Source organism: Halanaerobium sehlinense (assembly GCF_055379485.1).
Genome location: NZ_AP042442.1, coordinates 2,364,529 through 2,479,871 on the forward strand (window position 1 = coordinate 2,364,529; position 115,343 = coordinate 2,479,871).

Below are 115,343 nucleotides of genomic sequence, written 5' to 3' on the forward strand. Positions count from 1 at the left end.
TCCATCCATATTAATTGTGGCACCTAAGGGCAGAGTGAAGCTGTAAATTTCTTCGTCAATACAGAGATTATCTTCTGCATTAGCCATCGAAACTGGAAGAGTACCACTGCTTGACCTGATACTAAGTGCAGTAATCATTGCATCTTTGACACCGGCTAAAAAACTTGTCGGCTTCTGTTTTAATAAAAGCTTAACGATAACTAAAAGGTGGGTAAGAGCAATATGAACAATTACTGCTATAAATAGACTTAAAATTAATTTAGCAAAAGGCATTAAAGCATTAATTCCTGTTTTGGCAAAAACCGAGGCCATCAGAGCAAAAACACCAATAACTCCATACTCCATAACTCCCCAAACTACTTTAAACATTGCTTCTGCACCCGCTTCAACAATATTGAAAATGCTTTCTACTCCATCTTTAACACTGCCCTCGGCTTTTTCCTGCAAAACTGCCAGGGCCAGTCCAAAGACGATAGCAATAAATATTGTCTGCAGCACATTGCCTTCAGCAAAGGCTGAAAACGGATTAGCAGGTACTATATTCATGAAAACTTCTGCTAATGATGGTGCCTCTTTAGTCATTATCTCTGCTTCTAAAGGCAGAGTAAGTCCAATTCCTGGTGCAATAATATTGGCTGTAATTAGACCAATAACAATTGCCACTGCTGTAGTAATTAGATACAGAGCAACTGTTTGACCACCGACTCTACCAAGTTTAGAAGGAGTTAAACTCCTCATACCCGCAACCAAAGTTAAAAAAACAATTGGAATTACAATCATCTTCAATAATTTTATAAAAAGTGTTCCCAGCGGTTCTATAACAAGTACTGATTCTCCTAAAAACAACCCCAAAAGTGATCCTAAAATAAAGGCAATTCCTATTCTCAAAACAAGTGGTTTTGATTTATAGAGCTGCCAAAAAGTCTGCTTTTTTTCCTGCATTTATTACCATTCCCCTCTAATAACTATAATAATAAATTGTTTTAAATTTATCTTAAAAGAGATAATTATCTCTTTATTTTACTTTCCATTTTTTCATGAATAATTGAATAAAGCAAATCCCGATCTCCAAAATTGATTGGCTGTGAGTAAACTTCTACATCTTTATTGATCCCCTGACAGGTTTGATGGACAAAGTTAAAAAACTTCTTCTTTTGTTTTCTGGCTGAATCCATCTCTGCTTTAACTTCGGCTGCAGAAAGTTGATTAATTTCTGAAATATTCATTTTAGTCAATTCATTCCTGCTCCAGCCGTAAAAATCAGCTGCTGCCGGATTGGCATCAATAATTTCTCCACTTTCAGGATCAATAATCAACATTACTATGGTATCATTTTCAAAAAAAGATTCGTAACGGCCTTTATAATTCTTATATTTATTTCTAACAGTTTCCAATTCAGTAATATCCCTATAAATTAAATAATACTCTACTCCTCGTTCTCCCAAATCCAGTGGGAAAGCCTGGATCTCAACATCAATCCTTTTACCATCTTTACGCTTTCTGTAGGTTCTTAAATTAACCTCATTATTATGGCTTACTTTTTTAATGTTAGCTTCTAGCTCATCCATTTTTTCAGCCGGCACCAAAACATTACCAATCTTTTTGCCTAAAACTTCACTTTTATGATAACCAAAAAAGTCAAGAAAATATTGGTTAACCTTTTTTATTCTAAAATCTTCATCTAAAATTACCATTCCTTCTTTAGCCATTCTAAATAAAGCTTCAAAATGATTTCTATTATCAAATTTCAATTTTCCATCTTCTACGGCTTCAAATTCAGCTAAAACTTCCTGCTTGATATCCAGCTCTTTCTTTTCAATCACTCGTAAAAATGCTGCAGCAGCTCTGGGTGAAAATTGACTGTCTTTGTTTTCCCTAATTTCTCTCAGTGCTTCTGTTTGAGAAAGAGAATTTCTATAAGAACGATTTGAGGTCATTGCATCCCAGGCATCAGCAACTGCAATAATCTGTGAGACCAAAGGAATATCTTCGGCTGCCAGGCCCTCAGGATAACCGGAACCATCCCAGCGCTCATGATGATAAAGTACATACTTTGCAATATGCTTTAAAGTTTCGGAACCTGAAAGTGCCTCACTGCTCCAGACTGGATGTTTTTTTATGACCTCATATTCAAATTCTTCCAATCTAGAAGTTTTATTTAAAATTTGAACTGGCACCAGCAATTTGCCAATGTCATGGACCATCCCAGCCCAGTAAGTATCCAGAGCTGTTTCTTCAGACAAGCCCATCTCTTTTGCAATCAGCATTGACAAATTAGCAACATTTTCCGAATGACCTTTAGTATAGACATCATAAATCTCTAAGATTTTAATAATAGAGGAAATTAGTTCTTTGGTAAATTTACCCTGCAGCCTGTCATAGCGCTTATAAGCAAAAAAGGAAGAGGCTAGAGTTGAAAATGATTCTAAAATATTTGTTGTACTCTTGCTGAAACTTTCCTTACTTCCTGCTGCTATATCTAAAGAAATTCTGCCAACAACTCTGTCTTTAATTTTGATATCAATATAGATTGATTCTTTAATTTTCTTTAGCGCAGATTCTAAAATCTTCCTTTTTTCGTCAGCTAAATTTTCAATCTTAACTGAATAATCCTTTGAGAAATTAACACCTTCACTGTCTAAATCAGCCAGATTTCCCTCATTAATTTTTGTCTTATTTAAAGCCTCGATATCATGGCCAACCGCATTTATAATTCTACAGCTTCCATCTTCAATAATATAGATTTTCCCATAATCAGCTTCTGGAACTATTTCAATAATATTATCCAGTAGATCTGCGAGAAAGTCTTCTTCATCGAGATTTGATTTTTCATTTAAACTGGAAACAGAATTAATCATTTTAACAAATCTTCTATTAAGCTCATCTAAAGATTTAAATGAATAATCAAGCTCCTGATTTACAGCTTCAATTTCCTTATTATACTGCAGCAGCTTTTTATTTTTAGCCTCAAGTTTCTGCTTCTGGCGCCGCAAGTTATTAAGATATTTCTTGAATAATAAATAAAATATAACTGCAGTAATTAAAACATAGAAAACCCCTTTATAGGTCTGCAGCTGGCTCAGCTGAAAACCATCATTAACAAGAGCTGCCAGCAGCATATCTGAAAAATAAATCCAGGCCAAACCTAAAATTAAATAGATTAAAACCACTTTAAATTCCTCTTTTAATTTAAACATTTCAGCCCCCCATATCCTGTCTGTATCGTATTACTAACTATTATTTCTACAGACTCTGTTTCTACCATTTTCTTTTGCCTTATATAAAGCCTGATCTGCTCGACTGATTAAATCCTCCTCTTCATCCTTAAAAATCTTAAATTCTGCAACTCCAAAACTGCAGCTTAAATCATTATTCTGCCCACAGTTATAATCATCAATCGCTATATTTAATCTTTGAGCAAGTTTTTCTGCTTCTCCTAAAGTTGTTTCCGGACAGATCAGCATAAATTCGTCTCCACCATAACGGGCTAAAATATCATGTTTTCTAATTTTTTGCTTAATTATTGCCACTATTTTTTTCAAAATTCGATCACCAACCTGATGGCCGTAATTATCATTGAATTCTTTAAAATAATCAATATCAATCATAATTAAGGCTAAATCACTATAATACCTCTGAGCCCTGTCCATTTCTCTTTTTAATTCTTTATTGAACTTAGCTCTATTATAAATCCCAAGCATCTTATCAGTTTCTGACAAGATTGTTTTTTCTTTGAGCTCTTCCTTAAGATTATTAACTACATTTTCAGAAGCATCATGTAAAATTTTTATTACCAAAAATGAAATAATGATTATGGTTGCAAAAATAATCAGCATGATCTTATATGAAATCCTGCTGATAGTATCGTAAATTAGAGAAGCTGAAGTTTCCGCTTTCAAAAAATAACCTGTATTATTCAGCTCCCTCAGTTCAATAACTTGACCAGAATGAATACCACTTTCCAGTTCTGTTTTTCCGCTCAAAATATTATAATTAATTTCTTCTGAATTTAACGCTTTTAACTCTAAAATAATTTCGGTTAAATCATAAATTATATAATCTCTACCGATGATCTTAGCTTCTTGATTTATCACTGGAGCCTGAGCAATAATATAGTTTTGGTCATCAGTAATAATCAAATTATTATTTTCATCCTCCTGCAGATTGATCTCATCCAAAAACCAGCTATGTTTTCTGCCATAACTGGCCAACAGCCTGTTGTCAACAAACCTATATGCAGCCAGTAGGTGTTTATAAACTGCTGCTCCCTGCTCGTATTTAGGCTGAGTATACTGCTGCAGCTCAGCAAAACTAATCTCGCCTGCATTATATCTTTCTATTTCAGCAGCAATCATGGTCCTGCTTGCCAGGCCTTCTGCATCTTCAACCGCTCTGTTTATATGATTTTCTAAGATAATTTCTGAATTAGATATCACTGCCTTAAAACCACTGTGCAGTGAGTCTTCTAATTCTGCTTTTAAAGGAATGTAGACCCCAAAGTAAGAAGCGAGGATGATCAAAATAATGATAATTCCAAAAATATTTTTTAATTTATTAAATAGCCTGTTCATATACCCTTTACTCCAATCTATATTTTATTGATTAATATTTAGCTGCTTTTTAATTTAAGGTGTCTTATTATTAATATTATTCACTATTTTTAATGAATATCCTTTATTTTAATGATTTTACTTGTTTAAATTAACTATAATTTACAAATTTTAAAATTTCAAATATAATATAAGATAGAGAACAAAGGAGGCTTTAAATAATGAAAAGTAAATATTTTAAACTGCTGAAGTTTTTTGATTCCTACACAGCAGAATTTCAGCTTAAAAAAAATGAAGATCAAAAAAATATAAATTTAAAAATAGATCACAGCTATCGAGTTGTTAAAAATATGGAAGAAATAGTTTCCAGAATGAACTTAACTGAAGCTGAAGAATATCTGGCTAAAATAATAGCTCTATTACATGATATCGGTCGTTTTGAGCAGTACAAAAAATATAAAACTTTTTCTGACTATAAATCTGAAGACCACGGCCTGCTTGGAGTCGAACTACTTAAAGAACAGAAATTACTTCAAGATTTAGCCCCATCCGAACAGCAGATTATCTACCAGGCAATTAAAGAACACAATCAGGCAAGTTTAAATGAAAACAATTTCAATAATGAAAAGGAATTGTTTTTTGCAAAATTGATTAGAGATGCTGATAAACTTGATATCTTCAATATTTTTGTGGAAAGATTTAAAAAGGGCAGTCAGAAAGATTATATTAATAAGTTAGCTGAATCTTCTAAAATAAGTGATCAGATCTACAAAAAAGTATTAAATAAAGAAGCCATAAATTATGATAAGCTTCAGACCATTAATGATTTAAAAGCCATGCAGCTCGGCTGGCTTTATGATATAAATTTTAAAGAAAGCATGGATATAATCAAAAAAAGAGGCTATCCTGAAATTATCTATAATTCTATGGATCAAAGCAGAAGATCTGAAGCAATCTATAAGCAGATAAAAAATGATCTGCTCTAAGGAACACGCACCGTGAACCTGTCAGCTTATGTCGAATTAAAAGTTAAGAAAAAGCAGTTAGCAAAAGTCACAGCTAACTGCTTTATAATTAATTCTTATATGTTGTTTCTCCAGTGAATTCTTCCATCAACTCAAGATATTCTTCTTTACTTAATGGGGGCTCAAAGTCCTCGATAATCTTCTTAGCTTCAGCAGCATCATTATATAAAAGGTCAACTACTGTCATTGCCAGAGCTTTAACCGGTAGGATATATGCATCTTCCTTAATTTCAGTTTTGAAATCTCTGGTGTGAAGGTCTCCTTTCACTCCACCAAAGAAGGGATGCAGAGCCGGCATCAAATGTGAGACATCGCCGAAATCAAAGGAACCGGTAAAGTCACCACCAACTGTAATTTCTTCTTTCTCAACTAACTCTAAAAGATTTGACTCCAATATAGAGTCCAGACTCTGATTATTTAAAAGCGGCAGATAACCGGGAATATCCGTGATTTTTACATCTGCTCCTACAGCCAGAGCTGCACCTTTCAGTGAGCGGTCAACTTTTTCGTTAGCCTTTTTAATAGCTTCAATATTTCGGGCCCTTACATAACTTTCCATCCTGACATCAGCTGGAACAATATTAACTATGTCTCCACCCTTGGTGATTATTGGGTGAACTCTAACCCGATCTGCTTCAGCAAATGTTTCCCGCTGAGCATTAATATTGTTGATAGCTAAAACCGCAGCGTTTAAAGCATTAACTCCCTTTTCCGGAGCTGAACCTGCATGGGATTCCTTTCCAATAAATCTGATATTCTTGCCAACAAATCCATTACCCTTTGGTGCAACTAGAGCTTTTTTAGCTCCTAAATTAAGTGAATGCATCATTATCGAAATATCAACATCATCAAAACTGCCTCTTTTTATCAGCTCCTGTTTACCGCCAAAATAATCTATCTTACCAGCATCTCTTAATTGAGATCTGTACTCCAGTTCGATAAACTCTTCTGCCGGTGTAGTTATAAAATTGAGGCAGCCTGCTAATTCAAACTCCACTCCTGCTTTTTTAAAAGCAGCTGCAACACCATACATCACACCAAGCTGAATGTTATGTCCGCAGGCATGAACAGCCTTAGTTTCTTGATCAGCATCTGGATGCTCAGAACAGGTAACAGCATCCAACTCACCCAAAACTGCTATCTTTGGACCAGGATTTTGCATTTCAAGCAGAGCATCAATTCCTGTTAAACCATCATGTTTTTTGAAATCAATTTCTAAATCTGAAAAAGCTGCTGCTAATATTTCAGTAGTCTTTTCTTCTTTATACCCAAGCTCAGGATTTTTATAAATCTCATCCACAAGCTCAATGATTTTAGCACTATTTTCTTCAATAGATTCAATTATTTTTGCTTTAATCTCATCTTTTTGCAAATCCAACACTTCCTCCTCCAGCTAGATTAAATAATTCCCTGCATTTTAAGCACAATGTGGGCAACAATTGCAGAACCAAAATAGGTACCGATAAATACTGCAATAGCCACTATAAATACTTTCCAGCTTAATTTTTTTAATTTCTCAATCTTATTTCCCACAGAAATTCCAGCAAAGGCCAGAATAGGAGTAGTTGTTCCTAAAAAGTTAACTTCATTTGTATATTTTAAAAATAACTCTGCTGTCGGCATAAAGGGCATACTCAAAATCAGCGCAGTTAATGAAGCCCAGGCAAATGCCGGAAACTTTAGATCAGGAAAACTATCTTTAATAGTCAGGGCCAAAAATGAAATTAAAATAACTATTATCATTCCTGGTAAAGCAGGCATAATAGCAATTCCATAGCCAAGTCGCTGTCCGATTAAAATTAAAATCCCAACAATAATCAGCATTTTTAGATATTCTAAACTTCTATCAAAATTAAGACTCATTATTCATCACCTCTGTCATTTTTGGATAAAATCGGACTCAGTTTATCATAGAGAAAGTTTACTAAGGGCAGGCCTAAAAAGATAACAGAATACAATCCGGTAACTCCTGTCAGCATATTACTTGTAGCAGCATAGGCTAAGATTTCATCTTTCATTGCCGGAACTGCTTCAGCCAGAGCACCAGAGGCAGCTGCCATCATTGATCCACTTCCCATTCCACTGGCCATAGCAAGTGCCAAAGGATGAAGACCTGTAGCTGACGCATAACCACCTAGAAGACCAAAAAATATTGTACCAAAAACTGTCCCCATCAGATATGTACCTAAAACACCGGTACCCTCAGGTGATGAAATTCCATATCTTTCTCCAATAACACCCAGAGTAGGCTCACGAGAAATACTGGCAGTTGCACCAACAGCTTCTCTCTTCATACCTAAAAGTAGAGCTAACGGTAAAGCTATGAAAACTGTTCCTAAATTTCCCAGTTCTTGCAGTAAAAAAGCCGGTCCTGCCTTTACTACTTCTACAATGTTAGGTCCAACTAATGTTCCATACTTAACTCCTAAAGGCAGCAGAGCAATCATTACATAAGTACCAGCCTTCTCAACTTCTTGCATTGATATAACTTTCTTCAGTGCCTTAGTTTTGCTACCTAAAAGATCAGGTGTAATTAACATCCCAATAATTACAGCAAACAGCATCGGCAGCAGTACAACCTGGCCGGGACCAATCTTAAACGTTTTGGTACCAAAAATTTCAGTTGCTGCAACAATCAGCAGTACTGTCACAAATAATTTTAAAAAAGAATTAAAATCATTTCCACTGTCTAGCTTCCCTTGATTTTTTTTGTTTTTTGCCATTTTTTTAACACTCCTCAATTCTTCAACTTCTTTGATTTTTAATACTTAAAATAATTGCACAAAAAGTAAAACTGTTTAGTTTAATTTTATTGCTAAAATTAAACTCAGAACCTACAATTTATTTAACACCTCCTTAACTTAATTTTTTGAAAATAATTTAGTCTATATTGATTGTATTTTAGAACTTATTAAGCTGAGTGTCAAGCGGTTATCATTTATAATTAATAAAGTATTCATGTATACAAACCTTTACACGCACCGTGAACCTGTCATGTTATGTCGAAATAACTGTAAGAAAAAACAGTTAGCAAAGTTTCAGCTAACTGCTTTCAGATCCAATTATTTATTTTTAAGAATTGATAACTCACTTCTCCATCGAATCATCAAAGGCCAGATTGGAGGGATCAAAGTCAACATTACGAACAAAGCGGAGGGCTTCTTCTGCTCCATAAAGGCGGTCCATTCCACTGTCCTCCCATTCAACAGAAAGGGGACCTCTATAATTCATCTTGTTTAGCTCTCTGATGATTTCATCAAAATCTATGGCACCATGACCTAAAGACCTAAAATCCCAGCCGCGGCGCCGGTCACCAAAGGGCAGATGTGAACCCAAGATTCCTTCTCTTCCATTTAGGGTAACAGCTGCATCTTTCATATGCACATGGTAAATTCTTTCACTAAAATCTCTTAAAAATAAATGAGGAGTCATTCCCTGCCAGATTAAATGGCTGGGGTCAAAATTAATTCCAAACTCCGGCCGCCACTCAAATTTATCTAAAAGCTTTTCAGTGGTATAAAAATCAAAGGCAATTTCAGTTGGATGGACTTCAAGAGCAAATTTTACTCCATTTTCTTTAAATACATCTAAGATTGGATTCCAGAGCTCGACAATTTGGTCAAAACCTTCTTCTATCATTGCCTCTGTAGTTTTGGGGAAAGAATAGAAAAATTTCCAGATCGGTGAACCGGTAAATCCTGTTACTACCTCAACCCCTAAATTTTTAGCAGCTACGGCTGTCAGCTTCATCTCTTCTACTGCCCATTTTCTAATTTCCTTCGGTTTACCTGCATATTTTTCTGGGGCAAAATTATCAAGCCTCGGATCATAACGGTCTCCAACACACTGACCTGCTAAATGGTTGCCAATCGCCCAGACACCTAAATTATTTTTATCCAGTATTTCAAGCTTTTTTTCAACATAAGAGCTCTCTTCGGCTGCTTTTTGAACATCTAAATGATCTCCCCAGCAGGCAATCTCAAGTCCATCATAGCCTATACCACTCATTGTTTGGGCCAGCTCTGAAAATGATAAATCAGCCCACTGACCGGTAAAAATAGTTACTTTTCGTCCCATTTTCTACACCCCTTTAGATAAAAGTTATCATTTTAGTCTTTAATTTTTAGGCTTTTTTAAACTTCAACCCATTTTTCTTCTTTAGAGCTTTTTAAAATTGCCTCTGTGATTCGAACTTCTAGAGCTCCATCAGCAAAGGTGGCAAAATCATAATCTACCGGATCCCCAGCCTCCAAAATACATTTATAAAATTCTTTGATTGAATTTTTTAATCCTTCTGACCAACCTTCAATATGACCACCAGGGTAATAACAGCGTTCTGCCGCTTCACTGCTTAATAAAGAAGGATCGCGACTTAAAATTTGATTAGCCTGATCGCGGTGACCAATAAATAGCTGGTTGGCGTTTTCCTGAGACCAGCTTAAACTTTTTTTGCTGCCGCTGATCTCTATAAATAGATCATTTTTATGGCCGGCATCAACCTGGGAAACAGTAAAATTACCGGCTGTTCCGTCTTCCATTTCAAAAAGAACTGAGGCATAATCTTCCGTTTCAACCGCAACCTGCTCATATTTTTGCTCATCACTTTTCTCTGCAAAGGTTTTAATCTCAGCAGCTGGTTTTTTCCTTTCTGGATGAACTACTGCAGTTTTAGCAGTTAAACGCTTGATTTTTTTATCAGTTAAATACTGCAGCAGATCACAAAAGTGGGAACCTATATCAGCAACAGCTCTGGATTTTCCACCCTGTTCTGGATCAACCCGCCAGCTGTAATCATCTTCAAAAAGCATCCAATCCTGCAGATAAAAACCCCGCAGATGAAAGAGCCTTCCCAGTTCATTTTTAACTTTCTGCTTCATTTCTTTAACCAGGGGATAATGCCGATAATTATAATTTACCCCGGCGTAAATATCTCTATTTGCTATAATTTCTAAAAGCTCATCTGCTTCTCTGCTGTTTAGCACCAGTGGTTTTTCGGAAAAGACATGCACACCAGCTTCCATAAAAGCTTTGTTAATCGGAAAATGAAGATGATTGGGAGTACAATTGTGAACTACATCTAAGTCTTCTTCTGTCAGCATCTCCTCATAGTCAGCATAATAATTGGGTATATTTAATTTTTCTGCAGCTTCTCTGGAAGATTCGAGGGAGCCAACTGAAACTGCTCTAATCTCTAGATCTATGCTGCTCAATCTTCTTAATGCTTCAATATGGGCCTCACCTACAAAACCAACACCTATAATCCCTACTTTCAATTTAGCCATCAAATCACTCCTTTCTTCTCATACTATCTAAACTGTTTTCTGTTTTTTCTGCATCAGTACAGCTGCAATCAAAATTAAACCCTTAAAAGCTTCTCTTAAGAATGGGGGGACTCCGATCAAATTAAGCAGGTTATTCATCACTGCAATAATTAAAACACCAAGCAGGGTTCCAATAACAGTACCCCGCCCCCCACTCATGCTGGTTCCACCAACTACAGCTGCTGCAATTGCTTCCATTTCATAACCGCTGCCGGCATTTGCATAATCCATCGATCCAATCCTGGAAACCTGAATAATTGCTGCACAGGCCACTAAAAATCCTGTAATAGCATAAACTCTGCGCTTAACTTTCTTAACATTAACCCCGGAAAGATTGGCTGATCTTTCATTTGAACCAACAGCAATTATCTGACGGCCAAAGGTCGTACGTTTTGACATAAAATAAAGGGCTGCTGCTATCAAAAGCCAGTATATTATCGGCATTACACGAAAACTTCCAATCTGAAAATTTGAAATAGGTAAAAACTCCATCGGCACCCTTGGATTATATCCCTGCATAAAATGCTGGGTTACACTGCGATAGAATTTCATGGTTGCCAGGGTTACTACAAAAGGCGGAATCCCACCTCTGGTAATTAATAATCCGTTTAAGTTGCCGAGAAAATAACCGAAAGCTAAAGAAAGGATCACTGCAATTAAGATTGCAGGAATACCTTCGATCCCTAAATTAATCAAAATTCCATTAGGTCCTCTGTCGATTAACATCATCAAAGCTGCACCAACAGCAACCATTGTTGAACCAACAGAGAGATCTATACCAGCTGACATAATAACAAAAGACATTCCCAAAGCTATTAATCCAACTCCAGCATTGTTTCTTAAAATATTGATCCAGTTATTAGTCCAGGTAAAAAACCAGCTGCCAACAGAGTCATAATCAAAGCCCAAACTCCAGGTCTGCAAAATTATCATCACAAGTAAGGCAATACTGGTGCTGAAGATCGGTTTATTTGTCCAGTTATTTAAAAACCACTCTTTGATTCCATTCTCTTGATTTTTATTCTGCATTGTCTGCCCCCTCCTGAACTGTATTTGCTCTGGCACCAGTTGCCAGCCTCATAATTTCATGTTCGGTCATCTGTTCCCGGTTCAATTCTCCCTGGATTACTCCGTGGTACATTACCAGAGCTCGATCACAGATTCTAATTATCTCTTTAGCCTCACTTGATAAGATCACTACAGCAATCCCTTCTGCTGCCAGCTTTAAAATAATATCATAAATATCTTCTTTTGCACCCACATCGACTCCCTGAGTTGGGTTATCTAGAATAAAAATATCAGGATTTGCAGTCAGCCATTTAGCCAGCACAATTTTTTGCTGATTACCACCAGAGAGACTGTTGATTGAATCAGTTTTTTTGCCCATAACAATTCTAAGCTTTTCTATCTGCTCTTTAAATTTTTGCTCCTGTTTTTCCTGATCAATTACACCCCAGTTATCAAATAAGGGCCAGGTAACTATCGAAGCATTATCAAAAATATCCATATCTTTTATAATTCCATTTTCTTTGCGGTTTCTAGGTAGATAACCGATTCCCTTTTTAAGAGCATCAGTTGTATTTTTAATTTTAACCTGCTGTTCATTTAAATATAGTTTGCCTTTTTCAATTTCTCCACTGCCAAAAATTGCCTGGAAAAGTTCTCTTCTGCCATCTCCCAAAAGTCCAGTCACTCCCAGGATTTCTCCTTCATGGACAGCAAATGAAATATCTTTGAAATCGTTATTGTAGGTTAAGTTTTCTGCCCGCAGTACTTCTTTACCCCTTACTTTTTCCCGCTCTAAAGAATTCGTCTCCAGCTCATGGCCCACCATGGCTTTTGCCAGCTGGTCTACATCAACATCTTTGACAAGACCTTCAGCTACTAGAGATCCATTTCTAAGTACAGTATAGCGGTCACAAAACTCTATTACCTCATTTAATTTGTGTGAAATAAAAACTATACCTACATTCTGCTTTTTTAAAGTTTCCATCATCTCAAAAACCCGCTCAATTTCCTGATCAGTTAGAGAAGTTGTCGGCTCATCCATAATAATAATTGAAGCATCCATCATGATTGCCCGGGAAATCTCAACAATCTGCTTATATGAAGTATCAAGATCTCGGACCATTGTTTTTGGATCCAATTCAATCTCCATCTCCTCAAAAACCTTTTTAGTTTTTGCAATCATTTTTTCTAAGTCTAAAACCCCACCCTTTTTCTTTAACTCCCTGCCGATAAACATATTCTCATAAATCGGCAGATCATTGATCAGATTCAATTCCTGATGGATAAATGCAATCCCTGCTTTTAAGGAGTCGGCAGGTCTTTCAAATTTAACCCGCTGGCCGTCAATTAAAATTTCTCCCCGATCAGCCGGCAGCACCCCCCCTAAAATATTCATTAAGGTTGACTTTCCGGCTCCATTTTCTCCAATCAGGGCACAAACTTCTCCCCCCTCAACGTTAAAGGATACATTTTTTACTGCTTCAATGGCCCCAAAGTTTTTTGATATATTTTTCATTTCTATTTTCATCAGACCACATCCTGTCAATTTAAATCAGAGGTTATGGTTACTATAACCTCTGATTTATTTCTATTTAATATCTAAACATTAGTTTGATTCTAATCAGCAGAAGACTATCCTGCTATTAATATGGAGAATCTGGATCTAAAAACTCTTTGTAATTAGTGCGGTCAACTATAGTTGTAGGAATAATTTTTTCTTGAGGTACCTCTTCACCATTTAGAATATCTAGTGCCATATCAACTGCATCTTTAACCATTGCTGGTGAATAGAGTGCAGACTGCAGCCAGATATCTTGATACTCAGGCATCATTTCGAAATATTCCTGCATTCCGCCACCACCGGTAACTACTTTAATATCTTCCCGGCCGGCTTCCTCAATTGCTTTTACTACTCCAATCGAAGTTTCATCGTCCATGGAATATACAGCATCAATTTGGTCATGTCTGACTAAAATATCTGACATATCATTTAAGCCAGCTTCTCTTGTAAACTGAGTTGCATAGGTATGCAGTTCATAATCAGCACCGATTTCATCTAAAGTATCTAAAAATCCTTCTTTACGGAGTTCAGAAACTGAGCCAGCTGTTGGCACTTCAAGAATTACAACTGTTCCCTCTTTACCAATCTTGTCAGCTATATAGTGGGCTCCCTGAACACCCATATCATAGTTATCACCGGCAACACGGTAAACACCATCTACATCAATTTCGATGTCAAAGTTAACTACTTCTATGCCATCCTGAATTGCCATTCTAATTGGAACTTCCATTCCGGTCCACTGTGGAAAGGCAACTATTGCTTCTGCTCCCCAGGTTTTTAAGTCATCAAGCTGTGAAGTCATTTCAGAAGCATTGCTGCTGGTCTGGATTCGATATTCGATTTTGTCAGAAAGTTCTTCCGCCCGGGCTTCAGCATGATAGGCTACTGCTGCCACCCAACCATGGGTAACTGCTGGAGCTAAAATACCAATCTTATGCTTATCCTGGGCACTTACTCCACCGGCAAAAACAAGTGTTAACAACAAAGAAACCATAACTAAGAGTACTAATACTTTTCTCATAAAAAATTTCCTCCTTCATTTTAGTTGACTATCAGCCAGAAAATAGACAGCAAATTAATTAAAATATCATTGAACTAGAAGTTTTAAATCTTTTTATGTCTTTTAATGATCACCCTCTTTTAAACCGGCAATTTCTTCTAAAATACCGGCAGTTGTGATTAGCTGTTCTTTAGTAATTATGTCTGAAGGAACTCCTTTTTCAGCACAGTCTATAAAATGAGAAAGCTCATGGTAGAACATAGCTGTTGGTGGTAAATTAATTCCAGTTTCAATTTTCGGTTCAGCCTCTGTTTCAAAGGCAAAAGCTTCTCCCTCAGCCGGGTAGAAGATCAGCTGATCTTCATTAACCAATAGTCCATCTTCAAAATACACCCGCCAGCGAGCTGTAAAGGGATAGTTAGCATTGTACCAGGCTGCTTCTGCCCCAACACTTAATTCACCAAATTGATAATTAAAGCGGTAATGCTCCCTGAACTTGCTGTCTTTTCTGCCAGCAGCTGTATAACTATAGTTTGTAGGTTCTCCAAAAAGACTGACCATCAGATCAAGGTCATGGATATGCAGGTCAAAGGGCAAAAGACCACTTTTTTTCTTGTCAAAGAGCCAGCCTCCAGCTGACCAGTCAGGTGCAGCAGTTAAACGGGTGAAATAAGCATCAAGCACCTTTCCATATTTACCACTTTGAACAGCTTCTTTTAAAATTTCTACTTCTTTAGTAAAGTGTAGAACCTGACCGACAAAAACTAGAGCATCTTTTTCTGAAGCCAGAGCAAAAACCCGCTCTGCATCCTCCTGATGGAGGGCAATTGGTTTTTCAATAATTACATTTTTACCGGCTGTTAAGGCCTTTAAAGCTAATTCAACATGCAGGAAAGTCGGTGTGCAGATATCTACTAAATCAACATCTTCTTTTTCCAGCAGAGCCTCCAGACTTTTGTAAGCTTTAATTCCCCATTTTTTTGCTTTTTGCTGATCAGATTCTGAAGGCGCTACAACTGCTATAACTTCTGCCTTTTCTATCTGAGCATAGTTATGATAATGGACAGTTCCCATCCCACCAACACCAACAATAGCTATTTTCTGCATCTACTCCCTCCTTTCAAATCAAAAATCTATCCCTATTTCTTTGAGGTAATTGTAGGAATCTTGTACTGCCTGGTTTACTTCCTCTAAATCTGCAGGGCCAGCTTCGGTAAATTCTATCTCAATACTTAAAGGTGCATTGTTTTCTGCTGCCGCCAACACCTCAAATATTTCCTTGAAATTTAAATCTCCCTGACCGACTGCAGGAAAGTTCCATTCATCCTGAGCTCCTGCTTTATCTTTAAGATGAATGTGACCTACTTGATCAACGGCAGTTTTAAGGTCTTTAGCTAAGTCTACATCACCATAAAAAATAGCATTTGCTGTATCATAATTTACTACAACTCGCCTGGAATCGATTAAATCTACAATCTTTTTTAGATGTTTTCCTGTCGCGTGTTTGCCGTGGTTTTCTAAGCCCAAGATAAGGTCATATTCTTCCAGATAGGGAATTAAGTTTTTAATGTTTTGGGCTACCTGTTCATCTGAAGCCTCTGCCTGATCTTCTAGATGGGCCTCTCCAATTGAAGAAATGATATATTTGCTTTCGAAAAAAGCAGCCAGTCTAATATTAGCTATAAAATCGTTAAGCCGCTGGTCATCCATCAAATTTGTGTGGCCGCTTAAAGAAATAGGTGTCAGCCCAACTTCCTGCAGCCGATCTTTAATCTGATATAGTTCTCTAAAAGACATTGTTGGAAAAACATGTTCTGTCCAGCCCTTAGTGGCAGTTAACTCGATATAATCAAAACCAGCCTCTTTAATTCCTTTAATCGCTTCTTCTAGAGAAAATCCATGGTAAGTATTTGAATTAATTGCGATGATTTTTTTCAACCTCTCACCCCCTTTTTAATTCTTTTTCTCTATCTCTAAAATAATCTCTAGTTTGCTTGACTAAGAAATCATATTTTCTCTCATTCCCCTCTTGATTCATCAAACTGTAAGGATTTCCTCCCACACCCAGCGGCTCACCAGTAACAAATTTATCACCCTGGTTATAGCCGATTAAATATAGGGCAGCAATAACTAAATCGATATCGGTCATGCCCATTCCAATTGCACCTCGATTACTGTCTGCCAGATGAAGATTTACCAATTTTTCATCAGCTGCTAAAATAGCCTCACCCAGATGTTTTTCTTCATTCAGCATATGAAAAATATCTCCATTTATATGCTTAATTCCAGGATGATCAATTTTTTCTATATAATCAAGCGCTTTTTCAACAGTATTAATTAAATTAACCTCAGCCGAGCGAATTGGCTCAACTGCAATTTTGACAGGAGAAGATTTTACAGCTTCAGCTGCAATTTTTGCCGATTCAATGCTTCTTAAATATGCATTTTGGTCAAAGGCACCACTGGATCCAACTGCGCTGGGTACTAAAATTAGATATTTACCTCCAAGCTCTTCTAGAAACTCAACTTCATTTTTAACATAATCGACAGCATTTTTTCTAGTATAAGGGCTGTCACTTGAAAGGTCTACTTCAGTTGAATAAAGTCCACAAGCTCCTGAAACTTTTAAATCATACTTTTTTAGAAGCTCTTTAACTTCATTCAGATCGCTGCCAAATTCTTTCAGATAATGATTGCCAGCTAATTCAACATAGTTATAGCCAGCATCCTGCAGCCTTTTAAAAGATTTATCTAATTTTTCCCTACCAAACATCCAGATACTGAATGAAAGTTTGATATCAGCTTTGATTTGTTCAGGCTTATTTGCTTTTAATTCTTTAAATTTCTCTTTGATTTGATCGCTTTTAATTTCATAATTTTGTTTTTTCATAATTAACTCCTTTTAATTCATATAGGCTTTTTCAGCTCTTAATCTTAAAGAAGTAATTGCTACTGCTAAAACTATTAAAAGACCAATTGTTACTTCCTGCAGATAGGGGCTGACCTGCATCATATTTAAAGCATTACCAATTACACCCCAGAGCAGGACCCCGAAAAAAGTCCCAACTATACTACCCTTTCCGCCTGACATTGGTGCTCCTCCAATAACAACAGAACCAATTGCTTTTAATTCTATCCCAGCACCTGTTGTCGGCTGAGCTGCTCCGACTCTTGATAATAAGAGCATTGCTGCTAAACCAACGAAAAATCCATTTAAGATAAAAAATATTATCTTTGTTTTCTTAATTTTAACACCAGCTAAGTAAGCGGCCTGTTCGTTGTCTCCGATTGCGTAAACATAGCGCCCCAGCTGACTGTAGTTTAAAATATAATAAACTATAATATAACCGATAATCGCCACCACAAAAAGCAGTGGAATAAAGCCTAAAATTGAACCCCCACCCAGGGTTTCAAATTCACCGTAGATAGTCTGAATAGTACCCCCTGTTAGAGCAAGTGCCAGGCCCTGAAAGACACTTATTGCTGCTAGAGATATAATAAATGAAGGTGCATGAAAAAGTATGGAAGCCCCACCAACAAATAAAGAATTTAAGATACCAACAACTACCCCAACTGCGGCTGCTGCGGGAACAGGAATTCCTGACCTAATCAGCATAGCCATGACAACAGCAGATAGTCCTATATTTGCTCCAACTGAAATATCAAAGTTGCCTGAAATAATTAAAATTGTTGCCCCACAGGCGACAAGGCTTAAAACTGATATCTGACTTAATAAATTTTCTAAATTTCTGATAGTAAAATAACGGGGATTTACTATACCAGCAGTTATTGATAATAAAGCAATTACTACCAGCAAAAAAATCCATTGATTGCTTATAATTATCTCTTTAATTTTATTATTGGAATTTAGCATTATTATTACCTCCGTTATTTTCTATACCTAAGAAGATTTCTAATAATTGATGTTCATCAGTCTCTGCTGCAGGAATTATATCAACCAGGCTATTTTCTCTCATGACTGCAATCCGGTCACTCATTGAAATTAGTTCAGGCATATCAGAAGAGACCATCAGTATTCCTTTACCTTCTTTAGCTAATTCTGTTATCAAATCATAGATCTGCTCTTTAGCTCCAATATCTACCCCTTTAGTTGGTTCATCAAAAATAAAGATATCTGCCTTGCTTAAAAGCCACCTTGCGATTACAGTTTTCTGCTGATTACCTCCACTCAAATAACCTGCAGCTTTATCAAGCCCCTCTGTTACAATGTTTAAAGTATCTATCATCTGCTGGACCAGTTCTTTTTCTTTTTCATGATTAAGATATAAAAGTGAATCCTGATTACTAATAATCGCTATATTTTCAAGTACCGACCTTAAATTTAATAATCCCTGTTCTACCCGCTCTTCAGGTATCATAGCTATCCCATGATCTAAGGCTTCTCTGGGATTGGAAATATCAACTTCTTCATTATTAATCTTAATCAGGCCTGAATCTTTTTTCGTGACCCCAAAAATTGTATTCATTAATTCAGTTCTACCTGCACCAACTATCCCACCGAAACCTAAAATTTCTCCTTTTTTTAATTCAAAACTGATATCTTTAATCTTATTGCGGAAATTCAAATTCTCAACACTTAAAATAACTTCCCCTTTTTCTGCTTTTTCTCTCTGAAAAAATTTATTCCTTTCCCGGCCAATCATACTGGTTGTAATTTCTTCAAGCTCTACTTTATCCGCCTCAAAGGTCTTAACTTTCTCTCCATCTTTTAAAACTGTGATCCGATCACCAATTTCAAAAACTTCCTCTAAGTAGTGTGAAATATAAATGATTCCAATGCCCTGGGAAGCTAGTTTTCTAATTAATTCTATCAAAGCTTTAGTTTCTTCTATTCCTAAAGAGGCAGTTGGTTCATCCATGATTAAAATCTTAGCATCAATATGAAGTGCTTTCACAATCTGTAGTGTCTGTTTATCTGAGGCAGATAATTCTTCTATTCTTTTAGTTTCAGATATTTTTATATTGATTGAATCCATCAATTCTCTTGCTTTTTTATTCTGGTATTTGAAATCAATTTTAGAGTATTTACCCTTTTTTTCATTTCCCAAAAAAATATTATCCGCTACTGTTAGAGAATCAATTAATTCAATATCCTGATAAATTGTTGCAACTCCCTTTTCAATTGCCTGGTTTGGAGTTAAAGATTCATAACTTTTAGAAAAAAGATTTATTTCTCCATGATCAGGAATTTCTGCCCCCGAAAGTATTTTAATTAAGGTTGATTTTCCGGCTCCATTTTCACCAACCAGACAGTGTATTTCACCCGGATACAAATCAAAATCTACATTATTGAGGGCTTTTGTTTTACCAAAAGTTTTGCTGATAGATTTGAGTTCTAATATCTTTTTATCCATAATTCTCCTCCTCAATCATGGATTAGAAGGCCCCAGAAATTGGGACCTTCCAAATTAGTTTTATTCTGGCAGTTCAGCTTCGTCAGCAGGTGGTAAGTATTGACCCAATTCTGGGAAATATTCTTTAGTTAATTCAATCCAAACTCTATCTGCTTCCCATGGTACAACCTTTGTTTTATCATTAATAGTTTCCTGGGTAACAGGAATAACAGGCAGCATAATCTGTCTATTAATTTCATCAGTATTACCGGTTACTCTGTGGTATAATGCCAGTGCTGATACCATACCTTCCCAACCGGGAGAACTACTGATAGTATAATCAAGCTTACCTTCTTCTACTAAAGGAATTCCTACCGGAGAACCATTTTGAGCTATAACTGTATAATCATCCAGTAAATCCTGACCATCTAAATATCTAATTACAGCTGCAGCCATATCTTCGTTCATAATCCAGAGAATATCAAATTCTACACCTGATTGAATTAAATCCTGGACTTCATTTACAGCTACAGAAGGATCATAAGCTCCTTCTCTCATTGTTACTATTTCATTTTCGCCAAGTTCTTCGACTCTAGTTCTCATTGCTTCATTAATGACCTGAACTGGTCTGTGTGATAATAGACCGGCGATAATCGCAATTTTATCTCCGGGGTAATTTTCTGCCATATATTCAGCATAATTAACGCCCATTCCAGCCCAATCAAAGTCAATTGCAGCAGTGATATCATGTTCCGTTTCAAGAGCCTGACCCACATTATCTACTGTAACAAGAGGAATATTCTCGTCGTTAGCTTTATCAGCTGCAGTTATCGCGCCCTGCTGATTAAAAGAAAAGATCGCCATTCCATCTACTCCCTGTGCCAGCATTGATTCAATATTAGAAACCTCAGTTCCCACATCATACTGGGAGTTCATAACTATTGTTTCAACACCGAGCAGTTCACAGGCCCACTGAAAACCTTCTACATCTCTTTTGTACCAGGTGTCAGGCCCAGGAGTAATATAACCGAATGTAAGTTCTTCATCCTGTGCTAATACTGCTGCACTGGAAAAGACCGTTCCCAGCAAAAACAGAAAGACCAAAAATAATGTAATTTTTTTCATTATTCACCCTCCTAATTTTTTCAGTAACAATTCAAACTGGACTTTTTATTATCAGCAGTTGGCTTCCAAAACAACTTCTAAGCTGGCCCAAATATGGTCTTTTTACACTAAAATCACCTCTCTTATAAATTCTGAAAAAAGTCTAAGATATTAGTCACTACTGCTGTCTAAATAAACCATTTCTGTTACATTATCATGCGAATATATTTCATTAACTGCCATGGCGGCAGCTCCGATAACTGCAACCTGATCATTTTTTTGAGATAACTCTATTTCTAAATCCTGAACTGCCAGTGAAGTTGATCGGCGCAGCACTTCTTCTTTAATCGCAGAAATTAAATAATTCCCGATTTTAGCAACTCCTCCACCAATAATTATTAAAGAAGGATTATAAAAATTAACCAGGCGGGATACTACCTGACCTATTTTTTGACCGCTATTTTTAACGATTTCGACTGCTGCTCTGTCATTTTTTTTAACCGCCTGTCCGACATCTTTAGCTGTCAGTTCACCTTTTTCTTCTAGAATTGACAACAGAAGATCACTTTTATTATTTTTAGCTGCTTGTTCTGCTTTTCTGGCGATTGCAGGTCCAGCTGCTACTACCTCTAAACAGCCTCGATTTCCACATGGACACAATTCTTCCTCTCCTTCTACAGCTATATGACCGATGTCCCCTGCACAACCTTTTGAACCTCGATATAATTCATCTTCACAAATAATGCCGGCACCAATGCCTGTACCAATTTTAATAAATATAAAATTGGGAACAGCTTGAGCCAGACCAGCATGTTTTTCACCAGCTGCCATTACATTAACATCATTATCAATAAAAGCAGGACAGCTGTACTTTTCCTGCAGTACCTTTTTTAAAGGATAAAGATGCCAGCCCGGCATAATAGGTGGTGAAACCGGAAGTCCTTTGGAAAATTCAACTGGCCCGGGAACTCCCATCCCTATACCAAAAATTTTTTTTGCTGCCAGCTGATTTGATTTTAAAAGATCTTCAATAAAAAGATCTATTTCTTCCATGATAATTTTAGGACCATTATTAACTAAAATTTTCTTAGAACGCAGATCAATTATCTCAGCATCTAAATTGCAGAGTCCAACATTTAGACTGGTTGCTCCCAGATCAACAGCAATTATAAAGCCATTATTTTTAGCAAATTTCAGCAGCTGCCTGTTTCTGCCGACACTGCCAACAGACTTATTTTCTATTTCAGCTTCGGTAATTAAGCCCATCTCTAAAAGCTTTTTGGTATGCACACTTACTGTTGATTTTGACAACCCAGTCTTTTTTACAATGTCTGTTCTGGAAAGCGGACCTATATTTTTAATTATTCGAAAGATAGCTGCTCCAGCTGCCGGACCAGACCAACCAAAAATCTTTTTACTATCTATTCTAACCATAATCGTCCCTTCTTTATTAATTATTATTAGAGAGCTGAATTTCTAATATTGTTTATTTTCTGAATATTTTATTTAAAAATAATATTCTATTAATTTTATTATAGTTTATATTAGTTCGGAAGTCAAACAAATTAAATTCAAAAATTAATTTCCAAAAAAATTACTTAGATTTGAATTATCTTAAGGTTTTAAAAACAGCTATTTAATTATCGAATAATTTTTCTATATTTTCTTTAAAAGGAGCTTTAATAATCCCTTTCTCAGTTATTATTGCTGAAATGTACTTAGTTGGGGTAACATCAAAGGCTGGATTATAAGCTTTAACTTCCTTTGGAGCTGTTCGTCGTCCAAAACCATTTTTAATTTCTTCGGGATCTCTTAATTCAATTTCAATATCATCTCCAGTTTCTGTTTCCAGGTCAATTGTAGAAGTAGGTGCTAAAAAGTACACTGGAATCCCATATTCTTTAGCTAAAATTGCAACTCCCAGGGTGCCAATTTTATTTGCCGCATCCCCATTAGCTGCTATCCTATCTGAGCCAACCAAAACTGCATCTATTTTGCCCTCTTTCATTACCTGAGCTGCCATATTATCTGTAATAACTGTAACATCTAGTCCTGCTTGATGTAATTCAAATGCAGTAATTCTGGAACCCTGCAGAAGTGGCCTTGTCTCGTCAGCGTAAATTTTAAAATTATAACCCTGGTCATAACCCAAGTACATTGGTGCTTCAGCTGTCCCATAGCCAGATGTTGCAAGTCCTCCAGCATTACAGTGAGTTAAAAGCCTCATGCCGGGTTCTAAAAGTGTTAAAGCATGTTCTCCTATTGCAATATCCATTTCTTGATCTTCTGCAAATATTTGATTGCTTTCTGCTAATAATGCTTTTTTCATTTCAGCTGCAGTTTTAGAATTTTCTTTTTCAAATTCAAATCTTTTTTCCATTCTTTTTAAGGCCCAAAATAGATTAACAGCTGTTGGTCTGGAAGTAGCTAAATAGTCACTAACATCTTTTAATACTTTTTCAAGTTCTGCGACAGATTCTGTTTCTACTTTGTTTACACAAACATAAAGACCATAAGCGGCGGCGATTCCAATAGCAGGAGCACCCCTTACCCTTAATTTTTTAATTGCTTCCCAGATCTCCTCTTTTGTATCAAGTTCTAAATACTTTTCCTCTTCCGGTAATAAAGTTTGATCTAACAATACTAATTTATCCTTACTCTGATTCAATTTTGCAGGCACAATACTTTTGGTCATTATTATTCCCCCTAATGTTTTATTCTAAATTATATAAATTGATCATAATAAATAATTTTTACTCCATTCTATTTTTTAAAATAATTAATGCTGCCATATTACTTTTTTATTTCTACAAAATTGTCTGCACACCTTCAAAATATATTTTTTATATCCAAAAAACGGCATAGGCCCCTTTTCATTAAGGAGACCTAGCCGTTTTTCATTTGCCATCTCATTTGATTCTTTTTAAATCTCTACTAACTATCTAGCCTGACCATAAGTTTTAAACCGTTCTTTCATTACTTCCATTTCTTGATCAGGAAGAATAACTGGTTCACCTATTGAACGTGCTCTATAGTATGTTTCTGCTACATATTCCAGTTCCTCAGCAGTATTAAATGCATTTTCTATGCAGTCTGCACCTGTAAGTAAACCATGATTTGCTAGCAGAACTCCATATCTGTCTTTCATAGCTTCAAAGGCGTTTAAGGCAAGCTGTTTTGTTCCATAAGTTGCATATTCAGCACACCTAACATTGTTTCCTGCCAGGGCAATCATATAATGAGAAGCAGGTAAATCTTCCCGCAAAATAGAAATAGTCGTGGAATAAATAGAATGACAGTGCACTACTGAAAAAATATCGTCCCTTTTTTCATAAAATATTTTGTGCATCGCATATTCACTAGAAGGTTTTTTATCACCTTCAACAACATTTCCATCAAGATCCATTACCACAATGTCATCTAGCCTTATATCAAAGTAATCGATACCACTGGGACTAATTGCCATCAGTTCTTCTTCAGGATTATAAATACTTAAATTTCCTCCTGTACCCTTTGTCAGTCCACTTTCCACAAGTTTTCTTCCATATTTAATTATCTTTTCTCTCTCTAATTCTAATTTCATTTTATCCTCCTTACAGTCTGCATATACTGGTTAAATTTTGCTTTTTTAAAACTGCCTTAATGATAGTCTGACATATATTATTTTAATTGTCAAAATATTTTAGCAGAACAAAATGGCCTGACGGCCACCCTACTATAGAAGTTAATTAATATTTCTTTAGTAGGGGTTTATTTTTCAAATGTGTATTTAAACTTCATTTCCGCACCACATTCAGGACATGCCACTCCTGGCATTTCTCCTTCTTTCAAATCTTTTCCCATTGCAAACTCATCTATCACATAGCCTGGGACTTCATCTTCTTCCCCACACTTAGGACATTCGTATTTATACCACTCTTTGTCTGTGTCTTCCGGGGTATGGAATGGGATCTCCATATTTTCTTGCCAATTTTTTTCTTTCATATCTTGGATCAACCTCCCAACTATTGCTTTTAATGTATCTTCCACTATCATCGGTATGTTCTATATGATATAGAAAATCATATAATGGATGCCAGATCTCATACAAGACCATCTCTTTACCACACTTTTTACACCTGACTGGATCTTTACCAAAACTTTTTATCATTCTTTCTCTCCAGCTTAGTGATCTAGTAACTTTATACTGCATGATTAATCTCAACTGTCTTCTTTTCATGTACTTCCAGAGAGCTACTATCTTTTTTACTCTTTTTTTATAGCCTCTTCTGTAGAGTCCATATCTTCTGGTCATCTTAAAATATTTTGGGGGTATATGCATTATTATCCTGCCAATAAATTTCATCGCTGATAACTCTAATTCCACTCTCTTTTTTGTTTTATGATCTTCATACCAGAACTTTACCTTTTTCCCATCATACTCTAAAATTCTATATTCTGCAATAGCTGGTCTGGCCAAATATCTTCCTATATATTTTGCTGCTCCTCGAGCACTATTCATTCTGCTTTCTGCATTAACATAAAAGCCTTCTCTGTATCTTCTATAGAAATATTTAATCAGATTTTGTACTTTTTGATTATCTGAAAATCTTTCTTTAAAGATATCTAAAAGCACTTTCTGCCAGGCTTTTCTTAAATATTTGTAGGAAAAATATCCTACTTTACTCCACTGATTATATTTATCTAATGCGCCTTCTGCTATCAATGCATGCACATGTGGATTAAAACTCATGTCACGCCCGAAGGTATGGACTACTGTTATTATTCCAGCTTCATATTCATGAATTTTACCTTTTTCATCTATGTATCTTTGAATTAATTCTGCTACCTTATCACTTAATTCTTTTATGATATCTCTCTGCCAGTAAATATATCCTCTTAACTCTTCAGGAACTGTAAACACCATATGTCTGTGGCTGACATCTAAGATCATGTCAACCTGTTTGTCTACCCATTTATCTACATAGACTTTACCACATCTGGAGCAGAATCTACTTTTGCAGCTGAAGCTGACAATATGTTCTTGACCACAATCTAAGCATTTATACTTAGCATAACCATTTTCTGGGTTACCACATTTCATTGATTTTTCTACCTGATCAATTACATGGTTTAACATATCAGCAGGCACTCTGCCAGGAAGATGTTTAATCTTAAACTCTTCCCAGTGATCATTCAATATTGTTTTAACCTTAATATGATTTCTTCTTTGTTTTGGGCTCATAATATTTTTATCTTTCTACAAGGTTATCCACATTCCTGCAAAAGCATAATTTCCTATATAATAAAAAAACTGCCCTACTTATAAAACAGGGCAGTAATTATTTGTTGGTTTTTTGGTAAAAATTGGTCCCGTAAACGAAAGCTTCACTAATACTTAAAAGTTAACTATTAAGGAAGTGGTAAAAGCTGAACTTTCTCCTTCAACCTCAGCCGCATCACCTAAGATGTATTTTGCTTCATTTTCCCAGCAAACATTTTCCGCCAGTTCCATACCCAGATTTCCTTTAAAATAGTTATAATTAATTACATTTCTACCGTCATTGTTTTCATCTTTGTTAATAAAGGCGGCAGCAGCTGTAGTTTTCTCACTTACAGCATATTCTGTACAAAGCTCAATAACTCTAGTCTCATAGTTATCAGTATAATTATCATTGACTGTATATTCTAAAGCCAGTTTATTTTTAAAAGCTCCACTATTATTATTTAAAGCAAGCTCAAAAATACTCTTATCTTCATCATTATAGGCAGCTACATCAGACTGGATTTGGTCTCCAATCTGAACCATTGAGTAGGCGCCCTGCAGTTCATTATTTTCATTGATCTGATAGTCAGCACCTAACTTAAAGAGGTCAAAATCATAATCCTCTTCCAAATCACCTTTATACGAAGTAAATTCTTCACCTGCACTATCCACAACTGCATAAATGTCTAAATCATCAGCTGCAGCATAATCCCCTCTTAAATTGAAGAAAATATCATCTTTATCTTTAGCTTTAGAACTGTTAAAAACAGCCTGAGCTGCTGCCTTAAAGCTGTCTGTAATTGAATAATCTCTTAGCCCAAGTTCAAAATTAGTAATTTGATTTAAACCACGCATCTGATTAATTTCCCCAAAGATTTTAGCTGAATCAAACTCTTTAGCAGTCCTAATTAAGTACAGCTCATCGTTATTTTCCTGACCAAAACCACCAGTCATAAAAGTCCATTCTAAATCTAAATAGCTGGTTGTAACTTCGAGCAGCTCTGTATCTTCTTCGTCAACAAAGTACCTATTTATATGATAATCGTCAATATCTCCAGCTCTTAATCTGTTAAATAAAGGCTGATTGTTTTCGATAGTTAAAAGACCGGTATCCATTTTGAAAAAGTTCTGATCCGTTTCTGCATAAGCAAAGGCACTCTTCTCATCATTAAAGACATTAGAAACTGTATCTAATTCCAAATCAAAACTTGCAGCTCCTAAGCTGCCTCTGATTAGAAAGTCATATTCCTGCCAGAATCTCTGTTCTGCAGGTAGATCATCAGCATCTTTCCAGTCATCAATTCGATCCAGATAATCACTAATCGTTTCTCCTGCTTGAGGTACTACAGCATCACCGGCAGCATTTACTGGTAAATCCAGGTCCAGCACGTTACTGTCAGCCCAGAGCTTCATTGCAGCAGCTATTTCTTTATTAGTCTCAGCATCATAGTTAGCAATCTCAGCTGAAGTCCTGACCTCTGCCGCAAATTCAATATTGTCTTTGGGTATGTTCATTTCTGCAATCTTAGCTTCTACATCCTTTACATCATGAGCTAAGTTGCCTACCTCCACTCCTAAAGTTCTAAGTTCATCTGCCAACTCATATGTTAAAGCATCGATAATATCTGCAACATCTTCAATCTGCTGATTAGAAAGCTCATCCTGAGTATTTTTTTCCATCAAGGCTCTGACAACGGCAGCTGCATCCTGAGCCTGGGCCATATTTAAACCTGCATCCATAGCTTCCATTTCGCTTTCAATAGTATCTATAGCTCGCCCAACCATTACAGCCATCTCATACCTTGACATCTTCCGCTTCCCCTTATATTCACCGTCTGGATAACCTTCAACAATTCCGGCTTGAACCAATTTGTTTATCGCCTCATAAGACCAGTGACCTGCTGGAACATCCGAAAACGACTGAGCTCCAGCCGGTAAAACAGCCGTTAAGCTGAAAAGTACTATAATTATTAATATTAATTTTTTCACCTTCATAATCCCTCCTCATTTCTTTTATCTATTATACAACTTTAAATTGCAAATGACAAAAGCAAAAAAAATATAAGCGGACTTAAAAATTAAAAAAAGTGTTAGAAATCTCAAAAAAGGGATTAAATAAAAAAGTATCAGAAAACTGGGGAGTAAAAATCCAGTAATCTGATACTTTGTTTTTTTAGTTTAAATTGGTAAAAATTGGTCTTGTGAACGGTAGCTGTACATAATTATAATAATTCAGCTGAACCCTCATCTAAAAAGACAGCTGTTTTTTCATGTCTTTTAAGAATTGAAGATGGGCAATCAGGTGAAATATTATCATCACCCAAACAATTTTTAACAGCTTCAGCCTTTCTAGCTCCTGGTACAGTACAGATAATGTTATCTGACTTCATAATCTGCTTAACTGTCATAGTAATAGCATTTTGGGGTACATCCTCAATTGTTTTAAACCAACCCTCTTTAACCTGCTGCATTCTAGATACATCATCTAGTTCAACAATAATAAAAGGATCTTCTTCTTCAAAATCTGCAGGTGGTTCATTAAAAGCTAAATGACCATTTTCTCCTATTCCTACAAATGCAGCATGAACTTTATCTTCTTCTGCTATTTTTTTATTTAATTTAGCACATTCTTTTGCTGGATCATTCATACCATTAATTAAATTAACTTCTTTTAATTCACCAACATGAGCAATAAAGTTTTCTTTAATATATTTTCTGAAACTCGCTTTATGTGTCTCATCTATGCCAACATATTCATCTAAATGATACAGCTTGGTTTTAGACCAATCAATATCATCAAATTTAACTAACTCTGCTAAAAAATCTAATTGAGAATTACCTGTAGCTATAATAAATACTGCTTCCCCATCTTCTTCAATAGCATTAATTAAAATTTTTCTAGCTTTCTCTGCTGCATGTTTACTTGTGGTTTTTTTGTCTTTATAAGTATTAATTTTCATTTTTATTTCCTCCTCAAAAAATTATTTTTCATTTAAAAAATTAAATCTGGTAAATATAAGGTGAATTCTGGCCAGAAAGTTGTTAATAACAATACTGCGCCCATAACTATGTAAAATGGCACCAAAATCTTCAATGTCTGTTCGATTTTAATATCAGCTATTGCACATCCTATATATAAGGATGTTCCAACAGGCGGAGTATTTAAACCAATTCCCAGATTTAACATCATCATTATACCAAATTGAATCGGATTCATTCCCAGCTGAACAACTATTGGAAGTAGTATTGGTGTTATGACCAAAATAATTATTCCCATATCCATTATCATTCCCAGGAAAAGCAAAAATAAGTTAATTAATAAAAGTAAAATAATCTTATTTTCTGTAATCCCCAAAAGTGTATTAAGTAATAACTGCGGAACACTCAAATATGATAAAAGCCAGGCAAAGGCACTTGAGGTACTTATGATGGCAATGATCATTGAGAGGGTTCCGATTGATTTGTTAAAAATATTAATAATTTCTTTTAATGTTAGAGACTTATATACAAAAATAGATAAAAATAAAACATAAACTACAGCAACTGCAGCTGACTCTGTCGCAGTAAATACTCCTGCAACTATTCCACCAATAATAATTATTATTGTAAAAAGGCCCAACATTGAATCAAAAACTACTTTTGGAACTTCCTTTAAAGCAACACCCTGTCCGGCTGGATAATCTCTTTTTCGTGCAAGGATATAGCACAAACCCATCAAAAATATTCCTAAAGTAATACCTGGAATATAACCAGCAATAAAAAGTCTACCAACAGATAAACCACCTGCTGCTAAGGAATAATATATAATGTTTTGACTGGGAGGTATGATAACCCCTTGAACTGAAGATGTTGTGGTTACTGCTACAGAAAAATCGTCATCATAACCTTCTTCCTGCATCAAAGGAATTAAAAGAGCTCCAATTGAAGATACATCTGCAGAAGAAGAACCAGAGATACCTCCAAAAAGCATACTGGCCAGGACATTAACCATTGCCAGTCCACCTTTTATTCTACCAATAAATATACTTGCAAATTTTATAATTTTTTCAGATATGCCTGAATTCCCCATTATTAAACCAACTAAGATGAAAAAAGGTACAGCCAAAAAAGTAAAAGTTCTTAAACCAGAAATCATACGTTGAAAAACCATAATTAATTGTATATCTAAATAATAGCTTGTCAAAACTGAAGAAATACCCATTGCAAACGCAATTGGTACATTCAAAAAAATTAAAACAAAGAATGATCCTAATAAAATCATTACTGCTGGGTCCATACTTCTCCCTCCCTAAACACCATAAAAAACATTTTAATTAAACTCTGGATTACTAGCATAAAACCTACAATTACTATTAAAACTGCCAATGTTCTAGAAGGTATATTAGTAGCTGGTAGAGGGCTTATTATATCATATTCATAAATTTTTAACCCCTGATAAAACATTGTGGCACTAAATAACATAATCATTAATTCTGAAAATAAATTAATAACTTTTTGACCAGTTTCAGATAATCTACCTGTAAAATAAGAAATACTTATATGATTTCCATCTCTATGCCCTTTTATAATTCCTAAAAATCCAAACCATAATAATAGATATATAGAAAACTCCTGTGCACCTTTAATTGGAGAACTAAAAACATAGCGCATTACAACCGAAGCAAAAACCAACACTACTAAGAACATTAAGGATGCCACACAAATAAATGTAATTATTTTATAAATTGATTCATATATTGTTTTCAACAAATTTCTAATCATAGCTTTACCTCCACATTTAGAGTGGTATAACCCCCTTCAAAAGGGGATTATACCAATAATTAATGATTATTGTAGTTCCATAATTCTTTCAATATAACCCTGTAATTCTGGATATTCTTCATAGAGAGGCATAACTGCTTCCTGGAATTCAGAAGTATCAACTTCTGTGATTTCAACTCCTGCTTCTAACACTTTTTTCTTTGATTCATCCTGGAAGGCTCTCATTTCACGTTTTTCAAATTCTTTTGCTTCTGCTGCAGCTTCCATAATTGCTGTTTGGTGTTCTTCTGAAAGGCTATCAAATTTAGCTTTATTCATGATTATTATTGCAGGTGGATGTAAATGATTATCTACTGCATAATAAGGAGCAACTTCATAATGACTTGATGTATAATAACTTACATAACCATTTTCAGCACCATCAATTACACCAGTCTGCAGACCACTATATACATCACCATAAGGCATAGGTGTTGGGTTAGCACCTAAAAGTTCAACCATCTTCATTGGTAGTTCAGCTTCCTGAACACGAATATTCATACCTTCTAGATCACTAAGTTCTGAAACAGGTTCTGTTGTATAAAAACTTCTGAAACCTGATTCAAACCAGGTTAAACCAACTAAACCTACATCTTCAAGCTTTCCTTTGATTTCCTCTCCAACATCACTTTCTAAAACATTCCAGAGATGATCATAATCACTAAAAATAAATGGAAGATTAAATACTCCAACATCACTTACAACTTCTGCTAAAGGTACAGCATTAACCCTAGCCATTGCTACAACACCAGTACGCGTCATAGAAATACTTTCTGCTTCCTGACCTAAGGTAGCACCATAATGTACATCAACAACAACTTCTCCATTAGTTTTTTCTTCAACTAGTTCGGCAAAACGAATATCAGCTTTTGTTACAGGATTATTAGCTGGCTGATTTTCTGCAAGTTTAAGAGTAATTGTGTCCTGTGCCATTACAGACTGACCTATAGTTAATAATAAAGCGAATACGAAAAACATTACTAAGAATTTTCTCATTTTTTTACCCCCATAATTTTTTAATATTAAGTACTAAATCCACATAAACTATCTAAAAACCAAGTTTTTCCTATCACCTCCTCCAATATAATTATTATTAATTAGGTTAACTAACTAATTAAACAAAAAATATTAATCTTCCTTTTTATATCTAATTTGCCCTTCTACTATTGTAGTTTCAACTTCTAAGTCACTAGTTAAAACAACTAAATCAGCATCTTTGCCGGGAGAAATTGAACCTTTTTTGGCTTCGATGCCCATTATCTCAGCCGGAGTAAGAGTTGCCATTTTTACAGATTCTATTAAAGGCACATCAGCTAAATCGATCATATTGCGGACAAGTCTATCCATAGTTGCAACACTTCCCGCAAAGGCTTGACGGTCTGGCATTTTTGCAACACCATCTTCAATAATAACTTCTATCCCATTTTCTAAACTTCCTAAAATTGATTTCCCTTCAGGCATACCTGAACCTCTCATTGCATCTGTAACTAAGGCAATACTATTTGGCCCTTTTATTTTGTATATTAATTTAAGCAGTTCAGGTGGTAGATGGTATCCATCAGCTATAACCTCTACACTAAACTCATCAAATAAATATCCTGCCTCAACAGCTCCAAGAACTCTTTCACCATTTACTCTTTTTAACATGCTCATACCAGAATAAAAGTGGGTTAATAAATCATAACCGTGTTCAAGTGCGTTTAACATGTCTTTATACTCAGCATCGGTATGACCAATTGAAGCTATAATACCTTTTGACTTTAAAAAAGAACCTAATTCTAAAGCCCCACCTATTTCTGGAGCTGCAGTGATGCGAGCAATGTCATCAGAACTATTAATTATTTTTTTATAATGTTCAATTTGAGCATCTTTTAAAAATCGTTCATCCTGGGCACCTTTTTGATTTGCAGACAAATAAGGCCCCTCTAGGTGAATACCCATGATTTTTGCTCCATTTTTATTTTTCTTTTTAGCTATTTTCAAATTATCAAAAAGTCTAAAAAGTTCTTCATCTTTTGCGGTTAAAGTTGTAGGATAAAAGGCTGTGGTTCCATATTTTACATGATTTTCAGCAATTGTTAATATTGACTCTACATCACCGTCCATTAGGTCGGCTCCGCCTCCACCGTGAAGATGAATATCAATAAAACCTGGAACAAGATATCTGCCTTTTAAATCTAATTTTTCCGACTTTTCATTAATTGAATTATCAATTCTAATTATTTTTTTCCCCTCTATCAAAACATTTGCTTTCTTTATTTGGTAAGGGGTTACGACTTTTGCATTTAATAATTGCAGCAATTTTTACACCTCACTTTTTTAAGATTAAGAAATTTCATTCAATAAGTTTGAAATCTTATCATTCTGTTTTAAATAGTTAATTTCCTGCTCACTTAAATTTCTATTTTCAGTGTTTGACTCAGCAACATCATTGTTTTCAACTATGAAAATCTCTGCATCATTAAGCATTAAATTAAAATGCCATTCATTCTGTTTAACTAAATAAAACTTTCCTTTTTCTAACCAACTAATCTTAATTTGATCATTGTCTTTAGTTATTAAGCAGCATTCACCTGATAAAAGTATAAACCCTTCGTCACTTTCTAAATGTTTCTGCCAGACTAAACTTTGATCCTGACTAAAGTTCTTATAACCAACTCCCCACCTTTGATTAGAAAAAATCATTTTATAACCCTTAGATTCACTTTGATAAATCTGCATAAGTATCACTCCATAAAATATTTTCTAATTAATTGCCTTTCTAGGCCTTGAATAGAATTCGCAATAGATCCTAAAACATAAACTTCTTCTCCTAATTCAGAAACTAAAATATCAGAAGCAAAAGGAACACTTTTTTTAACTCGACTTTTTATTTCACTAATATAGTCATTTATTAATTCAGTGTACTCGCCTCCAATTACAATTACTTCAGGATTTAAAATACTAAAGATATTAATTAACAGCATGGCAATATTGGTATTAATGTTGTTTATAAAATCATTAAAATCACTTTTTGAAGCTAACTCTTTTTTTATTTCATTAAAACTACCTGCAGTAATATTAAATTGCTGCTGTATTTTTTTTATAAGGTTGTTAGTATTAAATCTCTGTTCAAATGAACCACTATCTACAATTTTATCATTAAACTGATCTGAATCCGTTACAGAAAAACCGACCTCACCAGCAAGACAATTGTAACCTCTGTAAAGCTCTTTGTTGATTATGATTCCTGCTGCAACACCATTTCCAATTTTTAAATATACTGCATTGTTTTTATTAGCTATTTTACCTTTCCATTTTTCGCCAAGTACAGCTGTATTTACATTGTTTTCCATCTTGATTTGGCAATCATATTCCTGACTTAGAGTTTTTATTATTGGCTTGTTCTGCCAACCACCACTGTGAGGAGCAAATTTAATTTCCTGTTTATTTTGGTCGTATACACCTGGAAAAGAAATACTTATACTCAGCAGTTTACTCTGGTCGATTTTAAAATCTTTTAATTGTTTATCTATACTTTCAATTAATAAATCTAGGCTTTCTCTTTTACTATCCTGATAGTAAAAATCTTCTTCTGCTATTATTTTACCCATATAATTTGCTAAAACAATTTTTATTTTTTCCTGTGAAATCAAGACTCCTAAGATATAGCCACAATTTTCATTTAATTTTAATAATATTGGTTTGCGGCCAACGTTGTTAGCTTTACTTTCATCATCAGTTTCGAGTATTATTTCACTATCAATTAAAACATTAACAATAGATGATACGCTCGGAGTACTTAATGAAAGTTTTCTAGCTATATCTGCTCTTGAAAGTTTTCGTTCCGAGTTTTTAAGCAGTTTTATTAATTGTTTTATATTCTCATGTCTGATATTTAATGGTTTATAGGACTTTTGATTAAAACTTCTCACAAATAATCACCTTTTTTATATCATTTATTAGTTAACCTAATTAATTAATTCAACACAAATCTGATTTCTCCTGCAAAAAAACCTAATTTTTTTAATATTTTATGAATATTTTGATAAACTTTGCATTAACAACATCCTAATAGCATCATTTTTTGCTGCCGGATGACTCAATAAATAGCCCTGCAGATAATCACATTTATTTTTAATTAAGAACTCTTTTTCAAAATCTGTTTCTACTCCTTCTGCTATTACCTTAAGCTCCAATTTATGTCCCATTTCGATTATTGAGGGGGTAATTAACTTCTCAGTTTCAGCTGCTGTTATCTTCTGAATAAAATCTTTATCTATTTTTAAAATATCAATATTTAATTCCTTAAATCGATAAAATGAGGAATAACCTTTGCCAAAATCATCAAGAGCAATCTGTATCTGATGCTGCTGAAGATCCTTCAATTTATTATTTGTGATTTTAAAGTTTTCTAGAAAGATAGATTCTGTAATCTCTAAGATGAAATTTGAAGGCTGAGCACCATTTTCTTTAATTATCTGAATAACTTTTTCACTAAAATTATCCTGCATTAAATCTAAAACAGAAAGGTTAACAGAAATTTTTAGATTATTATAACCTTTTTCCGATAGTTCTTTTGAAAATAAAGCTGCTCTTTTTAAAACCAGCTCTGACAATTTAATTATCAGCTGTTTCTGTTCGGCAATTCTAATAAACCTTGCCGGAGAAATCCTGCCGTAAACTTCTGATTCCATCCGGGCCAGAGCCTCAAAACCTACTATCTGCTCATTTTTCGCATTATGAAAAGGTTGATAATTTAAGTATATTTTATCTAAATCATCTTCTGCAATCGCTTTTTTCAGCTCCTTTTCAATTATTTTATCTTTTTTAAGTTCATTTTTCACCTCGGCATCAAAAAAACTATAAAATGAGTTCGAAGATTTAGCTGAATCCAGAGCAATTGTAGTATTGCGCAGAATATCTGCTGGAGCTTTATATCTTCGATCAATCTTTTCGATACCTATATTTAACTCAAAATATTCTTCATCTAGCTCCCCCATCAGCATTGTTTCATCAAAAAGATGGTTAATTTTCTTTGCTGTAGAAATTAGTTCCTCTTTATCAGCTGTCCCCTCTAAATAAAAGGCAAATTCTGCTGCTGAAAATCTAAAAACCTGGCTTCTGCTGTTTTCGATCGTTTTTAGTTTTTCAGCAATTGTTTTAATAAACTGATCACCATAATTATAGCCAAAAGTTAAATTAATCAAACTAAGATTTTTGAAATCAATTAAAAAGAGAACTCCTTTTCTAGCTTCAGATAATTTTTCATTTAACAACTCAAGTAAATATTCTTTTTTGGGCAGAGAACTAAGGCTGTCAAAATAAAGACTCTGCTGCAGTTTTTTGTTTTTTTGATAGAGATTATAAAAAGTATAGCTGAAAAATATATAAATAACCAACAGAATAATAAAGATAAACCTTTTTACATTTGTAATAATATGTTGTGTTTTAGCTAAAGGATATTTAATTGCTAAATAGCCTTTGGTCTTATTACTAACCGGTACAACGGTATAAAAATAGTTCATTTCTTTACCTCGAATAGGAGTAGCATAGTGATTACCGGCTGCCAGTTCATTGATTAAATTTCTATTTTTAAGCTGGTGGTTTAAAAGCTTTGGGTTAGAACTTGCTTCAATTAGATAGTTTTGATTTAAATAAGAAATTTCAGTACTCTCAGAACTATCGAGAATCTCAGCAAGCAGATTATTAATATCAAAAGATGAAATAAAACTTTGAATCTTTTCAGCTTCAAGCCCGATCTGCAGAAAAGTTTCATCTGCAGCCCTGTGATAGGCATATTTATAATAAATACCAGTTTCAGTATCTGCTCGAATTGGTCCAACTTCTGCTTCTTGACCACTGTTTAAAAATTTTCGAACCGGGTGTCCTGTTCCAGCTCTCCAGCCCACAAAATTACCATCACTAGAATCGATAATTTCTGCATCATTATTATAAAGATAAATAACATCAACATTAAGCAATTCTGTCAGCTCAGATAAATTACTGCGGTATTGATCTTTAAGAACAACTGCCATCTGGAGATCATAAAGTAATTTTTCGCTTAAAATATCCCGGGTTAGCTCTACCGCCTGTTCTGACTTACTTAAACTGAGAGAATAGCTATTTGCAATTTCCAGCGACTCCTTTTCTCGATCCTGATAGACATAGTTTCTAATTAAACTAATACTTCCGAAACCAATCAGTAGAAAAACAACTGTAATAATCAAAAAAGGAATAAGATAGTGTTTTAAATTTATTTTATTTAGATTGTGTATTTTAAACATTGTGTTTGAATTCCTCTTTTCTTTATTTTTCAGGTCTTTCTTTTTTATAAAATAAGCTAAGTTTCATTAGTTCTGCATGTCTTACATCCTCTTTTATCTTCATACATTCGATCATCAGCTAGCTTAAATATTTCATTGATCTTTTCTTCTGGTTTAATTTTTGCTGCATAACCAACTCCTAATGAGATAGGCTGTCCCTCAACTTTGGTCTGTGAACACTGTTCTTTTATTCTTGCAGCAACAGCTTCCGCTTTAGACGGTGGGGTTTGGGGTAAAAGTACAGCAAATTCATCTCCGCCAAAACGGGCAACAATATCTTCTTTTCTCACAGATTCTTTCAAATTATCAGCTGTTTTCTGCAGCAGTTGATCTCCAGCCTGATGGCCATAATTATCATTGATATGTTTTAAACCATTGACATCAATCATAATAACAGTTAGCGGCAGCTGACGGCAGGTGTCCAAGCGCTGCATCTCTTCTTCGAAAAATCTACGATTATAAATACCGGTCAATTTATCATGAAAAAGCAGGTATTTGATTTCTTCTTCCTTCTTTTTCTCCTCAGTAATATCCCTGCATAAAAATAGTAATAATTTTTTATTTCCCTCATCTATCTGCTGTACTTTAACTTCTACAGTTATAGATTCTCCCCTTGAATCAGTTAAAATAGTCTCAGTTTCCAGATCGTTTTTATTTTTAATTTGATTTAGAATTTCTTTAAAATCATCTTCCTCAAATATTTTGCTCTGGATAGTCTTTAAACTTAAATTTTGAAATTCCTGCTGACCATATGCTAAACTGTCTAAAGTTTGATGATTAACTTCACAAAATTCTTCTAACTCTAATGATTCTTTATCTGCTCTAAAAAGAAAAATCAAATCACTAATATTATCAAATATTTTATAATATTTCTTTTCCAGAGTGTCTTTTTTTAACCAATATCTGCGGATGTTTAGAAGATTATCAATTTTGATAGATAGCAGATTCTTAGAAGCTGGAATCTCAATTATATCCTCTATATACTGATAGATAACTTTATTTAAGCGGGTTTTTCGCTGCTTTAAAAATAGCAGCGGAATAAAGTTATCTGCTGCTTCTTTTAGTTTTTGGATCTCTGCTTGGTAATCACCAAAAGAGCGGTCATCAATAATAATTAGATCAGCTTCAAAATCAAAGTCTTCAGATATCTCAGCTGCCGGCAGTTTTGATTTGATCAATTTTTTCATCATATCTAGGTTTTGAAGTTCTGAAAGCAAAAGATTAATTTTGAGAGAAGTAATCTGTTCATTCATAATTAATCTTCACCAACATTCAGCTTCTCTGGTGTACCACTTAAAATACCCCTTAGATTTTCAAGTGGATGGCCAACCTTCAAACCTTCAGAGCTGATTTGGAAGTCTCTTAGCTTAATTTCAAAACTACTCAAGCGCTTTTTAATAACTCCAATTGCTCTTTTCAAAGAACCTTCAAGCTCTAAATAGCGGAGCAAAATTACATTATCAGCCAAGAAACTGCTTTTGCTGTCACTAACTGCTATATCACCGGTAATATTAGAAATCTCATTGATCATGATGATGGTTATATTACGCTGCTGTAGATATTTTTTTATATTGTTTAAAGTCTTAATCAAAGCTGTCTTATCCCAATTTTTAGAATTATAAAGGGCTAAAAAACTGGAAATACTGTCGATCATCACCAGATCTGTTTGATGTTTTTCAACTTCTGCTTTTATCTGGTAGCTGAATATTTCCGGGTTATTGCTAATTTGAGGCCCGCTGTAAATTTTAAGCTGATCCTGAGCCAGCATATCTGCAATTGGAATGTTAATCGATTCCGTCCGCTGCAGTAAAATATCCTTATTTTCCTCAAAACTAAAAAGAACTGAACGCTCTCCTCTCTCTGCCGCTTTTTTAACAAAGGTTAATGCCAGAGATGTTTTGCCGACTCCAGTCGGACCGGTAATTAAGGTGTTGGTACCCCGCTCTAAACCACCGTGGAGAAGTTCGTCAATTTCTGTAACCCCAGAGGAAAGCTGACTGAAATCGCTTTCTTTACTCTTATCTCGTTTCAATAAAGATTTAAAGTTAGGATAAACTTTTAGATTATCCCTGTCTAAACAGTAGATGTGATAGCCTTTAATAAAATCAGAGCCTCTTATTTTAGAAATATGAAGTTTTCTTTCCTCAACTTCTGAAATCAAGTTTATAACCCCATCACAGATAAACTGCAGGTCATCATCAGATTCGCTGCCAAGTTCAGAGGCTATTAAAGAAGTTATCTGATTTTCATTCATCAGTTGGATCAGTGACTGCACACTTTTGCGGAAGTTATAGTTATCCGTAGATAAAAAGCGCAGCTGAATTAAGCCATCGATAAAGATTCGCTGCGGTTTATATTTTTCAATACTGGCTGAAATTTTATTTAAAATCGGAGCTTTTTCTACCTCCTCTGCCAGAAAGATATTATATTCTTCATTATTTTTTATAAAATCACTGGAAGGGCTCAAATCCAAAAAATTAAGATTATCAATCTCCAGCCCCCTCAGTTTTGCATTTCTTTTAATTTTAGTTTCAGGTTCAGATAAGGTGATAAAAAGGGCACTCTCATCTTTTTCCGCTCCTTTGACTAAAAAGTTTAAGCCCATGGTTGTTTTGCCTGTCCCAGCCCGGCCTCTAACTAGATAACTGTCCTGGGCAATAAAACCACCGTAAAGTACCTGATCTAAACCTTTAATCCCTGTTGAAACTTTTTTAGTTAGCATAAGTCTTCCCCCTCTATCAAATATTGCTGAAAAGCTGTTAATAATAAATATATTCTTTAAAAAGTGATGAATTCCTTTTTATACAAAAGCTTAACTAAAAATCGCCCTGGTTAGAGGACGATTAAGGATTAAAGGTTTGATTTTATTCCTGCAGCTTAGAGCGCAGATATTCTAAATCTTCGGGAGTACCAACATCCTGGCAGTAGTTCTCGCTTTTAACAGCATATAATTTAACCTCGTTTTTTAACATTAGATTAACAGCTGCCGGCAGCTCATATTCTCCCCTGGCTGAAAGTTTAACCTGGTCGATCCATTTAAAAATCTGGGGGGAAAAGAGATAAATACCGGCACTGTTCCAGCCTCCACCCTCAAGGTCTGGCTTCTCGGTAATAGTCTGAACCTGATAAAAATCACCAGCTTCATCTTTTAAATCATCCTCAGCGGCTGCTTTGAACTGAACCAAACCACCCTTTTTAATCTGATCCAGCCAGTTTAAAAGCATAATCGAAGTAGGTGTTTTTAACTTAGCCAGGGCCTCAATCATTTTAAGGTAGTTTTTCGGCTGAGTTATAATATCACCATAAGACATCAGAAAATATTTATCATCTAAAAATGATCTGGCTGCCTCAACAGCAGCTGCAGTACCATAGGAATCAAGATCCTGTTCAAAATAGATCAAATCCAGACCGTAAGCTCTTTCCCCTAAATAATCTTTAATTTTTTTCCCCTGATAGGCAATAATAATGGCTGCTTTTTTAAGACCGGCCGCTGCATAACCCTCTAAAATATAGTCAATTACCTTCTTACCAGCTTCAATCTCAACTAGAGCCTTTGGAATTTCCTCTGTGATTTCTCCCAGCCGGGTGCCTCGTCCAGCAGCTAAAATAAGTCCATATTCAATTTTTAATTTTTCTGCTTTAGACATCTTTTGCTCCTCCATCCCTGGTCATATTTTTAGATCCGCTTTGAGAAAGTTCAAGATTTCCTTAACCTCTGCTTCATTCTGCATCTCCATATAAATTCTAAGCAGGGGCTCAGTTCCCGAAAATCTGATTGAAATCCAGCTCTGATCATCATAGTAGTATTTAACTCCATCTAAATAGCTTACTTTTTCCAAATTTTTAACTGAAATCAGACCTTCAGCAGCCAGCTGACTTAAGTCAGGCTGGTATTCTTGCTCAAAAAGTAAGTCCTCCAGCCTTTTTCTCTGAGAAGGATCGTAATTGAAATTTGAATAAGAAAAATAGAGGTAGCCAAACTTCTGGTCAATCTCAGCTAAAATTTCACCAATTTTTTTTCCGGTTCGGGCCATCATTTCTACAGCAAGCAGTGAAGCCAGGATACCATCTTTACCATTGACATGGCCTCTAATTTTTAGACCACCACTGCTTTCTCCACCTAAAAGCAGGTCGTGCTCCTGCATTTTCTGCGAAATATTTTTAAAGCCGACTGGAACCTCATAAGCTTCTTCTCCGTAATGCTCAGCCATTTTATCTAAAATATGGGTTGTTGCCAGATTGCGGACTATACCTCCACTTTCGGCTCGGTATTCTTTTAAATAATAGTATAATAGCTTTAAAACATCATTATAATCGACAAATTTACCGGATTCATCGATCAGGGCCATCCGATCAGAATCACCATCAGTGGCCAGCCCAAAATCATATTTTCCTTTTTCAATCCGAACCTCCATATCTCCCAGCTGTTCCCTGTTTGGAGAGGGTATATCCAGACCAAACATAGTATCCCGGTAGGCATTCATCGTATCTACATAGCAGCGGAGTGAGGCCAGACACATCATCATAATATCTTTGGCAACTCCATACATCGGGTTAAAAAGTATTTTGAAATTTTTGGACTGAATCAATTCTTCATCGATTATCGCAAGCAGAGAATCAATATACTGATTTTTGTTGTTATAATATGTTATTTCCCCTTCCTCAATCAGCTTGAAAAAACTGCCGCGGTGGTAATCATAATCTCCTATTTCTGCAGTCAGTTCTTCCAGACGATCGGTAACTTCCTGGGGAGCATCTCTCCCCTCTTCCACAAATATTTTAATCCCATTGTATTCAGCTGAGTTATGGGAGGCGGTAATTGTTGCCCCCAGCTGCAGCTCATTTTCATCAACTGCCAGCATCACCATTGGTGTGGGAGCTGCCTCTTCCATAAACATTACCTCAATTCCTTCTTCCACCAGGCTTTCCGAAAGCGCGCGCGAAAAGCGGCCTGATAAAAAGCGAAAATCATGTCCAACAACTACCTTCTGCTTATAATCATTTTCTTTAATATAGCGGGCCATCGCCTTCCCCACAAGCTTAACATTATAGAAGGTAAAATCTTCGGCAATTATTGCCCGCCAGCCTCCTGTACCAAATTTTATCATTAAATCACCCCTTTGTACCTGAAGTCAACATTCCACGAACAAAATATTTCTGCATCGACATATAAACAAGTAATATCGGTAAAATTGAAAGGACCGAGCCGGCCAAAAGCAGGTGCCATTGAGTTCCATAGTTTCCTTTAAACATTGCCAGCCCCATTGTTATTGTATAAAGTTCAGGTTTATCAATATAGATTACAGGTCTCAAAAGAGCATTCCAGTTGTTCATAAAGGCAATAATAAATAAAGAGGCCAGAGATGGCTTGGCATTAGGAAGAAAGACCCGGTAGTACATCTGCCAGTCACTTACCCCATCGATAAAGGCGGCTTCCTCCATCGAAGAGGGCATGTTTTCAAAGGTGCTGCGGAATAAAAAAGTCCCAAAAGAACCGATCAAAATTGAAGGTACTATTAAAGGTAAATAGGTATTATACCAATCAAGCTGCAGCATGATAAAATATTCCGGAATAATTGTAACCTGAATCGGCATCATCATTGTCGCCAGCATTAAAGCAAAAATAACTTCCTTACCTCTAAACTCCATTCTGGCAAAAGCGAAACCACCAAGGCTGCAGGTGAACAGCTGACCTAAGGCTGCCAGGCCGGCTACTAAAAAAGAGTTGAGAATAAATCTAATAAAATTATATTCATTTAAAATGGTTTTGTAGTTATCCCACATTCCCTCCTGAAACAAGTTGGCAGGAATAAAGCTTGGTGTTAGAGCAAAAATCTCGCCCATTGTTTTAAAGGAAGAAGAAAGCATCCATAAAAAAGGAAAAATTGTGGTTAGAGAAATAATGATTAAAATAGAGTATAGTAAAATTTTTCTGCCGGTACTCATCAATAACACCTCCTATTCGCTGTAGTTGACCCAGCGCTTTTTATATTTAAAGTTGAGATAAGTAAAGACTGCTACAATGATAAAGAGAACATAGGACATTGCCGAAGCATAGCCCATTCTAAAGTGTTTAAAAGCATTAACATAGATACTAAAAATTAAAGTTGAAGAGGCATAATTTGGTCCACCCTGAGTCATGATATAGGTCAGCTCAAAAGTTTTTAAAGACATAATAATTGAAATTATAAGGACAAAAAAAGTAGTTGGTGATAATAGGGGCAGGGTAATATAACGAAACTTCTGCCAGATGCTGGCTCCATCAATTGTAGCTGCCTCGTAGTACATTTCAGGAATATTCTGCAGTCCAGCTAAAAATAAGATCATCTGATAACCTGCCATTTTCCAGATATAAACAAAAATTAGAGTAAAAAGGGCATAGCGGGCGTCTCCCAAAAGTGAAGGGATTCGGGCCAGACCAAAAACCTGATTTAAAAGCTGGTAAACAAGGCCGAAACGTGGACTTAAAATCCAGCTCCAGATAACACCAATTGAAACAACTGATGTGATTACAGGCAGATAAAAAAGGCCTCTAAAAAAAGTCATACCCTTCAGCTTATTGTTGACCAGAAGTGCTAAAAACAGGGCAACTACCATGACTCCCGGCACAAAAGTTAGAGAAAAGATTATTGTATTCTTTAAAATCAGGAGAAAGATATCAGAACTAAAAAGTTCTCTGTAGTTTGCTAAACCAATCCATTCTGGTGGAGAAAAAACATTCCAGCGGGTAAAACTGGCCAAGCCAGCTGCAATCATCGGCCCCAACCTGAAAAAAATCAGACCCAGCAGAGTTGGAATTAAAAAAAGCCAGGGTGTCGATTTTTTATAACGCATTAAAGTACCTCCTTTAAAAAAGAAATGGGGAAGTACTTCCCCATTTCTCAAATTCTAAGTCAAACTATTCTTCAGGATAATATCTTTCTAAGACTTCATTACCGTGTTTAGTAAAGGACTCAACTGCTTCTTCTACAGTCATTTCGCCATTAGTAATACTGTCTAGAACACCGTTCATGCCTGCTCCACCTGTATCAGCATAACCGCGCCATTCTCCCCAGCCAATAGTAAAGCTGGTTCTACCCATCATTTCGCCTAATTCTAAAATGATGTCCATTTCAGCAGGCTGCTGGTCAGTCTGCAGCCACTCTTCTGAATTAGCAAGCGACTTATTGATCGGCACTTTACCTGCCATATATGATTCTAAAGGACGATTTTCTCCAATTAAAAATCTAACTAATTTCCAGGCAGCCTCTTTGTGCTTGCTTTCTTTAGAAATAACTATAGAATCAGGCCAGCCGTATGCTTCATAATCTCCCGGCTCAGCTGAAGGTCCGGCCGGTACTTTGGCAATACCCCAATCAAAGGCACCCTGTCCCATCTGACGTACATGGGCAATATTCCAGGAACCATCAACCCACATAGCTGTCTGCTGAAGTGGGAACATATCCTGCTGTCTGATACCTACTATATCTCTTTTAGGTGGTGAAACATTATATTCGTTGCTTAAATCTGCCAGAAACTGCAGTGCTTCTTTAGCTTTAGCATCTACATCGATCCGGGTCTTATCTTCGTTTAAAATGCGGCCTCCGTTGGCATAAATCCAGGGCTCAACATGGGCGTAGCGTCCATACCACCAAAAACCATAACGCTCTGGAATACCATCATCATTACTGTCGATAGTTAAAGTCTCTGCTGCTTTGCGGAAATCTTCCCAGCTCCAGTCTTCACTTGGATAGTCCAGGCCCGCTTCGTCAAACATATCTTTGTTGTAGTATAAAACCGTAGTTACCCAGGCATAAGGAATCCCATACATGTCACTGCTTTCTTTATCAGGGTAGCGCAGGGTAGAAAAAACTTTGGTAAAATAATCGTCTTTTGGCAGCTGGTCAACCTGATCCTGGATGTTCATCAAAAGACCATCCTGAGCCCACTGGTCAATATAACCAGAAGACATATTAAAAACATCAGGCAGTTCTCCTGCAGATGCCATCGCAGAAATCTTAGGCCAATAGTTTGATGGTTCTAAGGCTGTAAATTCAACTTCTATATCTGGATTTTCTGCTTCAAACTGATTAATCAGTTCCTGTTCCAGATCTTTAAATTCTGGGTCCCACATAAAATAACGGATAGTTGTTGTCTGTGCATAAGCTGCTGCAGCAAAACTAAAGACTAAAAATAGTGTCAAACTGATAACTAATAATTTTTTTTGCATTGTCATCCCCCTAAGTTTTTGATAAGAAACCTACTGTCGGAATCATTCTCTCATAGACAACTCCAGGTAAGCCTCGACGATCTGCTGTTTTAAACAGACTTCCGTATAAATATTGAATATTTGCTGAACCACCTCCATCCAAATTCAAAGCATATTTATAATTTCTTTTGTGAGCCCATTCTGCCATTTCCTGCAGAGTGGCTCCAGAAGACTCATCACCAGCTTCCATACCAGTGTTCACAGATTCAACTGCCAGCAGACAGAATTCATTTTGGTTATTGATTCCTGCCACCATCCTGGCTGCCCTTGTCTGGTCTATATCATCAGCATAGTCAGTTGGGACTACTCGTTCAAACTGTCCCCGCTCAACTTCAGAACTTTTACCAAAAAAACCTTCTCTCTTCAGACTTGTATTATCAATCCGCAGCTCTCCTTCTTTGACAAGAAGAGGACCGGTCTGGACAGCACTTCTATAGCGCTGATCATTATTAAAGCTATATTGAACCTTATTCTGCAGCGGAGAATTAAAGCTGAATTCTGCTGCCGGAATCGAAAGGATAAAGGCATTTTGAGGAATTTCGGCAGCTCCTCCTTTTTTGACACCTACAATAATATTATTAATGATCACAAGCTCAATTTTTCCAGCTGCCTCTGGTGTAATCCCCACTGCCTTCTTTTTCTCTTCAACTCCATAATGGCGGGTGTAAAGGCTAAAATCTGCTTTTTGGTTGACCTTAAATTTGCTTAGATCCCACTTTTTATTTTGGATCTGAATAGTTAAATCCGTCAGAAATACTTTTTTTAGTTCCCAATTATTATCTTGATCTTTGAGCAGGGCTGAACGCTTATAGATTGGTGGGCTGACTATTTCCCCATCACTAATTAATAAGCCGTAATGGTCACCCAAAAGTGAATATTTACTCTCCCAGTCTGCTTCTTCTAACAAAAAATAGCTGCAGTTAAAACAGAGGGGATAGTTCTGCTGGCGGCTGTAATCTGAAGCAAAGGCAATTTCTCCAACTGCAATCAAATCCCGCCTGTAATCAAGAGAGTTATAAATTTCCTGATCGCTGAGATCAGAATCTGCGCTATAAATTTTGATCCTCTTTTCTTTTTCCAGAAGCCCAATTATTTTTGCTGTCGCAGCTTCCGCTTTAGAATCAGTGTTTTTCACCTTTAACTGCTTATTTTTGATCAAGTAGTTCTGAGATTTGATTAATTTCCTCAGATTTTCTGTAATCAGAGCATTTAAACTGAGATACTCTTCGGCTGCCTCATCCAAAATTTCTGGAAGATATTCTTGGGCTGAAATTTGATGGTCGAAAGCGGCCCAGACGATCACAATTGGTTTTTTGACTCCTCTTTCTGCAGCTTTTAAAAGCCTGATCTGGGCAGTATCGAATAATTTTTGCTGCCAATCATCATTTTTTACCTTTTCAAAGTCAATTAAGTCGGCATTTTTAACTTTCATTTCAACCAGATTGTAATAGCTGCCGTCTTCTCTAGTTATTCTCTGCCGCTGATAATCCATTCCATTTCTAAAAAACATTTAACTACTCCTTTGTAAAATCAAATTTATCAATTTCGAAGAATTTATGCATCAAAAATGAAAGTAATGCTTTTTCTAAAGGATTTTCACGGTGATTATTTCTTTTGATCTGAGGTAAATGGTACATTTTACCCTCAGATATTTTCTTTTTTACCTGATTATAGATTAGGTCATTATAATCAAAAACATTACCTGTCAGCAGTACTTTTTTGGGGTTTAAAAGATTAATGGTAGAAAGCATCATCGAAGCAATATAATCTGTAAACTCATTTATTTCTTGCCGATTTTCCTGGTTTTTACTAATAAATTTTTTATACTTTTGGTTTAGTTCTTCAATATTCTGCTGTTCAAAGTTTTTAGAATAATAAGGGAGCTTATTTATTTCTTTAATATATTCATCATTGTGGATAATATAATTCAATTTATTTAGTTCTGCCCCAAAAAAGCGGTTATCTCCAACCCGATTTGTATAACCCTGCAGAATCTTATTTCTGACTATTAAAGCCAGGCCAATACCCTCACCGATATATAAGACTGTTGTAATGTTATTCTTATCATCGGGCTCTAACTCATTGTAGGCATAGACTCTAACATCTGTTTCGACAAAAACCGGCAGCTGAAATTCCTTTTCTAAGGTTGCAGCCAGAGGCCGATCTGTCCAGTCCAGCTGATTGGAGCGATTAACAACTTTATTTTCAAAATCAGTAATTCCAGAAATAGCGACTCCTATTGATAATATCCTTTCAATACCAATTTCTAAATCACACAACATTTCTTCTACTACTTCTACAATTTCATTAATATAATTTTTAAAGTTGTGGTTATCAAGGTAGTGAATTTTACTTTTAATGAGGTTGCACTTCAGATCAGAAATAAAAACATAAAAATGGCTGTCTTTTAAATCAAGGGCAATTATATATTTTTTTTGAGGATTAATTTGATAAATAACTGCTCTCCTGCCTCCACTTGAATCGGCTTTTTTGCAGGGAACGATCCAGCCTGATTCCACCAGCTCATTAATATAATCAGAAATGGCAGTCAGTGATAAATCTAACTTATCAGCTAAGTCAGTTTTAGTTAGTGACTCATTTTCTAATAATTTTTTATATAATAATTTTAACCGATCTTTTTTATCCATTCAAATCACCCCACTTAATAAACTTACTTTATAAAGTAAGTTTATTATATTAGATCTCAATTGTCAATAATATTTTAAATATTTATACAACTAAAAAAACTCTTTCAGAATCAGCAGTAAACTGGCTTCTAAAAGAGTTAGTTATATCTTTTTATTTATAAAACTTGTTTGTTTTTACTATCATATTCTACTGGCTTTAAATAATTATCTGTGAAAGTTAAATCTAAAAGTAAAATTATAGTATAAAACTAAATTTTATTTCTGCGATAAGTTAATAATTATTCTTTCAAGATCTGTATCCTGCCAATTTCCCAAAAAATTTATATACTTTTTCTGATCATTTTGGTATGATTTAAATCTATTAATTCTATTAAATTTATCATAAAAATCAAGTATTTCTTTTTCAAATTCATTGGCTACTTTAGACTCATATTTGTTTTTTACTTCTTTTATAATTTCTAACAATTTAACTTTAATATCATCATAACCAAACATTTCTGCTAAATAATAAGACAAATTCTTTAATCCTGAAATAGATAACTTATCCTGATTGGTGAAAATATTCCACTCCATAATAAATCTTTTCAAATTCTTTTCTAAATAAAATATAAAATCACTCTTGGCTTCAGCAGGAGGTTCATGAATTATTGTCAGTTCTTTTAAAGGAGAAAAATAAGCTTTATAAATTTCATTTTTCCTTTCTATTCCAGCTTTAGGATTACCATTTTCATATATCAACCTATTTGCTAAAAGATAAGAAAAATCCTCACCCCTTGGAACAGCAGCTGGATAAAAAGATTTTCTGGCAAGTTCGGATCTTATAATCATATTTCCTCCAAAACCGAAAAGTGTTTCTTTTAAACTCTGATCTTTCATCAGTCTTTTCATGTCTTTTTGCATTGAGTAAAATTTACGCCAAGATTTTAAAGTGTCTTTATTTTTTATTTCAGTCGTTCCATTTTTTTCGTAAGGAGCTGTAAAAAGATATTTATCCGGGTTATTTTTTAAAATCCTGTTAAGAGTTATTAAATATTCCTCCCGCAGTAATTCATCATCATCGATTTGTATAATAATCTCCTCATTAAGCAAAGTGGGAATAATTAAACCCAAATTCCTAATTTCGGGATACCCATTAACAGAAAAAAACTTACTTTTAGTAAAATCGTTTAATCTTTTGATATCACTATTTGTAAACAAGTGATAATCATAGCAGCTTTCTTTTAATATCTTTTTCATTTTCTTTTTTATTTGCTGATCATGACTTCTGTCTTCAGCTGTTGCTATAGCAAATATATATATGGTTAAGTCATCTTTAGTTTTTTTAAGTTTATTAATACTTTCAATAGTTTTAGCAAAAGTATTTTCACTCTCAAAATTATCAAAATCTGTAGGATGATCAAATTTATTTTTTTTATTTATTTTTGTATTAATATAAACATTAATAACCATTGCCAATTTCAATACTATTACCTCCCTGTTGAATCTCTTATTACTAATTTAGTTGGAATAACTTTCTGCATTTCATACTGTTGATCACTATTATTTAAAATACTCATTAAAATATTTACAGTTTCCTGAACAATTTTGTCTGCCTGCTGTTCTATAGTAGTTAAGGCAGGAATAGAATATTCGGAAATCGGGATATTATCAAAACCTATAATTGAAACTTCAGCTGGAACCTTAAAATTATTTTTATTTAAAGCTTTTAAAACACCAAAAGATTTTTCATCACCAGAAATAAAAATAGCTTCTGGAACTTTATTCTCAGCAATTAATTTATTTGCTAAATTGTAACTATCCTTAAATGACCTTATATCTTCATAAATCATATCAGATCTAAAATTAATGTTATTATCTTTTAGTGCAGCTTTAAATCCGGCTATTCTATCTTTATTTATCGTATATTTTTTACTACCAACCATAAAAACTAATTCTTTATTTCCCTGTTTAATTAAATAATCTGCAGCTTGATAGGCACCCTGCCAATTATCACTAACTACATAAGGAACTTTATCATATTCAACTGGTTTACCAATAGTAACAAAAGGCATATTCAATTCTTTTAACATTTTTACTTTTTCATCATTTTCTCTGATATTAAAGACTACAGCAGCATCCACAAAACCTGATCTCAAAAGTTTAAAACCCTCAGATTCTTCTTCAGCTTTTTCAGGCACATATTCTTTCATAAAAACATTATAACCCCTACTGGAAGCAGTATTAATCATTTTCTGTAAGATATTTGTATACCACTGACCGGGATATATTTTTTTCTGTTTTTCGATAACAATCATAATATTTTTCATATCTCTTTTTCTTAGATTTTTTGCAAAAATATTTGTTTGAAAACCAGTTTCTTTTAATATTTTTTTTATCTTTTTTCTTGTTTCATCTTTTACATGTGGTTTATCATTGATTACCCTAGATACTGTCCTAACAGAAAACCCTGACATTTTTGCTATATCCTTAACAGTATATTTATCTTGTTTCATTTTAAAAAACTCCTTTTTTAGTTAAATAGACCATCTTTGCTGTTTAAGTTATCTATTATCTTTTTCTATAAAAAGCATTGAATTGACAGGTCTGACCATTCCAGCAGCCGTATAATTTGAAACTGCTGGATAGTTTAGTTCAAAAAACTCATTTTTATAAATTAAAGCTAAACAGCTAGATGCTCCACCATCAAGATTCATTACCCAGCTTAAGTTTTTAATTTCTTTATTTAAAACTTTTACTACTTCAGCAAAGTTAGCACCACAACTTAAACGAGTTCTGCCGGAAAAAGTTGCAACAAAAAATTTATTATCTTTGGTAGTTCCAATTACTGTTCTTGGACCTCTTTCCCATTCTTGAAGCTGGGTTTCCTGGGTTTTTTTAGAAAGAGGATGGAACCATCCCTCAACTTTAAAGTTTTTTATCTGACTTTCTCTTGTTTCAACAAGGTTATCTCCATTTTTAACTAAAATAGTCCCTCCTCCATAAGCCCAAGCTATATCTTCCCAATAATTATTAATTATTTCAGGCGGAGAAGCAAGTTTTATATTTAAATTATATTCATCAATTTCATAATATTGATCTTTAATTTCCTGTAATTTTAATATTTTTCTAATTTCAGCTTCCATTTCTCCTGCAAAAGAAAGGACAACTCCTATACTGGGCATTATGAGTTCTCCTTTTTTTACTACTACAATTTTATTATCAATTATAACTAGATTCAACCTATCTCTTCCAATAAAATACTTATAATCACGAAAATTAATATTTTTTTCAGCTAAGGACTCATTTTCAAGCATTGGAGTATATATAACAAACTCAAAATAGTTCTTTAAAGAATTAACTTGTTCTTTTGTCCAGGAAATTTTATGACCATTAATCTCTAAACTACCGGCTCCAAGACTCCTATTTCCAAAAATAATTTCACCTGAGTTGCTATAAGCCATAAAACCTTTATTATAAAGAGGAAAACTTTCTTTCCTTTCCTTATAATTTTGCAGATAATACCCCAAAAATATATTATCTAAATTAAGCTGTTCTAAAGGATATTCTTTTCGTAGTTCATTATAATCGGAAATCAACTTATCGGTAAGAAAATACAAAAAATTGTTATAGAAAGCTGAATTTTCAGGTTGACTTGATTTTGCAACTAATTTCCTAGCTGAAACTATTCCTCTATTAGTATTTTTAGCCAAAAAAGGTTTAAGTTTTATTTTTTTTGAATTTTTAAATATAATACTATTAAAAATAAGTGGTTCTTCAACTTTTATTAAATTATTAACAGAATTAAATTTAGTAAAGTCTTCTAAGTTATAGTAAGAACTCAAATAAGTTAAATTATTGTCATTTTCAATTATTTCTTTGAATTTCGCCTGTTTTATACTTTCAATATTTGATAAATCTTTTTTTCTATCAACTTTAAACTCTGTTAAATCTGCATCTAAAAAAGTAGTCGAATAAAAATTGAATTTAATTTCTGGACATATTTGACTTATACTTTGCTCTTTATGTCTTCCTATTTTATCAAATAAATAATCATAATGATATAAACTTTTATCTATCAATTCTACTCCCGAAAAATTTAAAGCTGCTATTTCTCCTGCAAAAACTTTGGCAGCAACAAAAGGAATCTTAGCAGAAGAATCATGGTAAAGATTGGTATAACGCTGTGCTCTAATTGATTTTACTGCAGCTAAAATATAATAATCAAAATTAGACTGATTTAAAGAAAACATTAGACTTTCTCCAAATCCAACAACAAGGCTTTGTCCTTTTACTGCTTTTAAAAATACATCTTTTAAATCTGGTTTAAGTTTTGATAAGTCAATTCCAGGTTTGTAATCATCATATAATAAAAGCTTAAATCTATCATTCTTAATCAAATTATTCAATATCTTATTTTCAGCAAAATCAATCAGGTATTTCCAATCACTAAAATCTGCTTTATCTACTGTTTTTTTCTTTTTCAATAATAGGTTTATCTTTGTTTTAGTTTCTTTTTTTTCATCAACTAGATAATCAGAAATCAATTTCAATAAAAAAGGTAGTTGAGTATAATGATCTACAAGAAAGATCAAATCTTTATCATTTTCTAAAATTTCTTTTTTAAAGTTCTCAATTTTATTAATTGGACTCTTTCTTTCTCTATTTGATGCTTCAATTTCAGAGTAGATTGTTGATTTTAATAGAGAATCCAGATCATTGATTTTTTGAGCTTTATTAAAATATTTTTTTAACTTATTTTTTTTAAGCTCTCTTAAAAATGAAAAGGCTTTATTCTGATAAATATTCCACCTTTTTATTTGAATTTGACCATAAATTTCTTCATCACTTAAATTCTCAAGATCTGAAAATGAATGAAAATAATCTTTTAAATAGTTATAAAAAGCACTATACTCTTTTTTACTGATTATATTTTTGGAAAACAACACCTCATTTAATGTATCTTTTATCTTAAAATTACCTTTAGCAGCATCTACACTTAAAGAAGCGTAATTATAACGATAAAATTGAAAATGGCCTTTTAGCTCTTTTCTCAAAAAAGAACCACTTGTATAATTTTTATTATGAATACTGCTAAATTTGTCTATAATCATCCTTTTACTCCACCTTCTAACATTCCAGATATGATTTTTCTCTGCAGCAATAATACTAAAATCAAAAGCGGAACGGTTACAATAATTGACGCTGCAGAAATTGTTCCCCAGGGTATAGTATAATCTGTTTGATAAAGTGTTATCCCAACTGTAATTGTTCTCCGAATACGAAGCGGGTTTAAAATTTGAGCAAATAAATATTGATTCCAGGCAGCTATAAAAACTAAAATACTGACTGTGAAAATTCCTGGAATTACTAATGGAATAATTATTTTATAAAAAGCTTGAAAATGGTTGCCCCATCTATTAATGCACTTTCCTCTAATTCTTTAGGAATAGTATCAAAAAAACCTGATAAAAACCAGACTGCAAGAGGAAGGCCAAAGATTGTATTTACAATTGCAAGACCCAGATAAGAATTCAGTAAATTCAAATTTCTCATAAGCATATATAAAGGGTTAACAATTGTAATTGGCGGTAAAAGAGTAATACTTAACAGTAATAATAAATATGTTTTTTTAAATTTTATATTTGTTCTGGATATTGAATAACTTGCTAGACTACCAATTGTAATAGAAAGAAAGGTGCTCAATATAGCAATTACAAAACTATTTTTTATGTATAACAAAAATGGCTGTCTGGTAAAAGCATCAACATAATTTTCTAAAGTCCACTCAGTTGGCCAGAATGTTGGTGGCACACTAAAAAGATCTCGCTGAGTTTTGAAAGAATTTAAAAATTGCCAGATAAAAGGAAAAGCAATTGTACCAACAAAAAATATAAAAAATAAAAGATATAAGAAATTTATTAAATACTTGTTATTTTTTATGTCTGATAATTTTAGCATCTTATCTCCTCTATTCCAATTTTGATTTGAGAGAATCTAAAAACAATAAACTAATAAGCAGAGAAATTACAAAAGTCACAGTTGCTAGTGCTGCTCCATAACCAATATTTCCAAAGTCAAAATATGTTTTAATAGTATACAATGATAAACTTTGAGTAGCATTTGCCGGACCACCACTAGTTAAAACTGCAATTAAATCATAAATTCTAAAAGTAGCAAGCACTCTAAATAAAATTGCTACAGATAAAACTGGCTTTATTAGAGGTAATGTTATTTTAAAGAAAATATCTTTTTTATTTGCCCCATCTATTTCTGCAGCCTCATAAAGCTGAGCCGGAATTGTCTGTAAACCGGATAAAATTAAAAGCGACATATATGGAGTAGTTTTCCAGACATCTGCAATAATAACTGCAATAACAGCAACAAAAGAATCACTTAGCCAGGGAATTGCTTCTTTAATAAACTGTAATTTAAATAAAATATGATTTATTATTCCATACTGCTGACTGTACATAAACTTCCACATTAAACCAGAAATTATTGTAGGAATAGCCCAAGGTATTAAAACCGAAGTCCTGATTATTCCCTGACCTGGAAGTTTTCTATTCATTATTTTAGCAAAAATCATACCAATTATTGTTTCCATACTTACTGCTATTATTGTGAAGAACAAGGTGAATTTCAATGATTTAAAAAAAGTTTCATCATTAAATATCTTAATAAAATTGCTTAAACCAACAAAAGTTTTTCCTAAGGCCATTGTCTGAACCCGATAATTAAAAAAACTTAAATATAGTGTGTTAAATACAGGATACAAAATTAAAACAAAAATTAATATTAAAGAAGGAACAATAAATAAATATCCCATTTTATCTTTAGACTTCATTCAATCAACCCCATATAATGGGGCTATGCGAACATAGCCCCAGATTTTTTAGTTATTGCCCCAGTAAATCTTTAATCTTTTGGTCAGCATCCTTTACAGCTTCTGCTGCTGTTTTATCTTCTACAAATGCTTTTTGAGTTTCCACCTGCAGAATATTTGAAACTTCTGCATAATAAGGGGACTTAGGTCTTGGATATGCGCTTACAAAAGCAGGGAACATATCTTCAATAAAAGGCATTTTTTCTAAAATATCAGAATCAGAATATAATGATTCTCTAGCAGGAATATGACTTAAACCTAAAGCAGCCATCTTTTGCGCTTGCTTACTACCTCTAAATTTAGCAAATTCAACTGCTTCTTCTTTATGATCTGAATATTTAGAAACCATTACCTGCCAACCACCTAAAGTAGAATAACTTCTTTGGTCAGGACTACCCATTGGAAGAGATGCTATTCCAACTTTTCCAACAACTTGAGAGTTATCAGGATCTTGAGATTTACGCCATCCGCTTGGCCAATCTCTTAAAAATACAAGTTTACCAGAGAAAAAAGGTGCTCTTGCATCGCCACTATAAAAATTGACTATACCATCAGGCATAATATTGTCCTTGTTGATCATATCAGTCATTGTTGAAACAGCTTCGACTGTCTCAGAACTATTATAGACCACTTCTCCATCTTCATTAAATACTTTCCCTCCATAACTCCAGACAAATTCCATCAAATTACAGGTTAAACCTTCATATTGAGCCCAGGAACCTGCATGTCCTTTCATTCCTTCTTCTCTATCCATAATATATTTGGAAGTCTCAACTAAATCATCCCATGTTTTCGGTACCTCTCGATCATACTTATCTAAGAGGTCTTTTCTATAATAGAGCATCCCGGCATCTGTACGATAAGGAACTCCCCATAATTTACCCATATATGTTACTGCTCCAACTGGCCCAGGCAGAAAATAATCCATTTCATCTTCAGATAAATATTCATCTAAAGGCTCTACCCAACCAGCAGCAGCAAAAATTGGCGGCCATGTAACATCAGAATCAAAAATATCCATTGAATTATCTCGAGACTGTAAAATAGTATTTATCATCTGCAATTTTTTATTTGTATCCTGGGGTAACTCTACTAAATTTACTTTTATTCCAGGATGTGTTGCTTCAAACTCTTCAATAATATCTAACCTGGTACCATTTTCTACACCATGAGAGTAATAATTTAAAACTATATCTTCAGCACCTACAGAAATAGAAACTAAAACAATAAGTAAAAATGTAAGTAAAACAATATTTTTTTTCATTTTTTCCCCCTTTTTGCTATCGTTGGCAAAATGAACAAAAAAATAACCTCCTTACCTTGTTTTTTATGCCATCGTTAGCATTAATATTTAAAAACTTATTTATATTATTACACATTTTATAATTTTTGTCAAATTCAGAAAATTTAGATTTGCAATTATTATTTAATAGTTGAATTTATATATTTTTTTCTGCTTTATTTTAAAATTTTAACGATACTACTATGCTTTAAATATATAATGACCAGAATAACCAAAGTATCAGCACATACTTTATTCTTATAAACTAATGATTAAATTATATCAATTTTTACTGATACCCTTGATCAAATCTGATTATTCTTCAGCATTTTGACTGAAAAATTAAAGATCACTTCATTTAGGTTAAAACTAAGCTCCAGGACAATAATTTTAATTGTAATATTCTGCAGTCTGTTTGAGACCAGACTTAAAATCATAGTCGGGACTCCAAGCGAGAATCTCTTTGGCCCTTGAGTTGTCCAAAGAAGAATGGAGAATATCACCGGCACGGGCTTCTTCATAGATTGGCTCCAGCCTGTAATTTGAGATCTGATTTAAATTATCAACTAAGTCATTGACACTATCCTGGCTGGCAGTTGAAATATTCATCAGCTCATTATCACCCTTTTCTAAGGCTGAGAGATTTGCTTTCACAATGTCATAAACATGAATAAAGTCCCTGGTCTGCTGGCCATCCCCAAAGATACGGGGTCTTTTTTGACCCAGCATCAGATCTACAAAAATGGAAACAACTCCCCCTTCTCCTTTTGGATCCTGGCGGGGTCCGTAGACATTGGCATAACGGAAAATTGTGTATTTAAGATTATAAAGTTCGCTGTACATCTTGATATAATGTTCTGGAGTGTGTTTGCTGATTCCATAAGGTGACATTGCCTTAATTGGATGTTTTTCATCAATAGGTAAGTATTCAGGTTCACCATAAACTGCAGCTGATGAGGCATATATTATTTTTTCAACTCCATATTTACGGCAGTTTTCGAGCAGCTTAATTGTCCCTAAAATATTGTTCTGAGCATCAAACAAGGGGTCATCAATTGAATGCTGAACATCTATCTGAGCTGCATGATGAATCACATGGGTAATTTCATTTTCAGCAAAAACTTCTGCTAGAGCATCTGTTTGAATATCCACTTCATAAAATTTGGCCTGCTGATTTAGGTTCTCTTTTTTGCCTGAGCTTAGGTTATCAGCGATAATAACCTGGTAATCTTTTTTGATTAAAGCATCTACTATATTGGAGCCTATAAAACCAGCTCCTCCGGTAACTAAAATCTGCATATTTTCAACTCCTGTTAAATTCATTAGCTAATTATTTCAGGTCTGCTCCGCCAATATATTTCTCGTCATTTATTTTAATAAAGGCTGTAAAAGGATAAATTTTACCATTCATTGAATCATGATGAATATCCTCTAAAAGTTTAATTTCGAAATTTAAAAATGACGTCTGGACCTGGTACAAAAGATAATTATCTTTTTCTATAACTTCTAAATTCTGACGGGCAATATTGATCTGATTCGATAAATAACCATAATTTAGTTTTAATCTATTCTGATTAATCTCCAACTGCCAGGGTGGTTCCTGTCCTCTGGCTATTATTAGATCCTGAGCAGGATTAAAATCGGCTAAAGAAATGAGTGACGCCTTATAACTCTGGCCGTCCTTTTCTAAATAAATATCTCTGCCCTTATTCCAGATGCTTAATTTAGAATTGGCAAATTTGGCCCCGGAGGCAGTTCGCTGTTGTGGCAGAATAAATTCCTGTTCGTCGATAATTAATTGAGCCATCGAATCTAAAAATCTAACCTGAAAGTTCTTTTCGCCTCTGAAACTAAGTATTCTGGCAGGAATTCTGCGGCTCAGTAAATTAATTTCTTTTTGCTGCAGCAGCTCCTGACCATTGAAGTTTTCAACTGCTGTCCAGATCATATCCTGCTCCCATTTAATAATTCCTAAAAGCTGATAATTTTGAGCTGACTCCAGCTGCTCGGCTTCTAACTTAAGCTTGAAATTTACCGGAAGCCCACGCTCAAGGCTTTGTCTCTGTTCAATAATAATTAAATTTTCTTCTGAAGCTGTCTGGTCAACAAGCATTATTCTAGCTTCAGCCCCAGGCCCTAATGCTATTCTCTCTCGATATGACAAGTTAACATTTAAATCTGCTGCTGCAGCCTGAGCATTACTGAATGAAATTAAAAATATGGCTATCAAAATACTCAAAAATAGATGTTTCCAATTTTCTTGAAACTCTTTTATAATTCCCATTATTATCAACCTTTCTTTTTAAATCTGTGCTAGATAAAAGCCCCTCCAATTTCAATTCCAGGAGAGGCCTTTAAATTAGTTCTTTTCTCTATTCGGGCTAATTTTTCATTTGTTTCATCTTTAAATTCATTAATTTTTTTATTAAACTTTAGATACTGTTAATTTTTTTATCAGGCTTTTCAGCCGCTGAGCTTTTTAGCTGATCAATTTTCACTGCCAGTTTTCCCTGTTCAAGGCTTAGACGAGCAGTTTGATAGTGAATCTTATCAATTGTATAATTCAGTTCCTCAAATTGATCACTGTGTTTTTTTAATGTTTTATTGATATTAAATAATTTAATATCCTGTTCTGCAAGAATATTATCCAACTTATCAAATCGTTGATCATGCTCAGTTAATTTCATTTCAATATTATTTAATCGTTTATCGTGATTATCTAGTTTCAGTTCAATATTATTTAATCTTTTGTCTATCTGATCAAAGCGTTTATCATGATCATCAAGCCTTTTCTCTATCTGATCAAATCGTTTATCGTGATCATCAAGCCTTTGGTCTATCTGGTCAAAGCGTTTATCGTGCTCACCAAGCTTTTTTTCGATTTTGTCAAAACGCTTATCGATTTGAGAAAATTTGCTGTCTAATCTCTTATCCAGCTGATCAAAACGACTAACAAGTGTTTCTAAAATATTAGCATCTGGCATCTGATTCACCTGCCCTTCTCCCTATTTTCCATGTACTTATAGTATAACGCATTTTGCTTGTAGTTAGCAAACTTAATTTTCTTTACTAAGACAGCATTATTTTGATTTCTACTGCCGCATACTTTAACAATTGAGGTAAGAATTTTGTATATTAATAAATATTTTAAGGTAATGAGTAGAATCCTGTTATAAAAATAAGTATCTGCAAGATAAAAGTGACTGAAGGTCAAAAATAGCCTGTCAAAGAACTTAATTTTTGTCGAATTTTATCGATAATAGGAGTAACACCACTACACTATTAAATACAATTGGAGGAATTTTATGAAAATAAGAAAATTATCAATCAAATACAAAATATTGCTTATCGTAATTGCTGGTATTATTCTAATGACAGGAGGCATAATTTTTCGCATAAGAGAGGTTTCAACTCAGGAAGCAAAAAATGCTGCTACAATGAAGGCTAAAGCTGATCTTGCAGCTGGTTATGAGATTATTGACCTCCAGTACCCCGGTGACTGGGAATTAAGAGGAGATCAATTATATAAAGGTAATACTTTAATGAATGGGAATTTTGAAATTGTTGATCGGATAGGAAAACTGGCCCAGGGAAACACAGTCACAATTTTTGCTAAAGATACCAGAGTAGCAACTAATGTTATGAAAAATGGCAGTAGAGCTGTTGGTACTCAGGTTTCTCAGGCAGTAAAAGAAGTAGTTTTAAATCGAGGAAACAATTTTTATGGTGAAGCTAATGTAGTCGGAAAACGCTATCAAACAGCATATCAACCTATCCGAAATTCTCAGGGCGAAATAATTGGGATCTGGTATGTAGGAACTTCAATGGATTTTATTAACCAGATGGTAAGGGGAATTACAATTAATACAGCTCTTTTTGCTCTTATTGCTGGTTTAATTCTTTCACTTCTAATCTTTATCTTTGTGCTAAAAATGACAGAACCTCTTAAAGATTTAAGTTCATACGCAGAAGAAATAGCTAAAGGAAATTTAATAATAAACATTAAAGATAAATATTTAAAAAAAGAAGACGAAATTGGAAATCTGGCCAACTCTTTTTCAAAAATGATAGAAAGTTTAAAGAATGTAATGTTGGGGATTGATGATACAGTAGATGAGTTAAGTAATTCTAGTCAAGATTTAACTGCTACCGGAGAAGAATTATCAGCTTCAGCTGATGAAATTGGTAATTCAATACAGCAAATCGCTTCCGGTTCAGAAGAACAGTCAGCACAAGTTGAAGAAGTTTCCTCTATAATTGATACTCTAGCAGATAATATTGATCAAGTGTCATATAATAGTGAGGCTATGGCAGGACAATCAAAAAATGTAATGGAAAATATTAAAGATGGTAATCAGGCTTTAAAAAACTCTGAACAAAGTTTTAAAGAAGTAAGTGAAAATACTCGCTCAACTTCACTTGTCATTGATTCTCTGGGTAAATCTTCAGAAAAAATTGGTGAAATAGTTAATCTAATTAGCAGCATTGCTGCTCAAACAAATTTGCTGGCTTTAAATGCAGCTATTGAAGCTGCTAGAGCAGGTGAAGCAGGAAGAGGTTTTTCAGTTGTAGCTGATGAAATACGAGAACTAGCAGAACAATCTGCCTCTGCCACTGAAGATATATCCAGCTTAATTGTTTCTATTCAAAAAGATGTGAAAAATACGGTCACTAAAATGAGCGAAAATGAAGCTAAAGTTGAAAAAAGTGTTGATGAAATTAATACTACAGCAGCACTTTTCACAAAAATAATTAAAGCAGCTGAAAATCTTGATCACTTAATCCATGAGATTGAAAAACAAAGTCAGCAGATGAATGAAAACAGTGAAGTTGCTAAAGGTGCTGTTCAAGAAATAGCTGTTGTCAGTGAAGAAGCCGCACATAATGCAGAAAATGTGGCTGCTGCAGGTGAAGAGCAGTCTAAATCGACTAAATTTATTGCTCAGGCTTCAGAAAGCCTTGCTGATACTGCAAACACGCTTTCTCAACTTGTTAAACAATTTAAAATAAAAAATAACTAAAATATTGATAATAAAAAACAAGCAAATATTCATGCCAAACAGATTTAAAATAGGGACAGCTCAACTGCTGCCCCTATTTTTGTTCTTATTTATTACTTTCTTTTCCTGCCGTCATAAAAAATATCCTGTGACAGTTTCAATTTTTTTAGCCATGACTTAACATTTTCCTCTTCCAGCTGATCAGAAGCAAATTCGTTCTGAGAAAAATTAATTACTATTTCATCAAAATCAGACTGTTTAATCTCATCTTTTAGCTTTTCTAAATTATTATGGTCAATGAGTTTCTCATCCAGCTCAAAACCATTTTCTACTGCCATTCTTTTTATTTCTTTCATATAATTTTTCGCATTATCATAGTAATTATCAACAACAGATTCTTCTAAATCATTAACAACTTTTCTCCCCAAGACACCAACTTCAGATATTAGATGTTCTGAAAGTTTTGGTACTTTCTCCAACTTAACCGCCCTGACAAAAAGTTTATCCTCTGGTTTGAGTTTGTTTTTTACATGTTTGTTTATCTGCTTTAAGCCACCATAACTGAATAAAATCAGCATATATTTTTTCATTAGTTTATCCCCCACAAGTTATGAAAACTGTATTTGAAGTTTAGAATTTTAAATTGTAAAATTAGATCAAATTATTCATTTAAGACTATTATATGCCTCGTTCTTATTTTTTTAAAGCAATACTAGACGAAAATTTCAAGATCAATCAGCGGCCAGTAAAATCTGGCAACTAAAATATATATTAGCCAGCCAATTATTTTAAGCATTAGACCCCATTTTAAGGCATCTTTGATCTCATAATAGCCGGAGGAAAAAGCAATTGCATTTGGTGGTGTACCCATTGGTAATAGAAATGCGAGACCACCTGACAAAGCTACTGATAGAGTCAACAGTATTGGGTTCAAGCTGTAAGCTTCAGCAGCACTAAAGGCTAAGGGTAAGATCACAGCCACAGATGCTACATTACTGACCCCCTCAGTTAAAACAGAAGTGAAAATCCCAAGCAGTAAAATAAATATAAATGGCGCTATATTTAACTGTGAGAAAAACCTGGCTGCCATCCAGTTGGTAACTCCAGTTTCTACTAGTGAAGAGGCAATAACAATTGCTCCTCCATACATCAAAATTACTCCCCAGTTTACATATCCCTCTACTTCTTCCCAGGTAATAACTTTAAAGGCCACAATTAAAACTCCTCCTAAAAGAGCAGTAACTGCTATGTTGATTAGATTGGAAAAGAAAAGCCAGCTAATAATTACAACTGCTAAGATAATAATTAACTTCTTTTCAGAAGCTGATAAATCTCCCATGGCTTCTGATTTAGCTTTTAACTTTTTTAAAGAACCAGAAGTATTTTTAATATCAATATCAGCAAATTTAGTAATGATCACTGCAAAGACTATTAAAAGTAAAAATGGTAGCGGCCAGCTGTATTTAATCCATTCAAAAAAACCAATTGATATTCCGTAATGCTTTTCTAATAAGCCGACTGCTAAGAGGTTACGGGCACCACCAAGATAGGTTGTAATACCACCAATTACTGTCCCCCAGGCCATTGTTAGGAATAACAGCTTACCATAGCTGCTTTCCAGAGGTTTTAAGTCCAGGCTAACTGCAATCTCTAAAACTATAGGAAAAAGCAGAGCTGCAACGGCATGTTCCGGCATAATTAAAGATAAAAAAGCTGCTGTAAACATTATTCCATATAAAAGTTTTAGGGGGCTGCTGCCGCTGAAAGAAATTATCTTAAATGCCAACCTTGAACCAAGTCCTGTTTGATATAAACCTGAGGCTAAGATTAAAGCACCAAGAATGAAAAAGATTGCTTTAGAGCCAAAAAGTGAAAAAGTATGTTCAATGCTCATAACATTTAAAAGCGGCAGTAAAGCAATTCCTAAGATTGAAGTGACTGATAAAGGCAGTACATGGCTAACCCAGAAAGTTAAAATTAGTATAAATACTGCCAGTGCTCTCTGTCCAGGTGGAGTCAAACCTGCCATGGTTGGTGTTACTAAAAGTATTATAAATAAAATAATTCCTATATATTTAATAGTTTGTTTAAAATATTTAAACATAAAATCATTTCCTTTCGACAAGCTAAGACCTGCTAATAGAGAAAAAACCTCTCCAGTTAAGTAAACACTTACAGGAGAGGCTGTATAAATAATAGCTATTTTGCTACTTTTCGTTCTAATTTATAAATTTCTTTTTCATTTTCAACTTGTTTACGAGCATAATAGGACATGTCAGATTCAATGTTATCCAGCTTAGATTCAGTTGAAGTTCTATATTCGCTCAAACCTCCAACCTGGTCAAATGTTGCATTAACTCTTTTCTCGATTCGAGACAGTGTTTCAGTTGTTTGATCTTTAAAACTGTTAAATTCACCTCTAAAGTTTGAAAGATTAACTTCCAGGCCATCCACTCGCGAATCTAAAGCTGTAAATTTAGAATCCAACTTAGCAACTCGATCAGCTAATTTATCAAACTTAGAATCCATCCTGTCAGATTTAGCATCAAGATCTTCAAGCTTCGAAAGGATTAAGTTTAATGTTTTCTCTTCAGCCACCTCATTTTCACTCTCCTTCCTACCTGTTTTCCATGAACTTTAAAAATCTATTTAAACTAATTATCTACTAGATTTATTATATTACTATGAAGTTTAATTAGCAAGAAAATTGGAGATTAATATAATTTATCAATCTTAATTTGCCTTATGTCCCATAAAAATAACCTTCAAAGTCTCCAGTAAAATCTTTAAGTCAAAGACAAATGACCGCTTATTCGCATATAAGAGATCCATTCGCAGCTTATCTTCAGCATCTGTATCATAATAACCATAAACCTGAGCTAAACCTGTAATCCCTGTTTTTATAAAGTGGCGGTACTTATAATGAGGTAATTCTTTTTCAAACTGCCCTACAAAGTGTGGCCTTTCCGGTCGCGGGCCAACCAAACTCATATCTCCTTTTAAAACATTTATCAACTGTGGAATCTCATCAATTCTGGTTTTTCTCAGAATTTTGCCTATTTTCGTTACTCTGCTGTCATTTTTTTGAGCCAGAACAGGTCCAGTATTTTCCTCTGCATTATTAACCATTGTTCTAAATTTATAGACTTCAAATTTTTCTCCCCGACGGCTGACTCGCTCCTGAGTAAAAAAGAGAGGGCCTCTGCTTTCAAGCTTTACTGCTATTGCAGCTGGCAAGGTTAGGGGTAAACTTAAAATTAGACCAATTAAAGCTAGAGAAATGTCTGTTAAACGCTTAAAGAAAAAACCTATAGAATTGTGAGGTGGAACAATCTCAAAAACGGGCATTTCTCCAATCTGTTCCAGCCTTGAACCGGAAAGCATAATCTCATAAAACTCAGGCACTAGTGAAACTTCCCAGTCTTTCTCCAAGGCTGCATAAAAAGCATCTTTTTTTTCCGCTTCATTTAGGTTAGAAGCTACAAATACTATATCTGCTTCCATCTTCATTAATTTATCCTCTAAATTATTAAAGTCAGTGAAAAGATCAAAATCTACATAATTTAAATCTTTAAGGTAACCAGGATCATCTATTATTACATATTTAATGTTATAGCTTTTGTGCATTGAATGAACTATGTTTTTAATCAATTTCGCTGTGTTTTCTCCCCGGCCTACAATAATAATTTCTTCTTTTTTAGAAATAAGTCTCTCCAGAGCTATTGTTAAATAACGCCAGGCAACCATTGTCACAAAAAGTGTAGGAAAAGATATTAAATAAACTGAACGCGGGAAAGCTAAAGAATGAGTTAAATAAGTAACTGCACCTGTAAATAGGACAATTATAAAGGTTGCAGGGATAAAAGTATAAAAAACTTCATCCAATCTTCTTTTAAGTTGATTACTGTAGAGATTATACATCTGAAATAAAAGCACAGAAAATATTGAAATGTATGGTATAATATTTAAATAGTCATTGTAATTTTGCGCTGGTATACTTCCGGTAAAACGCAGTTTAAAAGCCAGTAAAAAAGCTAAATTAACAAATATAACATCCCCAATAATACGGATGGTGTTCATGATTAATTCTTTAATTTTCATAATATCCCCCTGTTGTAAAGCAGCAAGCAAAAATTGGATCTTTATTCATCTCTTATTATACTTTAAATAACAGGGTAATTCAATGAATTCGACAAAAATAGAGCTTATGGGATTTTCTATTCAAACTTCCACAGTTAAAATTATTAAAGTCCTCCATTTTCATATAAATAAAAATCCCTCACCAGAATTTAATAAATTCCAGTGAGAGTAATCATCAAATAATAATTTTAATTAACTATCAAATCTATAATTATCTCTCTTCTTTAATGATTTCAGCAATATCAACATACTCATTAGGAATAACAAGATCATTATCTAAAGCAGATTCAAAAAACAGCTTTTTATACCACTGAGTCCCCTGATAATATTTATACCAATTGGAATCCAAAAAATCCTCTGCTAGATAAACTTCCTTTACAATTCTGTCATTAAAATCTTCTGAAATAAAATATTGAAAAGCTTCTTCAAGCCATAGGTTCTCATCATATTCTAAAAGCTCATCATCTTCTTCAAAAAGTCCTTCTTTGATCATAAACTTTTTCCAGTTTTGAATACGAGCATCCGTTTTTTCTTTTAATACTAAGTTATTAAAAAATTTATTTTCATTTAATTCAACAGGAGAATCGTCTTTATATTCTGAATTTTTCTCTAAAAAAGTCTTTAAATGTTTTTTAATCTTTCCAAATGCCTCTGTAAATCTTTCTTTATTGCTAATTCTCGTTGTTTTATATTCTTCAGAAAAGTCATTGGAGCTGTCAAAACAATATTTCCAGTCCAGATATGGCATATCAGGATAACTAAATACCTGACCATGTCCATAAGCAGGCAGATATACATCTTTAGTTTCATATTTAAACTGATCAAATAATTTGTTTGCAAAGCCTTTAAGTCCAACATCTTCTTCAATTTTATTGGCAGTAGCAAGCTCTTCTACATCATTGACCTTACTTAAAATACCTGAGAAACCCTGATGTGAAAAAGTATCTGCATAAGCATGAAGAGTAATTCCCAGTTTTATCGGATCTCCTTCTTTTAATGCTGCTTTTAGTATATCCATAATAATTGGTGACTCTTTTTTGCAGCGCATCTTTTTCACAAAACTTTCACCATCACAGCCGGGAACAAAGTGGAAAGCTGTTGTATTATTAATCATGGCCCCATAATTGAAAGTATTAACTATAAAATAATCATGGCAGGTTGCCGCATTAATAATTTTTTCAGAATCGCCGCAATCCTTTTTCAGCCCCGAAAATATCGCCTTAAGATTATCATCAGCGAGAGTTATTTTATTTATCTTGGCATCATCAACAAACTGAGAAGCATAAGCTATTTTGTAGGCAGTTTCTTTTTCTATTCCAACAGAACGGGCCATGGCCAGCAGAGCATAGAAGTGAGCATCTTTTTTCATTTCAAATCACCCTTGTATAGTATATTTGATTGATTTTCTATTGGAATGAATAGGATATATAGTTAGCTAAAGTAAACTTTTAAATTAGAACGTGATTTTTTGCATTAATCAATCTATTTAAATTATAATACAAACGTTCGTTAAAATCAAGAAAATTTTTCTTTAAATATTTAAATCTCCCATTAAAACACCAACTACTTCTTCCTTTTCTCGAATCGGAACTGAAATTGCAATACAATAATTATAGCTATCCAGCGAGATATAGGGATCAGAACAATATACATTACCTTTTATAGCTTCAGAAAAATATTCTCTATGAGAGAAGTTCTTCGTCATATCTTCTTCTTCGATATTAGAAGAAAAATTCATCCCTTCAGAATTAAAAACCGACAACATTTCAAATTGATTATATTCTTTTATTAACTTCTTTAACAACTTTCGGCTCTGATTATTGTCCTGCATTAATTTGGGTGAAGATATTTCTTTTAATATTTCAATACTTTCTTCAATTATCTTTTTATCAGCTTCTGTTAGTTCAAATGCCTGCATAAAATAATTCGTTTCCTGATTCAACTCTGATATTTCTTGATAAAAGCCATCCATATAATTATCTATCTGCCCAATAAAATCTTTTTGCTCCTGAGTATTAGCTGTTATCTCTTCTACCCCAGCTACAAGCTGCTGAGAATTAACCGTAATTTGATCCATCATCTTTTTTACCTCTTCTGAAAATACATTTTGTTTAATTGACAAATTCTTAATTTCATCTACTTGCTCTCGCAGTTCAATAGTAGAAGCATTAATTTGTTTAAATCCCTTTTCCGCCTGACTAATTTTAGTTAAATCTCTTTTGATATTATCAACTCTTTTACTCATTTTGGTATTGACGCTTTTGGTCTGAGAAGCGATGCCTGAACTAATTTCTTTAATATTAGCAGAAAAATTAGCTACCTGTTCTGAAAGCTGACCGATTTCATCTGCCACAACCGCAAATCCTCTTCCTCTTTTACCGGCTCTGGCAGCCTCTATAGCAGCATTTAATGATAGAAGATTTGTCTGCTCTGATATTTCATTTATTTTAATTATTATTTCCTCGATACTGCTGGCTTTACTATTTAATTTTTTTATTTCCTGACTCAAATTATCAAAGTCATTTATACTTTCCTCTACATCACCGATTGTAATTTGCAAGTCTTGATCATTCTTTTCGACAATCTCCTGTATATTTTTTACTTTTGAAAGTGCAGTTAGACAATTATTTTTTATTGAGTCAGACAATTGAAGAGAATTCTCCATTTTTTCATCAGTTGCTTCTGCATGCTGGCTCTGTTCTATCATATTTTCACTAAAACCTTCCATAGTTGAAGAAGAATTTTGTAAAGAGTCCTTTATAGATCTAATGTCTTGCTTTATTGTAGCTGAGGAGTCAAATATTTTTTCAGAAATTTGAACAGTATAAGCTATAAATTTTCTAATTCTCATTAAACCTTTATTAAAATAAATCGAAAGATTTTTAAGTTGGTTATTCTCAGACCCAATTTCAACGTTCATACTTCCGGCAGCCAGCAGCTTAAATTTATCTTTTAAAAGTTTCAATATCTTATTTTTGCTTCTTAGCCTTAAAAAGAGGATTACCAGAACTATTGTAATAAATATTATAAGTAAATACATTTCTTCTCTCCTAATTTAAAAGAAAAAGGCAGAAAAATTAAAACTCTTCCTACCTTTTTCCCCTTATAATTAATTATAATCTTTTAATAAAATCTGACTAAAATCAGTTTTTATTTGATCACGCATTTGATAGGCACTGTGTAAAGCCTTTAAAGCTCTAGCATTAGAATATTCAGTTAAAAAATCTATCCCAAATTCTGGATCCTGGTGATAAAGATTAAGCGCTAATTTTTCTATTTTAGGTTGGATTTCAAACTGATATTCTTCAAATTCCTGCCACTCCCCCTGCACATAATCTAATTTAAGTTGATTATGACTGTATGCCAGATTGGTTAATTCCCTAAAAGCCCAATAGGCAGATTGGGAATCATAATGGCTATTTGCTTCTGTATAGGCTGCAGGGATTTGATTGATTCCTGAATAATACGGAATATAGACACTACCTAAAGGACTTGACATTGCAAGCCAGGTTATACCTGCTATAGGGTTGGGTAAGTTATCTCTTAGCTGAACTACATGTGATTCTATTGTTTTTAGTGTTCCAGGAGCTCTCTGGTTTACACCATTTTTCAATGGGTCATATTCACTTTCCTGATAATGATACCTCAAAAAACTCATTATCTCACTTAATTTTATTTTTTGATCCGGTTCAACAAATAATGGATAATTTTTTGCTTCTGGATTCGGATTAAGTGAAGAAGTGAAATAATTGATTCCACCCCACACTCGTCTGTAATTATATTCTTCATAGTCTTTAGCTGTACCATAGGCTTTAGCAAAATTGAATGATTCATTTTTATAATCATAAAGCTCGTGCTTTTTGGCAAACTCTATTAAGTCAGCTGAACCCATATAATTTTCTTTATCATCTAAATCAACCTTACCAATTCTGAGCGCATTAGCTAAAACAAGATATTTATTATCTGGAACCCGAGCCGCTACCCAGTGATGTCCCCCTCCAACTTCAACAATCCAGGCTTCCCCGGGATCGGCTACTACCAGAGCAAAACATTCAGCTGCACCTTTGCTTTCTACCATTTTTCCAACCAATTTTACAGCTTCCCGGGCGTCTGCTGCTTCTTTAGCAAGTACAGTAGTAATTATATTTTCTCCAACTCCGGTTTTAACTAAAGGATCGGCTGCAGCTGCTTTCTTATTTTGACTGGCAGAATTGGTTGCAGAAACTCCCAACTGTTCTGTATTAATTGCAACTTCCTGGAACCTGCCCAGATCAGGACTAGCATCTTCTACTGACATATATTGAAAGGTCTTTTCCGGTAACTTCCATTCAAAGTCATTTTCTGAAACTATTATTTTTTCTTCATCAAGTTTTTGTGTGGGATTCAATTTTAAATTTTTGGCCCAGTTACCGGCATAGTCTTCGTTTCTACCGATATAGATTGACCCATCTGCAGATGCCTTCTTCCCGACCACCACAGTTGTACATCTAGCCAGGGCAATTGAAGAAATTGAACACATTAACACTAAGATTATTACTGCAGTAGTAACTTTAAGATTAACTTTTTCTCTCAACATATTTATTCATCTCCTCTGCTAATTAAAGTTCCAGTTTTTCCTTCTAAACCTGCCTGAGCCTTACAGAGAGAAGTAATTAGGGCTTTAGCATTTTCCTTTTTTTCTACAAAGCTGATTGCTGCTTTAACTTTGGGCAGCATACTTCCCGGGGCAAAATGACCCTCTTTAATATACTTTTTTGCCTGTTGAACATCAATCTGATCAAGCCATTCTTCATCTTTCTGACCAAAATTAATAGCAACTTTATCAACTGCAGTCAGAATAACCAGCAGATCAGCATCAATAATTTCAGCTAATTTTTCACTGGCAAAATCTTTATCAATTACTGCAGAAACACCTTTTAAAAATTTATCTTCTTTTATAACAGGTATCCCACCTCCACCACAGGCAATTACCAGCTGTTGATCTTCAATTAGACTTGTAATTATTTCTTTTTCTATAATATCCACCGGCTGGGGACTGGGCACAACTCTTCGGTAACCCCGCCCTGCATCTTCTATCATTTGATAACCCTTTTCTTCTTTAAGTTTAACTGCTTTTTCTTGACTATAAAAACTACCTACTGGCTTAGAAGGAGAATCAAAAGCCGGATCACTTTTGTCTACAAGCACCTGAGTGATTATTGTAGAAACTGATTTGTTAATTTTTCTTTTTTCTAATTCAGCGCCCAGAGCATTTTGCAGATGATAGCCAATATATCCCTGACTCATTGCTCCACATTCAGGAAAAGGAATAATTGGTATACTATTATCTAACAAACTTTGATTTTGAAAAGCAAGATTGATCATCCCAACCTGAGGTCCATTTCCATGAGCAATAACTAATTGATGACCTTTTTCTATTAGATCAACCAGATGCACTGCAGTTTCTTTTACTAGTTTCTTCTGTTCTTCAGGTGTATTACCTAATGCATTTCCTCCTAAAGCAACTACAATCTTCATATTTTTCACCTCGATTTATATTATTAAAATACTGTTCCTAATGTTAATAAGATCATTATTGTCACCATTAAAATTACAAGTAATTTTGCCGTAAACTTAAGCCATTTACCATAAGGTAGACGTGCAATTGCCAGAGCTCCCATTACAACTCCACTGGTAGGAGTAATTAAATTTACAATTCCTGCTGCTGACTGGAAAGAGGTTACCACCAGTTCTCTACCAATACCAACAAAGTCTGCCAGTGGAGCCATAATAGGCATTGACAGAGTGGCCAGTCCTGAAGTAGAAGGAACTAAAAATGACATTGGAATATAAAATAAATAGCTTAAATTAACAAAGGAAATTGCAGTTAAATCTCCCAACATTCGCTCTCCCCAGTTAAGAATAGTAGCAGTAATCCGACCATCATTCATCACGACTGTTATTCCACGAGAAACAGCAATAATTAAAGCTACTCCCAACAAATCTCTTGCTCCTTCAATCAAAGTATCTACATATTTCTTTTCCCCCATGCCATAAACCATGGCAATAACAAAAGAAGAAAATAAAAATAATACACTCATCTCTGTAAACCAATAATCTCCCAGGGGAGGCATATCTCCAATTAACGGTCCAAGCAGCGGAATACTTTTTATTGCAGAATTTAGACTTTCAAAGATTGTAATATTAAATTTATAAGCCCAGGGAATAACACTTAAAATCATAATTACAAAGGTGACTGCAAAAATCCAGAGCACTGCTTTTCTGCTTTTGTTTAAAGCTTTGCTTTCCTGATCTTCGTCACTTAAAAAATGCTCTTTGTTTTCTTTCATTTTTTCGTAGACAAGAGAGTTTTCAGGATTTTCTTTTACTTTTTTGGCATATCTCATCACATAAGCAATTCCTATTGTTTCAGTAACAATTAAGAGGATAGTTCTTAAAACAATTCCCTGACCGATGGAAATTTCGGCAAACCCGGCTGCAATCCCTGTAGAAAATGGATTGACTGTTGAACCCAGAACTCCCAGTCCCGCTCCCAGTAAAATAACAGAAACAGCAGTTACCGTATCATAACCAGCTGCCAGCATAACGGGAATCACCAGCGGATAAAAAGCAATCGTCTCTTCTGCCATACCATAGGTTGTACCCCCAAGCCCAAATAGTACCATTAAAATAGGAATCATTATCTGTTCACGGCCTTTTAGCTTTTTGATAACAGATCCTATTCCAGCATCAATGGCTCCTGTTTTCATGACCACTGCCAGAAAACCTCCAATCACCAGAATAAAGAAGGCAATATCTCGCGCATCATAAAATCCCTTTATTGGTGCCTGCAAAATCTCCCATAACCCCTGAGGATTTGAAACTGTATGCTGATAACTCTGGGGTACAGGTTTTCCATCTTCCTGCTGATACTGGCCGGCTGGAATAATCCAGGTCAGTACTGCTACAACTATGATTATCATCATCAAAATAGTAAAAGCACTTGGCATTTTAAATTTTTTCATAGTTAGCATTCACTCCTTATTTTTAAATAATTTATTATTGGACTCTATCCTCCCACCGCATAGGGAGGATAGAGTTATAGGTTTAATTACCTGCTGTTGCTATCATTACTGCTTTGATAGTATGCATTCTATTTTCTGCTTCTTCAAAAACTCTAGAATGTTTACCATTAAAAACAGCTTCTGTTACTTCCATTTCTTTAAGTCCAAATTCCTCTTCAATTTCTCTACCAATAGTTGTCTTATTATCGTGGAAGGAAGGTAAACAGTGTAAAAATATAACTTCCTTGTTTTTAGTTTTTTCAATTAGATCTTGGTTAACCTGATACTTCTTTAATGACTTTATTCTTTCTTCAATTTGATCTTCTTCTCCCATTGAGACCCAGACATCTGTATAAATTGCATCGGCACCTTCAACTGCCGCTAAATCTTCACTAAATTTAATCTTCGCGTTAGTTTCTTCTGCAATTTCCTGCATCTCATTGACAAATTCAGCTTCCGGCCAGAGAGACTTAGGAGCCAGGCCAACAAAATCCATCCCAAGTTTTGCTGCAGCAATCAAAAGAGAATTACCCATATTATTGCGTGCATCTCCGGCATAAACTAGTTTTATTTTATCCAGATTTTTATTTGTATTTTCTTTAATAGTCAAAAGATCAGCCAGTACTTGTGTAGGATGGTAGTCATCTGTTAATCCATTCCAGACTGGTACTCCAGAGTGAATTGCTAATAGTTCTACATCTTTTTGTTTGAAACCTCTAAACTCTATTCCATCATAAAATCTTCCCAATACTTTAGCAGTATCTTCTACAGTTTCTTTTTTGCCCAGCTGACTGTTGGTAAGATTGGTTACATTTGCACCTTCATCATAAGCCGCTACCTCAAAAGCACATCTAGTTCTGGTTGAAGATTTTTCAAATAAAAGAACAATGTTTTTACCTTTAAGCAGTTGACCTTTAGCACCCGTTCTTTTTTTCTGTTTTAAATCTGCTGCCAGATCAAGTAAATAATGTATTTCATCTGCACTAAAGTCTTTTAAGCTTAAAAATGATCTACCTCGTAAATTTACTCCCATTATTATTAACTCCTTTCGTTTTTAAAGTTCTTCTCTAATTAAAGGCATACTCATACATCTTGGTCCACCCCGGCCGCGTGACAATTCGGAACTGGGGATAAGATGGAGCTTGACTCCATTTTCTTCTAAAATTTTATTTGTTACATGATTGCGAGAATATACCACTACTTCTCCGGGGGCAATTGCCAGGGTATTAGAACCATCACTCCACTGTTCTCTGCCTGCATCAACTTCATCTCCTCCGGCACACTTGATCAGCGTTATCTCGTCAAGTTCCAGATATTTTTTGAGGATGTTATCTAAAGTATCCTCCTCTTCCTCAATTTTGAGGCTTTCTTCCTTACCTTTAGTGATAGAAAATACTTTTAATTGACCTTCAATTTGAGCATGAATAGTAAATTTATCATAGTCCACCATAGTAAATACTGTATCTAAATGCATAAAGGCCCTTTTGTTAGGAATTTTAAAAGCTAATATTCTTTCAAATGTTTCCTGTTCATCATAGAGAATCTTTTTGGCTACTTCTTCAATAGCTGCAGCATCTGTTCGATGCGAAATCCCCATTGCAAGTACTTTATCATTTAAGATTAATTCGTCTCCTCCTTCTATAGAGCAGCTGGTATTATCTTTATCAAACCAGAAGGGAATCTCACAATCTCTATAATCAGGATGATACTTAAAGATATATTCTGAAAAAATAGTTTCCCGATTTCTGACATCTGTCCGCATGTGATTTAAAGAAACGCCCCTACCAATAGTTGCAAAAGGATCTCTGGTAAAATAAAGATTAGGCATTGGGTCTAAAATAAAGGGATAATCATTATCTACCATGTCATTCAAGGAGCAGTTAGCTATTTTAGGTACCTCTCTCTTACGAACACCAGCCATCATAGTATTTATGAGCTCATTATTACTCATGGTAGAGAAATAATATTTAACTGCTGACCGTTCGCCAGGACTAAAAACTCTTCCTTCATCTAAAAACTGTTCTATAAATTTCTTTCTGAGATCATCGTTTTTTATAACTTCTGCAATCTGGTCTTCCAGATAAACAACCTCCACTCCGTTGTCTTCGAGTAATCCAGCAAAAGCATCATGCTCCTTTTGAGCTATCTCTAAATAAGGAATGTCATCAAATAATAGTCTATCTAAAATATCAGGAGTTAAATTTTCTACCTCTCTTCCCACTCGATGTAAGAGAACTTTTTTTAATGGAGCTATTTCGGATCGGACATTTAATGGACTCATTTTATTTTTCTCCTTTCATTTAATAAACTAATTCTGGAAATAAATAATTTCAATTAGCTTTAACAGCAGTTTTAAACAAAAAAATAGGGCCGGGAAAATTAAATTTCCCGGCCCAAGGCCCCAGGTGAAACTTATGAGATTTTTTCGATTTTAATCAGGAATTTTTCTTGATGTCCGTTTACAATTGCCTGTTCATGTTTAAAAAGCTGATACAGTTTGTCTCCAGGTTGATATTCTGCCAGACTCTCCTGTTTGCTTTTTGAATTTTTATTCACAAGAAATCCCTCCCGGGGAAACTATAATGTCTAAATAAATGAACTGTTAACAAGATTCTGTCTTTTGAAGTTAAAAGTCAATTCCACAAATTTACATCTAACTATTGTTGTGATATAATTAATAAATAATTATAAACAGATCAGTCCCCACTGAAATCTGTTACCCTTATTTTATAAATCTAATCCCTCCTTTGCTTTTTAGAAGAACCCAGGGATAGTTCTGTCTTTTTTGGATTTTAAATAAATGTAAGTAGTTTTGTTAGATGATTTTTTAACTACTCTGTTTATATTGTAAACTATTTACGTATGATGTTCAATCAATCTGTATGGTGATGAGGTGTATTTATACGTAAATAGTTTACGAAAACTCTTTCATTATCGTGCTTACTTAAAAATATTAATTATTTGGATGTGATAAAATGAATTTAGGAGATAGAATAAAAAAGCTTCAGAAAATGAATGATTATTCTTTACGAGAATTAGCCAGTAAAGTTGGGATATCTCACACCTTTTTAAGTGATATTGAAAACAATCGCAGCAACCCTTCTCTGGAGAGATTAAAAGATATCGCAGAAGCATTAAATGTTAATGTAAGTTTTTTACTGGGAGAAAAAGATGAAATGGATAACTGGTTGACTGATGAGGACTTCATTTCTTTATACTCAAGATTTCATAAAAACTCTGATTTTAGGAAAGTAATGGAAAAGGTAAATGAGCTAGATTCTAAGCAAATAAAAGATTTGGATAGATACATAGGTAATGAATTCAAATTGAATGATTAATAGTTTTTTGTTGCAAACTAAAATTCCTGTGATTGCAGAGTAAAAACAGGTACTGCAACTAATGTGAGTTGCTTTGTTGAGATGAAATAAAAAAACTCCCACCAGGATTTTAAACTCCAGTGAGAGTGACAGTCAAAACTAATATTTTATTCTACAAACCACCACATATTTTGACAAGCAAACGGTAGCTGATGTTTTATTTTACAAACAATCCTCAAGACCTTCCGCTTCTAGAATATTTCTGATCTCCTTAACTTCCTGGGCTCGCTTTTTATCACAGATTAAAATAGCATCTTCTGTATCAACTATCACTACATCATCAAGCCCAATAGTAGTTACTACCTTATTAGGACTATGAATAATAGAGTTAGTAGTATCTATACCGTAATGTTTACCAATTACTACATTACCATCAGTATCTACTTTTTTAACTCTCTCTAATGCCGGCCAGCTGCCGAGATCATCCCAGCCAAAAGAACCTGGAATAACAAAAATATCATCTGCTTTTTCCATAATTCCATAGTCAATGGAAACACTCTGCATTTTTTCGAATTCATCTCTGATTACTTTTTGAGCTAAATCTGTTCCTAAAGCATTTTTTATTCTTTCTAAGGACTGATACATCTCGGGTAAATGCTCTTCTATATTAGATAGAATACTGCTTAACTGCCAGATGAACATGCCACTGTTCCAGAGATATGTTCCTTCTTCTAAAAACTCTTTAGCAGTGCTTAAATCAGGTTTTTCGGTAAAGTTACGAACTTCAAATACCTGATCACCATCTATGGTATGTAATTGATCACCAAAGTGAATATAGCCATAACCTGTTTCTGGATGAGTTGGTTCTATACCAATAGTAACTAAGTTTTTACCAGTAGCTGCAGTCATAATTGATTTTCTTAAAATATCTACAAATCTTTTTTGATCTTTAATTAAATGATCAGCTGGTAAAACGATCATTGTTGAACCAGGATATTTATCTTCTATTACTACTGAAGATAAACCTATACAGGCAGCTGTATTTCGTTTCATTGGTTCTACTATTATATTTTCTTCTGGTATACCATCCAGCTGTTTTTTGATTGCTTTTTGATAGGCTTCATTAGTTGCAATAAAGATCTGTTCTAAAGGAACAAGTTCATTTATTCTTTCTACAGTTTCCTGCAGCATGGTTTTTTGATTATCATTTAGCTTTAAAAACTGTTTTGGATGGTCTTTCCTGCTTAAGGGCCAGAATCTGGTTCCTTCTCCTCCAGCCATGATTAGTGCTGTTATCATTTGAAATCACTCCAAATAAAATTAATAAACTTTTTAAAAATCTAATTCTTATACAATTTGGCTTTCAATAAATATAATATTTTTCTTAAAGGCTTTAAAAATATTAAATAAGGAAAAACGCCATTTTTTTTCAAAGATAAAAAAGCTTCTTTATTTCCTTGATATATAGCTTTTAAGCTATTATTGCTAGTACCTTCTATTCTCATTTTTACTAAAGTTTTATCTAAATAACTTAGTTTTATATTGTTTTTTTCAATAAATCTACAAATCAGATCAAAATCTGCTGCTATTTTAAAATCTAAATCAAAATTACCATACTCATCATATAATCGCTTCTTAGCAAAAAAAGAAGGATGAGCAGGAACCCATCCATATTTTAATTGTGAAAAATATTTATCTGAATCAGTTTTCCATACTCTACTAATTTGATTTAAATCATCACGATTAACCATTTCAACATTACCATAACATGCATCACAATGTTCAACATTAAAAACTCTAATAATATTTTCTAAAACTTTATTATCTGCATACACATCATCAGAGTTTATAGTGGCTATAATATCACCAGTCGCTAAATTAATCCCCTTATTCATAGCATCATAAATACCCTCATCAGATTCAGATATCCATTTCATTCTTCCATTAAATTTGCTTTCGTATTCTTTAATTATATCTAAAGTATTATCTCTTGATTTACCATCTACAATAATATATTCGATATTGTCATAAGTTTGATTTAACACTGATTCCATAGTATCTCTAATATATTTCTCACTATTATAACAAACAGTGATTATTGAAACTAAGGAGTTTTTATTGTTTTCATTCACTATTATAACCTCACAAACTAATAATTTTCTTTAAACCACTGATATGTGTCCTTAATGCCTTCTTCTAAAGATATCTGAGCTTCCCAGCCTAAATCATTTAATCTTGTAACATCTAAAAGTTTTCTAGGAGTCCCATCTGGTTTGGATGAGTCATTCACTATTTCACCTTCAAAACCAACAATATCTTTAATTAGCTCTGCAAGTTCTAAGATAGAAATATCTTTACCTACTCCAACATTAACAAACTGATTGCCATTATAATTATTAATTAAAAATAATAAAGAATCTGCCAGATCATCTACATGTAAAAACTCTCTTCTTGGTTTACCTGTACCCCAGATAACCACTTCATCTTCATTATTGATTTTTGCTTCATAGAACTTTCTGATTAAAGCAGGTAATACATGAGAGGTTTCTAAATCAAAGTTATCATTTGGACCATAAAGATTAGTAGGCATTGCAGAAATAAAGTTAGTTCCATACTGTTTATTATAATGTTCACAGAGTTTAATACCTGTTATTTTTGCTACTGCATAACCCTCATTTGTTGATTCGAGTTTTCCAGAAAGAAGATAATCCTCTTTCATTGGCTGATCTGCAAATTTAGGATAGATACAGGAACTCCCTAAAAATAATAATTTTTTAACATCATTCTGATAGGCTGCATCAATTACATTTGTTTCTATCATTAAGTTATCATATAAAAATTCAGCTGAATAGGTATCATTAGCCTGGATACCACCAACTTTTGCAGCTGCCAGTATTACATATTCAGGTTTTTCTTCTTCAAAAAAATCTTCTACTTTTTCCTGCCTTCTTAAATCAAGTTCAGAAGAAGTTCTATAAACCAAATTATTATATCCTTCTTTTTTTAGCTTTCTCATAATTGCTGACCCAACTAAACCTCTATGACCAGCAACATATACTTTTGCATCTTTTTCCATTTATAACACACCTTTCACTTTGATATTTAAATATCTCCGTGTTCTTCTATTGCTTCTAAATCTGATTGAACCATTAACTGTACTAATTCTTTAAATTTAACTTCTGGCTCCCAGCCTAATTCTTCTTTAGCTTTAGAAGGATCACCGATTAATAAATCTACCTCTGTTGGTCTAAAGTATTTAGGATCCACTTCTACCAGAACTCTACCTGTATCTTTATCTATGCCTTTTTCATCGACACCTTCACCCTGCCATTCAATATCAATATCAACATGACTAAATGCAGCTTCTACAAATTCTCTGACTGTATGTGTTTCTCCAGTAGCTATCACATAATCTTCTGGAGTATCATGCTGTAACATCATCCACATCATTTTGACATAATCTTTAGCATAACCCCAGTCTCTTTTAGAATTCATATTACCTAAATATATTTTATCCTGCTTACCTTTGGTTATTCTGGCAACAGCTCTTGTTATCTTTCTAGTTACAAATCTTTTACCCCTTCTAGGTGACTCATGGTTAAATAAAATGCCATTAACTGCAAAAAGATCATATGCCTCTCTATAGTTTTTAACTATCCAGTAAGCATAAAGCTTAGCTGCAGCATAAGGGCTTCTAGGATAAAAGGGTGTTTCTTCTGTCTGTGGAACTTCCTGTACCTTACCATATAATTCACTGGTAGAAGCCTGATAGAATTTACATTCTACTTCTGCTTCTTTAATAGCATCTAATAATCTTAAAGTCCCCATTGCATCTACATCTGTTGTATATTCAGGTATTTCAAAAGAAGTTCCTACATGACTCTGAGCAGCCAAATTATATATTTCATCTGGATTAATTTTTTCAACTAATCTACTTAAATTACTGGAATCAGTCATATCGCCATAATGAAGTTTTAACCTTACATTTTCTTCATGTGGATCCTGATAAATATGATCTATTCTCTGAGTATTAAAGGTAGAAGCTCTTCTAATTATTCCGTGAACTTCATAACCTTTATCCAGTAATAATTCTGCTAAATATGAACCATCCTGTCCTGTTATTCCTGTTATTAATGCTTTTTTCAATTATTCAACACCTCTTCAAAAAAATTAATGTATTCTTGTGCAATTTTCTTCAAATTATAATTTTTATAAACTTTATCAGCAATCTCATTTAGTTTTTCATCTGAAGGATACTCATTTATCACTTCATTTATTTTATTAGCCAACTTTTTATAGTCATCTGGAGGGTCATAATAATATGCTTCTTCTAACGTTACTTCTGGTAATGAAGCACATCTAGTTGTTATTACAGGTATATTATTATACATAGCTTCAATAGGAGGCATACCAAAACCTTCAAATTTAGAAGAACTAATAAAAATTAAAGCATTGGAATATAGCGATGCTAATGTTTCGTTTGAAACATAACCTGGAATTATAATTTTTTTTTGTAATTCTAACTCTTTTATTAATTTAGTTATTTTATTAGTTGATTTATCTTTTAGACCAACTAAAATTAATTTTAAATTATTATTATTATTATTATTTTCATTATAATAATTGAACGCTTTAACTAATGTTTTAATATTTTTGTGAGGTAACAAAGATGCAACTGACAATAAATAATTTTTCTTTTCAACATCTATATTGTTTAGTGGGTTTACATCCTCACTCTTAGAAATTTTATCAAAATCAATTGGATTATGAATAGTTTTTATCTTATCTTTATATTTATTACCAAAAAAATTAATAATATCGTTTTTTACTGAGTTGGATATACTAATTAAATAATCACTTTTCTTTATACTTGTCGGATAAAAAATATTAAATATTAACTTTTTAGTTAAACTAAAATATTCAGGATAATATTTATACTGCAAATCATGAATGTTAGAAACAACTTTTACTCCATTTAAACTATTAATACACCGAGTATAAGTAGGGAAAAACATTATATCTGGATTAATTTTTTTTATTTTTTGAGGCAATATAAAATTCTGGTATATTAATCTATTAAATCGGTTTGAATTATCTATATTACATGAAATAATTTTAAATTTATTTCTATCAAAATCAAAATTAATTTCATTTGCAGTATTTTGAGAAAGAAATAAATAATAAATATTATTCTTTTCAAGACTAGAAAACCCCTTTAATAAATTCCTTAAATAACTTTCTGTTCCACCAACTTTATTTTTTCTTAAAAACAAACCATCAATAAGAACTCTCATATTTCACCAACTAATTATATAAATAATATATTTCAAAACATATTTTCTTAAAATCCTTAACAACTGAAAATTACAACAATTTTCTTATTGTTTCTAAAACTTCAATATTCCTATATTTCTTCTTTGTGAATATATCGATGTTACTTGAAATAACTCCACTTTGTATATTACTTTCAGAATTATATCCATGCATACCTGATGGTAAACCTCTTAACCCCAACCCAAAAAAATTAGGTTTAAATACATAACCTTCGTTTAAAATAAAAACTATATCTCCAAATTTTTTATTAGTAATCTGATAACGAATTCTTTCATCGTTGTTTATTACTTTACCGAACTTTTTTTGATTTAAAAAAGTTTTTATTTCGCTTTTAAATTTATGATCTTTAGTCCAAATTCTGCATATAACAGAATCTAAAAAATATAAGTATCTGTTTGGAGATTGCCTTCCAAACTCATTTTCTAAAGTTAAATCAACTCCTTTTTTTACTGGTGACATTCCATGATCTGATAATAAGGCAATCTTACTATTATCACCATAAATTTCGACAAATGCATTTATTAAATCATTAATTTCAATTAAAAGTTTACGTAAAAAATTAATATAACTCGATTTTTTAGTGTTACTCATATGACCTTTCTGATCTAATGAATTAATAACAACAAAACTCCGCTTATCTAATCCTTTTTTGGTTAATCCGGAAATCATTTCCATCTCATTAGATTTTTTAGTTTTATATAGTGTTAAACTACTTATTTCAGAATTTAATTTTTTAAAATTATTATTATTTGATAATGGGTAAATTGCTTTATTGAAAAAATATTTTTTTAATCCAACAGGTATATTACTCTCAAACAACCCCAATTTATTCATTGGATAATTAATCAAAAAATTAACTATATTATTATGCTTTAAATATAATATATTTTTTTCATTTAAATTATTTGATTCAAATTGAAAATTCCAGTCAGTGAAATATCCTAAATCATCAGGTAAAAGTTCTGAGAACATAGCCCAATGTTGATTAGAACTGTACCCTAATTCTGGTCTCAATTTAGCGCTGTAATTTATTTTTGAAATATAATCTATTATTTCATTTTTATATAAAAAAGGAAAAGCATCTATAAAAATTATTAGTATAGGATTTAAATTTGTTTTATTTTTCAATTTCAATAAGCTCCTTAAGCGTTTTGATTTTAGTTCTTTCATAAAAGTCTATTGATTCTTTAGAGGCTGATAATTCAGTAATAAAAGATAATAACAAAATTAGAAAAGTAGTTTCCAAATCTTTATTACTTTTTTCTTTTATTAAATTGTAAATTAAATCTTTAATCAATTCTTTCTTAGGTTTATACTTAATTTTTTCAAATAAAGTATAAGAAAAGGGACTTTTGTAATTATTTTTTCTTTTTAATAGTAGATAAGCAAAAAAATAAATATATACTAATTCATCAACTAAATTATTTAATTTTAATTTTTCTAATTTTTTTTTCGTTGGATACAACTTAATATCTAATGCTTTATTTAACAAATTAATTATTTTTTCAAATTCAAAATCAGGTGCAAGCTTAGTCATAGTATTTTTTTCTTTTTTAAATAAATTGAGACGGTTTTCGTATCCGCAAGATAGCACATTAAAGTTTGGAAGGATAATTGTTGGTATTTCAAGTATATTTCTACAAGTAAAAAACTTTTTATATTCTATTTTATAATCAGAATCTAAAAAATCATTCTGCTTTTTCAATCTTTCTATCAAAAACTTATTACTCATTATAAAATCAATATTCTTGCTATTTATTTCTGGAAATTGAAGATTGTTTTTATCACCATGAAAATAATAACCTGACTCAATTAGTTCATAATTTCTCATATGAAGCCACATATTTTTAAGTTTGTTCTTTAATAATATAGAATAATCAATATGAAAAAAAGGAGAATCATACCCATTTTTTTTCATTTCTGATTCAAAATCATTAAATAAACAATCAATTTTGTTAATTGAATTTTTACTTGGTTTATTATTAAAAACTAAATAAATATCGAGATCACTTAAAACTTTATAATCATTATCAATTTTTATAATCGATCCTTCATTTCGTGAAACACTACCAGCTAAAATAAAAGCTTTTAAATTATTTTCATTTATATCAATAATCTTTTTTTTTATTATATTTAATTTTTCAATTAAATAATTATCATTCATGAATTAAAACACTCCTAATTTCAAAAAATAATATATAGAATAAAACAATAAAGTAATAATAAATGAAAATTCATATGACTTTTTTATTTTTTGTTCATTTTTTACATTTATCATAACAATAAATGGTAGTATAAATATTGAATGTCTTAAGTGACCAGGATTTAATATAGTTAAAACTGTAAGAATAGTAACTAGTGGAATAAATATACTAATTAAATCTGATTTTAATAATTTCATACCAAATATTAAATTAATTATAAAGTTAAAATAGATAATTAAAGTAAAAAATCTTACAACTGAAAATAAAAACATGAGAAAAGAATCATCCGTAAATGAAAAAACTATCGGATATGGTACTAAAATAAATGAAATTGGTAATATAATAATATCTTTTAACTCTTGAATAATGAAATTACTCATATAGCCTGAATTACTCATTTCTGAAGCCATAAATAAATAACTTTCTATCTTATCTCCTAAAATACCTAAAAACTTGAAATCCTTAAAGAAAAATATAGAAAAACCTACTATCATTAAATACAAAGAGACTAAAAAATAGTTAATTTTAATATATTCATTTTTTTTAAATAAGTTTGGAAGAAAAGCAAATACAAAAAAAATATATGATATTCCAACTCTAAACCAACTTGCAATATATGATAAACCAAATGCAATTATAAACAAAAATATAGTCATTTTCTTTGAGCTATAATATGATAAATGAGCTAAAAAAACTATTGCAAACAATAAAAAAACAAAAATATTATCTTTAAATTCAAACAAACTAAAATATAAAAGTTCAGGTAAAAAAAGCAATAAAATAATAAATTGATAATATTTTTGTTTTTCAACAAAGCTAAAAATTTTAGTTCCTAATAATCCTGATAATATAAATAAGAAAATATTTAAAATTCTACCATTTATAGTGTATGGGCCAAATAAATCATATATAAATCTTATAACTATATAGTAAAACCCCCCTGAAAACAATAAAGGCGTCCAAAGTGCTCCGCCTCTTCCATAAAAGTTATAATTTTGATCATCATTAAATAAAAAGGGCGCCTCTCCTAAAAAAAATAAACCACTATTAATAAAAAACATTATTAGTAAACTAAAAACAAAAAATAATCTTATAACATATAACTTTTCTTTTAATATAAAATTCATTATAATTTCCAAAAGAATATATAAAAATAATCCAAAAATAATTGGAAGAAAGGAGAAAGACTCATTATTTATCTTAGAATATAAATATTGATTAAAAATTAATAATATGAAAGTCAATATTGAGGTTAAAAAAAAAGAAAATTTAACTTTAAAAAATTTATTCACAATTCCATCTCCTAAACACTACGTCAATTTTTTTATGATATCTCTATATTCTTTTGTAATACTATTTAAAGAATATTCCTTTTTAAGTTTATAATAACCATTTAACCCTAATTCTTTGCGTTGATCTTCGTTTTTATATAATAATTCAATAGCCTTTGATAAATCTCTAGAACTCTTTTGTTTAACTTTAATACCATCAGTTTTATTTTCTACAATATATTTAGGTCCCCCAACATTTGTAACAATAACCGGTTTTTTTAAAAACCAGGCTTCAATGATTGTTCGTCCAAAAGACTCTGGACCCCCTTTTTCATCAATTGATGAAGATACAATAACATCACAATTATAAATGAAATTATAAATATCATTTACCCATCCAACTAGAAAAATATCTTCTTCAAAATTAGATTTTTTAATCATTTTTTTAATGTTAATAAAATAATCCCATTGTTTTGTTCCTTTTTCCGCTGTTCCAGCAATAAAAAGCTTACCATTAAAATTATCAATTTTATTTTTTGTCTTTATAAATCCTTCTATCAAATATTCTATTCCTTTCCATTCTGCAAAATTTGAAGCAATGCCAAAAACCACTTCGTTGTTTATATTATAATTTTTTCTATAAGATAAATTGAATTTATTATTGAGTTTATGGATCTCTAATCCATTTGGTATAACTTTATGTTTATCTTTGCTATCATAAAATTTCATTAAATCTTTTGATACACAAATTATATCATTCGGAAAGAAATATAACAAATTATGTAAGAATCTATCAAATTGATAGTCTCTTAAAACCCAAATTAATGGCGTATGTGTTATAAAAGAAGCAAAACTACCTAACAAATGGCTTCTATTAGTATTAGTAATAATAACATCAGGCTGAAATTTCAATATAAAAATAATCAACTTTAAAAAAACAAAACCTAACTTAAATATACTTGTTATAAAATTCTTTTTAATTTGACCTATTTTAAATATTTTATGATTCAAGTTCTTTTCATCTAATAATTTCTTAAACTTTTCATTTTCTATCAAGAAAAATATTTCATATTCATCTCTCAAATTAGAAATAATATCAGTAATTGATTTTTCAGCACCTCCATATGCGAATGCAAAATTTAATATTAATAACTTTTTTTTATTATTCAATCTTTCCACTTCCCTATTAAAAATTTCTCTATTGTGGCTTTGGATCTCCACAAGACAATGGTGGGCTTATCTCCCATATCTCCCAAAATCTATATCCCAACGTTCCTTCCCTTCTACCTTTCATGGGGCAGAGGCCGGTTCTGCTCTTCAACCGGGTCTTAACTCTTTTTAAGCCCTTATGATGTAAATAATATATAATATCCGGCTAATCCAGTCTTCCTCTTTCAAAATTCTATTACTCAACTTTAAACGCGCTTTCTTAAATCAATAAACTAATTAACTCATTAAAAAAATACACTTAATACTTAGGCTGCTTCCTGTAAATTTAAGTTTCTCTCAATATCGTTCAACGACTTTTCATCATTATACATAACAAGTTTTTGACTAAATGCAAAAAATATTCTAATCAATTTGCAGGCCAATTCTATTATCATCTGTTTAGGCTTTAAAAAATTAGCTTTTCAAGTAATATAGTATTCATGCAGCTGTTCAAACTCCTGATTATTCGCCATCATCGGCATCATTAATTTGTAGAGTGATCCCCGCAATTTAGGTCTTTCACTTTTAGTTATACTGGTTTTACACTGATGCTTACCTGAACTGTTTTCCATCAAATTTAAACCTGCAAGTCTTTGTATCTGTTTTGGATGATCATAATTATTATAACTAAAATTTATGATTAATAAATTTGTACTAACTGAAAAACTAAAGTTTCATTCCTTAAATTTAATTTAATCCTATTAAAATATTATATAAACTTTCATAATCATCAAAATACTTTGTATTTATTTCCTTATTTTTAATTTCATAAAAACTATTTATTATTAATGGCTTATTGTATTTGTATGCATCAAACTCAGCTCCAGAAGCCTTTGTTTCTCCATAAATTTCATTATTCTTATTTATCACTTTAACGTCTTTAAACAAAGGAGATAAAATATAATTACTTTTAATCATATAATAATCATATTCTGATTGACAAATATATTTTTCGAAAAACAAAATATTTTTGTTATAATTTTTTTTTAATTTCAAAATATCTTTTTTCAAGTTTTTAGTAACAATTCTTCCTAAGAATATGAATCTTATATCTTGCCGAACTTTTAAAATTTTTTGTATAACATTAAATATTTTATCATAATTTCGTCTATTTACATTAACAGTTCCAGGAATTATAATTTCAATTAGATCGTTTGAATTATCTTTCTTTTCTTTTATATATGAAGTTTTAAGTGGCAGCTTAAAAGAAACTACATCAATTAATTTGTTAGTATACTTTTGAGCATTATTTTTAAGTGTTTTATTTAAAACTATATATCCACTAACCTTTCTGTTAATAAATTTTTTCATTAAATTCTTTAACATTTCCTTTGAAAAATTATTGTTATATTCAAAATTAGTTTTAAGGTTATGTAGTGTCAGTACCAATTTAAATTTTAACAATAAAAGAATACAATAAAAAATTAAATCTCTTCCATAAAATACTGTATTAATGTAAATTTTATCTATATTATCACTAATTAACTTATAATAATTTTTACTTCGAGAGTTGCTTTCAAAAACATAAATTTTTTCTTTTTTTATATGATTATCAATTAATTTCAACTCTTTTTCTAAGTTAAGAAATACTTCTTTGCTTATATATATATTAATATCTTTATATCCTTTTTTATATAAATATTCATGCACTGAAATGACATAATCAAAGTGATTTCTTTCGAATTCTAAAATTGCAATTTTTCTGTTAATTTGATCTTTTTCTAAAATCATTATTATTAAATCCTCTCTTAAATTATCTATCTAACACTTGAATACATTTAGCAGGATTACCTGCCCAAATCTGATTTTTAGGAATATTTTTTGTCACAATTGAACCTGCACCAATTATAGAGTTTTTACCAATTTTAACTCCAGGAAGAATAGTAGCATTTCCACCAATCCAGACATTATCATCAATTATAACTTCCTGATTTATTAGAGAATCATTATAATTTTTTGCCATTTTGTCATGAGTTTGTGAAGTTATCATAGTATGTGCAGCAATCAAAACATTATCACCTATTATTACATTACCCCCAGCCCATATATGAACAAATTCTCCTATAATAGAGTTATTACCCAAAACTAAATTGTCCGGTGAGTGAATAATACTTCTATCCATAATTTTTGAATTATTACCTATAATAACACCTCTGCTTTTCCACTTTAATTTAAGTCTTTTTTCTTTAGTTTTTGTATCAAGATAATAAAAAAATTTATATAAACTTATTAAAATTATATCAATAAAATTAACTATTAAACTTATCATAAAAATCATCTATCTCCTTAAATAAATTAGCATTGTTCTTTATCCATTCATATTCTTTTTCCCACCATTTAAAATCTAATAGAAAATCTCTATATTTTTTTTCAAATCTATAACCAATTTTTTTTGCTGGTATTCCCACATTTATTGAATATGGCTCTATATCCTTAGTTACTAGTGCACTAGTTCCAATAATAGCTCCATCACCTATAGTTACCCCATCCATAATAATAACATTATAGCCAATCCAAACATCATTTCCTACTTTAACAACATATTTATTCTGATTATCAGCATATCTATGTTCATTAAATAAATTTTTATCAACAAATTTAAATCCTGCTTGGTTTTTTTTAGAGTAAAAAGCCGGATGGGTGGAAACAAAATCAGTTGGATGTAAACCTAACTTTGTCTTTACATTTGAAGAAATAGAACAATAATTACCAATCTTTGTATCAGGTATATAACAATCTTTACTTATATATGTACCTAGACCAATACTAGAATTAACTATATTTGTATTATTACCTATAAAAATGTTTTTATTGAGTTTTGTATTTAAATTAACTTTTATTGATTTATTTAAAGAAATTTTGTATTTATTTTTTATTATAAGTCTTTTAATAAAATCTTTAATATATCGAGGTATTATTTTTTTTATTATTCCATTCATAAATATCACCTTTTTAAAATATTCTCTAATTCATTAAAAGTTTTTGGGAATAATATTTCTCCATCTGTTCTACTATCAATTATTTCTTTTATCATTTCTTTTTTACTTTCATATTCAAAAGGAAGTAAATATAATAACATAATAACCTTACTATTATTATTATTATACTTATATTCGTCCATAATAACTGTTGAAAAATACGACATATAAACACTAGTCTCATCATTAAATAAATATTCTCCAGGCAAATAACTATCTATTATATTATCAACTTCACTAATTGTAGGTGATTCTTGAGCTGGATGTAATTTAACAACGAAATCCTCGAAATATTTGTTTATTATTTTTGATAAATTATCATAAAAAATTTTCAGTCTGCTTTTATCCAAATAATTAGTTATTGGTTGATCAAAAAAAATCATATCATATTTTTTGTATGAATCAGAAAAAAGGTTAGAATATTTATTATTTGTTTTATCTATCTCCTTTATGTAATTATTTATATCTATAACTTTATCAACATAACTATTAATATATTCTTCTGAGGCATGTGCAAAAATACTATTTTCATCACTGAAGAATTCAATTTTCTTATCAAATACTATTTTATTATATATATTATTTAAGAAGATACCTAATGTATACTTTGAAAAAGGCAATTTAAATCCATTTTGCTTTATTGTATTAACATCAATTAAGCAAATATGATTGTTTTTACTCAATTTTTTTACAAAATATAATGTGTATTTTATATGGTTTTTTGTGAAAAAATATATTTTATATCCCACTTTTTTACTTAAATATTTATTATAATAATATTTAAGCTTATTCCTTTCCTCTAAAAAAGATTTAATATAATTAGATATTTTATTTAATTTTATATTAGATTTTCTTAAAAAAAATATCTCTACATCATTATTCCATGCTTTTTCATTAATTAACTTTAAAAAATTTAATATTTTTTGTTTATAAACAAAAATTTCTATCTTTGAATTTTTTCCTCTATTATCAACTAAATATAATAATGTAGGGATTTCCGAATAAGATGATATAAATAAGACAACTTTATTTTTAAGCATATAATTTCCACCTTAATAGGTAACTTTAAGTATTTTGTAAAAAAATTAATACCTTCCCTCCAATAGTTATATTATAGGAGAGCGAGCAGTTAAAACCGTTTCAATCTGTGTTTTAACCATTTAGAATCTTAGTTTAACATTTTAAGACAAAATATTTTTTTGCTGTTTTTTGTTAGGTATACTGTTCATTGTTTTAAGCCTTTTCTAATTTTTTTATTGGCTCTTTCAACTCGGTTAGTTATATAAATTGATTTATGAATACTATCTAGATATTTGTAAAAAGTAAATAATTCATTTTCATCTTCAAACCTACTTTGAATTGAAATCATTTAAGGCTTGCTTTGCAAACTCTATGCTGGAAGCTTTGTAAATCATCTTGAGATCTGTAACAATTTTATCTATATTTTTTTTTGACTTTATGAAGAGTATTGCGAACCTTGTGAACTACACAGCGTTGAACATCAGCTTTTTGATATACTTTAAGAAATGAGTCAGTTAAACCTGGTAGACAATCCATAACACCTAGAAGTACCTGTTTTACGCTTCTAGATTTTAGGTTTATCGGTTCATCAGTACTTCTTCTCAGAGTGCAATTGACTCTATTACACTAATTTAACAGGCTAGAATTTCTTTATAACCCTCTACATTGATTCCAATGATTATATATGCTTAATTCATTGCAAAAACGACCTTCGACTTAGAACATCAAGGAAGAGCAAACAATAGCGTTTATCTAAAGGTAGGTATGAGTTGATTTTCCCATTGCTCAATTAAATTAACAATTCTCGGATGGATAGACCTCTGCATAAATTTAAATAATAGTATAATTCATCCTGTCACCGAGGAGACCTCCTAGTGGATGTGTTTTTCATTTTGTTAATAAATATATTCAACCATTCAAAAAATTATTGTAATTTTATTTACATAACTTGTTATAAATTACTTTTACAAAACTAAGAGGGAGTTCACAATATTAATTTTCTTTTTTAATGATAAAATAGTAAGCTGTTCCAGTTAAAATCATAAACTTAATAACTAATATAATATAATAATTGGTAATAATATTTATAATCGTTAAATATAATATTACTATAATAATCATTTTAATAAAATTATATAAAACATTTTTAAGTTCAATTACTTTTTCTTTTATTATATATTTAGCATTTATATAATGAAAAATAAATAATAACATATAAGAAAACAATGTCGTATATGCCGCTGCAATATAACCAAACTTTGGTATCAACCAGTAATTTAAACCAATATTAGTGAAACCAGCTAAAAATGTTGCAAAAGAAATCAAACCAGTTCTTTTGCGATAAAAAGAATAATTAGCAAAAATAGTATATAAAAAAACAAAAACATAACTCAAAATAATTATTGGAACTAAATCTAAGGCACTATAATATTTTTCATCAGCTAAAATTATTACTAATTCTTTTGAAAACAAGATTAAAGAAATTGCAGCAAAAAAAATGTACTTAGCATAATTTTTCGCCATATTATTTATTTTTTTATAATTATGTTTTTTTAAATTATCATAGAACATTGGAACCCAGGCTTTATTCATTGCCATTACTACTACATTCATAATCATACCAATATTATAGGCAAAAGAATATAAACCAGTATCTAAAGAACCAGTCAACTGATTTATAGCAATACGATCAAAATAAGATAATATAAATCCCGATAATGCATGGGGAATAAGTGGAATGCCGAACATTAAAGAATATTTTACATATTGAAATTTAAATTTTGGTTTACCTAATTTTATAAAATAAATAATAGCAATCATAAAAATAAATCCACTAACGACTAAAGTACCATAAATTTTACCAAAATATCTCTGTTCAGAAAGTAAATATACCCAAACAATTGAAATAACAAGTATTAATACACTTTTACTAACTGATAATAAAGAATATTTATCACTTTGTTTGCTAGTTTGAAGATATGACAAAAACATTTTTATAGGTATATTAAAAATAGCAACTATAATAGCAATTATAAAAACATCAACATCTATATTTATTAAAACAGAAATTTCTTTTCTAAATAAATTAATTAAATAGAAAGAAATTATATTGAAAAAAAATAAAAATAAAATATTACTGGTTATATATTCCCCAATTTTTTTATCTTTTTCATGATAATACCTATTAACAGCTCCATGAAAATTCAGACCCAATAATATTGTTGAAATAGATATGATAGAAGTGAATATAGCTAATATTCCATATTCATCAGGAGTTAGCAAACGAGTAAAAACTGGTACAGAAATAAAGCCTAATGCTTTAGTAAAAAAAGTAGCAGTCATATAATTTTTAGCATGATTGACAAATTCAAAATTTTCTTTTCCTATAATCTTTTTTGCATAATTTTTTGCAGTTTTAATAATATTCATTAAAAATTACTACTCCATTACTATAAATTTTCTTTCATTAAAATTTCTGCTAATCTAAAATCTATAATATCATCCACATCAATCGACTCTCTTCTATTCATAATATATGCATAAGATCTATTTATATAAAAATCATTATATTTTTTATAATAACTCACCTTAGCCAAATAAATAGCTCCATTCAATCTATAGTATGTTGGCAATTCCTGTCGTCTTTTATCTTTTCTTATATCAATAAAATTGTCTAAAGATAATGATTCATCCAAAGTGTTGCTCCATAATGGATTATGATCTGTTTCGCAAACACTTACTACTGCATTAGCGTTTTTTTCTTTCAATAAATTATAAGCTTCTTCAATGTTCTCGGCAGTTCTAAGTGGTGAAGTAGGCTGCAATAACATAAAATAATCATATCTTTCGTCTTTTCTTTTTTCCATTTCAGTTATAGCATGCAAAATAACTTCAATTGTTGTAGATTCATCATCCGATAATTTTTTTGGCCTAATAAAAGGAACTTCCGCTCCAGCCTCTTCCACAATCTTAGCATATTTTTGAGAATCAGTTGAAACAATAATAGTAGAAAAAATTCCGCTTTCTAATGCAGCATCAATTGTATAATTAATCATTGGTTTCCCATTAAGATTTTTAATATTCTTATCTTTTAATCCTTTTGAGCCACTCCGTGCAGGAATTATTGCTAAAATTTTATCTTTCATTATAAACCAACCTCAATATTGTAAAAACTCTTTTTCAAATCTATCTTATTACTTAACAAATAATCTTCAAGAACTTTTATGATTTCATCAGAGGTACCTTCTTTTTCATAAGGATTGTTAACATTTTCAAATTTATTATTTAAATATAAAGTATCTACTTCTTTTAAAGTTGATAAAATATCTGTTTTATTGGTTTTACAATCAAATACTGACTCAGCTTTAATTCTACCTTTTTGACGGTCTCCAATATTTATTGATGGAATATTTAAACTTGGCGCTTCTAAAATCCCACTTGATGAATTCCCTATCATAGCAAAACAATTTTTTAATAAACTTAAGTAATTTTCGATACTTAAAGAAGTAAATGCATATGAGTTATTCTTTTTATTAATATAGTTGTCAATCATCTGATTTATAATTCTGCCTTCAGTATCAGAATTCCCTTTAACAAAAACTCTAGAAAGGTTTTTATCATATTTATCAATTGCTTTTAATAGTTCTCGGAAATTACTTTCAGTTGTTTTATTTTCTAAAGTAACAGGATGAAAAATAATTAATAGATATTTTTCACTTAAACTTATATCTAATTCTCTTTCAAGATCTTTTTTAGATAATAGATCAAAATCAAAAACATTTTCAACACCAAGCGCTCCAACATTAAAAACTCTTTCTGGGTCTTCTCCAAGTTGAATAACTCTTTTTTTATATTCTTCAGTTGAAGTGAAATGCAGATAACTCATTTTGGTCATGCTGTGACGAAAGGAATCATCAAAAGCGCCTTCAGTAAGCTCTCCGCCATGCAGATGCGCAACAGGTATATTAGCAACTGAAGCAGCTGCCGTTGCAGAAAAAGTTTCATATCTATCACCAAGAATAATAATCAAATCAGGATTTAACCTCTGATAAGATTCTGAAAAGCTAATCAAAGCTAAACCCATTGATTTACTTATGCCAATAGAGGTATCAGAACTTAATAAAATTTCAACTTTTTCATCAATCTGAAATCCATCAGACTCTATATTCCTATATGTTAATCCAAACTCAGGTGATAAATGCATTCCCGTAGCTATTAATTGTAATTCAAACTTAGGATTCTCATCAATTTTTTTAATCAATGGCCTCAAAAGACCATATTCAGCTCTGGTTCCAGTTACCACACATACTTTCTTTTTAATCATAGTTCAATCAACTCATCAAAAGCAAACTTTCTTTTCGCTTTCTTACCCAAAATATTGGGCCACTGCATAGGATTAATGCCATCTCCAGGTCTTTTTATAGTTAAATTATCCTCAGTAAATAATTCTCCCTTTTTGATATCTTCAGCAGCCACTATACTTTTTCGAGCAATATCCTTATTTTTAGATTCAGAGATAGAAGGCTTTTTAATTCCATCCCCAAGTGCATTTTCAACATTTCTAATTGCATCAACCATCTTTTTTAATTCTTCCGGCTCTAAACTTGCTCTGTGATCTGGGCCCTCCATTGAATTATCAAGGGTGAAGTGTTTTTCAATAACCTCTGCACCTAAGGCCACCGCAGCTGTTGGAACTTCAACACCCTTAGTATGGTCAGAATAACCAACATCAACTTTAAAAGCTTCTTTAATAGTTAACATAGCTTTCAAATTAACATCTTCCATTGGAGTTGGATATTCCGTATTGCAATGTAAAACAGTAATATCTTCTGCTCCATTCTCCTTTAATAAATCTAAAGCCTTTTCAATCTCAGATAAATTAGCCATCCCTGTTGACATAATAATTTCTTGCTTAAGTTCTGCAATTTTCTTTAGATAAGGATAGTTTGTTATTTCACCAGATGGTATTTTCCAGATATCTAAACCAATTTTATTTAATAAATCTACGCTATCTAAATCAAAGGGAGAAGACATAAATTTAATACCTTTTTGCTCACAATAAGTTTTTAAAATTTCAAAATCTTTGGTTTTAAGCTCTAATTTTTTTAACATCTCATATTGGCTTTTCTCAGATGTTGTTTTGTTTTGATAATCAGCTTTTTTAGCTGATTTTGATGTTAACTTATCAGCAGTAAAAGTTTGAAATTTAACTGCATCTACACCAGTCCAAACAGCCTTATCTATTAACTTTTTTGCTAATTCAATACTACCATTGTGGTTAACACCAGCTTCAGCAATTATAAATGTTCTCATAATCAATATCTCTCCCTACATGGAACTCCATAAGCTGTAACATCATTTGCAATATCATTTAAAACAACACTACCTGCACCAATTTTTACATTTATACCAATCTTTACTCCTTGAATAATCGAACTTCCCATACCAACCCAGCTTTTTTTCCCCACTTTAACATTACCTGCTAAAGCTGCATTTGGAGAAATATGAACAAAATCATCAATTTTATTATCATGCTCAATAACGCTTGAAGTATTAATAATACAATGAGAACCAACCTTAACTGAACTATTAAGAACAGCATTTGCCATAACTACTGTTCCTTCCCCAATTTCTACATCTTTAGCTAATATTGAACTTGGATGAACTGCCGTATAATATTTTAAGTCGAATTTATTTACAATCTTTTCTCGTGTAGTATTATTACCAATAGCAATGATAAAATAATAATCATCTTTGTTCAAAGAATTGATCTTATTTATCTTATCAATCAACGGTATACCCTGGTATACAGCTTTTTTTGTCTCATACTTATCATCCAAAAAAGCTTCAATTTTTACACTTTCGTTTAAAACTTTTTTTCTTTTAAGTATAATATCCGCAATAACCTTTGCATGTCCACCAGCACCAATAATAATTATCTTTTTCATGGTTAATCGCCTTAAACCTTATATTCTTTTAACATATCTACAACTTGATAAACTTCTTCTTTACTAAGATTTGTGCTGCAAGGAATATTAATAAGGTTATCAACATAATGTCTTGCTTTGTCAATTTTATAGGCTTCACATTTTTGATATGGTTTTTGATCACTAATTAAACCCCAGAGAGGTCTTGCCTGAATACCGACTTCATTTAACTTGTTTAATAATTGGTCTCTATCGATACCATACTTTTCTTCATCTACAACTACAGAATAAAACCAGTAGTTTGGCCTTGTATTTTTATTGAATGATAATAATTTTAAACCTTTAATTTTATCTATTTCTTCTTTATACAATTCATAATTTTTCTTTTTAACTTTAATAAAGTCTTCTAGTCGATCAATCTGTTCAGTTCCAAAGGCTGCTGCAATATTTGTTAATCTATAATTATAGCCTATCTCATCATGTTTATAATATAAGGGGTCAGTTTTAGCCTGCACAGCAAGAAATCTTGCCTTTTCTATAATCTCCTCATCATTTGAAACAAGCATGCCTCCACCACCGGTTGTTAATATCTTATTAGCATTAAAAGAAAGCACTCCAATATCACCAATGGTTCCAGTATGTTTGCCCTTATATTTGCCTTTATCATAAAATGAGCCAAGGGATTCTGCGGCATCTTCTACAACCTTTAGATCATATTTATCTGCTATTTGCATTACTCTTTCCATATTAATAGGATTACCAAAGACATTGACTATAGTTAAAGCTTTGATAATATTACCTGAGTTTTTATTTAATAATCCATCTTTAGTATTTTTGCAATTTTCTTCTAAAAACTTTTCTAATTTATCTAAATTAATATTTAAACTATCATCACAGTCCATAAAAACTGGTTTAGCACCAAGGTATGCAATTGGATTAACGGTAGCTATAAAAGTAACTGTAGGAACAATCACTTCATCTCCGGCTTCTACTCCTAGAATTTGAAAAGCAAGATGTAAAGCTGCTGTACCACTCTGAACACCTACTACCTCATCTATCCCAACATAATCTGCAACCTTTTCTTCAAATTCAGTTATAAATTTACCCCCTGTTGAAACCCATCCAGTATCAATACATTCTTTAACATTATCTAAAATGTCCATTGATAAATTAGGAACTGAAAGGGGAATATTTAATTTCTTATTCATGCTAATTCTCCTAGTTATTATATTCAGTTTCTTTATATGTTGTAACTATTTTTTTGAGTTGCTTTTTCAAGTTAATTCTATCAAAACTAATTAAATAATTACCTAGTTCAGCCAACCCCTTCTCAAGATCTAAATCTTCTCTACCTATCTGAGAAATATAGATTTTGTCATTCTCAGTTTTCTGACAGTTACTTATATCATATAAGAGTTCTTCATACAGCTTTTCTCCAGGTCTAAGCCCTGTAATTTTTATGCCAATATCTTTGCCAATTCTCAACCCAGATAGTTCAATCATTTTTTCTGCCAAATCCATTATTTTAATTGGCTCACCCATGTCAAGCACAAATACCTCTCCACCTTGACCTATATAACCTGCTTCCAAAACTAGTTGAGCTGCCTCCGGAATAGTCATAAAATACCGGGTTACTTCTTCATGAGTAACTGTTAAATCTTTGCCTTCTTTTATTAAAGATTTAAATAATGGAACAACACTTCCATTACTTCCTAAAACATTTCCAAATCTAACTGCCATATACTTTGTTTTAGATTTTTTATTTATATTTTCTAAAATAATCTCAGATAAACGCTTTGTTGCACCCATAACATTTGTTGGATTAACTGCTTTATCAGTAGAGATTAAAACAAACTTTTCTACCTGATATTTATCTGCCATATCAAGCAAATTTTTAGATCCAAAAACATTATTCTTCACAGCCTCTTCAATGTTTTTTTCCATTAAAGGTACATGTTTATGAGCTGCTGCATGATAGACTAAATCAGGTTTATATTGTTTAAATAAAAATTCTAATTTATTTTTTTCTCTAATGTTTGCTATTTCAAAATTTATTTCAACATCATAATGTCTTTCTAAAAATAATTTTAAAAAATATAAATCATTTTCATTTATATCTAATATTATTAACTCTTTTGGATTATATTTTACGATCTGTCTACATAATTCACTACCAATAGAACCAGCAGCACCTGTTACTAATACTTTTTTATCATTTATATATTTATTAATGTTTTCATTATTGATCTGTATTGATTCTCTCCCCAATAAATCCTCTACCTGTACTTCTCTTAACTGTTTAGTGAAAGGTTCACCTTTTAAGAGTTCTTCTACTGTAGGTAAAACTTTGATTTCTACATTCTTATCAAGCTTTTTTAGGTTGTCATAAATTTTATTTAATCCCTGATGATCTATTTCAGTAGTAGCAACAATCACTTCATCAATATTAAAATCTTTTATATAATCATTAATGTTATCGTGATGTCCCAATATTTCATAACCATCAATTTTATGTCCATGCTTTGAAGAATCTGCATCTAAAAAGCCAATTATTTTATAATCATATTTATCACCGTTTTGCGTTATCTCTTTCAAAACATGTTTACCAGCACTACCAGCACCAATAATTAACACTTTTCTCATAAAATCACCTGTATTCTTATATAATAAAAAAAGTTATATATAATTACCTTCATTTATAAAATAAAAATAAATATATATAACCTCACAAAACCAACCTTGCCCATAAATAAAAAAATAGTTTTTTACATATAAACTCAATCCCTTAAGTTCATATACAAAAAACTCTTATATTCTATATCTATATTTTCTTTTCTCATTCCCTATTCAACACTATGTCCACTTTGTTGAGATCAAAGTGTATTGCTAAAAAAAATAACCTGATCCTTGAACTTATATCATAGTTTTTTAAACCTCTAACTCAATTCATCTTAACCATATGAAAACCCCGGTTCCAAAGATTCCCATACATATTCAGTTGTCAACGTACCTGAGTTAAGATTGCATTCTGTGACATCGGATGTCATATATCAAATAATACTTTTATGTCGTTCACAAGTTATATTTTATAACATTATTTAAAATACATCAAATAATTAGAGTATCTAATTTTGTCGAATGACAAAGTAAAACTTTTCAGTTAACAATCTTTGTGACATCGGTTGTCATTTTTGTGCTTTTTCTTTATTGATTTTAATTGATATATAGATTTAATGCTGCAGCCACTCAAGAAACTATTTTTTATCTTTTCTGATGTGTTCAATTTCTTAACAACTTTTATTATAATACACTCCTGCTTTAAAATCAATTAATATTTCTCTGTTTTTTTGTCGAACTAGCCTGGATTTAAGAACACAAGTTCGTTTTGTGATATAATATACTTAGAGACTAGTTCTCAGGTCTTATCTTTTTAAAGATAAAATTCTAAGAGAAAGAGGTTAAAAAAATGGCAACTCCCCATGATAAGTTTTTCAAAGAAATGTTTAGCAAAAAAGAAGTAGCGGAATCATTTATCAAAAACTATTTCCCCCAGGACCTTTTAGAACTTTTTAATACTGATGACTTAGAAATTTCCAAAGACTCTTTTGTTGACGAAGACTTAAAAGAATTTTTTTCTGATGTTGTTTATCGAGTTAAATTAAATGACCATGACGCTTTTATCTACTGTCTTTTCGAACACAAAAGCTACCCGGATAAAAAAGTTTCGCTTCAACTGCTGAAATACATGACTAAAATCTGGGATCTACATTTAAAACAAAATAATTTTGGTAAACTGCCAGTGATCCTACCCCTCTTGATTTATCATGGTGATAGGAGGTATAATGTAGATAAGAGATTCATTTCGATGGTCAATACTCAACCGAATACTGAAAAGTTTATTCCAGATTTTGAATACTTATTTTTTGATTTCTCTAAATACACTGATCAACAAATTATAGGTAGCATTCAGCTTCAAATAACTTTAAAAATTCTATATAGTGCTTTTGTTAAAGATAATTTCGGTCAGCAGTTTGAGGAAATTCTTGAATTAATCAAAAAACTAAGAGATACAGAGACTGTTTTAGAATATTTTACAGTTGGCTTGAAATATATACTTGAAATTGTAGATTATGATGTCGATATTATGAAAAATAAGGTAGATACTATTATTCCTGAAAGGAGTGAGACTTTTATGTCTACAGCAAACAAATTGCGAGAAGAAGGTAAACTTGCAGGTAAAAAAGAAGGCATAAGGGAAGGGTTTTTAGATGGTCGAAAAGAAGGAGTAAAGGAAGGTAAAAAAGAAGAACTCATAGAAACCATTGTACGACTTACTACAAAAAAATTAGAAATTAATTCATTCTCTCCAGAGCTAGAAGAAAAGCTTGACAATACTGAGCTCGGAACTTTAAAAATAATTAGAGATAATCTGTTAAACATTGAATCAATTGAGGATTTAGAAGAATACTTAAACTAAAGAGCAGTCTTTTCTGCTCTTTCTTTTTTTAATTATTCTTCATCGACATCTACCCCAGCTAAAAAAGATAGATCTTTATTGATTTTTTCTTCTGGTAGGAGCTCCATCTCATCATTATCAATTATTAGAGCTTTTAAATTACTCAATTTGACATGCTTTGTTCTTTTCTGCCATCTCTCTCCAATTTTGTGTTTCTTTATTTGATATAGAATTCCTTTTTGGGGATTGCGAGTAGCAATATCAAGCCAATCTCTTGTTTCTTTTTCAGTTAATAATTCAATTTCAAATAATCTTAAAATAATCGTTTTAAACGGCACTGCAAAAATATCCATTAACTTTATTATTTTCAATATAGTTAGATCAGCAGATTTTTTTGTTTTCAAAAGATTAAGCTGTTTGTTTAAAACATCTTTAGGCACCAATAATAATGCTTAGATCCTCAATATCTTCTAAAACTCTAAAAATATCATCCTGAAGTATTAAATCATCGGAACCTACAAATTAATTTTGAAAATATAGCACCTCTTTTTCTACTGCTTTAGTCTTCACACTACCCATAAATGCAACTACAGAATCTTCTGATAATTCTTGATCTACTTCCATTAGTTCATTAACATCAAGGTTTAATATTTGAGCAACCTCTTTAATTTCTGTAAGAGTAATATTTTTTCTACCATGTATAATCTTATTAATCATCTGACGTGAGGTTCCTAGTCTTTCTGCTAAATCAGTCTAAATCATAGATTTTAATCGAAGATACTAGCTTCGAGTCGGATGGTGCTTCTAACTACTTCATATAGATTAAAACTCAACCTATATTACTAGGTTAGTTTACAAGATATTTGGTTTTTAAGTCGCACCAGGGGCACCCCCTATCTAAACAGAACATACAAGCACTGTTTAAGGTTGCCGCCTAAGTTATTAGGATACCCTTAATCTTGGATGTTTAAAATTTGGTGGTCCTGGCTGCCCTTTATATTTTTGAGGATTCTTATTATAATCTTTGAGAGAAGCAAAAAAAATAACCAGACAACATGCCTGGAATAATTAAATATGACTCAGAATATCTTTTATTACTATTTTAAGTTGTGGAATTTTATTTTCAATTACATTCCAAACTATTTCTAAGTCAACTCCAAAATAGTCATGTATTAATATATCTCTGAGGCCAGCAATTTTTCTCCATTCTAAATCAGGATATTTCTCACGAATATTAGAAGGTATGTTTTTAACAGCTTCACCTATAATTTCAAGGTTTCTTAAAATAGCATCTTGAACCATCTCTTTTTCTTTAAATTCTTCATATGACATGTCACCTGAATAGTTCTGAACTTTATTTATTGAACTTAAAATATCTTTTAAATATACTTCAGGCCTCCGCATATTTAGCACTTCCTAAAATCTCTTCCTTTAATTCCTCTTTCAATGCATCTTTAGTCACAAGATCTACATCTTTATTTAAATTATCCTCAAGATAAAATTTTAAATCCATATAATTATCAAAAGTCTTTTCTCCTTCTTTAAATTCAACAAGAAGATCAATATCACTATTATTATTGGCCTGACCACTAACATATGAACCAAATAAAGCAATACTTTTAACTCCGAATCTATTTAAAATACTTCTCTTTATTTGTAGAAATTCAATAATTTCTTGAGCAGTCATATTATCGACCTCCTATTTCTATTTTAGCACCATTAATAAAATAAAACAAGTTTATAATTTGATAAAAAACTATTCAATATTTTAACATTTTTTTATAAACTCTAACCTTAAAATCAATTAATATTTCTCTGTTTTTTTGTCAAATTAGCTTGGATTTAATTAATCTCGATAAGTTACAAATTTCTAAGAAATCATTTGTTAATAAACGCCTAAAAAAATATTTTTCTGATGTTGTTTATCGAGTTGAATTAAATAAACAAAATGCCTATATCTACTGCCTTTTTGACTTTTCTAAGTATAGTGATCTGGAGATTATAGGAAGTATACAGTTACAAATAGTTTTAAAAACACTTCACAACAGGAATGAAATATATACTGGAAATTAAGGATTATGAATTTGATATTATGTATAATAAAGTTAATTTAATAATCTTTGAAAAGAGTGAGACATTCATGTCTACAGCAAACAATTTGCGCGAAGAGGGTAAATTAGACGGAATTAAAGAAGGAATGAAAGAGGGGAGAAAACAGGAATTAATTGAAACTATTTCAATCTTAATAAAGGATAAGCTACCAATAGATAAGCTTCCGGACAATCTGGAGAGTAAACTTAATAAATTAGATTTAATTGTTTTAAGAGAAATTCGCACTGATTTATTAAAGGATATTATAACTATTAAATCACTTGAGGATTTAGAAGAATATTTAAACTAAAGAGCAGACTCTTCTGCTCTCTTTTTTATTTAAATCTTTCATTCATCATTACCCTCAAATCTACTTGATTTTCTAAATCTCTTTTCAGCTCATCCAAATTATCAATGTTAAAAACAGAAATATTCTGACTTCCTAAATATTTAATGAAATCTTCTTCTGTCATTTCAGCAAATTCAGTACTTTGGCTTATAGACAATTTTCTCTCTTTAAAATATTTAACTGCCAGGTTTCTTTTCATTTCTTGAATTATTTCATTTTGATCCATCTTTAAACTCAAAAGTATCTCTTCGGTCAATTCTATTTCTTTTTTGATACTCATAATAATTTCCCCTTTTTAATGGATCTTTTAAGTCAAAGCTATTATACTGATATTATATCATTCTAAATATAATTAATAAAAAAAGGGATAATCTCAATGAAAAGAATGAGCAGCAAAGAAATTAAAGAGGCTATAGAAAAAGTCAGGGCATCACTAGCTGTAGAAAATATTGAAGTGGATGAACTCAATCTGATCATCGGAGAAAAATATTTGAAGGGAGACATATCAAGCGAAGAAGCAATAGATATTATTACTGAATATATACCTTGAATTTGACTATGTCAATGGTTCAATCAAGTGGAAGCCAGGTAAAAAATCTTAAAAAACAGAAATTAGATAAAAGAATAGAAAAACTTTATGGTGTCTTTGAAGAGGGCCTTAACTATGTTTGATACTATTGATCAAATAAAGATATTTACCGGCTCTAGGTGCTCCACCTTTAAATCCGGATCCCAGTGCAGAAGCAGGCTCTCCTCTTTATTTATCCTTGCCAGCTCTTCCTCTGCAGTAAATACTTCAAAATCCAGATCATTTTCCCTTAAGACTAAAGAAACCAGATCAAGAATCTCATCTTCCTTTTCATAACTGTAAAGATAAAGGTCTTTATTCTCTTTTTCAGCCCGGGCTGCTAATTTAAGCACCTCAGCTTTGATTTCTTTGATTGCCTGATAGGATTTTTTAACGTATGTAATAGTCTTTTTGGTTTTTTCTTTAATACCTGCCGGAGTTAAGATGTATTTAATATTCCGGGAATTAAGCCTTTCAATTTTAATCAGACCTTTTTTAGCACACTTTTTAAGAAGGGTATTAACCAGACCTAAAGAAATACCAGCCTCTTTGGCTATTTCCCGCTGGGAAGGACTATCTTTGCTATTTAATATATTTAAAATGTCAGTTATTTTTTCTTCCATATTAACGACTCCTGATCTTTTATAACTTCTTTTTTGAAATCTTCTTTTTTAGCAAATTTTTGTAATCCACTATAAGTGATAATATCAACTGATAAACCTAGAGCTTCTTCTATATCCAATTTTACAGCTGTTAATTCAAATAAATTATTTTGAGAAAGTTCCACGATTAAATCAAGATCACTTTTACCATTAACAGCTTCACCGCGAGCATAGGAACCAAATATTCCAGCTTTCTTAATATTGTGCTTGTTTAATATATCTTTAATTTTTTTTCTCTGCTCCTGTGAAAGATTCATAATTAATCTCCCTCCTAAAGTGAAAACTTAACTCTGATTATATTATATCACCTACTGTGAAGATTATAAATAAAAATATAAAAAACCGCCCCGGGAAAAGGGCGGTAAAAACAAGGAGAAAAGTATCTAGTACTTTTAATTTATGTTATAGCTGCTCTCTGCAGCAGCTTTAAAAAGGGGAAAACTTTATTTCTTTTAGCTTAAGTATATAATAGCAGCTCTTGATTAAAAATACTTTAAAAGAATATTAGAAGCAAATTAGAAATAGCTTTTCTATGATCTCACTATTGAATTTCGGATTACCGAGCTGCTCATCACTTATAATATAGCTACGACTATAGAACAGAATCTAAATCAAAGCGAAAATTTCTCTATCGATTCATCCATAATATCCTGGGTGATTCCAATATAGTCTAAGGTAATACTGGGTGAAGAGTGATTGAATAATTTCTGCAGTAGAGCCACATCCTTATTTTTCTTATAATGGTGATAACCGAATGTCTTACGAGTTGAATGGCAGCCGATGCTTTCCAGACCTGCCTTGCGGCCTGCTTCACTCAAAATTCTGTAAGCTTGAAAACGTGATAAAGGCTTATTCTGTCCAATCCGGCTCTGAAAGAGGTGTTCATGAGCTTCCATTCCTTGAATGTAATTCCTTAACTCCCGGCGCAGGTTAGAATTGATCAAAAAGCGCTTATTCTTCGAAGTTTTCTGCTCTTTGAGTACTATATGAGTTTTTCCCCTTACATCTTCCACTTTAATCTGCAGCATATCACTAATTCTTAAACCAGTATTGATCCCAAATACAAAAAGTATATAGTTGCGGTAGCTCTGCTGACGCAGAATCGTTTTAAGTTCAGCAATTTTACTTTTATCCCTGATTGGTTCTACCTTATTCATAAGCTGCTCCTTTCCTGATAACTTTAAGCTCAGATGATTCATTTGGAATTTTTTTACTATATACTAATTATAACACTTTTTATTAGAAATTTTAAGTCAAATTTACTTATTTTTCTAATAAACTACAAAAAACAGCTCCCTGTTCAGGAACTGCTTTAAATCAAAGTTATTTTTTTCTATTAATTCGCTCTGCTGAAAGCATCGGTTTAAATCAAAGCAAGGGTTATTACAATAATAATTGTGGTCACAATTGCAATAAAATAATAGCCCATTCCAACCGCCAGTCCTATACCGGCTACTGACCATAAACTGGCTGCTGTTGTCAACCCCCGTATCTTATTATCATTTTTAAGAATTGTTCCGGCACCTAAAAAGCCAACCCCACTTACTACCTGGGCGGCAATTCTAGATGCATCTGCATAAGCTGCCTGATCCGTTAAACCCAGGGCCAGATCATAAGAAGTGAGCATAATTAAGCAGGAAGTAACTGCAACTAAAGCATTTGTCCGAATACCAGCTGCCTTATCTCTCTTTTCTCTTTCAGTTCCAACAATCCCACCCAAAATAGCTGACAAAATAAGTCTCAAACTATATTCAAACATCTTCTGCTCACCTCTTTTTACTTTTTATTGTTCTGCTATGATATGCAGTTCATCTATCGAGAATGAAATGGCGACTTTTTCGCCAACATCATATTCTCTTTTATTTAAAGGATTAAATAAATCTACTGTAATTAAATCACCATTCTTCATTTCCAGTACATACTGGTAATAAGAGCCTAAATATGTTTTTCTAATTACCTCTGCATCTAAAAACCCATCTCCCGCCTCCACTATTTGAAGAGATTCTGGTCTCACTGCAATTGTTACTTTATCTCCAACAGGAGCTTCAATTTCCTGCTCAATACCTTCAATTTTTTTCTTACCCAGTTTAAGATCTAAATCTAAGATATTATTTGAATTTTTGTTAACAACTGCGTTTAGGAAATTAACCTTACCAATAAAGTCAGCCACAAACTTGGTGTTCGGTTTATAATAAATCTCTTCTGGAGAACCAATCTGCTCGATTTCTCCTTTGTTCATTACTACTATCTTATCTGAGATACTCATCGCCTCAATTTGATCGTGGGTTACATAAACTGAGGTAATTGATAATCTCTTCTGCAGCTTTCTAATTTCATCCCGCATTGATTCTCTTAGTTTAGCATCCAGGTTAGAAAGGGGCTCATCAAAAAGAAGCACCTTTGGTTCAACAATTAAAGCTCTAGCTAGGGCAACACGCTGCTGCTGACCTCCGGAAAGCTCGCCCGGATTTCTATCATGATATCCACCCAAACCGACCAGGTCCATAATTTTATCTGCTTTTTCCTTAACTTCAGTTTTAGTCATATCTTTAAACCTCAGACCATAAGTTATATTTTCAAAGATATTCATATGTGGAAAAAGTCCATAACTCTGGAAAACCATTGCTGTATCTCTTTTGTTAGCCGGTTTATCTACAACATCGTCACCATCTAAGTAAATATCACCTGAGCTTGGGTTCTCAAACCCGGCAATCATTCTTAAAGTTGTTGTTTTTCCACAGCCAGATGGTCCCAATAAGGTGACTAACTCGCCTTCTTTTATATCAAGATTAAAATCATCAACTGCAACTACCTGAGCATCAGATTTTTTTGCTCTAAATATTTTTGTAATGTTTTCTAATTTTACTGCAATATCCTGCATTATACTCCTCCTTCAACTTAAGTCATCAATTCACTTAGACCTTCATCATCACCAACAATTTTACCCATCAAGTAAAAGACTGTCATTACAATTATTATTAAGATCAATGATAGCACACTGGCAGCACCGAGCCTCATAATTTCTGTCTGAGCTAAAATAAGTGTTGTTAGGTGGTTCCAGCGGGCAGATACTAAAAAGATAATTGCACTTACTGCTGTCATTGCCCTTACAAAACTGTAAGAAAGTCCAGAAAAGAAAGCAGGTTTAATTAAAGGTAATGTAATTTTACTAAAAGTGTAGGCACTGTCTGCTCCCAAATCTGTTGAAGCTTCTTCAATTGAGGGATCAATCTGCTTTAAAGAAGCTATTCCAGCTTCAAGGCCCACTGGCATATTTCTAAAGATAAAGCAGAGAATTATGATAAAGGCTGTTCCCGTTAGTAAAAAAGGTTTTTCATTAAAAGCTAGAACATAGCCAATACCTACAACAGTACCAGGCACTGCAAAAGTTAGCAGAGAAGAAAACTGGAGAATATGCTTTCCATAAAATTCTTTTCTTACTACTAAGTAAGCAATTACCATTCCTAAAAGACCTGTAAAAGGTGTGGCTGCACCAGCAAGTATTAAAGTATCTTTGATGCTGTCAAAGCCTACATCCCATGAGTATTTAAAGTGCTCCAAGGTTAGAGAATAATCTATTCCCCACAATTTAAAGAATGAACCTGCAATAACTGTCATATAAAATAATAGAATAATGAAAGTTAATGAAGACAAAAATCCAAGTAAAAGTTTTTTAGTTATTGGTGAAACCATATCCTGTTTGGCACCTGTTGGTTTACCAGTAACAGTAATAAATGATTTCTGGGAAACCCAGTATTTTTCAACTAAAAAGGCGATTAAAGCCGGTATTAAAAGCATAATTGCAAGAGCTGATCCCCGCGGTATATTATACATCCCGGTAAACTGCAGATAAGCCTGTACAGATAAAACATCATAATTACCCGCAATAACCATAGGATTAGCAAAGTCGGCAATAGAAGTTACAAAAACTAAAAGCCAGGCACTAGCTACTCCTGGAATCGAAAGCGGAAAGGTAATAGAACGAAAAACATAAGATTTACTGCTGCCTAAATTTAAAGCTGCATTTTCTAATTCCGGACTTATTCTGGACAAAACACCGGTTAAAACTCGATAAGCAATCGGAAACATTCCCAGAGTCTGAACCATAACTAGTCCGTGCAGCCCGTAAATACTATAACCTGTAATTCCTAATAATTTTTTGGTTATCAATCCATTTCTACCAAGTAGTAAGATAATAGAAATAGTCAGCATAAAGGGAGGTGAAATCAGAGGTAACATTACAATCTGTCTGAAAAATCCCCTGCCCGGAAGTTTAACCTTGTATAAACTATATGCTGCTATGTAACCGACAATTGTGGAAGTTGTTGCAACAATAACCCCCAGTCTAATACTGTTAAAAAAGGTACCCCGCAGCCACTCTTTTTCAAAAATATATCTGTACTCTGATAGAGAAAAATATCCATCAGGTCTTAGGCTTTCTAAAATTACCCTAATCAAAGGATAGAGAACAAATAAAGCAATTGAAGTAAAGATTATTAAAACTGTTATTCTGGTAATAGAATCCTTATTTTTCTGCATCTTTTCACCCCGTTAATAATTTGATGGGCAGAAATTAATCTACCCATCAATTTCATTTATTTAAGAGAAATTATTGACTGTAAATCTCATCATTCCACTTTTCTACTAATCTCTCTTTATTTTTACCTGCCCAGACATCATCCTGCTCGATAGTATTAACCTCAGAAATTGGAACAGCACCAGCCTGAAGTTCTGCTTCTCTAAATGGAACTACAAAAGTATCAGCGTAAATTTGAGCAGCTTCTTCGCTTAATAACCAGTTATATAATTCTTTTGCTGCTTCTGTATTTTCGCCACCTTTGATTAGAGAAATTGAAGCAACCTCATAACCTGTACCTTCTTCAGGGAAGGTGATTTCTAAAGGATATCCCTGAGATTTAAGTTTTACCTGGTCATGTGCATAACCGATTCCAATTGGAATTTCACCGATAGCAGCATTCTTACCAGGAGCTGAACCGGATCTTGTATACTGAACAACACTTCTATCTAATTTTTTCATATATTCAAAAGCTTCTTCTTCTCCCATAATCTGTACCATTGTTGCCAGAACATTATAAGCAGTTCCAGATGTACCAGGGTTAGCTACCTGAACCATATCTTCGTATTCTGGTTTAACAATATCTGCCCAGGACTTTGGAGCTTCTAAACCAAGCTCTTCCAGGCGATTAGTGTTGCTTACAAAACAGAGTGGACCAGCATAGATTCCTGTCCAGTAATTTTCGGGATCTTTAAAGTTAGAAGGTACATGTTGAGCATTTTCAGCTTCAAATGGAATTGTCAAACCGCTATCTTTAGCCTGAATATGTCCCAGTCCTACTCCTCCAACCCAAATACTCGCCTGAGGATTTGCAGATTCAGCCATCATTCTTGAAACTGCCTCTCCTGTTGATAAACGAACCCACTGAATTTCTACACCTGTATCATCTTGGTAACGCTCAAATACTGTTCTTGCCAGTTCTTCGTCAAGACTGGTGTAAACACTTAAACTCTGAGCAAAAATTGGTGTGGAAACCAGAGCCATCACAAAAATTGCCAGCATTAATGATAAAAATAATTTTTTCATAAATTAATTCCTCCTAAGTTTTTTGTTGTAAAAAAGATAAATCTATTTATCCCCCCTACTGCGAAATTATTCTAGTTTTAAGACTAACACAGTCTGATAATTCACACAATAGACAAAGGTTTAAAGTTTTTTTCTGAGCTAAAACAACTTTAGACAAAAGTATAGTTTAAAATATTTTTTGTTGAAATTTATACTTTTGTCTAAATTCTTTTCTACTTTTAAAGGGAAAATCAATTTTCTCTAGAATTAAATAGTTAGGTAAGCTGATAAAGGAGAATCAACAATGACTAAAAAAACAAAAGGACAGGTTGAAGCAGAAATTTCAGAACTGATTATGAAATTCGAAAAAGAATATATCGGCCGTGGTCCAGAGAATATTAAGACTTACATAATCGAAGATAATATTTTGATCAAAGAAAAAGGAGTCTTAACCCTGGCTGAACAGCAGCTGGCAAAGGAAGAAACCGGTGTTAAGTTAATTAAAGAGCTCCGGGTTAAGCTGATTGAAAACTCAAGGGAGATACTTTCTACCCTGATCAAAGATATCACCGACCTTGATGTGCTGGCTGTCCACTCTGATATTAGTACTGAGAATGGGGAAAGAATTATTGTTTTTTCCCTGGAAGAGAGTTTAGAAAAAAAGCTGGCTGAATAAATTGTAGAAAGATTCTAAATAATTTCTTGCTTTTTTATTTCGTTAATGTTAGAATTGAAATAACAGTAAAATGGTAACTAGATAAATGGCAAACTACTTTTGTAGAGGGCTATCTAGAGAGTAACCATCATCAAATAATCCTTTTACCTGCTCTAACTATGGGATTTTTTGGTGGTGGTTTTTCTATTTATATTTAAATTTAACTTAAATGGGGTGATACAGTGAATAATGATGCTTTAAAGAAATCAAAACAAAAAATGATGTCGCCAAAGGAAGAAGAAATAGCAGAGATATTTAGAAAAGTTGAAAAGAAATATTGGGACAAAAAATCTAAAGAGCTAAAAGTTTATCTGGTAGATGATCTGATTATTATCAGAAGCACAGGCAATTTAAGTCCAGCTGAAGAAGAGTTTGCTAAAACAGAAGAAGGTCGAGTTTTACTCAAACAGCTGAAAGTTAAAGAACTTGATGGTATCAAAAATGTGCTCAAGTTTATGCTGGAAAATAAATTAAACACTCAGCTTCTTTCAATAACTATTGATACTAATCCTGAATTAAACGAAACTATAATTATTTCCAGAATCAAAGAAAGCATATAATGAGAGCAGCTAAGCTAATTTTAATTTTAATTCTTCTCTTAAACCTCTTTGCTTTGAAATCTGCAGCTGCTGGAGATGAACTTTTAGTTTACACAGCTTTACAGCAGAAAGAAGCTCAGACTTATGTCAATGCTTTTGAAAACCACAGCGGAATTAAGGTTAAGCTGATCAGAAAGTCTACAGGGGTTATACTTAATATTTTAAGGAGGCAGAAGGATTTCAGACCGGATGTTGATGTTGTTTTTGGTGGACCGGCTGAACTATATTATTTAGCAGCTAAGGAAGATCTTTTTCACAAATATATTTCACCTTTTAAAAATCAGATCCCTTTTGAATATATGGATAACCAAGACCGCTGGTGGGGAATCTACATCGGCTCAATTGGTTTTGCAGTTAACAAAGATATCCTTGAACAAAAGGATTTAGATTATCCAAAAAGCTGGTCTGATTTAGCTGACCCTAAGTATAAAGGGCTAATAACTATCCCCAATCCTGTCTCATCAGGTACCGGTTATACAATTTTATCGACTATACTTCAGCTTTTTGAAAAAGAAAAAGCAAAATCTCTATTAAAAAATATTAATGCTAATATCAAAGAATATACCAATAGTGGAGCGATGGCCAGTAAATTAACAGCCTTAGGTTATTCAGCAGTTGGAATATCTTTCAGCCATGACATTCAAAAACTGCAGAAAGAAGGCTATAAATTAAAACTTCAAATTCCTCAGGAAGGGACCGGTTATGAAATAGGTGGCATGGCAATTATCAAAGACAGCCAAAATCTCCAAAAAGCTATAAAGTTTGTTGATTTTATGCTCAGCCAAAAAGGTCAGAATCTCTATTCGGCAATTGGCGAATACCGACTTCCAACTAATTTTTTAGCTGAGGTACCGGAAGCATCTTTGACTTTAGATAATGCAAATCTGATTGATTATAATCTAAAACTTTCAGCGGAAAATAAGGCTGACAACCTAAAATTCTGGCAGGATAAGATCTATTTTGGAGGAAAAAATGATGAATGATATTAAAATTCCTTTTTATTTGAAATTAAGCTTAATAATTTCTCTTTTAATTATTATAATTACAGCTGGGATTAGCTACACTCTGCTCAGCGAAACAAAAGAAGCCTATAAAAACCAGGTTAAATCAAGCAGCAACCTCCTGGCGAGTATTATTGCTAAATATAGTTCTGAGCCAGTCGTGATGGAAAATTATACTTCCCTGACAAACATAATCAATAATTTAAAAAATGATCCTGACTCAAATATAACTAGAGTTTCGGTTACAAATCCTGCTGGAGAAATTATGATCTCTACAGAGCAGACAATTATTGGAGAAAAAATCAACTTTGACAAAAGCAGCCTGGAGAATTCTTTTGAATTTCATGATAATTTTCTTGATGTCAAAGCACCAATCAGGGCTTATGGAAATCTATGGGGGATTTTAGAGTTTAGATATTCTTTATCATCTTTTAATCAAATGCTTTTAAATACCAGAAGACAGGTTTATTTGTTATCCTTGATTTTTATAATTTTTGGTCTCTTAATTGCCTTGATAATTTCTAAAAATATTGTTAAACCAATTAACCAGCTTGTTTTAAATGCCAAAGAAATAGCTGCTGGAAATTTTAATAAGCCAGTTGCTGTTAAAAGTCGGGACGAGTTTTCTTTTCTGGCAGATACCTTAGAAGAAATGAGAATTGATCTTAAATATTTTGTCAGCAAAGTTGCTAAAAAGGCTATCAGCTATGAGGGTAATTTAAACTTTTTCAATATAATTACTCTGCTCAGACTTTTAAATAACACCAAACACAGTGGTGGTCTTGTTTTAAAGCAAAAAAACAAGTTTGGAATTATCTATTTTGAAAATGGTGAAATTATAAATGCCGTAGTTGAAAAAGAATCCGGCAGAGATGCCCTTTTTGACTTTCTCCACTGGACTCAGGGTGAATTTAAATTCAGCCCTAAATTAAAGAGTGATACTAAAATAATTGACGAAGATTTTAACAAATTACTTTTAAATCTTTCCCGTCAGATTCAGGAAGAAAAAGTGTTCAAACAAATTATTCCATCAGCAGAATTAATTATTTATCCTGCTGTTTCTGAAATCAATAAATTATTAAATAGGCTTAAGTTAAATAAAGATGAAAAAACAATATTAAATTTGATTGACGGCCAAAAAACTTTAAAAAGTCTTGCAGAAAAATGTGCCTGGCAGCAGAAAAAAGTTTTAGAAATACTATACAGATTAAGTGTTATCGGTTTAATTACAATTAATACAGATGAAATACAAACCGAGGCAGATAATTCAATGGAAAATATTATTCCTTTTCCTCAACAAAATAACTTAAATTTAAAAAGGGAGGGTTAATAGATGTTAGAAAATCTTAAAAACTCATGGTTTAGATGTTATCAAATGGGAATTTCTAAAAAGATAAATGAACCATTAAAATCGGCAGATCGATCTGTTTTAGAAAAATCACACCAGAAAAACAAAAATTTAATCGAAATTTTTGAAAAGAATATAAAAACTGTAGTAGATAATTTTCAGCTAAAAGATAACTGTTTTTTTCTCTTTGATAATAATGGTATTTTGATTAAATCATATATTCCAGCTGAATTATCAAAAATAACGGTTCTACATAATTTAACCGAAGGCTCCTACTTCACTGAAAACAGCTGTGGTACAAACCCTGTAGCAATGGCAATGGAAACTAAAAAAAGTGTCTGTTTTCTTGGAGAAGAAAATTACTGTGATTTCCTGCAGGAGTGGATTAGTGCTGCTGCTCCAATTAAAAATTATACAGCCGGTAGTGCCTATCTCTATATTACTGATCTAAGCAAAAATAGAGACAAGTTAGAAATCATCTTAGAACTTTTATTAAGTAAAATCGAAAATGAACTCAACTCTTTTTATGATTTTGAAGATAATGATGAATCTTTAACAGAAATTAGAGAAAATATCTTAAGGCTCTCTGCTAACGGTTTAACCATTAAAGAAATCAGCGAAAATTTAAACCTGTCAGAGGCAGCTATTAAATATCATCGGACTATCATCTGCCAGAAACTTTCTGCTGCTAATATTGTCCAGGCGATAGCAAGATCAATCAAGATGGGTTATCTAAGATTGGACACTATTCATTAAGTTTTTAGTACTTATTACTCTATATTTACAGAAAATACCGCCCCAAAAGGGCGGTATTATGTATAAAACATTTCTTTTTTATAAAAATTATAATTTATCTCTATTCTATTATATTTTCAACATATTTAATCCAGTGATGATCTGGATCATCATTTGGTTTCATTTTTCTATTTTTCCCAGCCAATATCCAGAGATAATAAAGTTCATAGCCAGGTGCTGCCGCAACGGGATGATAACCTTCTGGTAATATGACAGTATCTCCATCTTCAATAGAAAAAGTTTCATCAATACTTCTAGAATCTGTATAGAGTTTCTGGATACCAAATCCTTGCTTAGGAATAATTTTAAAATGATATATTTCTTCTAAATTCACTTCTTCCGGCCAATTATCTTCATCATGTCTATGTGGTGGATAACTAGACCAATTACCTGGTTTATTAAATGTTTCGCCGACAATAATTCTTTCAGCATCTGTGTTATCAATTGACACTATATCATGAACATCTCTCTGCCAGTTTAACTTTCCAGTCTTTTTAATTTTTACATCAGCTGGCTTTATTAGCTGCACATCTTTTTGGCTTTCAGCTTTTGCTTTACAAATAGCAACTTCAACCTCTGTTACTGCTTCGATAATATATTCAGATTTACAGGGTACATAAACTGCTGTTGCCTTACCATCAAAAACGTTCTGACGTTCTCCAATATTTTCATACTTCTCATTTTCAGCCGCTATGGAGCATTCGCCCCCTAAAATAACTAAAACAACCTCATTGTTTTTAGTTTCTTGAGTAAATTTTTCTGCTTTATTTAATTTCAAAATATCTAAACTTAAATAATCTAATTCTTGACTACCTTCTTCAATAACACAATTCAATCCAGATTTAAGGTTATTTTTATATAATAGATTCAATTTGATTCCTCCATATTTTTTATAGTGTAACACCATCTTTAAAAATAGCTATCTCTTTAAAATTATATTTTTCATTAAATGTTATTTCTTCTTTTTCAGCTATTTTTATTATGTAATCAAAAAATTCTGCGGCTAAACTATCCATTTCTTTACCTTCTAATAGAGAACCAGCATTAAAATCAATCCAATCGGCTTTATCCTGAGCAAGTCTATTGTTTGTAGAAACCTTGATTGTTGGTACAGGAGAACCGTAGGGAGTTCCTCTTCCAGTACTGAACAGTACTATTTGAGCTCCAGCTGCTGTTAATGCAGTAGATGAAACGAGATCATTCCCAGGTCCATAGACCAAATTCAATCCTGGCTTTTCTACTCTTTCACCATAGTCTTTTACCCCTCTAACAACACTATTACCACCTTTTTGAATATTGCCAAGTGATTTTTCTTCAAGAGTTGTTATTCCACCTTCTTTATTTCCAGGAGAAGGATTTTCGTAAATATTTTGACCATGCTCAATAAAGTAATCTTTAAATCTATTTATGATCTCTACAATG

The 115,343-nt window shown here is 32.5% G+C and carries 108 protein-coding genes and 2 pseudogenes (2 of these 110 only partly in view); 12 read left to right on the forward strand and 98 right to left on the reverse strand.

Translation table 11 applies throughout. The annotated features are described in order from the left end of the window. From ACZ446_RS11585 to ACZ446_RS11595, 3 genes are all read right to left on the reverse strand, one after another. On the reverse strand, positions 1–942 hold the 5' portion of the coding sequence (locus ACZ446_RS11585) for a dicarboxylate/amino acid:cation symporter (RefSeq protein WP_464392710.1). It extends 330 nt beyond the left edge of the window; only the first 942 of its 1,272 coding nucleotides appear in the window; its start codon is at positions 940–942; its stop codon lies off the left edge, out of view. Between the two features lie 65 nt (positions 943–1,007). Then, positions 1,008–3,197, reverse strand: a complete 2,190-nt coding sequence (locus ACZ446_RS11590) for an HD domain-containing phosphohydrolase (RefSeq protein WP_464392711.1) — start codon at positions 3,195–3,197, stop codon at positions 1,008–1,010. Positions 3,198–3,230: 33 nt separating this feature from the next. Continuing rightward, positions 3,231–4,571 carry a diguanylate cyclase gene (locus ACZ446_RS11595; RefSeq protein ID WP_464392712.1) on the reverse strand — a complete coding sequence of 447 codons (1,341 nt, stop codon included), beginning with the start codon at positions 4,569–4,571 and terminating at the stop codon, positions 3,231–3,233. Between the two features lie 200 nt (positions 4,572–4,771). Between ACZ446_RS11595 and ACZ446_RS11600 the strand changes: the two genes are divergently transcribed. Continuing rightward, positions 4,772–5,536 carry an HD domain-containing protein gene (locus ACZ446_RS11600; RefSeq protein ID WP_464392713.1) on the forward strand — a complete coding sequence of 255 codons (765 nt, stop codon included), beginning with the start codon at positions 4,772–4,774 and terminating at the stop codon, positions 5,534–5,536. An 88-nt stretch (positions 5,537–5,624) separates the two neighbouring features. Here ACZ446_RS11600 and ACZ446_RS11605 read toward each other — a convergent pair whose 3' ends face one another. The 47 genes from ACZ446_RS11605 to ACZ446_RS11835 form a co-directional block, all read right to left on the reverse strand. Further along, complete coding sequence (locus ACZ446_RS11605) at positions 5,625–6,947, reverse strand: amidohydrolase (RefSeq protein WP_464394402.1); 1,323 nt, start codon at positions 6,945–6,947, stop codon at positions 5,625–5,627. A 26-nt stretch (positions 6,948–6,973) separates the two neighbouring features. Next, complete coding sequence (locus tag ACZ446_RS11610) at positions 6,974–7,438, reverse strand: hypothetical protein (RefSeq protein WP_464392714.1); 465 nt, start codon at positions 7,436–7,438, stop codon at positions 6,974–6,976. After that, positions 7,438–8,298 (reverse strand): DUF3100 domain-containing protein, encoded by an 861-nt coding sequence (locus ACZ446_RS11615; RefSeq protein WP_464392715.1) that lies wholly within the window; start codon positions 8,296–8,298, stop codon positions 7,438–7,440. Before ACZ446_RS11615 ends, ACZ446_RS11610 begins: the two co-directional genes overlap by 1 nt. Before the next feature lie 364 nt (positions 8,299–8,662). After that, a complete protein-coding gene (locus ACZ446_RS11620; protein WP_464392716.1) occupies positions 8,663–9,652 on the reverse strand; it encodes a sugar phosphate isomerase/epimerase family protein in 990 nt (329 codons plus the stop codon). Between the two features lie 56 nt (positions 9,653–9,708). Then, on the reverse strand, positions 9,709–10,857 hold the full coding sequence (locus tag ACZ446_RS11625) for a Gfo/Idh/MocA family protein (protein WP_464392717.1): 1,149 nt from the start codon (positions 10,855–10,857) through the stop codon (positions 9,709–9,711). 27 nt (positions 10,858–10,884) lie between these two features. Then, entirely contained in the window at positions 10,885–11,925 is a 1,041-nt protein-coding gene (locus ACZ446_RS11630; protein WP_464392718.1) for an ABC transporter permease, read from the reverse strand. Next, positions 11,915–13,432 (reverse strand): sugar ABC transporter ATP-binding protein, encoded by a 1,518-nt coding sequence (locus ACZ446_RS11635; protein ID WP_464392719.1) that lies wholly within the window; start codon positions 13,430–13,432, stop codon positions 11,915–11,917. Before ACZ446_RS11635 ends, ACZ446_RS11630 begins: the two co-directional genes overlap by 11 nt. A 115-nt stretch (positions 13,433–13,547) precedes the next feature. After that, the gene (locus tag ACZ446_RS11640) at positions 13,548–14,486 is read right to left on the reverse strand and encodes an ABC transporter substrate-binding protein (protein ID WP_464392720.1); all 939 of its coding nucleotides are present in this window, start codon (positions 14,484–14,486) and stop codon (positions 13,548–13,550) included. A gap of 102 nt (positions 14,487–14,588) precedes the next feature. Then, positions 14,589–15,572, reverse strand: a complete 984-nt coding sequence (locus ACZ446_RS11645; RefSeq protein ID WP_464392721.1) for a Gfo/Idh/MocA family protein — start codon at positions 15,570–15,572, stop codon at positions 14,589–14,591. 18 nt (positions 15,573–15,590) lie between these two features. Then, positions 15,591–16,403: a sugar phosphate isomerase/epimerase family protein gene (locus tag ACZ446_RS11650; RefSeq protein ID WP_464392722.1), complete on the reverse strand. Its 813-nt coding sequence runs from the start codon at positions 16,401–16,403 to the stop codon at positions 15,591–15,593. 4 nt (positions 16,404–16,407) lie between these two features. Beyond that, a complete protein-coding gene (locus tag ACZ446_RS11655; protein ID WP_464392723.1) occupies positions 16,408–17,355 on the reverse strand; it encodes a sugar phosphate isomerase/epimerase family protein in 948 nt (315 codons plus the stop codon). Positions 17,356–17,367: 12 nt separating this feature from the next. Then, entirely contained in the window at positions 17,368–18,339 is a 972-nt protein-coding gene (locus ACZ446_RS11660; RefSeq protein WP_464392724.1) for an ABC transporter permease, read from the reverse strand. Then, positions 18,323–19,840 (reverse strand): sugar ABC transporter ATP-binding protein, encoded by a 1,518-nt coding sequence (locus tag ACZ446_RS11665; RefSeq protein ID WP_464392725.1) that lies wholly within the window; start codon positions 19,838–19,840, stop codon positions 18,323–18,325. Before ACZ446_RS11665 ends, ACZ446_RS11660 begins: the two co-directional genes overlap by 17 nt. A 60-nt stretch (positions 19,841–19,900) precedes the next feature. After that, positions 19,901–20,944, reverse strand: coding sequence for a sugar ABC transporter substrate-binding protein (locus ACZ446_RS11670; RefSeq protein ID WP_464392726.1), 1,044 nt, complete (start codon positions 20,942–20,944; stop codon positions 19,901–19,903). 150 nt (positions 20,945–21,094) lie between these two features. Next, positions 21,095–22,357: an ROK family transcriptional regulator gene (locus ACZ446_RS11675; RefSeq protein ID WP_464392727.1), complete on the reverse strand. Its 1,263-nt coding sequence runs from the start codon at positions 22,355–22,357 to the stop codon at positions 21,095–21,097. A 202-nt stretch (positions 22,358–22,559) separates the two neighbouring features. After that, positions 22,560–23,618 carry an S-methyl-5-thioribose-1-phosphate isomerase gene (gene mtnA / locus ACZ446_RS11680; RefSeq protein WP_464392728.1) on the reverse strand — a complete coding sequence of 353 codons (1,059 nt, stop codon included), beginning with the start codon at positions 23,616–23,618 and terminating at the stop codon, positions 22,560–22,562. Between the two features lie 243 nt (positions 23,619–23,861). Beyond that, positions 23,862–24,506 (reverse strand): L-fuculose-phosphate aldolase, encoded by a 645-nt coding sequence (locus ACZ446_RS11685; RefSeq protein ID WP_464392729.1) that lies wholly within the window; start codon positions 24,504–24,506, stop codon positions 23,862–23,864. Positions 24,507–24,673: 167 nt separating this feature from the next. Then, positions 24,674–24,907, reverse strand: coding sequence for a hypothetical protein (locus tag ACZ446_RS11690; protein ID WP_464392730.1), 234 nt, complete (start codon positions 24,905–24,907; stop codon positions 24,674–24,676). Then, entirely contained in the window at positions 24,831–26,147 is a 1,317-nt protein-coding gene (locus ACZ446_RS11695; protein ID WP_464392731.1) for an IS91 family transposase, read from the reverse strand. Before ACZ446_RS11695 ends, ACZ446_RS11690 begins: the two co-directional genes overlap by 77 nt. Positions 26,148–26,300: 153 nt before the next feature. Next, positions 26,301–28,163, reverse strand: a complete 1,863-nt coding sequence (locus tag ACZ446_RS11700) for an S-layer homology domain-containing protein (RefSeq protein WP_464392732.1) — start codon at positions 28,161–28,163, stop codon at positions 26,301–26,303. 227 nt (positions 28,164–28,390) lie between these two features. Then, positions 28,391–29,128, reverse strand: coding sequence for a glucosamine-6-phosphate deaminase (locus tag ACZ446_RS11705; protein WP_464392733.1), 738 nt, complete (start codon positions 29,126–29,128; stop codon positions 28,391–28,393). A 32-nt stretch (positions 29,129–29,160) separates the two neighbouring features. Continuing rightward, a complete protein-coding gene (locus tag ACZ446_RS11710) occupies positions 29,161–30,444 on the reverse strand; it encodes a TRAP transporter large permease (RefSeq protein ID WP_464392734.1) in 1,284 nt (427 codons plus the stop codon). Then, a complete protein-coding gene (locus ACZ446_RS11715; protein WP_464392735.1) occupies positions 30,429–30,929 on the reverse strand; it encodes a TRAP transporter small permease in 501 nt (166 codons plus the stop codon). The genes ACZ446_RS11710 and ACZ446_RS11715 overlap by 16 nt, the downstream gene beginning before the upstream one ends. Before the next feature lie 66 nt (positions 30,930–30,995). Then, positions 30,996–31,964: a TRAP transporter substrate-binding protein gene (locus tag ACZ446_RS11720; protein ID WP_464392736.1), complete on the reverse strand. Its 969-nt coding sequence runs from the start codon at positions 31,962–31,964 to the stop codon at positions 30,996–30,998. 132 nt (positions 31,965–32,096) lie between these two features. Continuing rightward, positions 32,097–33,269, reverse strand: coding sequence for an N-acetylglucosamine-6-phosphate deacetylase (gene nagA, locus ACZ446_RS11725; RefSeq protein WP_464392737.1), 1,173 nt, complete (start codon positions 33,267–33,269; stop codon positions 32,097–32,099). A gap of 24 nt (positions 33,270–33,293) precedes the next feature. After that, complete coding sequence (locus ACZ446_RS11730) at positions 33,294–33,689, reverse strand: hypothetical protein (protein ID WP_464392738.1); 396 nt, start codon at positions 33,687–33,689, stop codon at positions 33,294–33,296. Positions 33,690–33,694: 5 nt separating this feature from the next. Further along, positions 33,695–34,882: an ROK family protein gene (locus ACZ446_RS11735; RefSeq protein ID WP_464392739.1), complete on the reverse strand. Its 1,188-nt coding sequence runs from the start codon at positions 34,880–34,882 to the stop codon at positions 33,695–33,697. A gap of 99 nt (positions 34,883–34,981) precedes the next feature. Beyond that, the gene (locus tag ACZ446_RS11740) at positions 34,982–37,234 is read right to left on the reverse strand and encodes a putative bifunctional diguanylate cyclase/phosphodiesterase (protein WP_464392740.1); all 2,253 of its coding nucleotides are present in this window, start codon (positions 37,232–37,234) and stop codon (positions 34,982–34,984) included. Between the two features lie 56 nt (positions 37,235–37,290). Then, positions 37,291–38,526, reverse strand: coding sequence for a GGDEF domain-containing protein (locus tag ACZ446_RS11745; RefSeq protein ID WP_464392741.1), 1,236 nt, complete (start codon positions 38,524–38,526; stop codon positions 37,291–37,293). Positions 38,527–38,528: 2 nt separating this feature from the next. After that, positions 38,529–39,995 (reverse strand): ATPase domain-containing protein, encoded by a 1,467-nt coding sequence (locus ACZ446_RS11750; protein WP_464392742.1) that lies wholly within the window; start codon positions 39,993–39,995, stop codon positions 38,529–38,531. 142 nt (positions 39,996–40,137) lie between these two features. Further along, on the reverse strand, positions 40,138–40,920 hold the full coding sequence (locus ACZ446_RS11755) for a nucleotidyltransferase family protein (RefSeq protein ID WP_464392743.1): 783 nt from the start codon (positions 40,918–40,920) through the stop codon (positions 40,138–40,140). 21 nt (positions 40,921–40,941) lie between these two features. Further along, positions 40,942–42,381 (reverse strand): phosphohexomutase domain-containing protein, encoded by a 1,440-nt coding sequence (locus tag ACZ446_RS11760; RefSeq protein WP_464392744.1) that lies wholly within the window; start codon positions 42,379–42,381, stop codon positions 40,942–40,944. 4 nt (positions 42,382–42,385) lie between these two features. Continuing rightward, complete coding sequence (locus ACZ446_RS11765) at positions 42,386–43,219, reverse strand: carbohydrate ABC transporter permease (protein ID WP_464392745.1); 834 nt, start codon at positions 43,217–43,219, stop codon at positions 42,386–42,388. 12 nt (positions 43,220–43,231) lie between these two features. Beyond that, positions 43,232–44,107 (reverse strand): carbohydrate ABC transporter permease, encoded by an 876-nt coding sequence (locus ACZ446_RS11770; protein WP_464392746.1) that lies wholly within the window; start codon positions 44,105–44,107, stop codon positions 43,232–43,234. 64 nt (positions 44,108–44,171) lie between these two features. Then, on the reverse strand, positions 44,172–45,482 hold the full coding sequence (locus tag ACZ446_RS11775) for an ABC transporter substrate-binding protein (RefSeq protein ID WP_464392747.1): 1,311 nt from the start codon (positions 45,480–45,482) through the stop codon (positions 44,172–44,174). A 10-nt stretch (positions 45,483–45,492) separates the two neighbouring features. After that, positions 45,493–47,031, reverse strand: coding sequence for a phosphodiester glycosidase family protein (locus ACZ446_RS11780; protein WP_464392748.1), 1,539 nt, complete (start codon positions 47,029–47,031; stop codon positions 45,493–45,495). Positions 47,032–47,035: 4 nt separating this feature from the next. After that, positions 47,036–48,169, reverse strand: coding sequence for an ROK family transcriptional regulator (locus ACZ446_RS11785; RefSeq protein ID WP_464392749.1), 1,134 nt, complete (start codon positions 48,167–48,169; stop codon positions 47,036–47,038). Between the two features lie 255 nt (positions 48,170–48,424). After that, entirely contained in the window at positions 48,425–49,630 is a 1,206-nt protein-coding gene (locus ACZ446_RS11790) for a hypothetical protein (protein ID WP_464392750.1), read from the reverse strand. A 5-nt stretch (positions 49,631–49,635) separates the two neighbouring features. Continuing rightward, positions 49,636–50,661 carry a LacI family DNA-binding transcriptional regulator gene (locus ACZ446_RS11795; protein WP_464392751.1) on the reverse strand — a complete coding sequence of 342 codons (1,026 nt, stop codon included), beginning with the start codon at positions 50,659–50,661 and terminating at the stop codon, positions 49,636–49,638. 48 nt (positions 50,662–50,709) lie between these two features. Continuing rightward, a complete protein-coding gene (locus ACZ446_RS11800) occupies positions 50,710–53,259 on the reverse strand; it encodes a phosphodiester glycosidase family protein (protein WP_464392752.1) in 2,550 nt (849 codons plus the stop codon). Continuing rightward, positions 53,256–53,585, reverse strand: a complete 330-nt coding sequence (locus ACZ446_RS11805) for an ABC transporter permease subunit (protein ID WP_464394403.1) — start codon at positions 53,583–53,585, stop codon at positions 53,256–53,258. Before ACZ446_RS11805 ends, ACZ446_RS11800 begins: the two co-directional genes overlap by 4 nt. Next, complete coding sequence (locus ACZ446_RS11810; protein ID WP_464392753.1) at positions 53,528–54,106, reverse strand: carbohydrate ABC transporter permease; 579 nt, start codon at positions 54,104–54,106, stop codon at positions 53,528–53,530. The genes ACZ446_RS11805 and ACZ446_RS11810 overlap by 58 nt, the downstream gene beginning before the upstream one ends. Before the next feature lie 10 nt (positions 54,107–54,116). After that, a complete protein-coding gene (locus tag ACZ446_RS11815; protein ID WP_464392754.1) occupies positions 54,117–54,992 on the reverse strand; it encodes a carbohydrate ABC transporter permease in 876 nt (291 codons plus the stop codon). Between the two features lie 52 nt (positions 54,993–55,044). Further along, positions 55,045–56,295 (reverse strand): ABC transporter substrate-binding protein, encoded by a 1,251-nt coding sequence (locus tag ACZ446_RS11820; protein WP_464392755.1) that lies wholly within the window; start codon positions 56,293–56,295, stop codon positions 55,045–55,047. Between the two features lie 408 nt (positions 56,296–56,703). Then, positions 56,704–57,612, reverse strand: coding sequence for an NAD-dependent epimerase/dehydratase family protein (locus tag ACZ446_RS11825; protein ID WP_464392756.1), 909 nt, complete (start codon positions 57,610–57,612; stop codon positions 56,704–56,706). 31 nt (positions 57,613–57,643) lie between these two features. Continuing rightward, a complete protein-coding gene (locus tag ACZ446_RS11830) occupies positions 57,644–58,597 on the reverse strand; it encodes a YbaY family lipoprotein (RefSeq protein WP_464392757.1) in 954 nt (317 codons plus the stop codon). A gap of 148 nt (positions 58,598–58,745) precedes the next feature. After that, positions 58,746–59,306 carry a hypothetical protein gene (locus ACZ446_RS11835; RefSeq protein ID WP_464392758.1) on the reverse strand — a complete coding sequence of 187 codons (561 nt, stop codon included), beginning with the start codon at positions 59,304–59,306 and terminating at the stop codon, positions 58,746–58,748. A 312-nt stretch (positions 59,307–59,618) separates the two neighbouring features. Here ACZ446_RS11835 and ACZ446_RS11840 point away from each other — a divergent pair, with 312 nt between their 5' ends. Beyond that, on the forward strand, positions 59,619–61,334 hold the full coding sequence (locus tag ACZ446_RS11840) for a methyl-accepting chemotaxis protein (RefSeq protein WP_464392759.1): 1,716 nt from the start codon (positions 59,619–59,621) through the stop codon (positions 61,332–61,334). A gap of 92 nt (positions 61,335–61,426) precedes the next feature. Here the strand turns inward: ACZ446_RS11840 and ACZ446_RS11845 are convergent, their stop codons facing one another. The 12 genes from ACZ446_RS11845 to ACZ446_RS11900 all read right to left on the reverse strand — a co-directional run bounded on the left by ACZ446_RS11845 (position 61,427) and on the right by ACZ446_RS11900 (position 75,052). After that, positions 61,427–61,903 carry a hypothetical protein gene (locus ACZ446_RS11845; RefSeq protein ID WP_464392760.1) on the reverse strand — a complete coding sequence of 159 codons (477 nt, stop codon included), beginning with the start codon at positions 61,901–61,903 and terminating at the stop codon, positions 61,427–61,429. Between the two features lie 122 nt (positions 61,904–62,025). After that, positions 62,026–63,417: an SLC13 family permease gene (locus ACZ446_RS11850; protein ID WP_464392761.1), complete on the reverse strand. Its 1,392-nt coding sequence runs from the start codon at positions 63,415–63,417 to the stop codon at positions 62,026–62,028. 95 nt (positions 63,418–63,512) lie between these two features. Next, positions 63,513–63,911: a hypothetical protein gene (locus tag ACZ446_RS11855; protein WP_464392762.1), complete on the reverse strand. Its 399-nt coding sequence runs from the start codon at positions 63,909–63,911 to the stop codon at positions 63,513–63,515. A gap of 135 nt (positions 63,912–64,046) precedes the next feature. Then, complete coding sequence (locus ACZ446_RS11860) at positions 64,047–65,414, reverse strand: sugar transferase (RefSeq protein WP_464392763.1); 1,368 nt, start codon at positions 65,412–65,414, stop codon at positions 64,047–64,049. Between the two features lie 250 nt (positions 65,415–65,664). Then, entirely contained in the window at positions 65,665–66,822 is a 1,158-nt protein-coding gene (locus tag ACZ446_RS11865; protein WP_464392764.1) for a DUF6765 family protein, read from the reverse strand. A 162-nt stretch (positions 66,823–66,984) separates the two neighbouring features. Next, a complete protein-coding gene (locus ACZ446_RS11870) occupies positions 66,985–68,493 on the reverse strand; it encodes a methyl-accepting chemotaxis protein (protein WP_464392765.1) in 1,509 nt (502 codons plus the stop codon). A gap of 69 nt (positions 68,494–68,562) precedes the next feature. Next, complete coding sequence (locus ACZ446_RS11875; protein WP_464392766.1) at positions 68,563–70,029, reverse strand: C69 family dipeptidase; 1,467 nt, start codon at positions 70,027–70,029, stop codon at positions 68,563–68,565. A 2-nt stretch (positions 70,030–70,031) separates the two neighbouring features. Then, positions 70,032–70,970, reverse strand: coding sequence for a carbamate kinase (gene arcC / locus ACZ446_RS11880; protein ID WP_464392767.1), 939 nt, complete (start codon positions 70,968–70,970; stop codon positions 70,032–70,034). A 23-nt stretch (positions 70,971–70,993) separates the two neighbouring features. Beyond that, positions 70,994–72,466: a YfcC family protein gene (locus ACZ446_RS11885; RefSeq protein ID WP_464392768.1), complete on the reverse strand. Its 1,473-nt coding sequence runs from the start codon at positions 72,464–72,466 to the stop codon at positions 70,994–70,996. A gap of 73 nt (positions 72,467–72,539) precedes the next feature. Continuing rightward, a complete protein-coding gene (gene argF, locus ACZ446_RS11890) occupies positions 72,540–73,529 on the reverse strand; it encodes an ornithine carbamoyltransferase (RefSeq protein ID WP_464392769.1) in 990 nt (329 codons plus the stop codon). A gap of 21 nt (positions 73,530–73,550) precedes the next feature. Further along, on the reverse strand, positions 73,551–74,777 hold the full coding sequence (gene arcA, locus ACZ446_RS11895; protein WP_464392770.1) for an arginine deiminase: 1,227 nt from the start codon (positions 74,775–74,777) through the stop codon (positions 73,551–73,553). A 131-nt stretch (positions 74,778–74,908) separates the two neighbouring features. After that, a complete protein-coding gene (locus ACZ446_RS11900; RefSeq protein ID WP_464392771.1) occupies positions 74,909–75,052 on the reverse strand; it encodes a hypothetical protein in 144 nt (47 codons plus the stop codon). 419 nt (positions 75,053–75,471) lie between these two features. Between ACZ446_RS11900 and ACZ446_RS11905 the strand changes: the two genes are divergently transcribed. Beyond that, the gene (locus ACZ446_RS11905; protein WP_464392772.1) at positions 75,472–75,834 is read left to right on the forward strand and encodes a helix-turn-helix domain-containing protein; all 363 of its coding nucleotides are present in this window, start codon (positions 75,472–75,474) and stop codon (positions 75,832–75,834) included. 201 nt (positions 75,835–76,035) lie between these two features. Here the strand turns inward: ACZ446_RS11905 and ACZ446_RS11910 are convergent, their stop codons facing one another. From ACZ446_RS11910 to ACZ446_RS12015, 22 genes and pseudogenes are all read right to left on the reverse strand, one after another. Further along, complete coding sequence (locus tag ACZ446_RS11910; protein WP_464392773.1) at positions 76,036–77,112, reverse strand: mannose-1-phosphate guanylyltransferase; 1,077 nt, start codon at positions 77,110–77,112, stop codon at positions 76,036–76,038. A gap of 41 nt (positions 77,113–77,153) precedes the next feature. Beyond that, positions 77,154–77,945 (reverse strand): glycosyltransferase family 2 protein, encoded by a 792-nt coding sequence (locus tag ACZ446_RS11915; protein ID WP_464392774.1) that lies wholly within the window; start codon positions 77,943–77,945, stop codon positions 77,154–77,156. A 17-nt stretch (positions 77,946–77,962) separates the two neighbouring features. Then, positions 77,963–78,889 carry a GDP-L-fucose synthase gene (gene fcl, locus ACZ446_RS11920; protein WP_464392775.1) on the reverse strand — a complete coding sequence of 309 codons (927 nt, stop codon included), beginning with the start codon at positions 78,887–78,889 and terminating at the stop codon, positions 77,963–77,965. A gap of 26 nt (positions 78,890–78,915) precedes the next feature. After that, positions 78,916–79,959 (reverse strand): GDP-mannose 4,6-dehydratase, encoded by a 1,044-nt coding sequence (gene gmd, locus ACZ446_RS11925; protein ID WP_464392776.1) that lies wholly within the window; start codon positions 79,957–79,959, stop codon positions 78,916–78,918. Beyond that, positions 79,956–81,086, reverse strand: coding sequence for a glycosyltransferase family 4 protein (locus ACZ446_RS11930; RefSeq protein WP_464392777.1), 1,131 nt, complete (start codon positions 81,084–81,086; stop codon positions 79,956–79,958). The genes gmd and ACZ446_RS11930 overlap by 4 nt, the downstream gene beginning before the upstream one ends. 91 nt (positions 81,087–81,177) lie before the next feature. Further along, a complete protein-coding gene (locus ACZ446_RS11935; protein WP_464392778.1) occupies positions 81,178–82,275 on the reverse strand; it encodes an alkaline phosphatase family protein in 1,098 nt (365 codons plus the stop codon). Next, on the reverse strand, positions 82,265–83,311 hold the full coding sequence (locus ACZ446_RS11940) for a hypothetical protein (protein ID WP_464392779.1): 1,047 nt from the start codon (positions 83,309–83,311) through the stop codon (positions 82,265–82,267). The genes ACZ446_RS11935 and ACZ446_RS11940 overlap by 11 nt, the downstream gene beginning before the upstream one ends. A gap of 3 nt (positions 83,312–83,314) precedes the next feature. Continuing rightward, positions 83,315–84,643 (reverse strand): hypothetical protein, encoded by a 1,329-nt coding sequence (locus ACZ446_RS11945; protein WP_464392780.1) that lies wholly within the window; start codon positions 84,641–84,643, stop codon positions 83,315–83,317. Positions 84,644–84,661: 18 nt separating this feature from the next. After that, on the reverse strand, positions 84,662–85,792 hold the full coding sequence (locus ACZ446_RS11950; protein ID WP_464392781.1) for a glycosyltransferase family 4 protein: 1,131 nt from the start codon (positions 85,790–85,792) through the stop codon (positions 84,662–84,664). Positions 85,793–86,253: 461 nt separating this feature from the next. Beyond that, positions 86,254–86,472, reverse strand: a complete 219-nt coding sequence (locus ACZ446_RS11955; RefSeq protein WP_464394404.1) for a transposase — start codon at positions 86,470–86,472, stop codon at positions 86,254–86,256. Positions 86,473–86,518: 46 nt separating this feature from the next. Further along, on the reverse strand, positions 86,519–87,562 hold the full coding sequence (locus tag ACZ446_RS11960) for a hypothetical protein (protein ID WP_464392782.1): 1,044 nt from the start codon (positions 87,560–87,562) through the stop codon (positions 86,519–86,521). 22 nt (positions 87,563–87,584) lie between these two features. Beyond that, positions 87,585–88,100, reverse strand: coding sequence for an acyltransferase (locus ACZ446_RS11965; protein ID WP_464392783.1), 516 nt, complete (start codon positions 88,098–88,100; stop codon positions 87,585–87,587). Then, complete coding sequence (locus tag ACZ446_RS11970; RefSeq protein ID WP_464392784.1) at positions 88,081–88,770, reverse strand: CatB-related O-acetyltransferase; 690 nt, start codon at positions 88,768–88,770, stop codon at positions 88,081–88,083. The genes ACZ446_RS11965 and ACZ446_RS11970 overlap by 20 nt, the downstream gene beginning before the upstream one ends. 5 nt (positions 88,771–88,775) lie before the next feature. Beyond that, positions 88,776–89,849 carry a hypothetical protein gene (locus tag ACZ446_RS11975; RefSeq protein WP_464392785.1) on the reverse strand — a complete coding sequence of 358 codons (1,074 nt, stop codon included), beginning with the start codon at positions 89,847–89,849 and terminating at the stop codon, positions 88,776–88,778. Positions 89,850–89,980: 131 nt separating this feature from the next. Further along, positions 89,981–90,589: pseudogene (locus ACZ446_RS11980) on the reverse strand (IS256 family transposase); the annotation flags it as partial. A 233-nt stretch (positions 90,590–90,822) separates the two neighbouring features. Continuing rightward, on the reverse strand, positions 90,823–92,259 hold the full coding sequence (locus ACZ446_RS11985; protein ID WP_464392786.1) for a lipopolysaccharide biosynthesis protein: 1,437 nt from the start codon (positions 92,257–92,259) through the stop codon (positions 90,823–90,825). A gap of 20 nt (positions 92,260–92,279) precedes the next feature. Beyond that, positions 92,280–92,975: an acylneuraminate cytidylyltransferase family protein gene (locus ACZ446_RS11990; RefSeq protein ID WP_464392787.1), complete on the reverse strand. Its 696-nt coding sequence runs from the start codon at positions 92,973–92,975 to the stop codon at positions 92,280–92,282. Beyond that, a complete protein-coding gene (neuC, locus tag ACZ446_RS11995) occupies positions 92,975–94,153 on the reverse strand; it encodes a UDP-N-acetylglucosamine 2-epimerase (RefSeq protein WP_464392788.1) in 1,179 nt (392 codons plus the stop codon). Before neuC ends, ACZ446_RS11990 begins: the two co-directional genes overlap by 1 nt. Then, on the reverse strand, positions 94,150–95,142 hold the full coding sequence (neuB, locus tag ACZ446_RS12000) for an N-acetylneuraminate synthase (protein ID WP_464392789.1): 993 nt from the start codon (positions 95,140–95,142) through the stop codon (positions 94,150–94,152). The genes neuC and neuB overlap by 4 nt, the downstream gene beginning before the upstream one ends. A gap of 2 nt (positions 95,143–95,144) precedes the next feature. Continuing rightward, complete coding sequence (locus ACZ446_RS12005) at positions 95,145–95,777, reverse strand: acetyltransferase (protein WP_464392790.1); 633 nt, start codon at positions 95,775–95,777, stop codon at positions 95,145–95,147. A gap of 11 nt (positions 95,778–95,788) precedes the next feature. Further along, on the reverse strand, positions 95,789–96,964 hold the full coding sequence (locus ACZ446_RS12010) for a LegC family aminotransferase (RefSeq protein ID WP_464392791.1): 1,176 nt from the start codon (positions 96,962–96,964) through the stop codon (positions 95,789–95,791). A 10-nt stretch (positions 96,965–96,974) separates the two neighbouring features. Further along, on the reverse strand, positions 96,975–98,399 hold the full coding sequence (locus ACZ446_RS12015) for a polysaccharide biosynthesis protein (RefSeq protein ID WP_464392792.1): 1,425 nt from the start codon (positions 98,397–98,399) through the stop codon (positions 96,975–96,977). 823 nt (positions 98,400–99,222) lie between these two features. On the opposite strand from ACZ446_RS12015, the gene ACZ446_RS12020 reads away from it, so the two are divergent. Beyond that, positions 99,223–100,233: an Rpn family recombination-promoting nuclease/putative transposase gene (locus ACZ446_RS12020; protein WP_464392793.1), complete on the forward strand. Its 1,011-nt coding sequence runs from the start codon at positions 99,223–99,225 to the stop codon at positions 100,231–100,233. Positions 100,234–100,265: 32 nt separating this feature from the next. On the opposite strand, the gene ACZ446_RS12025 is transcribed toward ACZ446_RS12020, so the two are convergent. From ACZ446_RS12025 to ACZ446_RS12040, 4 genes and pseudogenes are all read right to left on the reverse strand, one after another. Then, on the reverse strand, positions 100,266–100,652 hold the full coding sequence (locus tag ACZ446_RS12025) for a hypothetical protein (RefSeq protein WP_464392794.1): 387 nt from the start codon (positions 100,650–100,652) through the stop codon (positions 100,266–100,268). An 82-nt stretch (positions 100,653–100,734) separates the two neighbouring features. Then, a pseudogene (locus ACZ446_RS12030) lies at positions 100,735–100,953 on the reverse strand (helix-turn-helix domain-containing protein); the annotation flags it as partial. Between the two features lie 327 nt (positions 100,954–101,280). Beyond that, positions 101,281–101,616, reverse strand: a complete 336-nt coding sequence (locus ACZ446_RS12035) for a HepT-like ribonuclease domain-containing protein (protein WP_464392795.1) — start codon at positions 101,614–101,616, stop codon at positions 101,281–101,283. Continuing rightward, positions 101,603–101,899, reverse strand: coding sequence for a nucleotidyltransferase family protein (locus ACZ446_RS12040; protein ID WP_464392796.1), 297 nt, complete (start codon positions 101,897–101,899; stop codon positions 101,603–101,605). Before ACZ446_RS12040 ends, ACZ446_RS12035 begins: the two co-directional genes overlap by 14 nt. Positions 101,900–102,048: 149 nt before the next feature. Here ACZ446_RS12040 and ACZ446_RS12045 point away from each other — a divergent pair, with 149 nt between their 5' ends. Together ACZ446_RS12045 and ACZ446_RS12050 are read left to right on the forward strand one after the other, a co-directional pair. Then, on the forward strand, positions 102,049–102,285 hold the full coding sequence (locus ACZ446_RS12045) for an Rpn family recombination-promoting nuclease/putative transposase (RefSeq protein WP_464392797.1): 237 nt from the start codon (positions 102,049–102,051) through the stop codon (positions 102,283–102,285). Next, complete coding sequence (locus ACZ446_RS12050; protein WP_464392798.1) at positions 102,263–102,613, forward strand: hypothetical protein; 351 nt, start codon at positions 102,263–102,265, stop codon at positions 102,611–102,613. Before ACZ446_RS12045 ends, ACZ446_RS12050 begins: the two co-directional genes overlap by 23 nt. Before the next feature lie 25 nt (positions 102,614–102,638). Here the strand turns inward: ACZ446_RS12050 and ACZ446_RS12055 are convergent, their stop codons facing one another. Continuing rightward, positions 102,639–102,932, reverse strand: coding sequence for a UPF0175 family protein (locus tag ACZ446_RS12055; RefSeq protein ID WP_464392799.1), 294 nt, complete (start codon positions 102,930–102,932; stop codon positions 102,639–102,641). Between the two features lie 96 nt (positions 102,933–103,028). On the opposite strand from ACZ446_RS12055, the gene ACZ446_RS12060 reads away from it, so the two are divergent. Next, positions 103,029–103,202: an antitoxin VbhA family protein gene (locus ACZ446_RS12060; RefSeq protein ID WP_464392800.1), complete on the forward strand. Its 174-nt coding sequence runs from the start codon at positions 103,029–103,031 to the stop codon at positions 103,200–103,202. A gap of 131 nt (positions 103,203–103,333) precedes the next feature. On the opposite strand, the gene ACZ446_RS12065 is transcribed toward ACZ446_RS12060, so the two are convergent. From ACZ446_RS12065 to ACZ446_RS12095, 7 genes are all read right to left on the reverse strand, one after another. Next, positions 103,334–103,843 (reverse strand): winged helix-turn-helix transcriptional regulator, encoded by a 510-nt coding sequence (locus ACZ446_RS12065; protein ID WP_464392801.1) that lies wholly within the window; start codon positions 103,841–103,843, stop codon positions 103,334–103,336. After that, entirely contained in the window at positions 103,828–104,139 is a 312-nt protein-coding gene (locus tag ACZ446_RS12070; protein WP_464392802.1) for a nucleotidyltransferase family protein, read from the reverse strand. Before ACZ446_RS12070 ends, ACZ446_RS12065 begins: the two co-directional genes overlap by 16 nt. Before the next feature lie 354 nt (positions 104,140–104,493). Beyond that, positions 104,494–105,039 carry a site-specific integrase gene (locus ACZ446_RS12075; RefSeq protein WP_464392803.1) on the reverse strand — a complete coding sequence of 182 codons (546 nt, stop codon included), beginning with the start codon at positions 105,037–105,039 and terminating at the stop codon, positions 104,494–104,496. 206 nt (positions 105,040–105,245) lie between these two features. Then, the gene (locus tag ACZ446_RS12080; protein WP_464392804.1) at positions 105,246–105,641 is read right to left on the reverse strand and encodes an MgtC/SapB family protein; all 396 of its coding nucleotides are present in this window, start codon (positions 105,639–105,641) and stop codon (positions 105,246–105,248) included. A 24-nt stretch (positions 105,642–105,665) separates the two neighbouring features. Next, a complete protein-coding gene (locus ACZ446_RS12085) occupies positions 105,666–106,763 on the reverse strand; it encodes an ABC transporter ATP-binding protein (protein WP_464392805.1) in 1,098 nt (365 codons plus the stop codon). Between the two features lie 17 nt (positions 106,764–106,780). Then, positions 106,781–108,421: an ABC transporter permease gene (locus ACZ446_RS12090; protein ID WP_464392806.1), complete on the reverse strand. Its 1,641-nt coding sequence runs from the start codon at positions 108,419–108,421 to the stop codon at positions 106,781–106,783. 70 nt (positions 108,422–108,491) lie between these two features. Further along, positions 108,492–109,484 (reverse strand): ABC transporter substrate-binding protein, encoded by a 993-nt coding sequence (locus ACZ446_RS12095; protein ID WP_464392807.1) that lies wholly within the window; start codon positions 109,482–109,484, stop codon positions 108,492–108,494. A gap of 283 nt (positions 109,485–109,767) precedes the next feature. Here ACZ446_RS12095 and ACZ446_RS12100 point away from each other — a divergent pair, with 283 nt between their 5' ends. The 5 genes from ACZ446_RS12100 (at position 109,768) to ACZ446_RS12120 (ending at position 113,882) form a co-directional block, all read left to right on the forward strand. Further along, a complete protein-coding gene (locus ACZ446_RS12100; RefSeq protein ID WP_464392808.1) occupies positions 109,768–110,139 on the forward strand; it encodes a Na-translocating system protein MpsC family protein in 372 nt (123 codons plus the stop codon). A gap of 221 nt (positions 110,140–110,360) precedes the next feature. Continuing rightward, the gene (locus ACZ446_RS12105; RefSeq protein WP_464392809.1) at positions 110,361–110,738 is read left to right on the forward strand and encodes a Na-translocating system protein MpsC family protein; all 378 of its coding nucleotides are present in this window, start codon (positions 110,361–110,363) and stop codon (positions 110,736–110,738) included. Beyond that, the gene (locus ACZ446_RS12110; protein ID WP_464392810.1) at positions 110,738–111,760 is read left to right on the forward strand and encodes an ABC transporter substrate-binding protein; all 1,023 of its coding nucleotides are present in this window, start codon (positions 110,738–110,740) and stop codon (positions 111,758–111,760) included. Before ACZ446_RS12105 ends, ACZ446_RS12110 begins: the two co-directional genes overlap by 1 nt. After that, positions 111,753–113,108, forward strand: coding sequence for a DUF4388 domain-containing protein (locus tag ACZ446_RS12115; RefSeq protein WP_464392811.1), 1,356 nt, complete (start codon positions 111,753–111,755; stop codon positions 113,106–113,108). Before ACZ446_RS12110 ends, ACZ446_RS12115 begins: the two co-directional genes overlap by 8 nt. A gap of 3 nt (positions 113,109–113,111) precedes the next feature. Next, the gene (locus ACZ446_RS12120) at positions 113,112–113,882 is read left to right on the forward strand and encodes a response regulator transcription factor (RefSeq protein ID WP_464392812.1); all 771 of its coding nucleotides are present in this window, start codon (positions 113,112–113,114) and stop codon (positions 113,880–113,882) included. 100 nt (positions 113,883–113,982) lie between these two features. Here the strand turns inward: ACZ446_RS12120 and iolB are convergent, their stop codons facing one another. Further along, positions 113,983–114,792: a 5-deoxy-glucuronate isomerase gene (gene iolB / locus ACZ446_RS12125; protein WP_464392813.1), complete on the reverse strand. Its 810-nt coding sequence runs from the start codon at positions 114,790–114,792 to the stop codon at positions 113,983–113,985. A gap of 19 nt (positions 114,793–114,811) precedes the next feature. Then, positions 114,812–115,343 carry the 3' end of a UxaA family hydrolase gene (locus ACZ446_RS12130; protein ID WP_464392814.1) on the reverse strand. It continues 938 nt past the right edge of the window, so only the last 532 of its 1,470 coding nucleotides appear in the window; the start codon falls outside the window, past its right edge; the stop codon is at positions 114,812–114,814.

Coding starts and splice junctions, on each gene's coding strand:
- ACZ446_RS11590 (WP_464392711.1), bottom strand. CDS start 3,197: ATGTTTAAATTAAAAGAGGAATTTAAAGTGGTTTTAATCTATTTAATT.
- ACZ446_RS11595 (WP_464392712.1), bottom strand. CDS start 4,571: ATGAACAGGCTATTTAATAAATTAAAAAATATTTTTGGAATTATCATT.
- ACZ446_RS11600 (WP_464392713.1), top strand. CDS start 4,772: ATGAAAAGTAAATATTTTAAACTGCTGAAGTTTTTTGATTCCTACACA.
- ACZ446_RS11610 (WP_464392714.1), bottom strand. CDS start 7,438: ATGAGTCTTAATTTTGATAGAAGTTTAGAATATCTAAAAATGCTGATT.
- ACZ446_RS11615 (WP_464392715.1), bottom strand. CDS start 8,298: ATGGCAAAAAACAAAAAAAATCAAGGGAAGCTAGACAGTGGAAATGAT.
- ACZ446_RS11620 (WP_464392716.1), bottom strand. CDS start 9,652: ATGGGACGAAAAGTAACTATTTTTACCGGTCAGTGGGCTGATTTATCA.
- ACZ446_RS11625 (WP_464392717.1), bottom strand. CDS start 10,857: ATGGCTAAATTGAAAGTAGGGATTATAGGTGTTGGTTTTGTAGGTGAG.
- ACZ446_RS11630 (WP_464392718.1), bottom strand. CDS start 11,925: ATGCAGAATAAAAATCAAGAGAATGGAATCAAAGAGTGGTTTTTAAAT.
- ACZ446_RS11635 (WP_464392719.1), bottom strand. CDS start 13,432: ATGAAAATAGAAATGAAAAATATATCAAAAAACTTTGGGGCCATTGAA.
- ACZ446_RS11640 (WP_464392720.1), bottom strand. CDS start 14,486: ATGAGAAAAGTATTAGTACTCTTAGTTATGGTTTCTTTGTTGTTAACA.
- ACZ446_RS11645 (WP_464392721.1), bottom strand. CDS start 15,572: ATGCAGAAAATAGCTATTGTTGGTGTTGGTGGGATGGGAACTGTCCAT.
- ACZ446_RS11655 (WP_464392723.1), bottom strand. CDS start 17,355: ATGAAAAAACAAAATTATGAAATTAAAAGCGATCAAATCAAAGAGAAA.
- ACZ446_RS11660 (WP_464392724.1), bottom strand. CDS start 18,339: ATGCTAAATTCCAATAATAAAATTAAAGAGATAATTATAAGCAATCAA.
- ACZ446_RS11665 (WP_464392725.1), bottom strand. CDS start 19,840: ATGGATAAAAAGATATTAGAACTCAAATCTATCAGCAAAACTTTTGGT.
- ACZ446_RS11670 (WP_464392726.1), bottom strand. CDS start 20,944: ATGAAAAAAATTACATTATTTTTGGTCTTTCTGTTTTTGCTGGGAACG.
- ACZ446_RS11675 (WP_464392727.1), bottom strand. CDS start 22,357: ATGGTTAGAATAGATAGTAAAAAGATTTTTGGTTGGTCTGGTCCGGCA.
- mtnA (WP_464392728.1), bottom strand. CDS start 23,618: ATGACCAAAAGTATTGTGCCTGCAAAATTGAATCAGAGTAAGGATAAA.
- ACZ446_RS11685 (WP_464392729.1), bottom strand. CDS start 24,506: ATGAAATTAGAATTAGAGAGAGAAAAGATAATTAAATATGGAAGAAAA.
- ACZ446_RS11690 (WP_464392730.1), bottom strand. CDS start 24,907: ATGAAAGAAAAAAATTGGCAAGAAAATATGGAGATCCCATTCCATACC.
- ACZ446_RS11695 (WP_464392731.1), bottom strand. CDS start 26,147: ATGAGCCCAAAACAAAGAAGAAATCATATTAAGGTTAAAACAATATTG.
- ACZ446_RS11700 (WP_464392732.1), bottom strand. CDS start 28,163: ATGAAGGTGAAAAAATTAATATTAATAATTATAGTACTTTTCAGCTTA.
- ACZ446_RS11705 (WP_464392733.1), bottom strand. CDS start 29,128: ATGAAAATTAATACTTATAAAGACAAAAAAACCACAAGTAAACATGCA.
- ACZ446_RS11710 (WP_464392734.1), bottom strand. CDS start 30,444: ATGGACCCAGCAGTAATGATTTTATTAGGATCATTCTTTGTTTTAATT.
- ACZ446_RS11715 (WP_464392735.1), bottom strand. CDS start 30,929: ATGATTAGAAATTTGTTGAAAACAATATATGAATCAATTTATAAAATA.
- ACZ446_RS11720 (WP_464392736.1), bottom strand. CDS start 31,964: ATGAGAAAATTCTTAGTAATGTTTTTCGTATTCGCTTTATTATTAACT.
- ACZ446_RS11730 (WP_464392738.1), bottom strand. CDS start 33,689: ATGCAGATTTATCAAAGTGAATCTAAGGGTTATAAAATGATTTTTTCT.
- ACZ446_RS11740 (WP_464392740.1), bottom strand. CDS start 37,234: ATGTTTAAAATACACAATCTAAATAAAATAAATTTAAAACACTATCTT.
- ACZ446_RS11745 (WP_464392741.1), bottom strand. CDS start 38,526: ATGAATGAACAGATTACTTCTCTCAAAATTAATCTTTTGCTTTCAGAA.
- ACZ446_RS11750 (WP_464392742.1), bottom strand. CDS start 39,995: ATGCTAACTAAAAAAGTTTCAACAGGGATTAAAGGTTTAGATCAGGTA.
- ACZ446_RS11755 (WP_464392743.1), bottom strand. CDS start 40,920: ATGTCTAAAGCAGAAAAATTAAAAATTGAATATGGACTTATTTTAGCT.
- ACZ446_RS11760 (WP_464392744.1), bottom strand. CDS start 42,381: ATGATAAAATTTGGTACAGGAGGCTGGCGGGCAATAATTGCCGAAGAT.
- ACZ446_RS11765 (WP_464392745.1), bottom strand. CDS start 43,219: ATGAGTACCGGCAGAAAAATTTTACTATACTCTATTTTAATCATTATT.
- ACZ446_RS11770 (WP_464392746.1), bottom strand. CDS start 44,107: ATGCGTTATAAAAAATCGACACCCTGGCTTTTTTTAATTCCAACTCTG.
- ACZ446_RS11775 (WP_464392747.1), bottom strand. CDS start 45,482: ATGCAAAAAAAATTATTAGTTATCAGTTTGACACTATTTTTAGTCTTT.
- ACZ446_RS11780 (WP_464392748.1), bottom strand. CDS start 47,031: ATGTTTTTTAGAAATGGAATGGATTATCAGCGGCAGAGAATAACTAGA.
- ACZ446_RS11785 (WP_464392749.1), bottom strand. CDS start 48,169: ATGGATAAAAAAGATCGGTTAAAATTATTATATAAAAAATTATTAGAA.
- ACZ446_RS11795 (WP_464392751.1), bottom strand. CDS start 50,661: ATGAAACAAGATAAATATACTGTTAAGGATATAGCAAAAATGTCAGGG.
- ACZ446_RS11800 (WP_464392752.1), bottom strand. CDS start 53,259: ATGATTATAGACAAATTTAGCAGTATTCATAATAAAAATTATACAAGT.
- ACZ446_RS11810 (WP_464392753.1), bottom strand. CDS start 54,106: ATGCTAAAATTATCAGACATAAAAAATAACAAGTATTTAATAAATTTC.
- ACZ446_RS11815 (WP_464392754.1), bottom strand. CDS start 54,992: ATGAAGTCTAAAGATAAAATGGGATATTTATTTATTGTTCCTTCTTTA.
- ACZ446_RS11820 (WP_464392755.1), bottom strand. CDS start 56,295: ATGAAAAAAAATATTGTTTTACTTACATTTTTACTTATTGTTTTAGTT.
- ACZ446_RS11825 (WP_464392756.1), bottom strand. CDS start 57,612: ATGCAGATTTTAGTTACCGGAGGAGCTGGTTTTATAGGCTCCAATATA.
- ACZ446_RS11830 (WP_464392757.1), bottom strand. CDS start 58,597: ATGGGAATTATAAAAGAGTTTCAAGAAAATTGGAAACATCTATTTTTG.
- ACZ446_RS11840 (WP_464392759.1), top strand. CDS start 59,619: ATGAAAATAAGAAAATTATCAATCAAATACAAAATATTGCTTATCGTA.
- ACZ446_RS11845 (WP_464392760.1), bottom strand. CDS start 61,903: ATGAAAAAATATATGCTGATTTTATTCAGTTATGGTGGCTTAAAGCAG.
- ACZ446_RS11850 (WP_464392761.1), bottom strand. CDS start 63,417: ATGTTTAAATATTTTAAACAAACTATTAAATATATAGGAATTATTTTA.
- ACZ446_RS11860 (WP_464392763.1), bottom strand. CDS start 65,414: ATGAAAATTAAAGAATTAATCATGAACACCATCCGTATTATTGGGGAT.
- ACZ446_RS11865 (WP_464392764.1), bottom strand. CDS start 66,822: ATGAAAAAAGATGCTCACTTCTATGCTCTGCTGGCCATGGCCCGTTCT.
- ACZ446_RS11870 (WP_464392765.1), bottom strand. CDS start 68,493: ATGTATTTACTTATAATATTTATTACAATAGTTCTGGTAATCCTCTTT.
- ACZ446_RS11875 (WP_464392766.1), bottom strand. CDS start 70,029: ATGTTGAGAGAAAAAGTTAATCTTAAAGTTACTACTGCAGTAATAATC.
- arcC (WP_464392767.1), bottom strand. CDS start 70,970: ATGAAGATTGTAGTTGCTTTAGGAGGAAATGCATTAGGTAATACACCT.
- ACZ446_RS11885 (WP_464392768.1), bottom strand. CDS start 72,466: ATGCTAACTATGAAAAAATTTAAAATGCCAAGTGCTTTTACTATTTTG.
- argF (WP_464392769.1), bottom strand. CDS start 73,529: ATGGGAGTAAATTTACGAGGTAGATCATTTTTAAGCTTAAAAGACTTT.
- arcA (WP_464392770.1), bottom strand. CDS start 74,777: ATGAGTCCATTAAATGTCCGATCCGAAATAGCTCCATTAAAAAAAGTT.
- ACZ446_RS11905 (WP_464392772.1), top strand. CDS start 75,472: ATGAATTTAGGAGATAGAATAAAAAAGCTTCAGAAAATGAATGATTAT.
- ACZ446_RS11910 (WP_464392773.1), bottom strand. CDS start 77,112: ATGATAACAGCACTAATCATGGCTGGAGGAGAAGGAACCAGATTCTGG.
- fcl (WP_464392775.1), bottom strand. CDS start 78,889: ATGGAAAAAGATGCAAAAGTATATGTTGCTGGTCATAGAGGTTTAGTT.
- ACZ446_RS11940 (WP_464392779.1), bottom strand. CDS start 83,311: ATGAATGATAATTATTTAATTGAAAAATTAAATATAATAAAAAAAAAG.
- ACZ446_RS11960 (WP_464392782.1), bottom strand. CDS start 87,562: ATGATTTTAGAAAAAGATCAAATTAACAGAAAAATTGCAATTTTAGAA.
- ACZ446_RS11965 (WP_464392783.1), bottom strand. CDS start 88,100: ATGATAAGTTTAATAGTTAATTTTATTGATATAATTTTAATAAGTTTA.
- ACZ446_RS11970 (WP_464392784.1), bottom strand. CDS start 88,770: ATGAATGGAATAATAAAAAAAATAATACCTCGATATATTAAAGATTTT.
- ACZ446_RS11975 (WP_464392785.1), bottom strand. CDS start 89,849: ATGCTTAAAAATAAAGTTGTCTTATTTATATCATCTTATTCGGAAATC.
- ACZ446_RS11985 (WP_464392786.1), bottom strand. CDS start 92,259: ATGAATATTATTAAAACTGCAAAAAATTATGCAAAAAAGATTATAGGA.
- ACZ446_RS11990 (WP_464392787.1), bottom strand. CDS start 92,975: ATGAAAGATAAAATTTTAGCAATAATTCCTGCACGGAGTGGCTCAAAA.
- neuC (WP_464392788.1), bottom strand. CDS start 94,153: ATGATTAAAAAGAAAGTATGTGTGGTAACTGGAACCAGAGCTGAATAT.
- neuB (WP_464392789.1), bottom strand. CDS start 95,142: ATGAGAACATTTATAATTGCTGAAGCTGGTGTTAACCACAATGGTAGT.
- ACZ446_RS12005 (WP_464392790.1), bottom strand. CDS start 95,777: ATGAAAAAGATAATTATTATTGGTGCTGGTGGACATGCAAAGGTTATT.
- ACZ446_RS12010 (WP_464392791.1), bottom strand. CDS start 96,964: ATGAATAAGAAATTAAATATTCCCCTTTCAGTTCCTAATTTATCAATG.
- ACZ446_RS12015 (WP_464392792.1), bottom strand. CDS start 98,399: ATGAGAAAAGTGTTAATTATTGGTGCTGGTAGTGCTGGTAAACATGTT.
- ACZ446_RS12020 (WP_464392793.1), top strand. CDS start 99,223: ATGGCAACTCCCCATGATAAGTTTTTCAAAGAAATGTTTAGCAAAAAA.
- ACZ446_RS12035 (WP_464392795.1), bottom strand. CDS start 101,616: ATGCGGAGGCCTGAAGTATATTTAAAAGATATTTTAAGTTCAATAAAT.
- ACZ446_RS12040 (WP_464392796.1), bottom strand. CDS start 101,899: ATGACTGCTCAAGAAATTATTGAATTTCTACAAATAAAGAGAAGTATT.
- ACZ446_RS12050 (WP_464392798.1), top strand. CDS start 102,263: ATGAAATATATACTGGAAATTAAGGATTATGAATTTGATATTATGTAT.
- ACZ446_RS12055 (WP_464392799.1), bottom strand. CDS start 102,932: ATGAGTATCAAAAAAGAAATAGAATTGACCGAAGAGATACTTTTGAGT.
- ACZ446_RS12060 (WP_464392800.1), top strand. CDS start 103,029: ATGAAAAGAATGAGCAGCAAAGAAATTAAAGAGGCTATAGAAAAAGTC.
- ACZ446_RS12065 (WP_464392801.1), bottom strand. CDS start 103,843: ATGGAAGAAAAAATAACTGACATTTTAAATATATTAAATAGCAAAGAT.
- ACZ446_RS12070 (WP_464392802.1), bottom strand. CDS start 104,139: ATGAATCTTTCACAGGAGCAGAGAAAAAAAATTAAAGATATATTAAAC.
- ACZ446_RS12075 (WP_464392803.1), bottom strand. CDS start 105,039: ATGAATAAGGTAGAACCAATCAGGGATAAAAGTAAAATTGCTGAACTT.
- ACZ446_RS12080 (WP_464392804.1), bottom strand. CDS start 105,641: ATGTTTGAATATAGTTTGAGACTTATTTTGTCAGCTATTTTGGGTGGG.
- ACZ446_RS12085 (WP_464392805.1), bottom strand. CDS start 106,763: ATGCAGGATATTGCAGTAAAATTAGAAAACATTACAAAAATATTTAGA.
- ACZ446_RS12090 (WP_464392806.1), bottom strand. CDS start 108,421: ATGCAGAAAAATAAGGATTCTATTACCAGAATAACAGTTTTAATAATC.
- ACZ446_RS12095 (WP_464392807.1), bottom strand. CDS start 109,484: ATGAAAAAATTATTTTTATCATTAATGCTGGCAATTTTTGTGATGGCT.
- ACZ446_RS12100 (WP_464392808.1), top strand. CDS start 109,768: ATGACTAAAAAAACAAAAGGACAGGTTGAAGCAGAAATTTCAGAACTG.
- ACZ446_RS12110 (WP_464392810.1), top strand. CDS start 110,738: ATGAGAGCAGCTAAGCTAATTTTAATTTTAATTCTTCTCTTAAACCTC.
- ACZ446_RS12115 (WP_464392811.1), top strand. CDS start 111,753: ATGAATGATATTAAAATTCCTTTTTATTTGAAATTAAGCTTAATAATT.
- ACZ446_RS12120 (WP_464392812.1), top strand. CDS start 113,112: ATGTTAGAAAATCTTAAAAACTCATGGTTTAGATGTTATCAAATGGGA.